The sequence below is a fragment of the Citrobacter sp. wls717 genome, assembly GCF_005280955.1.
Taxonomy (GTDB): Bacteria; Pseudomonadota; Gammaproteobacteria; order Enterobacterales; family Enterobacteriaceae; genus Citrobacter; species Citrobacter werkmanii.
The window spans coordinates 1-115,343 of sequence record NZ_SZWW01000031.1 but is presented as its reverse complement, the minus strand read 5'-3'; the positions used below and the strand labels follow the sequence as shown (position 1 = coordinate 115,343).

General features: G+C 52.4%; 106 protein-coding genes, 2 tRNA genes, 1 other RNA gene and 2 pseudogenes (1 of these 111 running past the window's edge). 40 read left to right on the top strand and 71 right to left on the bottom strand.

Annotated elements, in window-relative coordinates; genetic code table 11:
- Together FDX09_RS15440 and FDX09_RS15435 are read right to left on the bottom strand one after the other, a co-directional pair.
- Positions 1-763, bottom strand: partial view of a DUF2877 domain-containing protein gene (locus FDX09_RS15440; protein WP_069324845.1) — the 5' portion only. Its footprint begins 26 nt before the window's first position; 763 of the gene's 789 nt are visible here — the first part of the coding sequence; its start codon is at positions 761-763; the stop codon falls past the left edge of the window.
- A 126-nt stretch (positions 764-889) separates the two neighbouring features.
- Complete coding sequence (locus FDX09_RS15435; protein WP_085048781.1) at positions 890-1,495, bottom strand: ankyrin repeat domain-containing protein; 606 nt, start codon at positions 1,493-1,495, stop codon at positions 890-892.
- A gap of 391 nt (positions 1,496-1,886) precedes the next feature.
- On the opposite strand from FDX09_RS15435, the gene FDX09_RS15430 reads away from it, so the two are divergent.
- Entirely contained in the window at positions 1,887-2,816 is a 930-nt protein-coding gene (locus FDX09_RS15430) for a LysR substrate-binding domain-containing protein (RefSeq protein WP_038633395.1), read from the top strand.
- Positions 2,817-2,851: 35 nt separating this feature from the next.
- Here the strand turns inward: FDX09_RS15430 and FDX09_RS15425 are convergent, their stop codons facing one another.
- The 6 genes from FDX09_RS15425 to pgaA form a co-directional block, all read right to left on the bottom strand.
- Complete coding sequence (locus FDX09_RS15425) at positions 2,852-3,124, bottom strand: GNAT family N-acetyltransferase (protein ID WP_003033869.1); 273 nt, start codon at positions 3,122-3,124, stop codon at positions 2,852-2,854.
- An 11-nt stretch (positions 3,125-3,135) separates the two neighbouring features.
- Positions 3,136-3,366 (bottom strand): 4Fe-4S mono-cluster protein YjdI, encoded by a 231-nt coding sequence (yjdI, locus tag FDX09_RS15420; RefSeq protein ID WP_038642853.1) that lies wholly within the window; start codon positions 3,364-3,366, stop codon positions 3,136-3,138.
- 80 nt (positions 3,367-3,446) lie between these two features.
- Entirely contained in the window at positions 3,447-3,953 is a 507-nt protein-coding gene (pgaD, locus tag FDX09_RS15415; protein ID WP_085048780.1) for a poly-beta-1,6-N-acetyl-D-glucosamine biosynthesis protein PgaD, read from the bottom strand.
- Positions 3,950-5,284, bottom strand: coding sequence for a poly-beta-1,6-N-acetyl-D-glucosamine synthase (pgaC, locus tag FDX09_RS15410; protein ID WP_034167705.1), 1,335 nt, complete (start codon positions 5,282-5,284; stop codon positions 3,950-3,952). The genes pgaD and pgaC overlap by 4 nt, the downstream gene beginning before the upstream one ends.
- Positions 5,281-7,302 (bottom strand): poly-beta-1,6-N-acetyl-D-glucosamine N-deacetylase PgaB, encoded by a 2,022-nt coding sequence (pgaB, locus tag FDX09_RS15405; protein ID WP_087856768.1) that lies wholly within the window; start codon positions 7,300-7,302, stop codon positions 5,281-5,283. The genes pgaC and pgaB overlap by 4 nt, the downstream gene beginning before the upstream one ends.
- Positions 7,303-7,311: 9 nt before the next feature.
- Positions 7,312-9,774 (bottom strand): poly-beta-1,6 N-acetyl-D-glucosamine export porin PgaA, encoded by a 2,463-nt coding sequence (pgaA, locus tag FDX09_RS15400; protein WP_137347466.1) that lies wholly within the window; start codon positions 9,772-9,774, stop codon positions 7,312-7,314.
- Positions 9,775-10,581: 807 nt separating this feature from the next.
- Between pgaA and FDX09_RS15395 the strand changes: the two genes are divergently transcribed.
- Complete coding sequence (locus tag FDX09_RS15395; protein WP_137347465.1) at positions 10,582-11,118, top strand: GNAT family N-acetyltransferase; 537 nt, start codon at positions 10,582-10,584, stop codon at positions 11,116-11,118.
- A gap of 183 nt (positions 11,119-11,301) precedes the next feature.
- Here the strand turns inward: FDX09_RS15395 and FDX09_RS15390 are convergent, their stop codons facing one another.
- From FDX09_RS15390 to FDX09_RS15335, 12 genes and pseudogenes are all read right to left on the bottom strand, one after another.
- Entirely contained in the window at positions 11,302-12,741 is a 1,440-nt protein-coding gene (locus FDX09_RS15390) for an anion permease (protein ID WP_038633412.1), read from the bottom strand.
- Between the two features lie 95 nt (positions 12,742-12,836).
- Complete coding sequence (gene acnB / locus FDX09_RS15385) at positions 12,837-15,431, bottom strand: bifunctional aconitate hydratase 2/2-methylisocitrate dehydratase (RefSeq protein WP_137347464.1); 2,595 nt, start codon at positions 15,429-15,431, stop codon at positions 12,837-12,839.
- Between the two features lie 17 nt (positions 15,432-15,448).
- Positions 15,449-15,997 (bottom strand): alpha/beta hydrolase, encoded by a 549-nt coding sequence (locus FDX09_RS15380; protein ID WP_038633418.1) that lies wholly within the window; start codon positions 15,995-15,997, stop codon positions 15,449-15,451.
- Between the two features lie 27 nt (positions 15,998-16,024).
- Positions 16,025-16,900 (bottom strand): triphosphoribosyl-dephospho-CoA synthase CitG, encoded by an 876-nt coding sequence (gene citG, locus FDX09_RS15375; RefSeq protein ID WP_137347463.1) that lies wholly within the window; start codon positions 16,898-16,900, stop codon positions 16,025-16,027.
- Positions 16,875-17,414, bottom strand: coding sequence for a citrate lyase holo-[acyl-carrier protein] synthase (gene citX / locus FDX09_RS15370; RefSeq protein WP_137347462.1), 540 nt, complete (start codon positions 17,412-17,414; stop codon positions 16,875-16,877). The genes citG and citX overlap by 26 nt, the downstream gene beginning before the upstream one ends.
- 5 nt (positions 17,415-17,419) lie before the next feature.
- Entirely contained in the window at positions 17,420-18,940 is a 1,521-nt protein-coding gene (gene citF, locus FDX09_RS15365) for a citrate lyase subunit alpha (protein WP_137347461.1), read from the bottom strand.
- A 28-nt stretch (positions 18,941-18,968) separates the two neighbouring features.
- Positions 18,969-19,844 carry a citrate (pro-3S)-lyase subunit beta gene (citE, locus tag FDX09_RS15360; protein WP_038633430.1) on the bottom strand — a complete coding sequence of 292 codons (876 nt, stop codon included), beginning with the start codon at positions 19,842-19,844 and terminating at the stop codon, positions 18,969-18,971.
- Positions 19,844-20,134 (bottom strand): citrate lyase acyl carrier protein, encoded by a 291-nt coding sequence (gene citD / locus FDX09_RS15355; RefSeq protein WP_137347460.1) that lies wholly within the window; start codon positions 20,132-20,134, stop codon positions 19,844-19,846. The genes citE and citD overlap by 1 nt, the downstream gene beginning before the upstream one ends.
- Positions 20,135-20,158: 24 nt before the next feature.
- Complete coding sequence (citC, locus tag FDX09_RS15350) at positions 20,159-21,226, bottom strand: [citrate (pro-3S)-lyase] ligase (RefSeq protein ID WP_137347459.1); 1,068 nt, start codon at positions 21,224-21,226, stop codon at positions 20,159-20,161.
- An 18-nt stretch (positions 21,227-21,244) separates the two neighbouring features.
- Positions 21,245-22,108 (bottom strand): fumarylacetoacetate hydrolase family protein, encoded by an 864-nt coding sequence (locus FDX09_RS15345; RefSeq protein ID WP_038633441.1) that lies wholly within the window; start codon positions 22,106-22,108, stop codon positions 21,245-21,247.
- 71 nt (positions 22,109-22,179) lie between these two features.
- Positions 22,180-23,463, bottom strand: a pseudogene (locus FDX09_RS15340) (MFS transporter); the annotation flags it as partial.
- A gap of 33 nt (positions 23,464-23,496) precedes the next feature.
- Positions 23,497-24,585, bottom strand: coding sequence for a 4-oxalomesaconate tautomerase (locus FDX09_RS15335; RefSeq protein ID WP_038633446.1), 1,089 nt, complete (start codon positions 24,583-24,585; stop codon positions 23,497-23,499).
- A 154-nt stretch (positions 24,586-24,739) separates the two neighbouring features.
- Here FDX09_RS15335 and FDX09_RS15330 point away from each other — a divergent pair, with 154 nt between their 5' ends.
- Complete coding sequence (locus tag FDX09_RS15330; RefSeq protein ID WP_038633449.1) at positions 24,740-25,669, top strand: LysR family transcriptional regulator; 930 nt, start codon at positions 24,740-24,742, stop codon at positions 25,667-25,669.
- A 147-nt stretch (positions 25,670-25,816) separates the two neighbouring features.
- Here the strand turns inward: FDX09_RS15330 and FDX09_RS15325 are convergent.
- The 3 genes from FDX09_RS15325 to FDX09_RS15315 form a co-directional block, all read right to left on the bottom strand.
- A tRNA-Gly gene (locus tag FDX09_RS15325) sits at positions 25,817-25,890 on the bottom strand.
- 79 nt (positions 25,891-25,969) lie between these two features.
- On the bottom strand, positions 25,970-26,704 hold the full coding sequence (gene actS, locus FDX09_RS15320; RefSeq protein ID WP_038642856.1) for an amidase activator ActS: 735 nt from the start codon (positions 26,702-26,704) through the stop codon (positions 25,970-25,972).
- 88 nt (positions 26,705-26,792) lie between these two features.
- Positions 26,793-27,653, bottom strand: coding sequence for a LysR family transcriptional regulator (locus tag FDX09_RS15315; protein ID WP_249360015.1), 861 nt, complete (start codon positions 27,651-27,653; stop codon positions 26,793-26,795).
- Here FDX09_RS15315 and FDX09_RS24025 point away from each other — a divergent pair.
- The 5 genes from FDX09_RS24025 to idi all read left to right on the top strand — a co-directional run bounded on the left by FDX09_RS24025 (position 27,610) and on the right by idi (position 31,322).
- Entirely contained in the window at positions 27,610-27,744 is a 135-nt protein-coding gene (locus FDX09_RS24025) for a hypothetical protein (RefSeq protein WP_256470076.1), read from the top strand. The genes FDX09_RS15315 and FDX09_RS24025 overlap by 44 nt on opposite strands.
- A 161-nt stretch (positions 27,745-27,905) precedes the next feature.
- Positions 27,906-29,399: a UbiD family decarboxylase gene (locus tag FDX09_RS15310; RefSeq protein WP_137347457.1), complete on the top strand. Its 1,494-nt coding sequence runs from the start codon at positions 27,906-27,908 to the stop codon at positions 29,397-29,399.
- An 11-nt stretch (positions 29,400-29,410) separates the two neighbouring features.
- Positions 29,411-29,989 (top strand): UbiX family flavin prenyltransferase, encoded by a 579-nt coding sequence (locus FDX09_RS15305; RefSeq protein WP_038633460.1) that lies wholly within the window; start codon positions 29,411-29,413, stop codon positions 29,987-29,989.
- A 14-nt stretch (positions 29,990-30,003) separates the two neighbouring features.
- The gene (locus FDX09_RS15300) at positions 30,004-30,720 is read left to right on the top strand and encodes a DUF554 domain-containing protein (RefSeq protein WP_038633463.1); all 717 of its coding nucleotides are present in this window, start codon (positions 30,004-30,006) and stop codon (positions 30,718-30,720) included.
- A gap of 53 nt (positions 30,721-30,773) precedes the next feature.
- On the top strand, positions 30,774-31,322 hold the full coding sequence (gene idi, locus FDX09_RS15295; protein WP_038633466.1) for an isopentenyl-diphosphate Delta-isomerase: 549 nt from the start codon (positions 30,774-30,776) through the stop codon (positions 31,320-31,322).
- Positions 31,323-31,407: 85 nt separating this feature from the next.
- Here the strand turns inward: idi and lysS are convergent, their stop codons facing one another.
- From lysS to xerD, 5 genes are all read right to left on the bottom strand, one after another.
- Positions 31,408-32,925, bottom strand: a complete 1,518-nt coding sequence (lysS, locus tag FDX09_RS15290) for a lysine--tRNA ligase (protein WP_006686909.1) — start codon at positions 32,923-32,925, stop codon at positions 31,408-31,410.
- A gap of 9 nt (positions 32,926-32,934) precedes the next feature.
- A protein-coding gene (gene prfB, locus FDX09_RS15285; protein WP_100194817.1) for a peptide chain release factor 2 occupies positions 32,935-34,033 on the bottom strand; the annotation gives its coding sequence in 2 pieces (ribosomal slippage) (positions 32,935-33,957 and positions 33,959-34,033; 1,098 coding nt in all).
- A 91-nt stretch (positions 34,034-34,124) separates the two neighbouring features.
- Positions 34,125-35,858, bottom strand: coding sequence for a single-stranded-DNA-specific exonuclease RecJ (gene recJ / locus FDX09_RS15280; protein ID WP_069324822.1), 1,734 nt, complete (start codon positions 35,856-35,858; stop codon positions 34,125-34,127).
- Positions 35,859-35,863: 5 nt separating this feature from the next.
- Complete coding sequence (gene dsbC / locus FDX09_RS15275; RefSeq protein ID WP_061382414.1) at positions 35,864-36,577, bottom strand: bifunctional protein-disulfide isomerase/oxidoreductase DsbC; 714 nt, start codon at positions 36,575-36,577, stop codon at positions 35,864-35,866.
- 23 nt (positions 36,578-36,600) lie between these two features.
- Positions 36,601-37,497 (bottom strand): site-specific tyrosine recombinase XerD, encoded by an 897-nt coding sequence (xerD, locus tag FDX09_RS15270; RefSeq protein WP_038633475.1) that lies wholly within the window; start codon positions 37,495-37,497, stop codon positions 36,601-36,603.
- Positions 37,498-37,610: 113 nt separating this feature from the next.
- On the opposite strand from xerD, the gene fldB reads away from it, so the two are divergent.
- Positions 37,611-38,132: a flavodoxin FldB gene (gene fldB / locus FDX09_RS15265; protein WP_038633478.1), complete on the top strand. Its 522-nt coding sequence runs from the start codon at positions 37,611-37,613 to the stop codon at positions 38,130-38,132.
- Between the two features lie 100 nt (positions 38,133-38,232).
- On the opposite strand, the gene FDX09_RS15260 is transcribed toward fldB, so the two are convergent.
- Positions 38,233-38,640, bottom strand: coding sequence for a protein YgfX (locus tag FDX09_RS15260; protein WP_038633481.1), 408 nt, complete (start codon positions 38,638-38,640; stop codon positions 38,233-38,235).
- Complete coding sequence (gene sdhE, locus FDX09_RS15255) at positions 38,621-38,887, bottom strand: FAD assembly factor SdhE (RefSeq protein ID WP_016154349.1); 267 nt, start codon at positions 38,885-38,887, stop codon at positions 38,621-38,623. The genes FDX09_RS15260 and sdhE overlap by 20 nt, the downstream gene beginning before the upstream one ends.
- A 256-nt stretch (positions 38,888-39,143) precedes the next feature.
- Between sdhE and ygfZ the strand changes: the two genes are divergently transcribed.
- Positions 39,144-40,124 (top strand): tRNA-modifying protein YgfZ, encoded by a 981-nt coding sequence (gene ygfZ, locus FDX09_RS15245; protein ID WP_069324821.1) that lies wholly within the window; start codon positions 39,144-39,146, stop codon positions 40,122-40,124.
- A gap of 91 nt (positions 40,125-40,215) precedes the next feature.
- On the opposite strand, the gene FDX09_RS15240 is transcribed toward ygfZ, so the two are convergent.
- Positions 40,216-40,875 (bottom strand): hemolysin III family protein, encoded by a 660-nt coding sequence (locus tag FDX09_RS15240; RefSeq protein WP_038633489.1) that lies wholly within the window; start codon positions 40,873-40,875, stop codon positions 40,216-40,218.
- Between the two features lie 163 nt (positions 40,876-41,038).
- Positions 41,039-41,350 carry a N(4)-acetylcytidine aminohydrolase gene (gene yqfB / locus FDX09_RS15235; RefSeq protein WP_085048763.1) on the bottom strand — a complete coding sequence of 104 codons (312 nt, stop codon included), beginning with the start codon at positions 41,348-41,350 and terminating at the stop codon, positions 41,039-41,041.
- Between the two features lie 52 nt (positions 41,351-41,402).
- Here yqfB and FDX09_RS15230 point away from each other — a divergent pair, with 52 nt between their 5' ends.
- Positions 41,403-42,131 carry a MurR/RpiR family transcriptional regulator gene (locus tag FDX09_RS15230; RefSeq protein WP_085048762.1) on the top strand — a complete coding sequence of 243 codons (729 nt, stop codon included), beginning with the start codon at positions 41,403-41,405 and terminating at the stop codon, positions 42,129-42,131.
- A gap of 120 nt (positions 42,132-42,251) precedes the next feature.
- Complete coding sequence (gene bglA, locus FDX09_RS15225; protein WP_038633498.1) at positions 42,252-43,685, top strand: 6-phospho-beta-glucosidase BglA; 1,434 nt, start codon at positions 42,252-42,254, stop codon at positions 43,683-43,685.
- Positions 43,686-43,778: 93 nt separating this feature from the next.
- On the opposite strand, the gene FDX09_RS15220 is transcribed toward bglA, so the two are convergent.
- From FDX09_RS15220 to FDX09_RS15185, 8 genes are all read right to left on the bottom strand, one after another.
- Complete coding sequence (locus FDX09_RS15220) at positions 43,779-44,522, bottom strand: SDR family oxidoreductase (RefSeq protein ID WP_137347456.1); 744 nt, start codon at positions 44,520-44,522, stop codon at positions 43,779-43,781.
- 78 nt (positions 44,523-44,600) lie between these two features.
- Positions 44,601-47,474 carry an aminomethyl-transferring glycine dehydrogenase gene (gene gcvP, locus FDX09_RS15215; RefSeq protein ID WP_137347455.1) on the bottom strand — a complete coding sequence of 958 codons (2,874 nt, stop codon included), beginning with the start codon at positions 47,472-47,474 and terminating at the stop codon, positions 44,601-44,603.
- Positions 47,475-47,636: 162 nt separating this feature from the next.
- On the bottom strand, positions 47,637-48,026 hold the full coding sequence (gene gcvH, locus FDX09_RS15210; RefSeq protein WP_006686886.1) for a glycine cleavage system protein GcvH: 390 nt from the start codon (positions 48,024-48,026) through the stop codon (positions 47,637-47,639).
- 24 nt (positions 48,027-48,050) lie between these two features.
- Positions 48,051-49,145, bottom strand: coding sequence for a glycine cleavage system aminomethyltransferase GcvT (gene gcvT / locus FDX09_RS15205; RefSeq protein ID WP_038633507.1), 1,095 nt, complete (start codon positions 49,143-49,145; stop codon positions 48,051-48,053).
- 452 nt (positions 49,146-49,597) lie between these two features.
- Positions 49,598-50,800, bottom strand: a complete 1,203-nt coding sequence (gene ubiI / locus FDX09_RS15200) for an FAD-dependent 2-octaprenylphenol hydroxylase (RefSeq protein ID WP_137347454.1) — start codon at positions 50,798-50,800, stop codon at positions 49,598-49,600.
- Positions 50,801-50,881: 81 nt separating this feature from the next.
- Complete coding sequence (gene ubiH, locus FDX09_RS15195; RefSeq protein WP_137347453.1) at positions 50,882-52,060, bottom strand: 2-octaprenyl-6-methoxyphenyl hydroxylase; 1,179 nt, start codon at positions 52,058-52,060, stop codon at positions 50,882-50,884.
- Positions 52,057-53,382 (bottom strand): Xaa-Pro aminopeptidase, encoded by a 1,326-nt coding sequence (pepP, locus tag FDX09_RS15190; protein ID WP_137347452.1) that lies wholly within the window; start codon positions 53,380-53,382, stop codon positions 52,057-52,059. The genes ubiH and pepP overlap by 4 nt, the downstream gene beginning before the upstream one ends.
- 25 nt (positions 53,383-53,407) lie before the next feature.
- Positions 53,408-53,986 carry a YecA family protein gene (locus tag FDX09_RS15185; protein ID WP_087856780.1) on the bottom strand — a complete coding sequence of 193 codons (579 nt, stop codon included), beginning with the start codon at positions 53,984-53,986 and terminating at the stop codon, positions 53,408-53,410.
- Positions 53,987-54,153: 167 nt separating this feature from the next.
- Here FDX09_RS15185 and zapA point away from each other — a divergent pair, with 167 nt between their 5' ends.
- The 3 genes from zapA to FDX09_RS15170 all read left to right on the top strand — a co-directional run bounded on the left by zapA (position 54,154) and on the right by FDX09_RS15170 (position 55,324).
- Positions 54,154-54,483 (top strand): cell division protein ZapA, encoded by a 330-nt coding sequence (zapA, locus tag FDX09_RS15180; RefSeq protein ID WP_003026980.1) that lies wholly within the window; start codon positions 54,154-54,156, stop codon positions 54,481-54,483.
- 41 nt (positions 54,484-54,524) lie between these two features.
- Positions 54,525-54,708, top strand: a non-coding RNA gene (ssrS, locus tag FDX09_RS15175) — 6S RNA.
- A 19-nt stretch (positions 54,709-54,727) separates the two neighbouring features.
- Complete coding sequence (locus FDX09_RS15170) at positions 54,728-55,324, top strand: 5-formyltetrahydrofolate cyclo-ligase (RefSeq protein ID WP_038633522.1); 597 nt, start codon at positions 54,728-54,730, stop codon at positions 55,322-55,324.
- 380 nt (positions 55,325-55,704) lie between these two features.
- On the opposite strand, the gene serA is transcribed toward FDX09_RS15170, so the two are convergent.
- Together serA and rpiA are read right to left on the bottom strand one after the other, a co-directional pair.
- Entirely contained in the window at positions 55,705-56,937 is a 1,233-nt protein-coding gene (serA, locus tag FDX09_RS15165) for a phosphoglycerate dehydrogenase (RefSeq protein ID WP_006686878.1), read from the bottom strand.
- A 270-nt stretch (positions 56,938-57,207) separates the two neighbouring features.
- Positions 57,208-57,867, bottom strand: a complete 660-nt coding sequence (rpiA, locus tag FDX09_RS15160) for a ribose-5-phosphate isomerase RpiA (protein ID WP_016154364.1) — start codon at positions 57,865-57,867, stop codon at positions 57,208-57,210.
- 170 nt (positions 57,868-58,037) lie between these two features.
- Between rpiA and argP the strand changes: the two genes are divergently transcribed.
- From argP to FDX09_RS15135, 5 genes are all read left to right on the top strand, one after another.
- Complete coding sequence (argP, locus tag FDX09_RS15155; protein ID WP_032940465.1) at positions 58,038-58,931, top strand: DNA-binding transcriptional regulator ArgP; 894 nt, start codon at positions 58,038-58,040, stop codon at positions 58,929-58,931.
- Positions 58,932-59,164: 233 nt separating this feature from the next.
- Positions 59,165-61,309 carry a methylmalonyl-CoA mutase gene (gene scpA / locus FDX09_RS15150; protein ID WP_069324812.1) on the top strand — a complete coding sequence of 715 codons (2,145 nt, stop codon included), beginning with the start codon at positions 59,165-59,167 and terminating at the stop codon, positions 61,307-61,309.
- Positions 61,302-62,297 (top strand): methylmalonyl Co-A mutase-associated GTPase MeaB, encoded by a 996-nt coding sequence (gene meaB, locus FDX09_RS15145; RefSeq protein ID WP_137347451.1) that lies wholly within the window; start codon positions 61,302-61,304, stop codon positions 62,295-62,297. Before scpA ends, meaB begins: the two co-directional genes overlap by 8 nt.
- 10 nt (positions 62,298-62,307) lie before the next feature.
- The gene (gene scpB / locus FDX09_RS15140) at positions 62,308-63,093 is read left to right on the top strand and encodes a methylmalonyl-CoA decarboxylase (RefSeq protein WP_032940464.1); all 786 of its coding nucleotides are present in this window, start codon (positions 62,308-62,310) and stop codon (positions 63,091-63,093) included.
- Positions 63,094-63,117: 24 nt separating this feature from the next.
- A complete protein-coding gene (locus FDX09_RS15135; RefSeq protein WP_137347450.1) occupies positions 63,118-64,584 on the top strand; it encodes an acetyl-CoA hydrolase/transferase family protein in 1,467 nt (488 codons plus the stop codon).
- On the opposite strand, the gene FDX09_RS15130 is transcribed toward FDX09_RS15135, so the two are convergent.
- The 9 genes from FDX09_RS15130 to tkt form a co-directional block, all read right to left on the bottom strand.
- The gene (locus FDX09_RS15130) at positions 64,581-65,477 is read right to left on the bottom strand and encodes a LysR family transcriptional regulator (protein WP_038633537.1); all 897 of its coding nucleotides are present in this window, start codon (positions 65,475-65,477) and stop codon (positions 64,581-64,583) included. The genes FDX09_RS15135 and FDX09_RS15130 overlap by 4 nt on opposite strands.
- A 123-nt stretch (positions 65,478-65,600) precedes the next feature.
- Complete coding sequence (locus FDX09_RS15125; protein WP_137347449.1) at positions 65,601-66,347, bottom strand: oxidative stress defense protein; 747 nt, start codon at positions 66,345-66,347, stop codon at positions 65,601-65,603.
- A gap of 93 nt (positions 66,348-66,440) precedes the next feature.
- On the bottom strand, positions 66,441-67,076 hold the full coding sequence (argO, locus tag FDX09_RS15120) for an arginine exporter ArgO (protein WP_137347584.1): 636 nt from the start codon (positions 67,074-67,076) through the stop codon (positions 66,441-66,443).
- Between the two features lie 208 nt (positions 67,077-67,284).
- Complete coding sequence (locus tag FDX09_RS15115; protein ID WP_038633539.1) at positions 67,285-68,145, bottom strand: small-conductance mechanosensitive channel MscS; 861 nt, start codon at positions 68,143-68,145, stop codon at positions 67,285-67,287.
- A 192-nt stretch (positions 68,146-68,337) separates the two neighbouring features.
- Positions 68,338-69,417, bottom strand: coding sequence for a class II fructose-bisphosphate aldolase (gene fbaA, locus FDX09_RS15110; protein ID WP_038633542.1), 1,080 nt, complete (start codon positions 69,415-69,417; stop codon positions 68,338-68,340).
- 88 nt (positions 69,418-69,505) lie between these two features.
- Positions 69,506-70,669: a phosphoglycerate kinase gene (pgk, locus tag FDX09_RS15105; RefSeq protein WP_006686863.1), complete on the bottom strand. Its 1,164-nt coding sequence runs from the start codon at positions 70,667-70,669 to the stop codon at positions 69,506-69,508.
- A gap of 39 nt (positions 70,670-70,708) precedes the next feature.
- Positions 70,709-71,737: an erythrose-4-phosphate dehydrogenase gene (epd, locus tag FDX09_RS15100; RefSeq protein ID WP_038633548.1), complete on the bottom strand. Its 1,029-nt coding sequence runs from the start codon at positions 71,735-71,737 to the stop codon at positions 70,709-70,711.
- A gap of 311 nt (positions 71,738-72,048) precedes the next feature.
- The gene (locus FDX09_RS15095; RefSeq protein WP_137347448.1) at positions 72,049-72,918 is read right to left on the bottom strand and encodes a glycerophosphodiester phosphodiesterase family protein; all 870 of its coding nucleotides are present in this window, start codon (positions 72,916-72,918) and stop codon (positions 72,049-72,051) included.
- A gap of 312 nt (positions 72,919-73,230) precedes the next feature.
- Positions 73,231-75,222, bottom strand: a complete 1,992-nt coding sequence (gene tkt, locus FDX09_RS15090) for a transketolase (RefSeq protein ID WP_038633569.1) — start codon at positions 75,220-75,222, stop codon at positions 73,231-73,233.
- Between the two features lie 278 nt (positions 75,223-75,500).
- Here tkt and FDX09_RS15085 point away from each other — a divergent pair, with 278 nt between their 5' ends.
- Positions 75,501-76,259, top strand: coding sequence for a M48 family metallopeptidase (locus tag FDX09_RS15085; protein WP_038633572.1), 759 nt, complete (start codon positions 75,501-75,503; stop codon positions 76,257-76,259).
- Positions 76,260-76,444: 185 nt separating this feature from the next.
- Here FDX09_RS15085 and speB read toward each other — a convergent pair whose 3' ends face one another.
- The 4 genes and pseudogenes from speB to FDX09_RS24020 form a co-directional block, all read right to left on the bottom strand.
- Positions 76,445-77,365: an agmatinase gene (gene speB, locus FDX09_RS15080; protein WP_038633575.1), complete on the bottom strand. Its 921-nt coding sequence runs from the start codon at positions 77,363-77,365 to the stop codon at positions 76,445-76,447.
- A gap of 164 nt (positions 77,366-77,529) precedes the next feature.
- Positions 77,530-79,506 (bottom strand): biosynthetic arginine decarboxylase, encoded by a 1,977-nt coding sequence (speA, locus tag FDX09_RS15075; protein ID WP_072014782.1) that lies wholly within the window; start codon positions 79,504-79,506, stop codon positions 77,530-77,532.
- Between the two features lie 8 nt (positions 79,507-79,514).
- Positions 79,515-79,646 (bottom strand): acid stress response protein YqgB, encoded by a 132-nt coding sequence (gene yqgB / locus FDX09_RS15070; RefSeq protein ID WP_064507034.1) that lies wholly within the window; start codon positions 79,644-79,646, stop codon positions 79,515-79,517.
- A gap of 262 nt (positions 79,647-79,908) precedes the next feature.
- Positions 79,909-80,010 (bottom strand): annotated as a pseudogene (locus tag FDX09_RS24020) (hypothetical protein); the annotation flags it as partial.
- A gap of 417 nt (positions 80,011-80,427) precedes the next feature.
- On the opposite strand from FDX09_RS24020, the gene metK reads away from it, so the two are divergent.
- The 8 genes from metK to ruvX all read left to right on the top strand — a co-directional run bounded on the left by metK (position 80,428) and on the right by ruvX (position 87,615).
- Positions 80,428-81,582 carry a methionine adenosyltransferase gene (gene metK, locus FDX09_RS15065; RefSeq protein ID WP_006686850.1) on the top strand — a complete coding sequence of 385 codons (1,155 nt, stop codon included), beginning with the start codon at positions 80,428-80,430 and terminating at the stop codon, positions 81,580-81,582.
- Positions 81,583-81,984: 402 nt separating this feature from the next.
- Complete coding sequence (galP, locus tag FDX09_RS15060; RefSeq protein ID WP_069324803.1) at positions 81,985-83,379, top strand: galactose/proton symporter; 1,395 nt, start codon at positions 81,985-81,987, stop codon at positions 83,377-83,379.
- A 79-nt stretch (positions 83,380-83,458) separates the two neighbouring features.
- Positions 83,459-83,956, top strand: coding sequence for a SprT family zinc-dependent metalloprotease (locus tag FDX09_RS15055; protein ID WP_038633587.1), 498 nt, complete (start codon positions 83,459-83,461; stop codon positions 83,954-83,956).
- Between the two features lie 94 nt (positions 83,957-84,050).
- Positions 84,051-84,758 (top strand): deoxyribonuclease I, encoded by a 708-nt coding sequence (endA, locus tag FDX09_RS15050; protein ID WP_137347447.1) that lies wholly within the window; start codon positions 84,051-84,053, stop codon positions 84,756-84,758.
- A gap of 74 nt (positions 84,759-84,832) precedes the next feature.
- Positions 84,833-85,564 carry a 16S rRNA (uracil(1498)-N(3))-methyltransferase gene (rsmE, locus tag FDX09_RS15045; protein ID WP_038633593.1) on the top strand — a complete coding sequence of 244 codons (732 nt, stop codon included), beginning with the start codon at positions 84,833-84,835 and terminating at the stop codon, positions 85,562-85,564.
- Positions 85,565-85,576: 12 nt separating this feature from the next.
- Positions 85,577-86,524 (top strand): glutathione synthase, encoded by a 948-nt coding sequence (gene gshB / locus FDX09_RS15040; RefSeq protein WP_038633598.1) that lies wholly within the window; start codon positions 85,577-85,579, stop codon positions 86,522-86,524.
- Positions 86,525-86,635: 111 nt separating this feature from the next.
- Complete coding sequence (locus FDX09_RS15035) at positions 86,636-87,199, top strand: YqgE/AlgH family protein (protein ID WP_032940453.1); 564 nt, start codon at positions 86,636-86,638, stop codon at positions 87,197-87,199.
- Positions 87,199-87,615 carry a Holliday junction resolvase RuvX gene (ruvX, locus tag FDX09_RS15030; RefSeq protein ID WP_038633601.1) on the top strand — a complete coding sequence of 139 codons (417 nt, stop codon included), beginning with the start codon at positions 87,199-87,201 and terminating at the stop codon, positions 87,613-87,615. The genes FDX09_RS15035 and ruvX overlap by 1 nt, the downstream gene beginning before the upstream one ends.
- On the opposite strand, the gene FDX09_RS15025 is transcribed toward ruvX, so the two are convergent.
- Complete coding sequence (locus FDX09_RS15025; protein WP_137347446.1) at positions 87,612-88,592, bottom strand: type IV pilus twitching motility protein PilT; 981 nt, start codon at positions 88,590-88,592, stop codon at positions 87,612-87,614. The genes ruvX and FDX09_RS15025 overlap by 4 nt on opposite strands.
- A 17-nt stretch (positions 88,593-88,609) precedes the next feature.
- Between FDX09_RS15025 and FDX09_RS15020 the strand changes: the two genes are divergently transcribed.
- The 5 genes from FDX09_RS15020 to hemW are packed head-to-tail and all read left to right on the top strand — an operon-like array spanning position 88,610 to position 91,916.
- Entirely contained in the window at positions 88,610-89,314 is a 705-nt protein-coding gene (locus FDX09_RS15020; RefSeq protein ID WP_087856786.1) for a YggS family pyridoxal phosphate-dependent enzyme, read from the top strand.
- An 18-nt stretch (positions 89,315-89,332) separates the two neighbouring features.
- Positions 89,333-89,899, top strand: coding sequence for a YggT family protein (locus FDX09_RS15015; protein ID WP_137347445.1), 567 nt, complete (start codon positions 89,333-89,335; stop codon positions 89,897-89,899).
- Positions 89,896-90,186, top strand: a complete 291-nt coding sequence (yggU, locus tag FDX09_RS15010; RefSeq protein WP_003027101.1) for a DUF167 family protein YggU — start codon at positions 89,896-89,898, stop codon at positions 90,184-90,186. Before FDX09_RS15015 ends, yggU begins: the two co-directional genes overlap by 4 nt.
- A 7-nt stretch (positions 90,187-90,193) precedes the next feature.
- Positions 90,194-90,787: an XTP/dITP diphosphatase gene (locus FDX09_RS15005; RefSeq protein ID WP_038633614.1), complete on the top strand. Its 594-nt coding sequence runs from the start codon at positions 90,194-90,196 to the stop codon at positions 90,785-90,787.
- Positions 90,780-91,916: a radical SAM family heme chaperone HemW gene (gene hemW / locus FDX09_RS15000; RefSeq protein WP_137347444.1), complete on the top strand. Its 1,137-nt coding sequence runs from the start codon at positions 90,780-90,782 to the stop codon at positions 91,914-91,916. The genes FDX09_RS15005 and hemW overlap by 8 nt, the downstream gene beginning before the upstream one ends.
- 116 nt (positions 91,917-92,032) lie before the next feature.
- Here the strand turns inward: hemW and ansB are convergent, their stop codons facing one another.
- From ansB to trmB, 4 genes are all read right to left on the bottom strand, one after another.
- Entirely contained in the window at positions 92,033-93,079 is a 1,047-nt protein-coding gene (gene ansB / locus FDX09_RS14995) for an L-asparaginase 2 (RefSeq protein ID WP_038633619.1), read from the bottom strand.
- A 188-nt stretch (positions 93,080-93,267) separates the two neighbouring features.
- Positions 93,268-93,987, bottom strand: coding sequence for a DUF2884 domain-containing protein (locus FDX09_RS14990; protein ID WP_038633622.1), 720 nt, complete (start codon positions 93,985-93,987; stop codon positions 93,268-93,270).
- 49 nt (positions 93,988-94,036) lie between these two features.
- Complete coding sequence (locus FDX09_RS14985; RefSeq protein WP_137347443.1) at positions 94,037-94,363, bottom strand: YggL family protein; 327 nt, start codon at positions 94,361-94,363, stop codon at positions 94,037-94,039.
- Positions 94,363-95,082 (bottom strand): tRNA (guanosine(46)-N7)-methyltransferase TrmB, encoded by a 720-nt coding sequence (gene trmB / locus FDX09_RS14980; protein ID WP_038633629.1) that lies wholly within the window; start codon positions 95,080-95,082, stop codon positions 94,363-94,365. The genes FDX09_RS14985 and trmB overlap by 1 nt, the downstream gene beginning before the upstream one ends.
- A 160-nt stretch (positions 95,083-95,242) precedes the next feature.
- On the opposite strand from trmB, the gene mutY reads away from it, so the two are divergent.
- From mutY to FDX09_RS14960, 4 genes are all read left to right on the top strand, one after another.
- Positions 95,243-96,295, top strand: coding sequence for an A/G-specific adenine glycosylase (mutY, locus tag FDX09_RS14975; RefSeq protein WP_137347583.1), 1,053 nt, complete (start codon positions 95,243-95,245; stop codon positions 96,293-96,295).
- Positions 96,296-96,322: 27 nt separating this feature from the next.
- Positions 96,323-96,592, top strand: coding sequence for an oxidative damage protection protein (locus FDX09_RS14970; protein WP_003027126.1), 270 nt, complete (start codon positions 96,323-96,325; stop codon positions 96,590-96,592).
- Positions 96,593-96,678: 86 nt separating this feature from the next.
- A complete protein-coding gene (gene mltC, locus FDX09_RS14965; protein WP_129694833.1) occupies positions 96,679-97,764 on the top strand; it encodes a membrane-bound lytic murein transglycosylase MltC in 1,086 nt (361 codons plus the stop codon).
- Between the two features lie 210 nt (positions 97,765-97,974).
- Positions 97,975-99,231, top strand: coding sequence for a nucleoside permease (locus FDX09_RS14960; protein WP_069324795.1), 1,257 nt, complete (start codon positions 97,975-97,977; stop codon positions 99,229-99,231).
- Positions 99,232-99,287: 56 nt separating this feature from the next.
- On the opposite strand, the gene FDX09_RS14955 is transcribed toward FDX09_RS14960, so the two are convergent.
- On the bottom strand, positions 99,288-101,423 hold the full coding sequence (locus tag FDX09_RS14955) for an ornithine decarboxylase (RefSeq protein WP_137347442.1): 2,136 nt from the start codon (positions 101,421-101,423) through the stop codon (positions 99,288-99,290).
- Between the two features lie 467 nt (positions 101,424-101,890).
- Here FDX09_RS14955 and FDX09_RS14945 point away from each other — a divergent pair, with 467 nt between their 5' ends.
- Both FDX09_RS14945 and FDX09_RS14940 read left to right on the top strand, forming a co-directional pair.
- A complete protein-coding gene (locus FDX09_RS14945) occupies positions 101,891-102,598 on the top strand; it encodes a DUF554 domain-containing protein (protein WP_038633642.1) in 708 nt (235 codons plus the stop codon).
- 105 nt (positions 102,599-102,703) lie between these two features.
- Positions 102,704-102,779 (top strand) — tRNA-Phe (locus tag FDX09_RS14940).
- Between the two features lie 215 nt (positions 102,780-102,994).
- On the opposite strand, the gene FDX09_RS14930 is transcribed toward FDX09_RS14940, so the two are convergent.
- The 10 genes from FDX09_RS14930 to FDX09_RS23705 all read right to left on the bottom strand — a co-directional run.
- Positions 102,995-104,335, bottom strand: a complete 1,341-nt coding sequence (locus FDX09_RS14930) for a VasL domain-containing protein (RefSeq protein WP_087856798.1) — start codon at positions 104,333-104,335, stop codon at positions 102,995-102,997.
- Position 104,336: 1 nt separating this feature from the next.
- Positions 104,337-104,780, bottom strand: a complete 444-nt coding sequence (gene tssE, locus FDX09_RS14925; RefSeq protein WP_085048745.1) for a type VI secretion system baseplate subunit TssE — start codon at positions 104,778-104,780, stop codon at positions 104,337-104,339.
- Entirely contained in the window at positions 104,780-105,313 is a 534-nt protein-coding gene (tssJ, locus tag FDX09_RS14920; protein ID WP_137347440.1) for a type VI secretion system lipoprotein TssJ, read from the bottom strand. Before tssJ ends, tssE begins: the two co-directional genes overlap by 1 nt.
- Positions 105,288-106,376: a type VI secretion system baseplate subunit TssG gene (gene tssG, locus FDX09_RS14915; RefSeq protein ID WP_087856800.1), complete on the bottom strand. Its 1,089-nt coding sequence runs from the start codon at positions 106,374-106,376 to the stop codon at positions 105,288-105,290. Before tssG ends, tssJ begins: the two co-directional genes overlap by 26 nt.
- Positions 106,337-108,103 (bottom strand): type VI secretion system baseplate subunit TssF, encoded by a 1,767-nt coding sequence (gene tssF, locus FDX09_RS14910; RefSeq protein ID WP_137347439.1) that lies wholly within the window; start codon positions 108,101-108,103, stop codon positions 106,337-106,339. Before tssF ends, tssG begins: the two co-directional genes overlap by 40 nt.
- Positions 108,104-108,125: 22 nt before the next feature.
- Positions 108,126-109,724, bottom strand: coding sequence for a type VI secretion system protein TssA (tssA, locus tag FDX09_RS14905; RefSeq protein WP_137347438.1), 1,599 nt, complete (start codon positions 109,722-109,724; stop codon positions 108,126-108,128).
- Positions 109,721-113,056, bottom strand: a complete 3,336-nt coding sequence (locus FDX09_RS14900) for an ImcF-related family protein (RefSeq protein ID WP_249360010.1) — start codon at positions 113,054-113,056, stop codon at positions 109,721-109,723. The genes tssA and FDX09_RS14900 overlap by 4 nt, the downstream gene beginning before the upstream one ends.
- Before the next feature lie 13 nt (positions 113,057-113,069).
- Positions 113,070-114,254, bottom strand: coding sequence for a hypothetical protein (locus FDX09_RS14895; protein ID WP_137347437.1), 1,185 nt, complete (start codon positions 114,252-114,254; stop codon positions 113,070-113,072).
- Between the two features lie 4 nt (positions 114,255-114,258).
- Positions 114,259-114,525, bottom strand: a complete 267-nt coding sequence (locus FDX09_RS14890) for a PAAR domain-containing protein (protein ID WP_071692255.1) — start codon at positions 114,523-114,525, stop codon at positions 114,259-114,261.
- A 161-nt stretch (positions 114,526-114,686) separates the two neighbouring features.
- Positions 114,687-115,343, bottom strand: a 657-nt coding sequence (locus FDX09_RS23705) for a hypothetical protein (RefSeq protein ID WP_170973243.1), incomplete at its 5' end; no start/stop codon positions are given.

Below are 115,343 nucleotides of genomic sequence, written 5' to 3'. Positions count from 1 at the left end.
TCCCTCCGGACCTGTGGCTCAGGGCGCAGGCGTCCGCCATGCCATACAGCATGTCGCAGCCAGAACTTGAGCCGATATTTTTAATGTCAGTAATATATTGCGTAGAAACGGGTTGTTGCTCAGTAATAATATGCTGCAGCAGCCGCACGACGCTTTCCCGATAACGTTGATGCAAAGCTTCTTCGAGCGTTATTTTGCTAAGTAGCGTCGTATTATTTCCGGCGCATTGTAATGCTGCTAAAAAATCTCCACGATATTTCTCCAGCGGATGTCCTGGGATTAATAAAATGGCACTTAAGCCCACTAAATAATCATCGGATGATGGCGTCAGGCCAATTCCCAGACCAATTAAATGGCTGGCCGCTGTTGAAATATTTACTCCCGTATATAGCGCCGCTATTAGTGTCTGTCGGCGGTTGAGTAATTGACGGGTGATTTCCTGATAAAACGGGTTGTCCCCCTGATACAAAAATAATGTGTCGTCGCTGCTTAACTGTTGGCGGATTACCTCTTCCCAGCGCTGCCAGCGGACTGCGGCGAGGGTTACTGTATCTGCCGTCCACTGTGGTATGCGCCACGGCAGGCAACCAGAGGTCTCTATCCATTTATCTTTGCCAACGGCTATCCCCGACTCGGTAAATCTGACCTGCTCACCGGGGAGAAACAGGTTCGCGCAATGCGTCAGCGCCAGCCGACAGCTATTAGGCGCGTTATCACAACCTTCACTCAGCAACGTCAACAGTCGCTGCTGGTCAGGTATCAACAGGTTCACCGCGCGGGAAAAAACCTGTTCAACTTGCCCCGTCCCCCGGAAAGCGAGAAACGCGCTATCTGCGGTTAGCGCCTGTACGCATCGCCGTGATGGCGTAGCGATAGCGGCGCTCCTCTGTCAGGCTCCGGCGGCAATCAGCAGCTCGGCAATTTCGTGATAACCTTTCTCCCGCGCCAGTTCCAGCGGGGTTTTACCGTATTTATCCGTCATATGTGGGTTTGCGCCATGGTCAAGTAGCAGCTTGACGATCTCCTGCTGCTTCGCGCCGCCATCATTAAGCACAATGGCTTCCAGAAGCGGCGTCCAGCCCACGAAGTTGGTATGGTTGACATTGATATCGGTACGCAGCAGCAGCTCGCGCACGATCTCCACATGACCTTTTTCACTGGCTGGCGTAATGCCTACGCCGCCAAAACGACTCAGGCAGTTAAGGTCGGGGTTAGCAGGTAATACGGTACGCAGCAGCGTTAAATCGTTCGTCAGGCAGCTAATCAGGAAAGGATTAAAACAGGTTTGGTCCTGTTTATTAATATCGGCACCGGCGGCAATCAATAAAGAAACACAGTCATAATGCTTATTCAGGCTGGCAATAATAATGGCGGTACGTCCCTGGCGGTTCGTGGCATTAATATCCACATTTTTTGCCAGACAGGATTTTAATCCATCGGTATTACCTTGTTCTGCCGCCAGCAGAAATTCAGTAATGAGTTCTTTCTCTGACATAATTGCTCTCCTGCAGTTTTTTAGACTTTCTAAATATCCGATAAGCTGAGAATAGCAACAGAGTGTAGAGAATAACATCCGCTTAAATTTCATTCATCGTAAGCGCGTCAATTATTGAATAAAATTTAACAATGAGAGCAAAGCGTGCTGTAGTGCAATCTTTCCCTTATGGCTGGGGCGTTTTTTGCCACTCATTAATAGTCGGGTAAAACAAGCGGTATGCTGCGCGGATAGCGGCCTGCAATTAATATGCAGAAGTGTGATTGCCTTCAAATCAAATGTAAAACTAGTGTTAAATTCTGTTCAAAACTGATTGCTCTGTATAAGGATTACAAATACATTCAACAATCATTATGCGGCGGGGCGTGTTGGTAGCCTGAGGGGAGAAAAGATGAATTCCATTTTTACCGAGGAAAATCTGCTGGCATTTACCATGGCTGCCCGCTACAGCAGCTTCAGCAAGGCTGCGGAGGAGCTGGGCTTAACCACATCGGCTATTAGCTACACCATTAAACGCATGGAGATGGGGCTCGATGTGGTGCTGTTTACGCGTAGCACCCGAAGCATTGAGTTGACCGAGTCTGGTCGCTATCTGTTTCGCAAGGCCTCCGACCTGCTCAACGACTTCCACGCGATTAAGCGCAGCATTGATACCATCGCTCAGGGTATTGAAGCCCGGGTGCGCATCTGTATTAACCAGTTGTTGTACACCCCACAGCATACGGCGCGGCTACTGCAGGTACTCAAGAAACAGTTCCCTACCTGCCAGATAACCGTCACCACCGAGGTGTATAACGGCGTCTGGGATTCGATCATCAACAACCTTGCCAATATCGCCATTGGCGCGCCCGATACGTTACTGGACGGCGGCGGGATTGATTATACCGAGATCGGCGCTATTCGCTGGTCGTTTGCCATTGCCCCGGATCATCCGTTGGCTTTTATGCCTGAACCGATTTCTGAGAGCCAGTTGCGTTTGTATCCGAACATTATGGTGGAAGACACCGCCCACACCATTAACAAAAAGGTCGGGTGGCTGTTACACGGCCAGGAGTCGATTCTGGTTCCAGATTTTAATACCAAATGTCAGTGCCAAATTCTGGGCGAAGGCATCGGTTTTTTACCGGATTATATGGTGCGCGAAGCGATGGAAAAGTCGCTGCTGGTCACGCGACAGATCCACAATCCGCGTCAGGATTCACGGATGCTGCTGGCAACCCAGCATTCGGCAACCGGTCGAGTCACTCAGTGGATTAAAAAAGAGTTTGGCCCGCAAGGGGTACTGACGGGCATTTATCAGGATTTGTTGCATCGGGAGTGATATGCCGGATAAGGCTATCCGGCGGGAATCAGACTTCAGGCGCGAATATCGTCGTACTCGCGGGTTTTATCAAATTCATGTTTGGCAAACGGACACAGCGGAATCACTTTGCGATTTTCAGCGCGCATTTTCTCCACCACCTTCGCCACCAGCTGTTTGCCGACGCCCTGACCTTTCAGACTGGGGTCAACATCGGTATGTTCAATGATGCTCAGGTGCTCGCCCGTCGGCACAAAGACAATCTCGGCAACCTGATTGCCTTCAGCATCGTTGACATAAAATTTGTTGTGGCCTGCAAGAATTTCCATGGTTCCCTCACTTATTTCTGGCGATATTTCAGCGCACCGCTTGGACAGGTATCGATGACCTTAATAACCGTCGCGACATCCACTTCATCGGGGATTATCCAGGGTTTGCGTTTCAGATTGAAAAGCTTCGCGCTTCCCCGCACGCAGTTTCCTGAATGCTGACATATCGCCGTGTTGAAGTAGACGTCAATCTTCTCGCCGGTATAGGCCCGGTAACCTGCCTCCAGTAGTTCCTTTTCCACGACATTACCTCGCATTTTTATTGTCTGAGTCTAATCATAGACCGATGCGAGGCTGAAGGAAGTGTCGGGTAGCAGAAATATCACTCGGGCCTTTTCTGTAACGATGGCTCCCGCTCCGGCGGCAAATATTCCAGCATTGCAGGCGTCGGCGGCGGCAGGCGGTTATCGGCGATGTGCTTGTCCACATCGATATGACTGATTTCGCCATTCTCATGGTGATGGACCGTCAGCACCCTCGCTTTGTTCAACTCTGTAACCAGTTCACGGGTAATACGTAAACTTTCCGCCAGCTCATGGTCTTCCAGTCCTGGTCTGCGACTGCGACGCTCCACCCGAAAACGAAACTGGTTGTATTTCGCCCAGCCTATCAGCACCAGTCCGTTGACCAGCGCGACAAGGATGTAAAACGTGACCGTATCCAGTGTGGTGAAAAAGGGACGCACGCCCATATACGGTGAATGCGCCAGGGCCGTAATCAGCCCTTTGTAGATTAAGTATAAAAATCCAACCCAGGCAAAAATCGTTAACAGAACGTCAATGATGCGCGGCAACAGACGCCGCTCCGTAAAGATCAGCGGCTGACTCATGATTCGATCCTCCCTATTCCACGGTCAGGACTCACCCAGCGCGCCCTGCCGCGTTTGCGTTTGAGCATCACTTTCGGGAATGACACCAACGTGGTAAACAGGCTCAACAGCCAGTACACCACCGGGAACCAGATTATCCAGAACAATGAGGCGCCAATGCCTTTTTCATAGCGTCGTTCAATCATCAGGCTTATCGCAAACTGTATTAAGCAGACCACGCCGAGAATAAGTCCGGTAAAGGCTGGCGGGAACAGATGTTGAACATACAGCGAGTCCGGCATCGGGATCATCAGTCCCAGCAGGAACAGCACGATACTGATCGCATAGGCAAATGCCCAAGTGGTAGAAAAGCAGAACTCGAAAAATAGCGGCCACATGCGACGGAACTCCCACGACCACAGACGGCGCATGTTAACAATAAACACCTCCGCCCCGCCTTGCGCCCAGCGCAGGCGCTGCTTCCACAGCCCTCTTAACGTTTCAGGCATCAGGATCCAGCACAGCGCGCGCGGCTCAAAGAATATCGACCAATGGCGCAATTGCAGTTTCCAACTGATATCGATGTCTTCGGTGATCATGTCCGGGCTCCAGTACCCCACCTCGGCCAGCGCGCGACGACGAAACGCCGCAACTACGCCAGAGACGCTAAAGATCTGACCATAGACTCGTTGAGTACGCTTAATTAAGCCGATAATGGAAGAGAACTCACCGACCTGCACACGACCGATTAGCGTGGAACGGGTGCGAATACGCGGGTTGCCGGTTACCGCCCCAACGCGTGGGAACTGGATCAGCGGAGCGACCAGATACGCCACGGCATCGCGATCCAGTAACGCATCGCCATCAATACACACCAGGTAATCGCTGCGCGCAGCGGCCGCGCCCGTTTTGAGCGCCAGCGCTTTGCCCTGGTTTTCAGCCAGATGAATGACGCGCAGGCTGGGGTACTCAATCGCCAACTGTTCCAGAACATCGTGCGTATCGTCCGTTGAACCGTCGTTAATGGCAATCACTTCGATATTCTTGTAGCGCTGTGCCATCGCAGCGCCGATGGTTTCCCGCGCGTTGATCCCTTCGTTAAAGCAGGGGATCAAAATGGAAACCAGCGGATTTCCCTCCAGCGTCGGTGGCGGTGTATCGTCTCCCCATTTCCAGTGACGCTCACGATAAAACCAGAAATAGACCCCGCCGCTTATCCATAATGCAGACATGAATAAAGGCCAGAAGAAGACGAAGTTCAACATGACTTCACCTGTAAAGATGACAGCCACGCCAAACGGCAGGCTGAACATCAGGCAAAGTATCAGGAAAGCAATAATGCGATCGGTCATTTTTGCGGGTACCAGTATGAGGAGAACGTCGAGCGAATCTCTGACATCTCAGGTTTGTCGCTGATGAAATCATCCGGATAATAGCCGTAGTTACCTGCACCACTTAGTTTCAGTTGGCGCATCCATTCGGCTATTTGTTTTCCACTGATTTCTGCCTCGTCCCCGGATTTACGCCAGTCTCGTGCCTGCAGTTCAAACACGGTTTTGTCCAGCGCGCCGGGCGTTTGTGCAACGGCATTGACTAATCTGTCGAGCCAGGCATTGGCATCATTAGCCGGGATCTGCTCCATGAATGGCATCGCCATGGGTGCCGTCCAGTCATAGGTATTGAGGAAATCATTCAGGTTTTGCGCAAACCAGGCTTCGCTTTCAGGCTCCAGTACCGGCATGGCATATATATTGCGGGCAGTTTGCACCTGCGGACCGCGAATATTGCGCACTGAGCGGGTCAACTGTTTGGTGAAGTCGATCAGCATCTTACTTTTCAGACGCGTCCAGCGTTCGAAGGTTTGAGGGTTGCTACGGATTTGCTCAATACTTCCCGGAAGCCCTGCGGCGCGGTAGGCGGCTAACGCCTCCGGTGACGCATCTTCAAAGTCCGTCAGGAAAGCATCGTCGTGGAACAAAATCCCTTTGAAGCTGGCATGCTTCGCCAGGTCTTCATAGATTTCAGTGATACGTTTACGCGCTTCGCTGTCCCAGGGAGACAGACGCACATAGTTCTCGTGATTGATCGCGGTGCGTCCTGTTTTCGGATCCCATGCCGTCACGCGTGGAATGGAAGCATCGAGGTCGAAAGCCAGTACCGGCATCCAGGCATATACCGTCACCCCGGCCCGCGTTTGTAACTGCCAGGAGATATAGTTAAAGAGATCGGCACGCATCGGCAGCCAGCGGTTAGGGAAATAGAGTTCGCGAATATTCCCGTCGCCTTTAGGATCGGCGTACGCCTGCAGGAAGACATGAGAAATGCGCATGTCATAAACACGCTGGATCAACTTATCGATGTTTCGCTTCTGCTGGGCAGGATCTTTGTCATACACGTAATCCAGATCGACGTGCATCACACGCATCGTTTGTGGTTCACGTACCTGAGCGACCTGACTGGCAAAGCGCTTGAGAGACGGGTTATCAGAGATCAGTACGCGCGGGATATCATCAAGAAACGCAGCGTTCGCCAGCCCTTCATTGAGCGTAAAGGCCATCTTATAGCCATGTTCTTTGGCCAGGTTTAAGGTGGTGCCGTTAGCCGCACCATAAGGCCACACCCACGCGCGCGGCGATTTCCCGGTTACCGATTTAATCTTATTGGTGATCAGCGAGATATCAGTATTAATGCGACGATTGTACTGTTCGTCGGTTTCGTAAGTCCCGGTTTTCTTATCGAAAAGGCGATTCGCCACCGCAGGTTCTTTGCTTCCTTGCGGGTTCGCCTCAGCGCCGAAATGCGAGTTCCAGGTGTGCGCCCCCACTTCCACCAACGGCGATTTGCCCATTTCCTCGACCATCTTCCAGGTGGCAAATTTATCTCGCGCCGTCATTAAGCCGCCAAAATCGACTTTTTTATTGGCTGGAGAATCAACCCAACTGCCCACTGGAGCCCAGAGCGCAGGCCAGTTGTAGGCTTTCAGCAGCGGCCAGACGCGGGTATAAAAACTGCTGTATCCGTCGTCAAAGGTGAGTAAGACCGCTTTTTCTGGCAACACAATTTTACCGTCATGAGCGTCCAGAATTTGCTGCACGCTAATCGGGTTATAGCCATTATCACGCAACCAGGCCATTTGATCGCTCAACGCGCTGGTGCGCACGGAGAGGTAGCGCTGGTCGGCGGCGCCATCCTCAACATCATGATAGCCGAGCACCAGGAAGCTGTTTTTCGGCCATGGATGATCTGCCGTCAATGGCGTTCTCTCTGCGGGAGGAACATAGCGAGGCGTTGTATTGTGCGCGCTACTGCACGCGGTAATCATCAACCAGCCAGCGATTAATGCGCTAAGCCACAGGCATCTTTTCAGCATGAACAATCCTTAAAACCTGACATTTAAATCGAAAGCGAGGGAGATATTCCGCTCACGTTTACCGTCATAGGGGCGTTTATCCCAAACCAGCATCACCCCGCCATCTACGACGTTGTTCCATTTGAGCCGTTGTCCATATCCCACCTGAACGATAGCGCCAACGTCTTCACCTTGCTGCCAGTAGCCACCCACTCCGGCTATGCCTTGCTGGGTCCACACGGTGTCATAATGGCGGTAAAGAACCTGTTCCGCGCTCAGGCCTGGCACAACGGAAAAATCACTCTTAGGGTTGTAATACGGCACATTCTCTTTAGTGTTGGTGCTCCCACCGATACCCGGAGTAAAGTCCAGCGTAAAGCGCGGCGTGGTCCACATGCGCTCTTTTCCGCTCAGCCCATATTCGATGCGATCGTTACCATCCGAGAAATGTGATGCGGCAAACGACAATTGGTATTCACGTCGTTCGTTTTGATACCAGCGAACAAACAAATCGCCGCTGTTGGCATATACGCCGCTACGCAGCGCGCGCAGTGGCGTGTTGCGCGAAAGACGCTCGGCCGAACCGCCCACGCGCCAGTTATCGTTGAAATCATGCCAGGCGGAAAGACGACCGCCTATTTTCTGCCCATCGCCATAGTTTCGGCCAGACACTTCCATTTCGGCCCAGTAATCACGGGAAGTCCATTCCGCACCTGCCGCCAGATCGCGGCTAATCCCTTTCCCTTCCTCAAACTCGCCGGTCGCGAAGTTGAATCCGGTAAACAGTCGCCAGTTGTCATTAATGGGCGGGCTGTAAATGGCCGTGTTGATGTTGAAATCATTCTTACCGCTGACCGGGCTATCGGACGAGATCCCCTGCGTGCCGCTAATACGTACTTCCGACATTTTATGCACATCACGCATGCGTGCGAGGCGCAGCGTCGCTTCATCATCCGGACTGCGAGCAATAACGTCATCCGTCAGTTCATCGGCCTGCTTCCACTCCTGGAGATCCAGCGCCACATAGGCCTGCTGACGCTCCAGTTCCAGGTTACTGGGCTCAATCACTTCCGCCAGTTTAAGCTCTTTCTCCGCCGCATGCGGCAGTCCACGGGCTTCAAGAACAGAAGCATAGGATATGCGCAGCCCTTGGTTACCCGAGCCTGTTCGCGCCAGATGCTCTGCGAGTTTTTCTGCCTCCGGCAGTTCATTGGCAGCGATATGATATTGCGTCAGCAGCGACTGTCCCAGCAGCCAGTTATCGTTTGGCTGCGGCGTTGGCGAACCATAGATGCGTCGCAGATATGGGCTGTCTTTAATTAACGCATCGACCTGTTTTTTAGCTGCATCAAAGTTTTCATTATCGATGTGCGCGTAGAACAGATCCTGTTGATCCTCAGGACCGAGCGGCGTAACCGGAATCGGTCCGTTCGGATAGTAGATGCTCATCAGCATCGCTTCGGTTTTTTCCGGCTGCCGTTCGCTTAACCATGCCGATGCTACCCAGCGTTTTGCGTAGTTTGGCACCTCGCCGCTCGCAGACAGCGATTCGTATTCACTAATCACTTCAGAAGTGCGTTTACGGACCAGCAAGGCGCCCATGCGGTCAATTCTGGCCCGGCGGACATCATTCTGCGCAGAAGGCTCATCTTTCCAGGCAGTCAGCAACTGGTCATAACGGGCCAGCGCTTTATCAGCCACGATAAAACGCTCTTCTTCATTACGCGCAGAGGTATAAGAGGAACGTACCATTTCAGCCGCCGCATCAAGCTCAAGGCGACGTTTCACCGGATCGGCAGTTGGTACCACCTCTGCCATATTTAAGGCGGGCCCGGAAACGCGGTTTGCTGACAGCGCAGACAGTAATGTGGATTTTGCATTTTTGTTGCCTGGATCGACGTCATCCGCCTGGCTGGCAACTAACAACGCATCCCAGTTTTTTCCCTGCGAATGGTAGACATAGGCAAGTAGCGCATCAGAATCAGCCCCGGGATGCGCCTGCGCCCATTTATTCGCTTCAGTAAGGGCTTGCTGATTGTAGCGAGCATCCGCCAACGTCATTATCCAGCCGGTACGTACATCTACGTTATCAGGCTCTTCCTGTAAAACGCTTTCCCAGATGGCTAAAGAATCATTCCAGTTCTTCTGGTTGCGATATGCTCGTGCAGCGGCGACTTTGCCCCGGGCAGGTACATTCATCTGTCCACGATACTGCTGCCAGATTTCAATTGTGGTTTTATCGTTGTTATCGACCCAACTGGAAACTTGCAGCCAGTCGGCAACCTGATTTGGCGTTAGCGCGCTTTTCTTTCCCTGATCCTCAAGGAAACGTAATAGCGGTGCGCTATTACCTCCCCGCGCTTCAATAACCAAAGCGTCATAATCTGATACCGCTGCAAAGATTGGCATCGGGAAAAGAATGCTTGCCGTAAATAAACAGCTTACAGACTTAAAACGTTTAATGAAGTTGGCATGTCGACGCATACTTAACATATCTGCCCTTATATCTTACATCATAGTGAAAATAAGCGTTTTCAATAAGTTACAGTCAATCCCTGACGGTTGCCGACCATGTAAGACGCACTGCCGCTTATTTCGTAATAGGGTTATGAAGCAATTAATTCTTTCGTCTTATTGACTACCTGTGCCTCGTCCTCTAATCGTTGGAAAGAAGGCATAAACTCGAGAATTTTATCACTCAGCGTAGTTCGTGGCTATGTAATAAGATAATGCTTAGGCAAAAAAAGGATTTTAGACTAAGTTATTCTAATACTCTTGGGATTGAATTCTGGATTTAGATTAATTTCCCGTGGAGAAGTCATGTGACGATGTTAACTATTGCCGGATGACATAACTACCCTCTGTAACTGTTTGCATGGTAACTATTTGGTATGGATAGAGAAAGTTCTGATAACAGGTGCTCAGATAACAAGATAAGCACTATAACGTATTTTTAGGTTACTGGCAGTGTTGATGGAATAAAATTAAGGGTACAGCCGCAATAATAATTAGGTACAGTGATAATATTATGATATTAAAGTACTTTATTAATTTATGATTGAACGTTAGTATTTTCCCATCCACCAATGTCGGTGTGGGAAATTATCAGTTTTCCTATTTAACATTTTATTTATCACCCTGACTTGCTATCGTCAGCATCAGCCACAATCAATTCTTTACCCTTACAATTAACAAGCCTAATTTCATTATGAACTGGTGATTGAAGCATAACTTTTTGCGCTTACCTTCCCTTCAGACTTTCAGGTAATCTGAAAAAAGACGCCAATGGGAGCTGGTCTAATGAAAATCGTTAATGCAGAAGAAAAACACATCCCCGCCATACGCGATATCTATGCACACCACGTGATTCACGGTACTGGCAGCTTTGAAACTGCCCCACCGGATACCCAAGAAATGCTGGCTCGTCTGGAAAAAATTCATAGTCTGGGGCTGCCGTGGGTTGTCGCCCTGCAGGAAGACAAGGTCATCGGATATTGTTATCTCACTCGTTATCGTGAACGCTACGCTTACCGCTATACCCTCGAAGATTCGATTTACATTGACCCGGCGGCACAGCGTCAAGGGGCGGGAAGTGCGTTACTGCGCCATGTTATTGACTGGGCCGAAACGCACGGCTATCGACAATTAATTGCCATGGTCGGTGACAGCAATAATCAGGGATCGTTAAAAGTTCATCAGCAGGTCGGATTTACAGAAATAGGCACGCTGAAAGACGTTGGCTTCAAGCATGGTCGCTGGCTGGATACTGTTTTGCTGCAACGCGCTCTGGGGGAAGGGAACAGTACACTACCAGCGGATGTCGATGCGGCTATTTAACTTTTCTAAGGGATGACTTCAGGAAAAGGAAATCTGGAGCGGGCGAAGGGCTGAGAGCAAGCCACGTAATTTATTGTTTACGAATACGTCACAATAGTGATGTGGTCGGGTGGCGGCTACGCTTGACCCGACCTACAGTTTTAGCCTTTCCAGGCAAAATAAGGCGTAGCCGCCACCGGGCGATTAAGACTGCAGCATACCGTGCTGTATCAGGAACCCCCACCAGGGAATACCGACGAGCATGTGAAGCACAAACGTGCACAATGCCACGATAGTACCGATTGTCCACCACGACTTAATGTCATTATACCCTGCGGCAAAGATAATCGGCCCCGCCGCGCCACCATAGTGAGTGATGCAACCGCCGTAGGAGTTGGAAAATAGGATGGCAAGTGCCAGCAAAACAGGTGCCGTTCCGGTGACCAGACCTACAGTGGCAAAGACCGGTACCATTGCTGCGACGTATGCCCCGCCGGAAGCAAAGAAATAGCGCACCAGCACGCTGAGAAACACAATAATCACAATAGTCATATTCCCGGCACTGAGAAAATCCAGATGTGCTGACATGAAATCGGCCAGCCAGCGGAAAAATCCCTCCTTGCTCAGGGTTGCGCTCAGACCAATGATGCCCCCGTACCACATCAGGGTATTCCAGCCACCTTTATTTTTCTGGACATCACTCCAGCCAATAATATTAAACAGCAGTGCCGCTCCCATTGCGATAATGGCGACCGCAGATTCATTGAGTCCAAGTTTACGTGAGAAGATCCAGCCCAATAATGCAGCGACAAAAATGACCACCAGCCCTTTCTCTTTGAGGCTCATTGCCCCAAGACTTTGAAGTCCGTTGGTCGCAATAGCGACATTATCAATTTTTTTAATTTCCGGGGAAGCAACCCGGTAGCAGATATAGGGAATGATACACAGCATCAATAACCCCAACGGTGCTGCCGCCAGCATCCAGCCGATCCAGCTAATATGAATATGGAAGATATCTGAAATGAGCTGTAGCGCTAACGCGTTACCGGCAAAGCCCGTTAAAAACATATAGCTGGTCGTTTTCGTGACCATATAGACGTTGACCATTAAATAACGGCCAGCTTTGCTGGGTGACTCTTTTGGCGTTGAGCCCAATACGGTCGCGATGCTGTTAATAATAGGGAAAACCACCCCACCTGCCCGCGCGGTATTTGAGGGCGTCGCAGGCGCCAACACCAAATCCAGCAAGGCGGTAACATACCCCAGTCTCAGCGTCGTACTGCCAAATTTAAGGATAAACCAGTATGCAAGCCGTTTCCCGAGGCCGGTAGTGACAAATGCCGCACTCAGCGTAAAGGCGCTAAACACCAGCCAGGTGGTGCCTGACGCGTACCCGCTCAGCACATCCAGTGATTTGACGGGTGAATCCGGAAATTTTGTCACGGTAAAACAGGTTAACGCAACCGCAACCAGCATAATGACGGGTTCAGGATAGGGTTTAATAACCAGCCCAACGATAGCGGATAAATATATTCCTGCCAGTATCCACGCCTCTTTGGTTAATCCATCAGGCGGAGGAATAAATATTGATAATAATATTATCACGGCAAGCAAGATTGTTTTTAAAATATTCGATTTAAGCATATCTCACCCATGAGAAAAGGGTCCCTGAATAGCAGAGGCCGCTCCGCAGAGGAGCCTCCACACACTAAATACATTTATTAAACAAATGATAAATATTACAGATTCACAACCTTGATATTATCGCCTTCCGTGATTTGATATTCACTTAAGGTATCAAAACTGAGATAGCGATAGATATCCTCATGTGCGTCATAAAGCTTATCGGTATAGCTAAAATATTCTTCAACGGTGGGCATTTTACCCAACATGGCCGCGACGGTGCTTAATTCTGCGGAGGCAAGAAATACTTTAGCATTCGTTCCCAGACGATTCGGGAAATTTCGCGTCGAGGTCGATACCACGTTACTGCCTTCGCGAACCCTCGCCTGGTTTCCCATGCACAGGGAACAGCCCGCAGGCTCGATTCTCGCCCCTGATTTAATAAACTGACTAAAATAGCCTTCACGGGAGAGTTGTTGGGCATCCATTTTAGTCGGCGGCGCCAGCCACAAGCGCGCCTGGTTTTCGCTGCCATCGGCCATGATTTTACCCGCAGCGCGGAAATGACCAATGTTTGTCATGCAGGAACCAATGAAGACCTCTTCAATGGGCGTGCTGGCAACCTCAGTAAGTAACCGGGCATCGTCCGGATCGTTCGGGGCACAGACTACCGGTTCGGTGATTTCATTAAGATCAATATCAATGACAGCAGCATATTCCGCGTCAGGATCGGCAGACAGCAGCGACGGGCTAGCCAGCCATGCCTCCATCTCAGCAATACGGCGTTCAAGCGTGGCGGCGTTCTCATAACCCTGCTTAACCATCCAGCGCAGCAGGGCCGCATTGGAGCGCAAATATTGCGCGACATTGTCTTCCGCCAGACGCATAACGCAGGCCGCAGCGGAGCGCTCGGCAGAGGCATCAGCCAGTTCAAACGCCTGCTCTGCACTCAACATTTCCAACCCTTCAATTTCGAGGATCCGGCCCGAGAAAATATTGCGCTTATTCTTTTTCTCGACCGTTAACAGCCCCTGCTTTTTGGCATACAGCGGAATGGCATGCACCAGATCGCGCAGGGTGATCCCTTTCTGCATCTCGCCCTTAAAACGCACCAGTACTGATTCAGGCATATCCAGCGGCATAATGCCCGTCGCGGCAGCGAACGCCACCAGCCCGGAACCACCAGGGAAGGAAATCCCCAGCGGGAAGCGAGTATGGGAGTCAGCGCCTGTACCAACCGTGTCCGGCAGCAGCATGCGGTTAAGCCATGAGTGGATAATGCCGTCGCCCGGTTTCAGCGCAACCCCGTTACGGCTGGTGATAAACTGCGGCAGGGTTTCATGGAGTTGAACATCTACTGGCTTAGGATATGCAGAGGTGTGGCAGAAAGACTGCATCACCAGATCGGCTGAAAACGTGAGACATGCGAGGTCGGTTAGCTCGTCACGCGTCATCCCGCCGGTGGTGTCCTGAGAACCCACGGTCGCTATCTTCGGCTCGCAATACTGTCCAGGTCGGATCCCCGCGACGCCGCAGGCTTTACCCACCATTTTTTGTGCAAGCGTAAAACCTTTCGCGGAAGGCGCAACTAACGCGGGCTTGCGGAATACCTCGGAAGGCGCCAGCTTCAGCGATTCACGCGCTTTCGCCGTCAGGCTGCGTCCGATAATCAGCGGGATACGCCCGCCGGCGCGCACTTCGTCCAGTAGCACCTCGGTTTTCAGGGTAAAGGTTGTCACCAGCCGCTGGCTTTCTGTTTCACGAATTTCGCCCTTGTAGGGGTAAAGATCGATCAGCATCCCGGTCGTCAGCGCAGAGACATCCATCTCTACCGGCAAGGCACCGGAATCTTCCAGGGTGTTGAAGAAAATAGGGGCAATCTTGCCGCCAAATACAAACCCGCCGTTACGTTTATTCGGCACATACGGAATATCGTTCCCGATGTGCCACAGGATGGAGTTGGTAGCGGATTTACGTGATGATCCGGTCCCCACGACGTCACCCACGTACACCAGCGGCAAGCCGCCCTCTTTTAGCGCTGCCAACTGACGGACAGGACCACGTACGCCGGGTTCATCAGGTACAACCCCTTCCCTGACGTTACTGAGCATGGAGAGCGCGTGCAGCGGAATATCCGGGCGTGACCACGCCACCGGCGCAGGAGACAAATCGTCGGTATTGGTCTCACCGGGAACCTTAAACACCTTCAGGGTGATTTTTTCAGCCATGGCCGGACGGCGGGTAAACCATTCGGCATTTGCCCAGGACTGAAGCACCTCTTGTGCCTGGACGTTACCGCTCAGTGCTTTGGCCTCAACCAGGCTGAATTTTTCGAAGATCAGGATCGTAGAAGAAAGCTGCTGCGCGGCCAGCGGTGCCAGATCGGGATGCTCAAGAAGCTCGATCAATGGCTGGACGTTATAGCCGCCCTGCATGGAGCCCAGCAGCGCCGTTGCTGCTTCGGGAGTAAGCCCGTCAACACGGTATTCCTGCAACGCCACCTTAAATAAAAACTCGGCTTTTAACTTTGCCGCAGGATCGACACCCGGTGGTACGCTATGGGTCAATAAATGAATTAATTCCGGATGATGTGCGGGTGCATCATTGATTAAACGCTGAATCAGTGCATCAGTTTGTTGCGCTGTTAAGGGTTTCGCCGGAATACCCGATTCAGCACGCGCATGCTGGTGCTGATTATAATCATCTAACATAGGTTCTCCTGTTAAAGCTAAAGTTGTTCACAAAATTCTGTTAAGCGTTCGAGTCCGTACGGCCATTCGCCAAAGCCAGACTCGGCATTAATATGTCCCGCCTCCCCGATATCGATTAAATGCCCCTCCCAGCAAGCCGCCCAGAATTGCGCGCGCGAAAAAGGCATCAGGGGATCATTTCTGCTGGCAAACATCAGGCAGGGAACGGGTAAAGACGCGGGTTGAATGGCCTCTTCAAGGCCGAAAAACGCGGGTTCTGCCGGTGCGACCATAACGACCCCGGCGACGTTTACCCGGCGCGTTTGCAGTAACCTGCACGACGCCAGCGCGCCAAAACTATGGCCGACGAGAATGGCGGGCAGCGGAGAAAGCGCCAGCTCGCGGGTAATGGCGGAAACCCAGTTTTCAATATCAGGTTCTAGCCAGTTTTTTTGCTGAATCCGCCTCCAGAAAGGAAAACGTCGCCCCCAGCAGCTTTGCCAGTGATATTCATCGCTGTCTCTCAGACCCGGCACCAGAATAAGGGTATAAACGTTTCTGAGCTGCTGCAGGCGTTGTTCAATCATGACGTTTTCCTGTTACGCTATTCGCGATTATTCGGCTGGAAATTGCGACAATAACCATCCAACGGCGATAAGATCTGCGCTACCGCCAGGGCTTAAATTCCGTTTGATAAATTCCGCGTCCATTCTGAATAACGCCTTGACTAATTTATCCGCCGTGAGACGCTGTATTTTTAATAATCGTCTGGCGTAACGTCTGGCGTAATTCAGCCCTGCGGTTCCTCCCCGAGAAACCAGATTGGTATCCGGATTTGCCGCCATCAGGCCCAGCAACATCCTCAGTAACGCCACCTCTTCGGATTCTCCCTGACGTAACGCGGTCTGCAGATGCGGAAGACCTGACTGGCGTACAGTGATGAAACCACTGGCGGCTTCCCCTCTTGCCCCGGTTAACCCGTATGCCTGAAACTGCTGCTCTCCTTTCGTTTTTGCGATACCGCTATTTTTCAATTCCTGCTCGACAATGCCGGTACAGATAAGGCTGGTCTCATGGCACAGGCTGCGTTGCGTGAGCGCGTCATGCCTTTGGGTAAGACGCCCCGCCGCAGCACACAGCAGCCCCAGCGAGAAGATCCCCCCTTTATGAGTGTTCACCCCGCCGGTGGCGGTAAACATCGCCTGCTCACAGGCCAGGCCAGTCGGCCTTAGCGCCCGCAGCGTTTGCGGACCAGCAAGATAAGCAGTCTCTCTGCCTGTGTTGAAAAAGAGTGACAGCCAGGGGGCAATCGCCGCGATACTGGTTATGAACAGTGCGAAATTCATATCGCTATGCGCCCCGCTGTTTACGCGATCCACCAGACCCGGTTTCGGGGTTAAATTAATTTCCCGGTACAGGGCCTCGACAGCCAGCTCAGCAAAGGAGCGCTGCACGTCTGGTTCGTTAAATCTGGCAAGCGAAGTAGTCATCGGTTAACTCCTCGATCACGCGCGTTAGCTCGGCCTGCGAATGACGTCGCGAACGGGAACAAACATGAGCAGGTTCATGACAGATAAAGCATCTACGCATCGGCTGCTGGATGGCATTTCTTTTCAGCAGCCCCTTTTTCGGACAAAACACGTCGATATCCCACAGACGTCCCAAAGGATGGTTATCTTCCAGATGCGCCGTGACGTGTTTAATCATCCACCCGGGAGCCGCGACCGACCAGAGCGCTTCCGGCCCGGTGACCGGGTGCAACGCCTGATGCCGACAAACCTTCCACTGATGCGTGTGGAACAGCTCTCCGAGAGCCTGATTCGCAACGGCCATCACGCGTCTGGCCAGCGCGGTGTCCTTCACCTCGCCCGGCCAGACCAGCGTGACGGAAACCACGGTATGATCCGACTGAAACAGCCACGCCTGCTGCCGACGGGCTCGTTGCTCCCGGGAAGCCAGAACCTGTTCCAGAGAGACATTTGCATTCGAGGCTTTATCCGTCATGGGACTTACTCCTTCACCTGGCGAACCACATCAATCACACTGCCGTCGCGGTAGCGCACCACACCGACAATGCGGTCAGTAAATTCAACCGCCTTAGGCTTGCCCGAGATCAGCAGTGCCTGTTGATACAAGGCTTCGATGTCGACGACGGACAGTCCGGCGTTGATCAGACGTTCGCGGATTTCCGGGCGCGCCGGATTAACGGCAATACCGTGGTCGGTAACCAGAACGTCAATACTTTCACCCGGCGTTACCAGCGTAGTGACCTGCCTGACGACGGTAGGAATGCGGCTACGGATCAGTGGGGCAACGACAATAGTGAGATTTGCCGCAGCCGCGACGTCACAGTGTCCACCCGACGCGCCGCGCATTACGCCGTCGGAGCCGGTCAGGACATTGACGTTAAACTGGGTGTCTACTTCCAGTGCGCTGAGGATGACCACATCCACTCTGTCGCAGCAGGCGGCTTTTGCGGCCGGGTTCGCATAGACGTTAGTGGAGATTTCCACATGGTCGGGATTGACCGCCATGGAGGCTGCCGCCGCACCGTCAAAGCTTTGCGTATCGAGGATCTTTTCAATTAACCCTTTCTGATGCAGATCGACAATGCTGCCGGTGATTCCGCCCAGTGCGAACCGGGCAACAATATTGTGCTTGCGCATCCGGGTTTCCATAAAACGCGTACACGCCGTTGACGCCGCACCTGAGCCGGTCTGAATGGAAAATCCGTTGCGGAAATAACCTGAGTGTTCGATCACGTCGGCGGCAGAACGGGCGATCATCAGCTCACGTGGATTACTGGTGACCCTGGCGGCGCCTACGCTGATTTTTGCCGGGTCGCCGACGCTCTCAATCTGCACAATATAGTCAACCTGATCCTGAACGATACTGGCTGGCAAGTTGGGGAAAGGCTTCAGGGTTTCGGTGAGCAACACCACTTTTTTGGCATATTTTGCATCGACCATGGCGTAACCGAGGGAGCCGCACTGCGATTTGCCGCCGTTGCCGCTGGCATTGCCATATTCATCGCAGCAGGAAACCGCCAGAAACGCAACGTCAATGGCAATTTCGCCCTTCTGAATCAAATTCACCCGCCCACCGTGGGAATGGATTTGTACCGGCTCGTCCATCAGACCGTGCGAAATTGCATCCGCCAGATCACCACGCATCCCGGAGGTATAGATTTTGCCGATCACGCCATTACGAATGTGTTCAATAAGCGGGGTATTGCATGACATTAACGAGCTGGACGCGAGCGTGATCCCTTTCAGGCCGCGCTGAGCCAGCTTATCCATCACGTAATTGATGACCTTATCCCCTTCGCGGAAGGCGTGATGAAAGGAGACGGTCATACCGTCATGCAGATCGCAGCGGGCCAGAACATCGTCCACACTGGCAAAAAGTTTGCGCTGGTACTTTTGCTGATGATCAGCAAGATAAGGCGTCGTCGCGTTCGCGCCGCTGAATGCGACGTACTCACGACGGGAGTCTGGAATGTGGTGCAGAGTTTCAGTTAGGTTTTTCATTATTCATCCTGTCGCTTGTAATGGGGGATTACTGACGAATGCCGGAAGCATTTTTGCGTTCGATAACCACGCGGGCATGGTTGATAATTGGCGCATCAATCATTTTGCCGTTCAGCGAAATCACCCCGAGTCCGTTGCGCTCCCCTTCCTCTGCAGCTGCAATCACGCGCTGCGCGTAATCCACCTCTTCCTGGGTTGGCGCGTAGGCGTTATGCAGAATTTCAATTTGTCGCGGATTAATCAGCGATTTTCCGTTGAAACCCATCCGTCGAATCAGATCCACTTCCTTCAGGAAACCGGCTTCATCATTCACATCGGCGTACACCACATCGAAAGCGTCAATACCCGCCCCGCGCGCGGCATGTAATACGGCACAGCGGGCGTAAAACAGCTCTGTCCCGTCGCCTCGCTCAGTTTGCATATCCATCACATAGTCAAAGGCGGCCAGCGCAATCCCCATTAAACGGTCAGACGATTTCGCAATGGCGACTGCATTAATAACGCCAACGGCAGATTCGATCGCTGCCATTAATTTCGTTGAGCCGACAGGGCGCCCGCAATTTTCTTCAATGCGAACAATTTCGCGTTCAAGCTGGTGGATATCTTCCGGAGAGTCGGTTTTCGGTAAACGAATAACATCAACGCCCGCCCTGACGGCGGCTTCCAGATCTTTTAATCCAAAAGGTGTATTCAGCGGATTAATTCTGACAACGGTTTCAATATCTTTGTACATCGGGTTTTGCAGGGCATGAAATACCAGAAGGCGGGCGCTGTCTTTTTCTTTTAGCGCTACAGCATCTTCCAGATCAAACATAATGGAGTCCGGTTTATAAATATATGCCGTAGAAAGCATGGCGGCACTTGAACCCGGAATAAATAACATACTGCGACGTAACTTTTTCATTATAACTTTTCCCATGAAATATCTTCCCGAGCCGAACCTCTGAGCAGAGCAGCCTGTATACGGGCACGGATCACGCAATCCAGTGCGCCTTTATCATCAATAATGATCTGCCCTTGCTCGATGTTGAACGCAGCCAGGGTTTCATTCACAACTTCGGTAATTCGGTCGCCGAACTGCTTATACACTTCGCTGTGAATGACCACATCCAGCCCGCTCTCGACGGGACTGACCTTCACCATAAGGTCACTGGACTCCAGCGTTCCCGCCATCGCGGCTTGTACAATTTTCATATCAGTTTTCCTGTGATAATGCGGTTAAACCGCTGCCGACAACGATTCGGATAAACGAGGCTGATGCTGTCCCCCGTTATTCAGAAACGCGCGCGTGGTGGCAGGCACCATACGACTGGCGGCAGCAATTTGGTTTTCTTTTAATAAACGACGAACGGCTGAAGCAGAGACCGGCACATCATTACCATCCGTTCTTCGTTCTATTTCGTGTACGTGAATACAGGCCGCTGTGCTCGTTGCATTTTCCAGCCAGTGATGCATCGCCCGGTTATATTCTGCGGTTAACTGACAGAATGGCTCCGTCCCCACAAAACGATGAGTGATATTCAGCGCAGGTGCGATGTAATTTCTGAACAGCATAAGATCAATTGCCGCGTAGACTTTATCTATCACCTGCTTATCTTTCAGGAAATAGCCTGGGAAAGTCCCGCGCGAAATAATATAGGCAGACCCCGGATGAACAGTGACATTTTTCAGATGCCGCGACCCGTCCCTGACCATCGCAAACCGTTCTTTAAACGAAAAAGCGGAGACATCTTCCTGAACCACGAAAACATGGAGCCAGTCGCACTGGCTTGCCGCATGCTCAATAAGATATTGATGGCCCAGCGTGAATGGATTCGCGTTCATCACGATCGCGCCAATATTTTTCCCCGGCACGAAATGGTGGTTACGCAACTGGCTGCAGTAACGATGAATACCAACCGGCGTATTCTCCATTAATGCCGCACAGTTATTGACGGTGACAAGCGGATAGAATCCGCATCCGCGAAACGACTTCACATTATCCGGACAGGTAAAAAGAAAGAGCTGATGTTCGCCGTTTTGTGCCGCCAGAAGTTCGGCCTCATGAATTAACGTCAGGATTAACGACGAGCCACGCCACCCGGAATCCACTGCGATGCATTTTAAGGTGTTACCCGCAATACCGGTGCAGGCAATAATCTGACGCTGGTAGAGTGCAACAATAAATTGCGAGATATCGTCATCAATGCCTAAACCGTTGCGTGCCAGGAAGCGGGCAACCTCCTCTCTGGCCTGAGCATTACCGGCTTTTATAACCTCAAATTCTGGCGTTCTGGCGGTGTACATCGTCTCTCTCCTGACCGTCTAAACAAGCAACGCTTCTTGCTGCGGTTGGGCTTCCACAATGGTATTAATCAGACGACCAATATTTTCGATTTCAACTTCAACCCGATCGCCATCGTGCATAAATAACGGAGGATTGCGTTTTTTACCGACGCCGCCAGGCGAACCCGTAATAATGACGTCACCGGCGCTGAGGGAGGTGAATGTGCTGATATAGGCGATAAGATCTGCCACTTTGTGGATCATGCTACCAGTGGAGTCGTTCTGAACCAGCATGCCATTCAGCCAGGTATGGATGGTCAACGCATGAGGATCGGGTATCTCATCCGCTGTCGTCATATACGGGCCGAAAGCGCCGGTTTGCTTCCAGTTTTTACCGGCGGTAAACCACGCGTGCTGCCAGTCACGAACGGAGCCATCCATATAGCAGCTGTATCCTGCGACATGATTGAGCGCATTATTTACATCAATTCGGGTGCCCGGTTTACCAATGATGACGGCCAGCTCGCCCTCATAATCGAATTCTCTCGACAACTCAGGTTTAAGCACAGGTTGGGCATGACCGGTTTGTGAATCAGGAAAACGGATAAACAGCGTCGGGGCATTATTCGTCTCGGCAAACTCTTTTCTTTTTTCAGCGTAATTCATCCCAACGCAGAAAATTTTTCCTGGCTCTTCGATAACGGGCAAAAAGGTAATATCTTCAAGCGTAATATCCACAGGGCAATCGTTGTATTGCCTTGCGACGTCAACAGCATCCCATTGAAGAAGGTCTTTCAACGTCGCATATTGATGGCCGATTTTATTACCCAAATCGATAACGCCGAATTCTGTATAAATCCCGTAGCTTTTACGGCCCTGATGAATATAACTTGCTAATTTCATGATGACACCCGATTGATATACATACCTGTTTTTTGTTTACGCCCTGAGGCGTGAACAAATTGCCAAACTTTTTATTCTGCGGACTGGGCGGGCACCAGTACCGGTTTTGGACCGGATGCCAGGTACGTTGCCACGACAACGCCAATGGCAAGCAATACCAGAATCAACCCGGTCATCCCCATCCAGCCCAGTGAATGGAAAACAAAACCGTTGATAAAACCAATCACCGAACCGCCCATGTAGTAAAAGAATAAATAGAGTGCAACGGCCTGGCCTCTTGCATGCGTTGCATTTTTACTTACCCAGCTCAAACCAATAGAGTGACAGCCGAAGAAACAGCCGGTAAAAATCACCGCGCCAACAATAAAGGTGATGACATTCGACGTCAGCGTCAGCAGCATGCCTAAGGCCATGATCAGAAAAAGCACACGCAATACTTTCATCGCGCCATATTTCGCACTTAAACGACCAGCCTGCGGAGCCGTAAAGAAACTCAGGGCGAAGCTAAAGGAGAGCAGACCTGCGTTTGCCGGTGAAATATGGAACGGCTCGCCTTTCAGGAAGAAGGCCAGATAGTTATAAAGCGAGGTAAATGCGCCGAAAATAATGAAGCTGATAACAAAAGCCAGCGCCAGATTTTTGTTTTTGAAATGCGATGCAGCCCCTTTCACCATACGCGTAATGTTAAGGTTTTGCGTTGGGGTGAAGTTTTTAGATTCAGGCAGTAAAAACTTAACCAGAATGGCAACCACAATCAAGCTGGCCGCAAAACCGTAAAAGATGGCATTTATTGAAACGTGATCAATAAGTTGGCTGGCAACAATACGACCGGACATGCCGCCCATGGAGTTACCGAAGACAAAATATCCCGTTACGATACCTGCCGCCACCGGGGCGACTTCTTCACTGATGTAGGCAGTGGCCGCCGCAGCGATACCACTCAGCGCCAGACCAATTACCGCACGTAGCGCCACCAGCATCGCCCAGGATTCCATCAGCGGACAGAGCAGCGTAAGAATACCGCCTAACAGGAGGGAGACAACAATTAACCGTTTTCTGCCATAATGATCGGATAATGTCCCGGTAAACAGCAATCCAATAGCCAGCAACGCCGTTTCTGCTGATAAGATAATACTCACCTGGCTGACAGGAACATTATATTCCACAGCAAGCGTCGGAAGCAGTGGCTGAATAAAAAACAGAGAAGCAAGCTCTGCAAGCCCGGATAATGCCAGGGCCAGAATCACGCGAATATGCGCTCCGGCTTTTACAGAATCTGAAGCTTTCAGGGTATTGTTAGCATGAGTTAACGCCATAATAACCTCGGTATTATTGTTAAGGTACAGATTGTAATTTTTTAAGGCAGATGTTTTTTATTTAAATTTTATTTACGCAACTTCAGTGAGCATTTTTTCCGGTACACATACGGCACCCTCAAACAACTTGCGTGAAGTACGTATCACTGCGGCACGGGTTTTTTCGATATTGTTACCTTCCTTCAATAAGGACACGGATATTTTTCCACTTGGGTGTTCAATATCGATGATATTAGTGAAGAGCCCCTTTGGACGATCGGCGACAATTTTTGCCGCGACGGAGCCTTCAATCAGCGTTGCGGTCGAAATACCAATCGATCCGGTAATCGCCAGTGATTTATGGCATGTGTGCGGCATGAAATACCGTACCTGAATCGTTCCGCCGTTACGCGCCGGGCTGAGAAGAACCGGTTTAGGGATCACCTTGTTTGTCACATCCCCTAAGCCCATAGCTGCGCCAGCCTGACGACGCAGACTTTCCAGCTTTTCTTTAAATGCCTTATCGCCATCTAATTCTGCAGGAGATTCCCCTCCTGTTTTCCCCAAAGCTGAAGCGTCAATCAATACCATCGGCATCGCCATATCTATACAGGTGACTTCAATACCGTCGAAGACGTTTGTCGCACTGTCCGTCGGCAACAATTTCCCCGTTTTAGAACCCGCAGAGTTCAGGAAAGTTAAGCCTATGGGCGCGGCGGTCCCCGGGACTCCATCAATCTGGGTATCGCCTTCGTACACCACCCGATAATCAGGCGTTTGCACTTCTGCATCGACCAGCGTTCCGGTATTGAGATTGCGGATCCGCACCGTCGTTACCGGGCTTTGCGCCTTCACCAGCCCCTTTTCAATAGCAAAGGGACCGACCGCACAGAGCATATTGCCGCAGTTAGGCGTGGTATCGACACGACGTTCATTCACCATCACCTGTGCAAACAGGTAATCCACATCCGCGTCAGGACTTTCTGAAGTGCTAACTATCGCTACCTTACTGGTTTGCGGACTTCCACCGCCAATACCGTCAATTTCGAGTTCATGGCCTGCCCCCATCAAACTGAGTAAAACTGCGTCACGCGCTTCTGTTTCCGCAGGCAGGTCGCTGGCCAGAATCACCGGCCCTTTTGACGTACCGCCACGCATTAATACGCAAGGGATCTTTAACATATGTTTATCTCACTTCGCTTTTGTCAGGAACGCTATAAGGTTTTCACACTCCGGTTGATAACTCTAATGCCAAAAAAAGCATGATTAATACGTTTTGCACATTAATAGCCCGTGCGTTATGGTGGTTATATAAAAGCGAGAATGGGATACAGCTATGCCGCATGAACTACAGGGGATACAAGCGTTTGTAAAAATTGCAGAAATCGGATGCTTTACAAAAGCATCCCAATTTTTTCACATTTCACAACCTGCTTTAACACGCAGAATTCAGAAACTGGAAGATAGCCTGGGAACCACGCTGTTTGAACGCTCTACGCGCAGCGTTAAGCTCACGACAGTAGGAAGAGAATTTTTACCTAAGGCTAAGAATTTAATAGATTTTTATGAAAGTTCCATCCTCAGTATTAAAGAGATGGCGACACATCAGGCAGGTGTTATTACGGTTTCCTGTATCCCTACTGCCGCGTTCTATTTTCTGCCTTCAGTGATACGAGATTACAACAATGACTACCCAAACATCCGAATCCGCATACTGGAGCACAGCGCCAGCGATTGCCTGGAAGCAGTATTAAATGGCGACGCAGATTTCGGTATAAATATGATAAACGTCACACATCCAAATATCGATTTTGCGCCGCTGGTGAACGAACCCTTCGTTCTGGCATGCCGACGCGACAATGAGCTGGCAAATAAATCGCTGGTAACATGGGACGATCTGGCCGGTATGAAGCTGATTGGGGTAAGACGCTCCAGCGGAAACCGATCGCTGATCGATCAGGCTTTCGAGAAAATGGCCTGGAAACCTAACTGGTTTTATGAAGTGCGTCATCTTTCGACGTCACTCGGGATGGTGGAAGCGGGTCTCGGTGTGTCTGTCGTTCCCAGTCTGGCGATGCCGGCCGATGAACATCACGTCCTTGTTAGTCGTCCACTGATAGAACCCGTCATACGCCGTACGCTTGGCCTGGTAAAACGCAGTGAAACCACCCTTAGTCCTGCGGCGGAAAAATTCCGCCAACTGATATTACATCTGTGGTCAGGCGAAAATAGCAGCCCCTGGATCAACAAATTTACTCAACTGTAACCCACCGTTGGGCAACGAGTGTATGACCGATGAGAACTCTCCCACAGCATCAGCAGAGGAAGTCACCGCATTGATTTTCGGTAATAAAATGAATTGTCGCAGGTGGAAATCAGGCAGACCAGAGGGAAACATCAAGGGAAGTAACTTTGGAGCGGGCGAAGGGAATCGAACCCTCGTATAGAGCTTGGGAAGCTCTCGTTCTACCATTGAACTACGCCCGCATTGAAGTGCGTAAGGGATTATAAACCTTACGCTCTTCTTGGCAAGGGACGAACCGACTGACTGGCGATTAATTCACCGTCAGCATTTTGGCTTACTGCCCTGCGGCGGTAAATAACGCAGCGGATCGATAGCCGTTGCGCGATAACGGATCTGGAAATGCAGACGCACCGTCGTCGCATCCGTGCTGCCCATCGTGGCGATCTTCTGCCCGGCCTTCACGTTTTGACCGTTGTTCACCAGCATGGTGTCATTATGCGCATAGGCAGTGATGTAATCCTCACTGTGCTTAATCATGATAAGGTTGCCATAGCCCCGCAGTTGATTGCCGACATAGACCACTTTCCCGGCTCCGGCCGCATAAATCGGCGTACCGCGCGCAGCAGAAATATCAATGCCCTTATTACCGCCGTCCGCCGTGGAATAAGGCAGAATCACCTTACCGCTGGCGGGCCACTGCCAGCAGCGTTGTCCTACCGGCGGCCAGGACGACTGAGGTACAGAAGAAGACGGTCTGACGGCAGCCGTTTTGGTAGAAGATTTGCTCGAGGATTTCGCGGTTGCTTTACGCGCTGTTGTACTGGTTTTCGCATCACCGTTAAGCTTCAGCTTTTGCCCCACCTCAATGGTATAAGGGGGGGAAATGTTGTTCAGACGGGCGAGATCCCGAACGCTGGTGCCAGTAGAGCGTGAAATGGCGTACAGCGTATCACCGCGCTTCACAGTATACGTGGAACCGGAATCAGATGAACTGGAACACCCTGCCAGGATCAGGCTGCTCACCAACATTATCGTGATATAAAAACGTTTATTCATCAGCCATTCTGCACTCAACACAACGTTTACCTCGAAATCAGAGGTCATTATCATACCAGCCAGCCGGACGATCCCCAATCGCTACGCTTCAATCGGTAGGGTTAAACGGATATCCCTGTGCGATAATATCCATTAACACGGGTAGATAAGGCATAGAGGGTAATTTCACCAGCGCAGGATAAAATATTTGTGGCGAAGGAAAAACGTCTACCACGTAACATTGGCTAAGTTTATCAGCATCGACTTCCGAAGACGGTAATAACGTCGCAGCCTCAAGGCCGGACTCCAGCCAGTCGAGAATGACCCCCGGTTGCGTAATATGCATGATCACTTTTGCGCTTACTCCGGATTTACGAAACAGATCCATCAGCATCTCGTAAGTCCCTGAATCCTTTGCCCGATGCAGCAGCACCAACGGCATCTCCGCCAGCGCAGTGTAGTTATAGGGATTTGCAGGAGGGCCCGGCAGGCATTTTTTATTAATTACCGCCACCAGCTTAATCGGATCAAACGACACATAATCAAAGCCTTCACTGCGATAGGGACGCTGTATTAAAGCAATATCGATTCCCCCTTCCGTTAATAATGTCTCAAGATGGCTGGAGTCGGTAACAGAAATATTGATCGCCGTATCCGGATTACGTCGGTAAACTTCCATCAACAGTGCTTTAAAATAGTTCTGGTAGAGATGAGTTAAACCTATTCTTAATTCGGCTCTGTTTTTTTGTGCAATATCTGTCGTTTCCCTGGCGGTATCCTCCACCTGACGTAATATTTCACATCCTTTGCGATAAAGAAAAAAACCGGCCTCCGTGGGTTCAATACGATTTCCACGGCGAACAAAGAGCGAGACCTGAAGTTCTTCTTCCAGCTCCTGAATCCGCTTGCTGAGGGGGGGTTGCGCCATGTTCAACGATTTCGCCGCCTGGCTGACCGACCCTTGTTCCACCACCCGACAAAAATACCGTAAGCGCTTTAAATCCATCATCATCACCCGTGGTTTAACGTATCGCCAGTATCACACTTACTCAAAAAAATAAAAAGCCAGCCCGCTACATCTCATGTTAATTAATCATTATTTAACAGGTCATTAAAATAAACTTTTTTGATCTACTAACTATCCGGTAAACGGTATTTGTGTAAAAGCGCCACGGAAAATATTGTGCAGACAACGAAACATCTTTTCCGAAGGAACCATCCCATGGCAAATACTGATAACAAATCTCCCTCAACGGTGCATGATTTACGCTCTGCGCTCCAACTACTGAAAACACTGCCCGGTGAATACGTTGAAACCGATACCGAAGTCGACCCGCACGCGGAACTCTCTGGGGTGTATCGTTATGTGGGCGCGGGCGGAACCTGCCAGCGCCCGACCCGCAAGAACGGGCCGGTGATGATATTTAATAAAATCAAAGGATTTCACGATATCAGCGTGGCAATTGGGCTGAACGGTTCGCGCCAGCGCGTCAGCCATTTTCTGCAGTGCGAACCAGCAAAACTAGGGCATCTGCTGAAAGATTCTGTGGAAAACGCCATAGCGCCAGTCATGACTCAGGGCGCGGCGGAATGTCAGGAAGTGGTGCATCTGGCGAGCGATGCCGATTTCGATCTGCGTAAACTATTACCCGCTCCGACCAATACAGAAGAAGACGCTGGTCCCTATATTACCATGGGCCTGTGCTACGCCTCAGACCCGGAAACTCACGAATCCGATATCACCATTCACCGCTTGTGTGTACAGAGCCGCGACGAACTGTCCATGTGGCTGACCCCTGGTCGCCATATTGATGCTTTCCGCATGAAAGCAGAAGCCGCAGGTCAGCCGCTACCGATTTCAATCAGCATCGGCGTGGATCCGGCGATTGAAATTGCCGCCTGTTTTGAGCCGCCAACCACCCCACTGGGCTTCAACGAATTGAGCATTGCGGGCGCGCTGCGCGGCAAAGCCGTTGAGATGGTGCAGTGTAAAACCATCAACGAAAAAGCTATCGCTCATGCGGAGATCGTCATTGAAGGCGAACTGCTGCCAAACGCACGCGTACGCGAAGATCAGAACACCCATACCGGGCGCGCAATGCCTGAGTTTCCGGGTTATACCGGCGAAGCGAAAGAGGCTATTCCGGTGATCAAAGTGAAAGCCGTTACTCACCGCATTAACCCCATCTGGCGCACCACCGTCGGACCTGGCGAAGAACATGTCAATATGGCCGGTATTCCGACTGAAGCCAGCATTCTGGATATGGTAGAACGCGCCATGCCGGGCAAACTACTCAATGTTTTCGCCCACTCGGCGGGCGGTGGCAAACTTCTGGCGATTCTGCAGTTTAAAAAATCTTCTCTGACAGATGAAGGCCGGCAGCGCCAGGCTGCTCTACTGGCTTTCTCTGCATTCCCGGAACTCAAGCACGTCATCCTGGTGGATGAGGATGTAGATATTTTCGATAGCGACGATGTTCTCTGGGCCATGCAAACCCGCTACCAGGGGGATGTCGACACCATTACGATCCCTGGCGTTCGTTGCCACCCGCTCGATCCGTCACAGGTGCCGGAATACAGCCCGAGCATCCTGCAACAGGGAATGTCCTGCAAAACCATTTTCGACTGTACGGTGCCATTCCACCTGAAGCACAACTTCCAGCGTTCCAAATTTAAAGATGTGGACGTGAAGCGCTTCCTGCCGGATTTCGAGTAAAGGAGACCACCATGACAGCACGCATCATCATTGGGATCAGTGGGGCCTCCGGGTTTCAGTACGGCGTTAAGGCGCTGGAGTTGCTTCGCCAACACCCCGTTGAAGTCCATCTGGTGGTCTCAAAAGGAGCAGAAAAAACCTGCGAACTGGAGACAGATTACCGCCTGGACGATGTGACAGCGATGGCTGACGTGGTACATCCCATCGCGGATCTGGGGGCGGCTATCTCCAGCGGTTCATTTAAAACACTGGGGATGCTGATCGCACCATGTTCCATGCGCTCTTTGGGCGCAATCGCCCACTGCCTGACGGACAACCTGCTGACCCGTGCGGCGGACGTGGTGCTGAAAGAGCGTCGTCGTCTGGTGCTGCTGGCCAGAGAAACGCCGCTGAACCTCGGCCATATTCGCAATATGGCCGCAGTAACTGAAATGGGCGGGATCATCTTTCCGCCGGTTCCGGCGCTGTATCAGCGTCCGCAAACGGCGGACGACATCATCACCCATAGCGTTAATCGTGCGCTCGATCTGTTCGACCTTGAAGTCAACAATATCCCCCGCTGGGGTGAAGGCGAGCTAAATTTTACTTAACAGGACATTTCTCAATGTTAATCGGCCCATATGTAAATGGTTCCGCCGTCATTCTTGGCGGGCTAGTTGGCGCAATGGCGGGCGGCAAGCTCCCTGAGCGTGTGAAAACGGCGCTGCCGATGACTTTCGGGCTTTGCTCCGTTGGTCTGGGTATCACGCTGGTACTAAAAGTGAAATATATGCCAGCAGTGGTGCTGGCAATGGTGATCGGCGCCATTCTCGGTGAATTGCTGCATCTGGAAAAAGGAATAGGTAAAGCCGCCGGCTCCACGCGCGGTTTAATCAACAAAGTTCTGCCGCCAGTTAATGGCCTGGGTCACGAAGAGTTCACAGAGAAATTTGTCGCCATCCTGGTACTGTTTTGCGCCAGTGGCACCGGGATTTTCGGGGCGATGACCGAAGGGATGAGCGGCGACCCATCAATTCTGTACATCAAAACGATCCTCGATCTGTTTACCGCAGGGATTTTTGCCACACTTCTCGGCTACGCGGTTATGACCATCGCCATCCCACAAATCATTATTCAGGTGGCGCTGGCGATGCTGGCAGTGATTATCCTGCCGATGATCACTCCTGACATGATGGCGGATTTCTCTTGTGCTGGCGGACTGCTGATGGTGGCCACCGGTTTGCGTATCTGTAACATTAAACTTTTCCCGGTCGCCAACATGTTGCCAGGGCTTGTTTTGGTAATGCCTTTGTCCCATTTATGGGCTACCCTAGTGGCCTGAGTGCATGACCCGGCGGGTTTGTGTCGGGTCATTTTTTATTTTCAGGAGTTGTCATGGCCGGGGAACATGTCATTTTGCTGGACGAGCAAAATAAACCGTCAGGCATGCTGGAAAAGTATGCCGCCCATACCTTCAACACCCCTTTGCATCTCGCGTTTTCCTGCTGGATATTTAACGACCAGGGACAACTGCTGGTGACGCGCCGTTCACTGCACAAAAAAGCCTGGCCTGGCGTCTGGACAAACTCTGTCTGTGGCCATCCGCAGTCGGGGGAGACAACCGAAGATGCCGTTATCCGCCGCGCCCGTTTTGAACTGAGCGCAGACATTACCGCGCTCGCCTCTGTATATGCGGATTTCCGTTATTGCGCTACGGATCCCAATGGAATTATGGAGAACGAAGTTTGTCCGGTCTATGCCGCGCAGCTTACCAGCCAACTACAGCCAAATGCGGATGAAGTGATGGATTACCAGTGGAGCAATCTTGAGGATGTGTTAAGCGGGATTGATGCAACGCCGTGGGCGTTTAGCCCGTGGATGGTGATGCAGGCTTCAAACGATAAGGCGCGAGAATTACTGCGCAAGTTTGCCAACGGGAATTAATTGCCTGATGGCGCTATGCTTACCTGGCCTACATAGCGAATTGTAGGCCGGATAAGGCATCAGCCGCCATCGGGCATGTCACATCTTACTTAACCGGGCGCATCGCCGGGAACAGGATCACGTCGCGGATGGTGTGGCTGTTGGTGAACAGCATAACCATACGGTCGATACCAATACCCAGACCCGCAGTCGGCGGCAGACCGTGTTCCAGAGCGGTAACGTAGTCTTCGTCGTAGAACATCGCCTCGTCATCACCCGCATCTTTGGCGTTAACCTGATCCTGGAAACGCTGCGCCTGATCTTCTGCATCATTCAGCTCGCTGAAACCGTTACCGATCTCACGTCCGCCGATGAAGAATTCGAAGCGATCGGTGATTTCCGGGTTTACGTCATTACGACGCGCCAGCGGAGAAACTTCTGCCGGGTACTCGGTAATGAAGGTCGGTTGAATCAGGTGCGCTTCCGCGACTTCTTCGAAGATCTCAGTCACGATACGGCCCAGACCCCAGCTCTTCTCAACTTTGATGCCGATAGATTCAGCGATCGCTTTAGCAGAGTCGAAGTTATCCAGATCGGCCATGTTGGTTTCCGGACGGTATTTCTGAATCGCTTCGCGCATGGTCAGTTTTTCGAACGGCTTACCGAAGTCGAAGACTTCTTCGCCGTAAGGCACTTCGGTGGTTCCCAGAACGTTCTGCGCCAGCGTGCGGAACAGTGATTCGGTCAGTTCGATCAGATCTTTGTAGTCCGCATACGCCATGTAGAGTTCCATCATGGTGAACTCTGGGTTATGACGAACAGAGATGCCTTCGTTACGGAAGTTACGGTTAATTTCGAATACGCGTTCGAAGCCGCCAACCACCAGACGCTTGAGGTACAGTTCCGGCGCGATACGCAGGTACATATCCAGATCCAGCGCGTTATGATGGGTGATGAACGGACGCGCCGCCGCGCCGCCAGGGATCACCTGCATCATCGGGGTTTCTACTTCCATAAAGCCGCGACCCACCATGAACTGGCGGATGCCAGCCATAATCTGTGAACGAACTTTAAAGGTATTGCGGGATTCATCGTTAGAGATGAGATCCAGATAGCGCTGACGATAACGCGCTTCCTGGTCCTGCAGACCGTGGAATTTATCCGGCAGCGGGCGCAGCGCTTTCGTCAGCAGACGCAGCTCGGTGCAATGAATGGACAGCTCACCGGTCTTGGTCTTGAACAACTTACCTTTCGCGCCGAGGATATCGCCCAGATCCCATTTTTTGAACTGCTCGTTGTAAACGCCTTCCGGCAGATCGTCACGAGCAACGTACAGCTGAATACGGCCGCCAACATCTTGCAGCGTAACGAATGAGGCTTTACCCATAATACGGCGGGTCATCATACGACCAGCAACGGATACCTCAATGTTCAGCGCTTCCAGCTCTTCGTTTTCTTTCGCGTCGAAGTCAGCATGCAGTTGGTCTGAGGTGTGATCGCGACGGAAATCGTTCGGGAACGGGATCCCCTGCTCACGCAGGCTCGCCAGCTTCTCACGGCGCGTTTTCAGTTCATTGTTAAGGTCGGCTACCGCGTCAGCGCCCTGTACGTGTTGTTCAGACATGTTGGTTCCTCATAACCCTGCTTTCAAACTTGCTTCGATAAATTGATCCAGGCTGCCATCCAGCACCGCCTGCGTGTTACGGGTTTCAACCCCGGTACGCAGATCTTTAATGCGGGAGTCATCAAGGACATAAGAACGAATCTGGCTACCCCAGCCGATATCTGACTTATTGTCTTCCATCGCCTGTTTCTCGGCATTCTTCTTCTGCATTTCCAGTTCATAAAGCTTCGCTTTCATCTGCTTCATGGCCTGGTCTTTGTTCTTGTGCTGGGAACGGTCGTTCTGACACTGCGTCACAATCCCGGTCGGAATGTGGGTGATACGCACCGCCGATTCTGTACGGTTAACGTGCTGACCGCCCGCGCCAGAGGCGCGATAAACGTCAATGCGCAGATCCGCCGGGTTGATGTCGATATCGATATCATCGTCAACTTCCGGATAGACAAACGCCGAGCTGAACGACGTATGGCGGCGACCGCCGGAGTCGAACGGGCTCTTACGTACCAGACGGTGTACGCCGGTTTCAGTCCGCAGCCAACCGTACGCATATTCGCCAGCAATTCTGATGGTCACGGATTTAATACCCGCCACTTCGCCTTCAGATTCTTCAATAATTTCAGTCTTAAAGCCGCGAGCTTCGGCCCAACGCAGATACATACGCATCAGCATGCTCGCCCAGTCCTGCGCTTCCGTACCGCCGGAGCCAGCCTGAATATCGAGATAACAATCTGCGCTGTCATATTCGCCGGAGAACATACGACGGAATTCCAGCTGCGCCAGCTTATCTTCCAGGGTATCGAGTTCTGCTACGGCTTCGTTAAAGGTTTCTTCGTCGTCGGCTTCTACAGCCAACTCCAACAGGCCGGAGACATCTTCCAGGCCCTGGCTCATTTGGTCGAGTGTATCTACGATGGCCTCAAGGGAGGAACGCTCTTTACCCAGCGCCTGCGCGCGTTCGGGTTCGTTCCATACGTCCGGCTGTTCCAGCTCGGCGTTTACTTCTTCCAGACGCTCTTTCTTGGCATCATAGTCAAAGATACCCCCTAAGAACGTCAGAGCGCTCCGTGAGGTCCTGAATGCGGTTATTTACCGGATTAATTTCAAACATTGTCTGATTTCTTTTATTGGACTAGTCAAAATGCGGTTATAAGAGCGGGATTGTAACTAATCCACGCCCTTTTTTATAGCGATTAGTGACGCTAAAGTGGCCAGATATTATCGATGATTAGCTGCAAACTACGGTTGCCGCGAAACTCATTAATATCCAGTTTGTAGGCCAACTGAACATCGCGCACGCCGTTGTCCGGCCAGCAACTGGTATCAACGTTGAACGCAATTCCGTCCAGCAGAGGTCCGCCGCCAACCGGCTCCACCATCACCTTCAGATGACGCTCACCCACCAAACGCTGCTGAAGCAGACGGAAATGTCCATCAAACAGCGGTTCCGGGAACATTTGCCCCCACGGCCCGGCATCACGCAGCATTTGCGCGACCTCCATGGTCATCTCCGCGGCGCTTAGCGGGCCATCTGACACCACTTCGCCCTGCAGCAAGGCGGGATCCAGCCACTCGGTTACCAGTTCGCCGAAACGCTGCTGGAAACGCTCAAACTGCGCCTCTTCCAGCGACAAGCCCGCCGCCATGGCGTGACCGCCAAACTTGAGGATCATGCCAGGATGAAGGGTGTCCAGGCGCTCCAGCGCATCACGCATGTGCAGCCCCTGAATCGAACGCCCGGAGCCTTTGAGCGTACCGTCGCCGGCAGGAGCAAACGCAATCACCGGACGATGAAAACGCTCTTTAATGCGCGATGCCAGAATGCCGACTACTCCCTGATGCCACTCAGGATGGTACATCGCAAGGCCGCCCGGTAGCGTCTCGCTACTGCGCTCCAGCTTTTCACACAGGGTCAGCGCTTCCGCCTGCATGCCCTGCTCAATTTCTTTGCGTGTCTGATTGAGCGCGTCCAGTTCATTGGCCAGCATGCGTGCCTCGCCAATGTTGTCGCACAGCAACAGCGCCACGCCGACGGACATATCATCCAGACGGCCAGCGGCATTCAGCCGTGGCCCCAGCGCAAAACCTAAATCGCTGGCAGCCAGCTTAAGTGGGTCGCGGTTGGAAATTTCCAGCAGCGCCTTAATGCCGGGACGGCACTTTCCGGCACGAATACGGCTTAATCCTTGCCACGTCAGAATGCGGTTATTAGCATCCAGCGGGACCACGTCGGCCACCGTGCCGAGCGCGACCAGATCGAGCAAGTCCGCCAGGTTCGGCGGCGCAATGCCTCGTTCATCAAACCAGCCTTTGTCACGCAGGAAGGTGCGCAGCGCCAGCATCAGATAGAAGGCCACGCCAACCCCTGCCAATGATTTAGACGGGAATTCACAGTCGTGCAGATTGGGGTTGATGATCGCCTCTGCATTAGGCAGCGTATCCCCTGGCAGATGGTGATCGGTCACCACCACCGGGATCCCCAGCGCTCTGGCATGTTCCACACCGGCGTGAGACGAGATGCCATTGTCTACGGTGACAATCAGCTGAGCGCCACGCGCATGCGCCTGCTCCACCACTTCCGGGCTTAAGCCATAGCCGTCTTCAAAACGATTAGGCACCAGGTAGTCAACGTTACCGCAACCCAACGCACGCATCGCCAGAATGCTGAGCGCCGTACTGGTCGCGCCATCGGCGTCAAAATCGCCGACCACAATAATGCGGGTTCCCGCGCGAAAGGCGTTATAGAGGATCTCAACTGCTTTTTCGACGCCGTTCAAATGCTGCCACGGCAGCATTCCTTTTACGCTACGTTCAAGTTCCTGGGCGCTGCGCACGCCGCGGCTGGCGTATAAACGACGCAGCAATGGCGGCAGGTCATCAGGTAGCTCGGTTGTCTCGTCGGCTTCACGCCGACGAAGTTGTATCTTTTGTTTCACGCGAATTATTTACCGCTGGTTTGTTTTGCATGTGCGTCGAGGAATTCTTTCATCTCTTTCGGGCCCTGATAGCCAGGCACGACATAGCCGTTGCTCAGCACAATCGCCGGCGTGCCGCTAACGCCAAACTGCACGCCCAGCGCGTAGTGGTTCGCGATATCCACATCACAGGTTGCTGGTTTCACGTCCTTGCCTGCCATCGCGTCATCAAAGGCTTTGTTTTTATCCTTCGCGCACCAGATCGACTTCATGTCCTGCTCGGCCTGGCTTTCCAGACCCTGACGCGGGAAGGCCAGATAACGAACGGTGATCCCCAACGCATTATAGTCTTTCATCTCTTCATGCAGCTTGTGGCAGTAACCACAGGTGATGTCGGTGAAAACGGTAATGACGTGTTTTTCCTGCGGCGCTTTGTAGACGATCATCTCTTTTTCCAGCGCGTTCAAATGCTTCATCAGCAACTGGTTAGTAACATTCACCGGGCTTGCCCCGCTCACGTCATACATCGGTCCCTGAATAATATGTTTACCGTCTTCAGTTACGTACAGCACGCCGCTATTGGTCAGTACGGTTTTCATACCCGCCACCGGAGCAGACTGAATCTCGGTGCTCTGTACCCCCAGCTTTGCCAATGACTGGCGAATCGCCGCATCGTCTGCATGTACCATGCCGGAAAACGCCGTTGCCAGCAGGGTGAACATCATAAAACGTTTTTTCATAACCTATCCTTTCCTGTCAGCAATCACGCTCGCGGGTGATGCTGTTGATGTAGTTGACGCAAGCGCTCCGTTGCGACATGAGTATAAATTTGTGTTGTCGAGAGGTCGCTATGCCCCAGTAGCATCTGCACCACGCGCAGGTCAGCGCCATGATTGAGCAAATGCGTGGCAAAAGCATGCCGCAGGACGTGCGGTGACAGCTTCTCGCTGTCGATTCCCGCCAACACAGCATAGTGTTTAATACGATGCCAGAAGGTCTGACGGGTCATCTGTTGCGCCCGCTGGCTGGGAAACAGCACATCAATCGATACGCCATTGAGCAACCATGGACGCCCATGTTCCAGATACGTTTCCAGCCAGTAAACCGCCTCTTCACCCAACGGCACCAGGCGTTCTTTGTTGCCTTTACCGATCACCCGAACCACACCCTGACGCAGGCTGACGTCACTCATCGTCAGTCCCACCAGCTCAGATACGCGCAAGCCCGTTGCATACAATACTTCCAGCATGGCTTTGTCGCGTAGCTCCAGCGGTTGCTCAATCAGCGGCGCCTGCAACAGTCGCTCCACCTGTGCCTCACTGAGATCTTTGGGCAGGCGCTGCGGAAGCTTCGGTGATGCAAGCGAGGCGCTGGGATCGTCTTCGCGAAATTTTTCGCGGTAAAGATGCTGAAAAAAGCGCCGCGTAGCACTGAGCAAGCGAGCGGAACTGGTGGCTTTATATCCCCCATCCATCCGCTCGGCCAGTAATGCCTGCAGATCATCGCTCTGCGCCGTCGCCAGCGAGACGCCACGGTGATGTAACCATTCGACAAGCATGGTCAGATCGCGACGATACGCACTTAACGTGTTTTCCGCCAGATTTCGTTCCAGCCACAGGGCATCAAGAAACTGCTCGATGCGCGCCAGATCCTGTTCCACTCGCGCCCCTTATTCCACTCTCATTTTTGATGCATTATGCCTCATTGTGCCGGGATTGCGGCGATTCTGTTACACTACCCGCAACGCTACAGCAGAATTGAGATGTTTACGTCATGAACATGGGTCTTTTTTACGGTTCCAGTACCTGCTACACCGAAATGGCAGCAGAAAAAATCCGCGATATCCTGGGTCCCGAACTGGTGACACTGCACAACCTCAAAGATGATTCCCCGACCTTAATGGAGCAGTATGATGTGCTCATTTTGGGCATCCCGACCTGGGATTTTGGTGAAATTCAGGAGGATTGGGAAGCGGTCTGGGAGCAACTGGACGACCTCAACCTGGAAGGCAAAATTGTCGCGCTTTACGGGATGGGCGATCAGCTAGGATATGGCGAATGGTTCCTGGATGCGCTGGGGATGCTGCACGATAAACTGGTCACCAAAGGCGTCAAGTTTGTCGGTTACTGGCCAACCGAAGGCTATGAATTTACCAGCGATAAACCCGTCATTGCTGATGGACAGCTGTTTGTTGGTTTGGCGCTGGATGAAACAAACCAGTACGATCTCAGCGATGAACGCATCCAGAACTGGTGCGAGCAAATTCTTGGGGAAATGGCCGAACACTGGTCCTGATAAGCGTGTTGCCGGATGACGCCGTGAACGCCTTATCCGGTTTACCTCACGCATCAAACCTAAGGCCCTAAAGCGGCACGCCATCAGATATTTGTTGGCATTATCCCTGCTTCGCCTGTTGCAGCATTAACCGCCGTAAATCTCGCCACTCAGCCTCATCCATACTGTCTGCCGCCAGCCACAAATGCTGACGTTTCCCGGTATCTGAACGCAAACGCAGCATCATGCCTGTTTTGACCATCCAGGGCGCGCTAACGATAGTCCACTCCTGCCCTTGCCAGCGCAGACGGCCGTCCATCAACAGCCTAATCTCGCCCTGACAGGCATTAATTCTACGTTGGCTGCGTACGCTGTCGAACACCACCAGAGAGAGCAGAACCATCCATAATGGGGTGTAGCTCAAAGGCCAGGGCATCAATAAAATAAATACCGCGACCAGCCCATGAACGAGCAACGAAAGCCACTGCGCGCGCCATGAAACGCGTAAATCAGATTGCCACTGGACCACGTTCCCGATTCCGTGTCTGGATAAGTCGCACCATCTGCTCCAACTGAGCATCAGCTGGTTTCCCATGATTCATCAACCAGTTAAATAAATCTGGATCGTCACATTCTAGCAGACGGATAAAGATACGTTTTTCTTCGTCACTTAAGCTGTCATATTCATGTTCGAAAAACGGCATGATAGAGATGTCCAGCTCGCGCATACCGCGGCGGCATGCCCAATGAATACGTGCTTTATTGTTAATATCCATGTTCTTCTTCCTGTCTCGCGAAAACGAAGTATCCGGCTATTGTAACGTGTTTTTCACGCGCTTTTGCGGGAATATCAGCTAATGGAAGCACGTTCGCTAAATAAAACCGCATTAAGTCAAAGGATTCATCATTTTTGGATGTCTCCTCGCAAAGCTTACTATATGGCACAAATAGCCTGTTTAAACCGCTTGCAATGGGCCATAGCTCTTTTACCATTAGTCATTATCACTGCGTTAAGCAAATCAGGACATTATTATGGCTTTTACATCTTTTCCTCCTCGCCAGCCTTTTGCGTCAACGCGTTTACCTCTGACGCTAATGACGCTCGATGACTGGGCGCTCGCCACCATTACCGGTGTCGACAGTGAGAAGTATATTCAGGGTCAGGTCACGGCTGATGTCAGCCAGATGACCGAGCATCAGCACGTGCTGGCAGCCCATTGTGATGCCAAAGGTAAAATGTGGAGCAATCTGCGCCTGTTCCGTAACAGTGACGGTTTTGCATGGCTTGAACGCCGCAGCTTGCGCGATGCACAGCTTACAGAACTGAAAAAATATGCGGTCTTCTCAAAGGTAGTGATTGCGCCGGACGACGAGCGTGTTCTGTTGGGCGTAGCGGGATTCCAGGCACGAGCGGCGCTGGCCAATCTCTTTAGCGAATTACCGAACAGCGAAAAACAGGTTATTACCGAAGATACTTCCACAATACTGTGGTTCGAACACCCTGCCGAGCGTTTCCTGCTGATTGTTGATGTTGCAACGGCGGAAAGCCTGGTTGAGAAACTGCGCGGCGAAGCGGAGTTAAATAACAGTCAACAGTGGCTGGCGCTGGATATCGAAGCGGGTATTCCGGTCATTGATACTGCCAACAGCGGACAGTTTATTCCCCAGGCGACCAATATGCAGGCTCTGGGCGGGATCAGCTTCAAAAAAGGCTGCTATACCGGCCAGGAAATGGTGGCGCGCGCCAAATTCCGCGGCGCCAACAAACGCGCCATGTGGACTCTGGCAGGTACGGCCAGCCGGGTGCCGGAAGCTGGCGAAGATCTGGAACTGAAAATGGGTGAGAACTGGCGTCGTACTGGTACCGTACTCGCCGCAGTACAGCTCGCTGATGGCCAGATACTGGTGCAGGTCGTGATGAATAACGACATGGAAGCCGACAGCGTGTTCCGCGTTCGCGATGACGCAAAAACGCTGCATATTGTGCCGCTGCCGTATTCGCTGGAAGAGTAAAAGCTTAACGCCGGATGGCGCTACGCTTATCCGGCCTACAGGCACATTTTGTAGGCCGGATAAGGCGTTAGCCGCCATCCGAAATCAAGGGTTACGCCTGTCCAACATACAAATAAATCGCCAGGAAGTGGCAAACGCTGCCGCCCAGTACAAAGCCGTGCCAGATCGCGTGGTTATATGGAATGCGCTTACAGACATAGAAAATAACGCCCAGCGAATACACCACACCACCAACGGCCAGCAACGTCACGCCTCCCGCCGCCAGTTTAACCGCCAATTGATACACCACAATCAGCGATAGCCAGCCCATTGTCAGGTAAGTCACCAGCGACAGAACCTTAAAGCGGTGTGCAATGGTCAGTTTGAATAAAATACCGAGCAGCGCCAGGCTCCAGATAACAATCATCAGTCCACGTGCCAGCGGCGAATCAAGCCCCACCAGCAGAAATGGCGTATAGGTCCCGGCAATCAGCAGATAAATCGCGCAGTGGTCGAATTTTTTCAGCCAGACTTTCGCTCGCTGATGGGGGATCGCGTGATACAAAGTTGAGGCGAGGAACAGCAGGATCATGCTACCGCCGTACAGGCTATAACTGGTAATCGCCATAGCGCTGGCGTTGGTATCCACTGCCTGAACCAGTAACAACACCAGCCCGACAATCCCAAACACCAGCCCGATACCGTGACTGATGCTGTTGGCTATTTCCTCTGCCAGCGAATATCCCTGCGCGATTAATGGTTTCTGAACCATAGCTTACTCCCGAGAAACGAACACTTTCGTTATTGCCCCTCTAGCGTAACTGAGAATGGTTCCAGTGAACACCTGTTAGCCGTAATATTTATCTTAAAATAAATAGTTCATAAAAATCATATAATTAATTTTAATCTTTCAGCTAACAAGTGTACGCATTAAATCAAACACATTTAAAATCAATCACATAAAATTGCGTTTGATCCGGGTAAATTTCGGCAATCACACGTTTCAGTTCTTCAAGCGACATGTTTTCCTGCTGAGCATGTTTTTCAGTCAGCGTATCCAGCGTGACGGTTGAGGTGCCAACAACTTCAATCGTGCAGAAGTATCCCTCATCTTCAAAGCGTCCAACCCGTAGAATGTCACCGGTTTTGAAGTGTGATTCGGACTCGTCACGAATAGTGATGGTTTTGCGTCCGGCCAGTATGTCATCCTGGAAACGCTGAAAAAAAGTGATGTCATTTGGCTGCATGTTATTATTCCCTGTAGATGAAGTCTGATGAGTGAGTTTTGCTATTGTGAGTATGTTCTCCCACGCTGCCATCGCCAGTCTCAACAATCTTGAGATGCTGGTCTACAACTATGTCATCAAAAATCGTGACAAAGTCATGTACATGACCATTCGCGAACTGGCCGATGCCGTGGGCGTTTCCACTACCACCGTACTGCGCTTTTGCCGCAAGCTTAAGTGTGAAGGTTACTCAGAATTTCGCGTACGCTTCAAATTATATTTAGAGCAGAATGAACCGCAACAGGCTAATTTCGGCGCCAGCGAAATTATCAGCTTTTTTAAAAGCGTCAATAACGACGAATTCGATAAACTGCTCGATCAGGCTGTTGATATTATATTATCTTCCGAACGTATTATATTTGTTGGCGCAGGAACGTCAGGAGCGCTTGCGAAATACGGCGCGCGTTTTTTCTCCAACGTTGGAAAATTCAGTAATCATATTGACGACCCTTATTTTCCGGTAACCAATGATATGGCCAGAAACGCGCTGGCAATCGTGCTTTCCGTCTCCGGCGAAACAGAAGAGATCCTGCGTTTTGCCAGCCAGTTCAGCTTGCACCACTGTAAAGTGTTGTCTGTAACCAGTCATGAACAGTCACGTCTGGCGAAACTCGCCGACTTTAATCTCTCCTGGCACGTTCCACAAACACGCATTGCCGGGGTATACGATATAACCACGCAAATCCCCGTTATTTATATTCTGGAATCGCTTGGCCGCAAACTGGCGAAAAGAATAGCGTAAAAAAACAATCTGTTTTTTTGATGTAACAAATCACATTAATGCTATTTTGTTATATCGTGACATTTAGGTTTCCTTTGTTAGACTCAAAATCAGATTGTATTAATTTGAGACTGAGCGCAGATGAAAAAACTTACCTTAGCAAAAGATTTTTTATGGGGCGGCGCGGTTGCGGCGCACCAGGTCGAAGGTGGCTGGAACAAAGGTGGCAAAGGCCCCAGCATTTGCGACGTACTGACCGGTGGGGCACACGGCGTTCCACGAGAAATCACTCAGGAAGTCGTGCCCGGTAAATACTACCCCAACCACGAAGCCGTCGATTTTTACGGTCATTACAAAGAAGACATTAAGCTGTTTGCCGAAATGGGCTTCAAATGTTTCCGTACCTCCATCGCATGGACCCGTATCTTCCCCAATGGGGACGAAACCCAGCCGAACGAAGAAGGTCTGAAGTTCTATGACGACATGTTCGATGAATTACTGAAATACAACATCGAACCGGTCATCACCCTTTCCCACTTCGAAATGCCGCTACATTTGGTTCAACAGTATGGGAGTTGGACCAATCGCAAAGTTGTTGATTTCTTTGTTCGATTTGCTGAAGTCGTCTTTGAGCGTTACAAACACAAAGTCAAATACTGGATGACCTTCAACGAGATCAATAACCAACGTAACTGGCGCGCACCGTTGTTTGGCTATTGCTGCTCCGGTGTGGTGTATACCGAGCATGAAAACCCGGAAGAGACCATGTACCAGGTGCTGCATCACCAGTTCGTGGCCAGCGCGCTCGCAGTGAAAGCCGCACGCCGCATCAACCCGGAAATGAAAGTGGGCTGCATGCTGGCTATGGTGCCGCTCTATCCATTCTCCTGTAAGCCCGAAGATGTCATGTTCGCCCAGGAGTCAATGCGTGAACGCTACGTCTTTACTGACGTCCAGCTGCGCGGCTACTACCCAAGCTATGTGTTGAACGAGTGGGAACGTCGCGAATTTAACATCAGGATGGAAGACGGCGACGAGCAAATCCTGCGTGAAGGCACCTGCGACTATCTCGGATTTAGCTACTACATGACCAACGCGGTGAAAGCGGAAGGCGGTAGCGGTGATGCCATTTCCGGTTTTGAAGGTAGCGTGCCGAACCCGCACGTCAAAGCCTCCGACTGGGGCTGGCAGATTGACCCGGTTGGCCTGCGCTATGCTTTATGTGAGCTGTACGAGCGCTATCAGAAGCCGCTGTTTATCGTTGAAAACGGGTTTGGCGCCTACGATAAAGTGGAAACAGATGGCAGCATCAATGATGACTACCGCATCGATTATCTGCGCGCCCACATCGAAGAGATGATGAAGGCGGTCACCTATGATGGCGTAGATCTGATGGGCTACACGCCGTGGGGCTGCATCGACTGCGTTTCGTTCACCACCGGTCAGTACAGCAAGCGCTACGGCTTCATCTACGTGAATAAGCACGATGACGGCACTGGGGATATGTCGCGTTCACGCAAGAAGAGTTTTGAGTGGTATAAAGCGGTGATCGCCAGCAACGGCGAGAATCTGTGATTTTTCGCCGGATGGCGGCGTAAACGCCTTATCCAGCCTACAGGTATGATCCCGTAGGCTGGATAAGCGCAGCGCTATCCGGCCATTAAATCTCTACTTCCCGCCGGCCAGCTCCAGAAAACTGCCCGTGACGTAAGATGCCTTCTCGCTCAGTAGCCAGCAAATCGCCTGCGCGACTTCTTCCGGCTGCCCACCACGCTGCATAGGCAACATGGATTTCACGCGATCAACCCTTCCCGGCTCTCCACCCGACGCATGCATTTCAGTGTAGATCAGGCCTGGACGTACGCAGTTTACGCGGATCCCCTGCGCCGCCACCTCCAGTGCCAGGCCGGTGGTGAGCGTGTCCACCGCACCTTTTGAAGCGGCATAATCAACATATTCGAATGGCGCGCCGAGCCGTGATGCCGCCGAAGAGACATTCACAATCGCCCCACCCTGACCGCCGCGCTTAAACGACATGCGCTTTACCGCTTCCCGACAGCACAGAAAATAGCCGGTAACATTGGTCGCCAGTACGCGGTTAATTCGCTCTGCAGTTAAGTTTTCCACCGTGGTCTGTTCAAATAAAATCCCGGCATTATTGACCAGCGCAGTCAGCGGTTCCCCTTCACGGTCGATCGATTCAAACATCGCCAGCACCTGACTTTCATCACTGATATCCGCACGCAGCGCAAATGCCTTACCACCTGCCGCGACGATGTTGTTCACCACCTCGGTTGCCGCACGAATATTGTGATGAAAATTAACGGCGACCGTGTAACCCTCCAGTGCCAGTTGCAGCGCGGTTGCTCGCCCAATACCGCGACTGCCGCCAGTAACAAGTGCGATTCCCATAGAGACCTCCAGATATGAAAAAGCCGGGAGGCGGCTTCGCCTTACCCGGCCTGGAAATTGTTTAACTACGCGGAAAAGTTACTGATATTCGCTCATCGGCACGCAGGAACAGAACAGGTTACGGTCGCCGTAAACGTCATCAAGACGCTTCACGGTAGGCCAGTATTTGTTCGCCACGCCTGCCGGGAAGACTGCGATTTCGCGGCTATAACCGTGGTTCCACTCGCTCACCAGCTCATTCTGGGTGTGCGGCGAGTTAACCAACGGGTTATCTTCCAGCGACCACTCACCGGCTTTCACGCGCTCGATCTCAGCGCGGATTGCCAGCATCGCGTTAATAAAGCGATCCAGTTCCACTTTGCTTTCAGATTCGGTCGGTTCCACCATCAGCGTACCCGCTACCGGGAACGACATGGTTGGCGCATGGAAACCATAGTCGATCAGACGTTTGGCAATATCCAGTTCGCTGATGCCGGTCTCTTCTTTCAGTGGGCGAATGTCGAGAATACATTCATGCGCTACACGGCCATCGCGACCGGTATACAGCACCGGATAGGCATCTTTCAGACGGCTGGCAATGTAGTTAGCGTTAAGAATAGCGACCTGGCTTGCCTGCTTCAGACCTTCTGCGCCCATCATACGGATGTACATCCAGCTGATTGGCAGAATGGATGCGCTACCGAACGGTGCGGCAGACACCGCGCCCTGACGGGTAAGCATCCCTTCAATCTGTACCACGCTGTGGCCAGGCACAAACGGTGCCAGATGCGATTTAACGCCGATCGGTCCCATGCCCGGGCCGCCGCCGCCGTGCGGAATGCAGAAGGTTTTATGCAGGTTGAGGTGCGAAACGTCCGCGCCGATAAAGCCCGGCGTGGTGATTCCAACCTGGGCGTTCATGTTCGCGCCGTCGAGGTACACCTGGCCGCCGAACTGGTGCACAACTTCACACACTTCGCGGATCGTTTCTTCATATACGCCGTGGGTGGACGGATAGGTCACCATGATGCAAGAAAGGTTCGCAGCATGTTGTTCTGCTTTTGCCCGCAGATCGTCGAGGTCGATGTTGCCGTTCTTATCACAGGCGACTACCACCACCTGCATCCCCGCCATTTGTGCGGAAGCCGGGTTAGTACCGTGAGCAGAGGCCGGGATCAGGCAGATATCGCGATGGCCTTCGTTACGGCTTTCGTGATAATGACGAATCGCCAGCAGGCCAGCGTATTCGCCTTGTGCGCCGGAGTTCGGCTGCATGCAGACTGCGTCATAGCCGGTCAGTTTTACCAGCCACTCGGAAAGCTGACCGATCATCTGGTGATACCCTTCCGCCTGCTCTGGCGGGCAGAACGGATGCAGTTCAGCGAATTCCGGCCAGGTGATAGGAATCATCTCGGCGGCGGCGTTCAGCTTCATGGTGCAGGAACCCAGCGGGATCATCGCCTGATTCAGCGCCAGATCTTTACGCTCCAGCGAGTGCATGTAGCGCATCATCTCGGTTTCGCTGTGGTAGCGGTTAAACACCGGATGGCTGAGGATCGCGTCGTCACGCAGCATGCTGCTCTGAATGGAACGACTGTCGAGCGCCACGTCTTTATCCAGCGTGTCGATGCTCAGGCCGTGGCTGTCGCCCAGCAGAACATTGAACAACTGCACCACGTTTTCACGGGTGGTGGTTTCGTCGAGCGTAATACCTACCGCGTTATGAATATCGCTGCGCAGGTTGATCTCTGCCGCTTCCGCACGCGCCAGTACCGCAGCTTTATCGGCCACTTCAACACACAGCGTGTCGAAGTAGTGCGCATGACGCAGCTTTAAGCCTTTCTGTTGCAGACCAGCCGCTAGAATATCGGTCAGGCGGTGGATACGATTAGCGATGCGCTTCAGACCGACCGGACCATGATAAACGGCATACAGGCTGGCGATGTTAGCCAGCAGTACCTGTGAGGTACAAATGTTGGAGTTCGCTTTCTCACGACGGATATGCTGCTCGCGAGTCTGCATCGCCATGCGCAATGCAGTATTGCCCGCCGCATCTTTTGATACGCCGATAATACGGCCTGGCATGGAGCGTTTGAATTCGTCTTTGGCGGCAAAGAATGCCGCGTGTGGGCCACCGTAACCCATCGGTACGCCGAAGCGTTGCGCAGAGCCGAAAACGATATCCGCGCCCTGTTTGCCCGGTGCGGTCAGCAGAACCAGCGCCATAAAATCGGCAGCGACGCTGACCACAACTTTACGGGATTTCAGCTCAGCAATCAGTTTGCTGTAGTCGTGCACTTCACCAGTGGTACCAACCTGCTGCAACAGCACGCCGAACACATCCTGGTGATCCAGTGCTTTCTCAGCGTCATCCACAATGACGTCAAAACCAAAGGTTTCTGCACGAGTGCGAACCACATCCAGCGTTTGCGGATGAACATCAGCCGCCACAAAGAAACGGTTGGCGTTTTTCAGTTTGCTGACGCGTTTGGCCATCGCCATGGCTTCGGCCGCTGCGGTGGCTTCATCCAGCAGAGAGGCGGAGGCCATGTCCAGTCCCGTCAGGTCCAGCGTGACCTGTTGGAAGTTAAGCAGCGCTTCCAGACGGCCCTGAGAGACTTCCGGCTGATACGGCGTATACGCGGTGTACCAACCCGGATTTTCCAGCATGTTACGCAGGATAACCGGTGGCAACTGCACGGCGGTATAGCCCATGCCGATGTAGGACGTGAAGCGCTTGTTACGCCCGGCGATGGCTTTTAATTCGGCCAGCGCAGCGTATTCTGTCGCCGCCTCGCCTACCTGCGGCGGGGTTGCGAGCTGAATGTCTTTCGGCACAATCTGGCCGATCAGCGCGTTTAACGACTCGGCGCCAACCGCATTCAGCATCTCTTGCTGCTGCGCGGCGTCCGGTCCGATGTGGCGTTCAATGAAAGCGCCGCTGTTTTCAAGCTGGCTTAACGTCTGTGTCATGGGCGATGGTTCCTGAAACGTGCAGTGAATCGTGATTGTCTCTAACTCAATTGCCCGGTGGCGCTGACGCTTACCGGGCCTACGCGTGCGAAAACGAATACGCAAAATAATTCGCGTTGCAGTGAGTAGGCCGGATAAGCATTAGCGCCATCCGGCACAACATTATTCGTCTTCTAACAATGCTTCGTACGCAGTGGCATCCAGCAGCGATTCGATTTCGCTTTCATCGCTGGCTTTGATTTTGAAGATCCAGCCACCGGCATACGGTTCGCTGTTAACCAGTTCCGGGGAGTCGCTGAGCGCGTCGTTAACCGCAACAATCTCACCGCTTACCGGCGCATAAATATCAGAAGCCGCTTTTACGGATTCCGCAACGGCGCAGTCATCGCCCGCGCTGACGGTGGCACCAACTTCTGGCAGGTCGACGAAAACCATGTCACCCAACAGCTCCTGAGCATGTTCGGTGATACCAACGGTGTAAGAGCCGTCAGCTTCTTTGCGCAGCCATTCGTGTTCTTTGCTGTATTTCAGTTCTGCAGGTACGTTGCTCATCAATCAATCTCCAAAAAGGATGAATCACGCGACGGCTTTGCCGTTACGCACAAAAACAGGTTTAGTGACTTTTACTGGCATTTCGCGGTTACGGATCTGCACGATCGCTGTCTCACCGATACCCGCAGGGACACGCGCCAGCGCGATGCTGTAGCCCAGGGTTGGGGAGAATGTTCCGCTGGTGATAATGCCTTCATGTTGGTTACCGGAAGCGTCAGTGAAACGGACTGGCAGTTCATTACGCAGCACGCCCTTCTCGGTCATCACCAGTCCGACCAGCTGTTCATGGCCTTTGTCGCGCTGCATTTCCAGTGCTTCACGACCAATAAAGTCGCGGTCGGCAGGTTCCCACGCAATGGTCCAACCCATGTTGGCTTCCAGCGGAGAAATCCCTTCGTCCATCTCCTGACCATACAGGTTCATACCCGCTTCCAGACGCAGCGTGTCACGCGCGCCCAGACCGCAAGGTTTGACGCCTGCTTGTACCAGCGCACGCCAGAAATCAGCCGCTTTTTCATTCGGCATGGCGATTTCATAGCCTGCTTCGCCGGTATAACCGGTGGTTGCGATAAACAAATCACCCGCCTGAACGCCAAAGAACGGCTTCATACCTTCTACCGCATGGCGCTGTTCGTCAGTAAACAACGTGGCTGCTTTTTCCTGCGCGTTTGGCCCCTGCACCGCAATCAGCGACAGGTCGTCACGAACGGTGATGTCGATGGCGTAGGGTTCAGCATGTTGGGTAATCCAGGAGAGGTCTTTTTCGCGGGTGGCGGAGTTTACAACGAGGCGGAAGAAATCTTCAGTGAAGTAATAGACAATCAGGTCATCTATCACACCGCCCGATGCGTTAAGCATACCGGAGTAGAGGGCTTTACCCGTCTTCGTTAGCTTCGCAACGTCGTTTGCCAGCAGATAACGCAAGAACTCCCGGGTGCGGCTGCCGCGCAGGTCGACGATGGTCATATGCGACACATCAAACATACCGGCATCGGTGCGAACAGCATGGTGTTCATCGAGCTGAGAACCGTAATGCAGTGGCATCATCCAGCCATGGAAATCTACCATGCGCGCGCCACATAGCGTGTGTTGTTCGTACAAAGGAGTCTGTTGAGCCATCTTTTCCTCGTTGAATAAGCGGGGCTACCAACTCTTTCGCGGTGAAATTTTCGCCACGAAACCCAGCACCGCAGCCGCTCCAGGGGCTACGACGCAAACGTTCTCTTTGTCCTGAACTTACCACCGAAACAGACGCTAAACCATAAGGCAAAATTAGCCATCACATTAGCTTATGGCAAAAAATGGCCAGATCGACGACAGAATAAAAATCCACAAGTACGCAAATAAATCAGAACAACAAACAGCATAGAGAAGAAAAAATCAGCATCAAACCACATTAAATATGGAAAAAATGTCAAAAATGGCGTTATGAAAAAAACGTGATATTAAAAAAACTAATGCGAAAAAAGGTGTGGAATTAGATTATTTCAAATGAGAGAAGCATCCCGGCGCGAGGGCCGGGAGAGGAAAATGTGACGGGTCTCAAACTCTTAAGATTGTCCTTACGGACGCTAGCGTAGCCACTCGGGAAGATCGTTCAGCCCCATCGCCTGACGGATGAGCTGCGGTTTTACACCCGGAAGGGTATCGGCCAGTTTCAGACCAATATCACGCAGCAGTTTTTTCGCCGGATTCTCGCCGGCAAACAGTTCACGGAAGCCCTGCATACCGGCCAGCATCATTGCTGCGCTGTGCTTACGGCTGCGCTCATAACGACGCAAATAGAGATACTGGCCAATATCTTTGCCCTGACGTTGTAGCCGCTTAAGCTCATCGATAAGCTCTGCCGCATCCATAAAGCCGAGGTTAACCCCCTGGCCCGCCAACGGATGGATGGTATGCGCCGCATCCCCCACCAGCGCCAGACGATGGGCGGCGAACTGACGAGCATAGCGTCCCGTTAGCGGAAACGTCTGCCGTTCGCTTTCAACGTTGCACAGGCCCAGACGGTTATCAAAAGCGATATTCAGCGCCTGATTAAACTCATCAACGCTTGCCTGCTGCATGCGTTCGGCTTCCTGCGGAGAAAGTGACCAGACGATAGAGCACAGATGCGGGTCACTGAGCGGCAGGAATGCCAGGATACCCTCGCCGTGAAACGCCTGGCGCGCAACCGCGCCGTGAGCTTCCTGCGTACGGATCGTCGCCACCAGCGCATGATGACGGTAATCCCAGAAGGTGAGCGGAATGTCTGCTTTATTACGCAGCCAGGAGTTAGCGCCATCCGCGCCGATCACCAGGCGAGCCGTCAGCATTGTGCCCTCTTTCAGAGTCAGAAATGCCTCGTTCTCACCCCAGGCTACCTGCTGTATTTCAGCGGGCGCCAGCAGCGTAATATCCGGCGAACGCTGCGCCTTTTGCCATAACGCGTAATGGATCTCTGCGTTTTCGACGATGTGGCCCAAATGGCTGTAGCCCATGCTCTGGTCGTCAAATTCAATGCGCCCGAAGCTGTCTTTGTCCCAGACTTCCATACCGTGATAGCAGCACGCGCGACGGGCAACGATATCTGACCAGACGCCCAAACGAGTAAGCAGTTTTTCACTGGCGGCATTGATTGCCGACACGCGAAGCTGAGGAGGTGCATCCACCGCCAACGGCTGCGGAACATGTTGTTCTAACACCGCAACGCGTAACCCGCAGCCCTGCAAGCCGCAGGCAACCGCCAGTCCCACCATGCCGCCACCGACAATTGCTACATCAACACTTTGCACTGTTTACTCCTGGAAACCGGAACAATCAAAACCGTAGGCCGGATAAGGCATTTACGCCGCCATCCGGCTTACAGGCCATATTTATCGCGCAACCCAACCCAGGGTCCGCTCCGCCAGCGCATCGCGCGCGGGTGTGAATAACTCCATCGCCATCAGCCCGGCATTTCGCCCAACAACCAGCGGGGCCCAGCGGTTGGCAAACAGATACACCAGATTGTTGGTTACGCCAATTGTCGTTTCGCGATCGCGCTCACGACGTTGCTGATAGCGTGCCAGCACTGCGTAATCACCAATATCTTCCGCGCAGTTTTGCGCCTGAGTTAACGTCTCAGCAAGGCTCATTACGTCGCGCAGACCAAGGTTGAAACCTTGTCCGGCAATGGGATGTAGCGTCTGAGCGGCGTTCCCCACCAGCACGGTACGATGGGTAATCGCCTTCAGCGCAGTGGTTAATGACAGCGGATAAGCGCTGCGTTTACCGGCCTGGGTAATACGTCCCAGCCGCCAGCCAAACACGGTTTGCAATTCACGGCAAAACCGTTCGTCGGACCAGGCCATGATCTCATCGCGCTGATCCAGCGGATGGCACCACACCAGCGAGCAGCGACCATCAGACATCGGGAGCATTGCCAGCGGGCCATACTGCGTGAAACGTTCAAACGCGCGCCCATCGTGGGGAACGGAGGTCGAGACATTGGCGATTACCGCCAGTTGTTCATAAGGCTGCTGCAGCCAGTCCACGCCGCAGGCGGTAGCCAGCGCGGAACGTGTACCGTCAGCGGCGACCACCACGCGACCGGTAATGGACTCGCCATTTTCCAGTGTGACCTCAACATGGCCCTGCGTACGCGACACGCTGGCTACGCGATCGGGACAATGCAGCGTGACGCCCGGCGCGTTACGCAGTAGCGCAAACAGACGCAGCCCAACATCGTGGAGTTCCACCACCTGCCCCAGCGCCGGGAGACGATATTCCTGCGCATCCAGCGTAACAAATCCGGCATGACCGCGATCGCTGACGTGGACCGTTTTGATTGCCGTTGCGCAATCGGCAATCGCCTGCCATACGCCAATTCGCGCCAGCTGCTGACAGGTTCCTGCCGCCAGCGCAATCGCCCGGGCGTCAAACCCAGGATGACGGTCAGTTTCAGGTTCGCTCGCTTCTATCAGATGAACTGGCAGCGTCCCATGACTGAGCTGGGAAATGGCCAGCGCCAGCGTCGCGCCGACCATGCCACCACCAACGATAATTACGCTCATTGCAGTCGCGCCGCAGCCATTAAGGCTTCAATATCATCCGCTTTCTTCACCACGCTGGCGGTCAGATTTTCATTACCGTCTTCGGTGATAAGGATGTCATCTTCTATACGAATGCCAATGCCCCGATAAGCAGCCGGTACATCGGCATCCGGCGCGATATATAACCCTGGCTCGACGGTCAGCACCATTCCTGGCTCAAGGATACGCGAACGATCCTGACCATAAACGCCAACATCGTGCACATCCAGCCCCAGCCAGTGGCTAAGGCCATGCATAAAGTATGGCCGGTGCGCATTCTCGGTAATTAACTGGTCGACGTCACCGCGCAATATGCCAAGCTTCACCAGACCGGTAATCATGATGCGCACAACTTCACCGGTGACGTCCTGAATGGAAGTTCCGGGGCGATACAGACGTAGGCTGGTCTCTAAGGATTCCAGCACGATATCGTAGATTTCGCGCTGCGCGGGGGTAAATTTGCCATTAACCGGAAAAGTACGCGTAATGTCGCCCGCATAGCCTTTGTATTCACAGCCAGCGTCAATCAGCACCAGGTCGCCATCGCGCATTTCACTTTCATTTTCGGTGTAATGCAGGATACAGCCGTTTTCACCGCTTCCGACAATGGTGTTATAGGACGGATAACGCGCGCCGTGGCGGGTAAATTCGTGGTGAATCTCCCCTTCCAGTTGGTATTCAAACATCCCCGGACGGCATTTTTCCATCGCGCGGGTATGCGCCAGGGCGCTGATCTCTCCGGCACGGCGCATGATCGCAATCTCTTCTGGTGATTTGAACAGGCGCATTTCATGCACCATCGGACGCCAGTCGATGATCGCGCCAGGCGCGTGCAGATTTTGTCTGGAACCTTTGCGTAGTTTATCCAGCGCCGTGCAGACAATTTCGTCAGCCCAAGCGTACTCGCCCTGTGCGTGATACACCGCGTCCAGGCCATTGAGCAGCAAGTGCAACTGTTGGTTGATTTCACTGAAGGCCAGCGCCCGGTCAACGCCGAGTTTTGCCGGCGCGGCATCCTGGCCCAGACGGCGGCCAAACCAGATCTCCGCCGTCAGATCGCGAACCCGGTTGAACAAAACGCTGTGGTTATGAGTATCATCACTTTTAATCAGCACCAGCACGGCTTCAGGCTCGTTAAAGCCGGTGAAATACCAGAAATCACTGTTCTGGCGGTACGGGTATTCACTGTCCGCGCTGCGCGTCGCTTCCGGCGCGGCAAAAATCAGCGCGGCGCTGCCGGGCTGCATTTGTGCCAGCAAAGCCTGACGACGACGCTGGAATTCTTGCTGAGATATCTCACTCATAACACTCTCCTTGGCGTTGTTGTATTTAGTGCAGAGTCGGTTTACGGACTTCCGGCGCAGTCGGCTGCTGACGCGTAAACGTGTCATGGCACAGCAAGGCGGCTACACGCACGTATTCGATGATCTCTTCGAGCGACATTTCCAGCTCTTCCTGATCTTCGTCTTCGTCATAGCCCAACTGGGCGATATTGCGCAGGTCGTCAATCGCTTCACCGGTTTCGCCGGTCACTTTGTCGAGCTTAGGCTGCGTGACGCCGAGGCCCAGCAGGAAGTGGTTTACCCAGCCAGCCAGCGCATCGGCGCGATCGAATACGCTGACGTCATCACCTTCAGGCAGAAAAAGCTGAAAAAGGAAGCCGTCGTCCTCAAGGGCATCGCTGGTAGCAGAGTGCATTTTCAGCAGCGCCTGAGCCAGCTCGTGACCAAAGGCCAGACCTTCGTTCGTCAGGTCGTGCAACAGCGGCTGCCATGAGCTGTCGTTGTTACCGCCACAAATTATCCCGCTGATTAAGCCGTGCATTTCGGCCGGGGTTAATCCAGCCCCTTGTTGGTTCAAAAACTGGCTAACTTCGCTGTAGCCAGGCATTTCGTTCTGTATAGACATAAGCATTCGTCATCAAAGGGAGGAATATTCATGATATGCTACCACTTTGGACCCTGGTGGACCAGAAAAGGGCTTGTATCTTGATACCAGGGTAGCTATAGTGTCGCCCCTTCGCGGACCCAAGGTCTGGAGACGAAGGCAGCGCAGTCAATCAGCAGGAAGGTGGCATGTCTGCACAACCCGTCGATATCCAAATATTTGGCCGTTCACTGCGAGTGAATTGCCCGCCTGAACAAAGGGATGCGTTGAATCAGGCTGCGGACGATCTCAATCAGCGATTGCAAGATCTGAAAGTTCGCACTAGAGTCACAAATACTGAGCAGTTGGTTTTCATCGCCGCGTTGAACATCAGCTATGAATTAACTCAGGAAAAAGCGAAGACGCGTGAGTACGCGGCGAGCATGGAACAACGTATTCGGATGCTGCAACAGACCATCGAACAAGCGTTGCTTGATCAGGGTCGCATAACCGAAAAAACGGGCCAAAACTTTGAATAACACTTTTCGGTTTACTGTGGTAGAGTGACCGTGAAGACAAAATTTCTCTGAGATGTTTGCAAGCGGGCCAGTCCCCTGAGCCGATATTTCATACCACAAGAATGTGGCGCTCCACGGTTGGTGAGCATGCTCGGCCCGTCCGAGAAGCCTTAAAACTGTGACGACACATTCACCTTGAACCAAGGGTTCAAGGGTTACAGCCTGCGGCGGCATCTCGGAGATTCCCTTCTACCTGGCAACAGCCATGACACTACTTTCTGAACTCCCTTTATCTCGACAAGAAATACGCACACTGATTCGTCAGCGTCGCCGTGCGCTTACCAGCGATCAGCAACAACAATTTGGTCAGCAAGCCGCGACCAGAATGCTCAGTTTTCCCCCTGTTGTTCTTGCCCATACCGTAGCGGTGTTTCTCTCTTTCGATGGCGAACTCGACACCCAACCGCTGATCGAACAGCTGTGGCGAGCGGGTAAGCGCGTCTACCTTCCGGTTCTTCATCCCTTCAGCCCTGGCAACCTGCTGTTCCTGCACTATCATCCGCAGAGTGCGCTGGTGACCAACCGCTTAAAGATCCAGGAGCCGCGACTTGATGTCCGCGACGTATTGCCACTGGCAAAGCTGGATGTACTGGTTACGCCGTTAGTCGCGTTTGATGAAGACGGGCAGCGCCTGGGCATGGGCGGCGGATTTTATGACCGTACGTTGCAAAACTGGCAGCAGCATAAGATCCAGCCCGTGGGCTACGCGCATGATTGCCAGTTAGTGGAAAAGCTGCCTGTCGAAGAGTGGGATATCCCACTGCCTGCGGTGGTGACACCATCCAAAATTTGGCAGTGGTAGCCGTTTTTTGCCGATTGACAGCGCCGTTTTTTTGACCTAAATTCCTCGGTGAAGGGTGAGGGAGGCGAACCTCCCTCCTGCGTACTCTCTGTTAATATGCTGGGCAAGCGATGATTAACAGGATCAGCAGCATGATGACGTATCTCATCATCGTCCCTTTCCTTTTTAGAGCCCCTGCTTCGGTAGGGGCTTTCCCGTTTCAGCGCGATGCTGAGCCCCTATCGTAAATTTCTTTTAGTGCTGTACAACACGCAGCACTGCCTTTAGTTGCCAATTGCGGCAAGGCTCGAAAACAGAATGTATGCGTTACAGAAAGAAATTTTGAGGCAGGGAAATCAGAGGAAAGATGGGCAGGTCATCGCCTGCCCATTTAGAGGAAATTAGTACAGCAGACGGGCGCGAATGGTTCCCGGAAGGGCTTTCATCGCCAGCAGCGCTTTTTCCGCCACATCTTCATCCGCTTCAATATCGATGACCACATAACCTACCTGCGCGGAAGTCTGCAGATACTGCGCGGCAATGTTGACGCCCTGCTCGGCAAAAATCTGGTTCAGCGCGGTCAGAACGCCAGGACGGTTTTCGTGAATGTGCATCAGACGACGACCACCGTGCAGCGGCAGCGAAACTTCCGGGAAGTTAACCGCAGACAGCGTGGAGCCGTTATCGGAATACTTGATCAGTTTCCCCGCCACTTCCAGACCGATATTTTCCTGCGCTTCCAGCGTGGAACCACCAATATGCGGCGTCAGGATCACGTTGTCGAAATCACACAGCGGCGAAGTGAACGGATCGCTGTTCGTTGCCGGTTCGGTTGGGAACACGTCAATTGCCGCCCCTGCAAGATGTTTGGTCGCTAACGCGTCGCACAACGCAGGAATATCAACTACCGTACCGCGTGCGGCGTTAATCAGCAGTGCGCCCGGTTTCATCAGCGAAATCTCACGCGCGCCCATCAGGTTTTTGGTAGAGGCATTTTCCGGCACGTGCAGGCTCACCACGTCGCTCATATTGAGCAGATCGGAAAGATGCTGAACCTGCGTGGCGTTACCCAGCGGAAGTTTATTTTCAATATCATAGAAATAGACATGCATCCCCAGCGATTCCGCCAGAATGCCTAACTGAGTACCAATGTGCCCGTAGCCGATGATCCCCAGTTTTTTGCCGCGCGCTTCAAAAGAGCCAGTAGCCAGTTTATTCCACACGCCGCGGTGCGCTTTGGCGTTCGCTTCTGGTACACCGCGTAGCAGTAGCAGCAGTTCGCCAATCACCAGTTCAGCAACGGAACGTGTGTTAGAGAATGGCGCGTTAAACACCGGGATCCCGCGCTTTGCCGCAGCGCTAAGATCAACCTGGTTGGTGCCGATGCAGAAGCAACCAATCGCGACCAGTTTTTCTGCGGCGGCAATTACATCTTCAGTCAGATGGGTACGGGATCGCAGGCCAATGAAGTGAGCATCACGGATGGACTCTTTCAGTTGTTCGGTGTCCAGAGCGCCTTTGTGAAACTCGATGTTGGTATAACCTGCTGCACGAAGGCTCTCGAGTGCTTTTTGGTGCACGCCTTCTACCAGCAGAAATTTAATCTTATCTTTCTCCAGTGATACCTTTGCCATTTCCCCGACCCTGTCTTTTTTGTCCAATCTGATGTGTTGTGTGTGGGATTTTCATCCGCCTCTTCAACATATCAAAAAATAATATTGCAGCAATATGAACGTTTGCGTCGTCATGCTGAGGAAATGTCATTCAGCGGGAAATGTCAGAGGAAAATACTGGCGATAACTTTTTCTTTGGAGAGATCGGCAGGGCAATATTGTAAACGTGAGACAAGTCACCAAATTTGCCCTGCCAAAATTTTTTTAACGGGAGAAGACGCTCCCATCAGATCATTTTACGATAGTTTTCACGCCGTCTGGGGTACCGATCAGCGCGACATCCGCACCACGGTTAGCGAACAAACCTACGGTTACCACGCCCGGAATCGCATTAATGGCGTTTTCCAGTGCGATAGCGTCGAGGATTTCCAGACCATGCACGTCAAGGATCACGTTACCATTGTCAGTTACCACGCCCTGACGGTATTCAGGGCGACCGCCCAGCTTCACCAACTGGCGAGCCACTGCGCTACGCGCCATTGGGATAACTTCTACCGGCAACGGGAAGTTACCGAGAATATCGACTTCTTTGGACGCGTCAGCGATGCAGATAAATTTCTTCGCCACAGAAGCAATGATTTTTTCACGGGTCAACGCTGCGCCACCGCCTTTAATCATCTGCATATGGCCGTTGATTTCATCCGCGCCGTCAACGTAGACGCCGAGGCTGTCCACTTCGTTAAGATCGAACACGTGGATGCCAAGGCTTTTGAGTTTTTCGGTCGAGGCGTCAGAACTGGACACCGCGCCTTCAATCTGACCTTTCATTGTGCCCAGCGCATCAATAAAGTGTGCGGCTGTTGAACCTGTACCTACGCCCACAATGGTACCGGGCTGTACATACTGAAGTGCCGCCCATCCTACTGCTTTTTTCAGTTCATCCTGCGTCATGATCGTTTCGCCTGTGGTGTGAATATGGTGGGAAAATTCACGCGCATTATAGAACATTGTGCAGAAAAATGTCCCCACACCCGCTCCCGGGTGGCTGATTTCGTCTTTACCCAACCCAAATTTGTGTCATAGTGCAGAACAAGCAAAAATTTCAGGAGTGCGCCAAAGCAATGAAACGTCCGGACTACAGAACACTACAAGCACTGGATGCGGTTATTCGTGAACGAGGATTTGAGCGCGCGGCGCAAAAGCTGTGCATCACGCAATCCGCCGTTTCACAGCGCATAAAACAGCTTGAGAATATGTTCGGACAGCCGCTGCTGGTGCGTACCGTACCGCCTCGCCCTACTGAACAAGGGCAGAAACTCCTGGCGCTCTTACGCCAGGTTGAACTGCTGGAAGATGAGTGGCTGGGTGATGAGCAAACTGGCTCCACGCCGCTGCTGCTTTCGCTGGCGGTAAACGCCGACAGTCTGGCGACCTGGTTGCTTCCGGCGCTGGCCCCGGTACTGGCTAATTCGCCAATTCGCCTGAACCTGCAGGTTGAGGATGAAACGCGAACGCAGGAACGTCTGCGCCGTGGTGAAGTGGTCGGTGCGGTGAGTATTCAACATCAGGCGCTGCCAAGCTGTCTGGTGGATAAACTTGGCGCGCTGGATTACCTGTTTGTGGGTTCAAAAGCGTTCGCCGAGCGCTATTTCCCGAACGGCGTCACTCGCTCTGCCCTGCTGAAAGCCCCGGCGGTCGCGTTTGACCATCTTGATGATATGCATCAGGCGTTCCTGCAACAAAACTTCGATCTGCCGCCAGGCAGCGTGCCGTGCCATATCGTTAACTCATCAGAAGCCTTCGTCCAGTTGGCCCGTCAGGGCACGACCTGCTGCATGATCCCGCACTTACAGATAGAAAAAGAGCTGGAAAGCGGTGAGCTCATCGACTTGACGCCGGGCCTGTTCCAGCGTCGGATGTTGTACTGGCACCGTTTTGCGCCGGAAAGCCGCATGATGCGCAACGTTACCGACGCGCTGCTGGCTTACGGTCACAACGTACTGCGTCAGGATTAAACTGTTTGTAGCCTCTGAGTGCCGGATGGCGGCGTAACGCCTTATCCGGCCTACTCCCTCTTACCGCTTTTTCATGTTATTCCCGCCACGTCTTTGAAATACATCACAAAATAAAACATACCACGCGGCAAAAAACGACGCCCTGTTGGCTATTTTTTGCTGGCGACAAGCCAAATGAAAAAGCTCACCGTATCTCGTAAAGATTCAACTTATTGCGTAATACGGAGCAAAAAATGGCTAACGTGCAAGAGTGGCAAACACTTGCCAATAAAGAACTCAGTCGACGGGAAAAAACCGTTGAGTCGCTGGAAAGACAGACGGCGGAAGGGATTGTCATCAAGCCGCTGTACACCGAGGCTGACCTCGATAATCTGGAAGTCACGGGCACCCTGCCCGGCCTGCCGCCTTACGTGCGCGGCCCACGCGCCACCATGTATACCGCGCAGCCGTGGACCATCCGCCAGTATGCCGGTTTCTCTACCGCCAAAGAATCCAACGCCTTTTACCGCCGCAACCTCGCCGCCGGACAAAAAGGGCTTTCCGTTGCCTTTGACCTTGCCACCCACCGCGGCTATGACTCTGACAACCCGCGCGTGGCGGGCGATGTCGGCAAAGCGGGCGTGGCGATCGATACCGTCGAAGATATGAAGGTGCTGTTTGATCAGATCCCGCTGGATAAGATGTCGGTGTCGATGACGATGAACGGCGCGGTGCTGCCGGTCCTGGCGTTTTATATCGTCGCGGCTGAGGAGCAAGGCGTAACGCCGGAACAGCTCACCGGGACCATTCAGAACGATATTCTGAAAGAGTATCTGTGCCGCAACACCTACATCTATCCACCAAAACCTTCAATGCGCATCATCGCCGACATCATCGCCTGGTGCTCCGCCAATATGCCGCGCTATAACACCATCAGTATCAGCGGTTATCACATGGGAGAAGCCGGAGCGAACTGCGTCCAGCAGGTGGCGTTTACGCTGGCTGATGGCATTGAGTACATCAAAGCCGCACTGTCTGCCGGGCTGAAAATTGATGACTTCGCCCCGCGTCTGTCATTCTTCTTCGGTATCGGCATGGATCTGTTTATGAACGTCGCCATGCTGCGCGCGGCTCGCTATTTGTGGAGTGAAGCCGTCAGCGGTTTTGGCGCAACCAACCCGAAATCTCTCGCTCTGCGTACCCACTGCCAGACCTCCGGCTGGAGTCTGACCGAACAGGATCCCTACAACAACGTGATCCGCACAACCATTGAAGCACTCGGCGCCACGCTTGGCGGCACCCAGTCGCTGCACACCAACGCCTTTGATGAAGCGCTCGGGCTACCCACCGATTTCTCCGCCCGCATCGCGCGTAATACGCAGATCATCATCCAGGAAGAGTCAGAGATCTGCCGCACCGTCGATCCGCTGGCCGGATCGTACTACGTCGAATCATTGACCGATCAAATCGTGAAGCAGGCGCGCACGATCATTAAACAAATTGATGAAGCGGGCGGCATGGCGAAGGCGATTGAAGCTGGACTCCCCAAACGGATGATCGAAGAAGCTTCGGCGCGCGAGCAGTCGCTGATCGACCAGGGCAAACGCGTCATCGTTGGCGTGAACAAGTACAAGTTGGATAAAGAAGACGAAACGTCGGTACTGGAAATCGACAACGTGAAGGTGCGCAACGAACAGATTGCTTCGTTGCAGCATATCCGCGCCACTCGCGACAATGATGCCGTCAACGCCGCGCTGACGGCGCTGACCCACGCCGCGCAGCATAATGAAAATCTGCTGGCCGCCGCCGTTAACGCCGCCCGCGTTCGCGCCACGCTCGGTGAGATCTCCGACGCGCTGGAAGCCGCTTTTGACCGCTATCTGGTGCCCAGCCAGTGCGTCACCGGCGTGATTGCGCAAAGCTATCACCAGTCCGACAAATCAGCCAATGAGTTCGACGCCATTGTTGCGCAAACCGAACAGTTCCTCGCGGAAAATGGTCGCCGACCTCGGATCCTGATCGCCAAGATGGGCCAGGATGGTCACGATCGCGGCGCGAAAGTGATCGCCAGCGCCTACTCCGATCTCGGCTTCGACGTCGATCTCAGTCCGATGTTCTCCACGCCAGAAGAGATCGCCCGTCTGGCGGTAGAAAACGATGTACATGTCATAGGCGCATCGTCACTGGCTGCAGGGCATAAGACGCTGATCCCTGAACTGGTCACGGCGCTCAAAGGCTGGGGACGCGCAGATATCTGCGTGGTGGCAGGCGGTGTGATACCACCACAGGACTACGCCTTCCTGTACGAGCATGGCGTGGCAGCCATTTATGGCCCCGGCACGCCAATGCTCGACAGCGTCCGCGATGTATTGACCCGGATCAGTCAGCATCATGATTAACGCCGCCACGCTTGACGATGCCGTCCGACGCTTGCGGCGCGGTGAACGGGCCACGCTTGCCCAGGCGATGACGCTGGTTGAAAGCAGCCACCCGCGCCACCAGCCACTGAGTACGCAATTGCTGGACGCGATAATGCCGTTCACCGGTAACGCGCTGCGTCTGGGCATCACTGGCACGCCGGGCGCGGGAAAGAGCACCTTTCTGGAGGCGTTCGGTATGCTGTTGATCCGTCGGGGATTACGGGTGGCAGTGATTGCGGTCGATCCCAGTAGTCCCGTTAGCGGCGGCAGCATTCTTGGCGATAAAACCCGGATGACGGAACTGTCCCGCGCAGAATCGGCATTTATTCGCCCGGTTCCTTCCAGCGGTCATTTAGGCGGCGCCAGCCAGCGTGCCCGTGAATTAATGCTGTTGTGCGAGGCGGCGGGCTTTGAGGTGGTGATTGTGGAAACCGTCGGCGTCGGGCAGTCAGAAACTGAAGTCGCCGGCATGGTGGATTGCTTTATCTCACTGCAAATTGCCGGCGGTGGCGACGATTTGCAGGGCATCAAAAAGGGCCTGATGGAGATGGCGGATCTGGTCGTCATCAACAAGGACGACGGTGATAACCGTAACCAGGTTGCCATCGCCCGCCATATGTACGAATCCGCCCTGCATATTCTGCGCCGCAAGTATGACGAGTGGCAGCCGCAGGTTCTGGCCTGTAGCGCTCTGGAAAAACGTGGCATCGAGGAGATTTGGCAGGCGATAACTGACTTTAAAACGTGCCTTACCGTCAGCGGTCGACTGGAAAAAGTCCGCCAGCAGCAAGCGGTGGACTGGTTACACAAGCAGGCTGAAGAAGAAGCTTTGCATCTGCTGTTTACCCGGACTGATTTCGACCGTTATTTCCAGCAGACGCTGCAGGCCGTCAAAAATAACGACCTTTCGCCGCGTACCGGTCTGCGTCACATCAGTGAATTTATCCAGCATCATTACTTTGAATAAAGAGAACATTATGTCTTATCAATACGTCAACGTAGTCATCATCCAGAAAGTCGCGGTCATTGAGTTCAATTACGCCCGCAAGCTCAATGCGCTGAGCAAAGTGTTTATCGACGATCTGATGCAGGCGCTGAGCGATCTTAATCGTCCGGAAATTCGCTGCATCATTTTGCGCGCCCCGAGCGGGGCCAAAGTGTTCTCTGCCGGGCATGATATTCATGAACTCCCCTCAGGACGTCGCGATCCGCTCTCTTATGACGATCCGCTGCGCCAGATAACCCGCATGATCCAAAAATATCCAAAACCGGTGATCTCCATGGTCGAAGGCAGCGTCTGGGGCGGCGCGTTTGAGATGATCATGAGTTCCGATCTCATCATCGCCGCTGAAACCTCTACCTTCTCGATGACACCGGTCAACCTCGGGGTACCGTATAACCTGGTCGGCATCCACAACCTGACCCGCGATGCTGGATTCCACATCGTGAAAGAGCTGATCTTTACCGCCTCGCCGATTACCGCTCAGCGTGCGATGGCCGTCGGGATCCTCAACCATGTGGTTCCTGTCGACGAACTGGAGGATTTCACTCTGCAAATGGCGCACCACATCTCGGAGAAAGCGCCGCTGGCCATCGCCGTCATTAAAGAAGAATTGCGCGTGCTGGGCGAAGCGCACACCATGAACTCAGACGAATTTGAGCGTATTCAGGGCATGCGCCGCGCGGTGTACGACAGCGAGGATTATCAGGAAGGGATGAACGCGTTTATGGAAAAACGTAAACCCAATTTTGTCGGCCATTAATCACGCCCGAGGAAGGAGACGGCCATGAAACGGATGAGTGCCGAAGAAGCGGCAGAAATTATCCAGCACGACGATATGGTGGCATTCAGCGGCTTTACCCCTGCGGGTTCGCCAAAAGCATTACCTAACGCAATTGCTCAACTCGCCTGCGAACGGCATCAGGTCGGGCAACCTTTTCAAATCCGCCTGCTGACAGGAGCCTCAATTGGCGCTGCCGCTGATGATGCGTTATCCGCGGCGGATGCCGTTTCCTGGCGGGCTCCCTATCAAACATCATCGGGCCTGCGCGAGAAAATTAATCAGGGTCAGGTGAGGTTTGTCGATCTCCATTTGAGCGAAGTGGCGCAAATGGTCAATTATGGCTTTTTTGGCGAGATCGATGTTGCCGTCATTGAAGCCTCCGCCATTGCGCCAGATGGTCGGATTTGGCTTTCCAGCGGCATCGGCAACGCGCCGACCTGGCTGCTGCGGGCGAAAAAGGTGATTATCGAACTGAATCATTACCATAACCCGCGCGTGGCGGAGTTTGCCGACATTGTGATACCCGGCGCACCGCCGCGGCGAAACAGCGTGCCGATTTTTCACACCATGGATCGCGTGGGCAGCCAGTGTGTGCAGATAGACCCGAAAAAAATTATCGCGGTCGTGGATACCGAACTACCCGATGCCGGAAATGCCGCAGATAAAAGCAACCCGGTCAGCCAGCAAATTGCCGATAACGTGGTGACATTTCTGCTGGCGGAAATGGCGCACAAACGCATCCCAGCGGAATTCCTGCCCTTACAAAGCGGCGTGGGCAATATCAACAACGCGGTAATGGCGCGACTGGGCGAGAACCCGGATATTCCACCCTTTATGATGTATTCCGAGGTGTTGCAAGAATCTGTGGTGCATCTGCTGGAAACGGGCAAGATAACCGGCGCCAGCGCCTCCAGTTTGACCATTTCAGCCCCATCGCTGCAGAAGATTTATGACAACATAGACTTCTTCGCCAGCCGGATTGTGCTGCGCCCGCAGGAGATTTCCAATAACCCGGAAATCATTCGTCGGCTGGGCGTCATTGCGCTCAATGTCGGTCTGGAGTTTGACATCTACGGTCATGCCAATTCCACACACGTAGCAGGTGTGAACCTGATGAATGGCATTGGCGGCAGCGGCGATTTCGAGCGCAACGCCTACCTGTCGATCTTTATGGCGCCGTCGATTGCCAAAGGCGGGAAAATCTCCACCATCGTACCGATGTGCAGCCATGTCGATCACAGCGAACATAGCGTCAAAGTGATCGTTACCGAACAGGGAATTGCCGATCTGCGTGGGTTATCTCCGATGCAGCGGGCGCACACGATTATCGATAACTGTGCGCATCCTCTGTATCGGGACTACCTGCACCGTTATCTGGAACGAGCGCCCGGCGGGCATATCCATCACGATCTCAGCCATGCGTTCGATCTGCATCGTAACCTGATCGAAACCGGATCGATGCTCGTTTAACTTGCCGTACCCTCACGATCTTCAGCAATATGCTGAAGCATCGTGGCGGTATAACGATGGTTTTTCAGCGAATAGAGAAATTCCTGCATATACATAGGGCTGCCGGGCGCATCAAAATATTTCAACGTCGAGGGGTTAACCAGCCGCCAGGCAAAATGGGGGATCACCGTCAAAAACTGCCCACGCTCCACCGCGCTAATCTTGGCCATAAAGCTGTACGGGCGGTAGATAATCGTCGGATGAATTCCGCAGGGCCGCATGTAAGCATCGAGCATCGCCTCAAAGTTGGCGCGATTCTGGAAGCGCATTTGCAGCCAGGGCAGCTCACGTAGCAGCTCATGCGGCTGTTTTTCTTCGTAGCGCCGGGAAACGAGAAACCCCAGACGCAGCGGAGACAACTCGCTAATCGCCAGATTTTCCAGTTCCTGCACGCGAGGGGAAACGTGCTGCGGTGAGATAATAAAATCCAGTTTCCGATCGAACAGGTTATCGATCACCCCATTCTCGCTGAATTCAATGGCCTGAGCCGTCACGCCATCGTACTTGTCGCCAAGGCTAATCAACTGGTCGAAAATAATCGTTGGATAGGTATTGTCGATGCCGATGACGATTTCTCGCGAGCGGCGAGAGGCGTTATGGATTTCGTTATCAATAGCAGAGAGACGCTGATAAACAGGGAACAGTTTCTGATAGAGCTCCTGCCCGGCTTTATTCAAGCTGATGTTGTTATCTTTGCGGGTAAACAGCGTATAGCCGATTTGATCTTCCAGTGCGGCAATGCTTTTACCGAAAGGCGATGCGGTCATATGGATTTTTTCTGCCGCTCTGGCGATGTTATTGGTTTGCGCCAGCAGAATGAAATTACGCATCTTTTTCGAGATAAAAATATCCATAGCGTCCCCTTAAAAATCGCTATGGCCTATCCTCATTACGGCGAAAAAAAAGACTGGATGTGAGATCTCATTTTTACAGTTGCTCACAGAAAAAACCCGGCTGGAAGGCCGGGTTTGAAAAGATTACTGGGTTTTGGCAGGTGTTGCTGCCGGCTGCCCCGCCGTCGGTTCAATCTGGAAGACCACATCAACCTGATCGTCAAACTGAATAACCGGCTGTTCGTAGGTTTCCTGAGCGGATGCCGCAGGCGCTGCATCTGCTTTCATCATCCGTACCATCGGGCTCGGCTGATAATTGGACACGTGGTAGCGCACACTATAAACGGGTCCCAGTTTGCTGTTAAAGCCCGCCGCCAGCTGTTCAGCCTGATGAATTGCATCATCAATTGCCGCTTTACGCGCCTTATCTTTGTAGGCATCCGGTTGGGCGACGCCAAGCGATACCGAACGGATCTCATTCAGACCAGCCTTTAGCGCGCCATCAAGCAGAGCGTTGAGTTTGTCCAACTGACGCAGCGTCACTTCAACGGTACGCACCGCACGATAACCTTTGAGGATGCTTTTGCCGTTCTGGTAATCGTAGTCCGGCTGCGTGCGCAGGTTGGCAGCGCTAATGTCTTTCTTCGCTATCTGATTCTGCTCAAGGAAGGACAGATATTGCGCCACGCGCTCATCGGCTTGCTTCTTCGCTGAAGCCGCATCCTTCGCAGCAACATTGACTTCAATCGCCAGGGTGGCGATATCAGGCGTTGCATCCACGCTTGCCGTTCCGGAAGTCACGATGTGCGGTCCGTTTGGCAACTCATTTGCCTGTACCGATAGTGCGCTGAATCCGATTAATGCCGCCAGGGCCATTATTTTGAACTTCACGGTCGTTCCTCCATGTTTCATTAATTACCCCGAAACTCAGGGCACATGCAGGCAAGCTTAGCCGATCTCGCTGCGTTGTCCATCAGACAACACTTAGTTGAACAGCGCATGAACATGCGTAACACCTTCTTTTGCCAGCTGAAAAGCGATAAACCACATCACTAATCCTACTAAGATATTGATGACGCGCTGTGCTTTAGCAGTGCGCAGACGCGGCGCCAGCCAGGCCGCCAGCAATGCCAGACCAAAGAACCACAGGAACGAGGCGCTGACGGTACCCAGCGCAAACCAGCGCTTAGGTTCAACGTCCAGTTGGCCTCCGAGACTCCCCAACACCACAAAGGTATCCAGATAAACGTGTGGGTTAAGCCAGGTCACCGCCAGCATAGTGGCGATGATTTTCCAGCGCCCCTGCTTCATTACTTCAGCGCTGGCCAGTTCCAGATTACTGCTCATCGCCGTTTTTAACGCACCGAAACCGTACCAGAGTAGAAACGCCACTCCCCCCCAGGTGACCAGCGCCATCAGCCACGGTGACTGCATCAGCAAGGCGCTACCGCCAAAAATCCCCGCGCAAATCAGCACCAGATCGCTGATGGCACAGAGTAATGCAATCATGATGTGATACTGGCGACGAATGCCCTGGTTCATTACAAAGGCGTTTTGCGGACCAAGCGGTAGTATCATGGCCGCGCCAAGCGCAAGTCCTTGAAAATAATAAGATAACACGTTACTCATCCCGAACTATTTCTCTTAGGAGCAGACTATAGCGCGGGAGAATCATTAGCGGAAATTGATAATATTAATCGTAGATTAGAGAAATTAATGAGAGGATATTTTGCCGGATAGCAGCTAACGCCTTCTCCGGCCTACAGTATAGAAATCTGACCAGGCCGGATAAGCGAAGCGCCATCCGGCACCGTGGTGCAGAAAAAGATTACTCTGCCGCGTTCTCTTTGACACGCTTGAAGTTCACATCCATCTGCGGATACGGGAAGCTGATGCCGTTGGCGTCAAACTCGCGCTTAATACGCTCCAGTACGTCCCAATAGACGCTTTGCAGATCGCTGCTGTTGCTCCAGACGCGTACAACGAAATTAATCGAAGAAGCGCCCAGTTCATTCAGGCGCACCGTCATTTCACGATCTTTAAGGATGCGCTCGTCGGATTGGATGATATCGGTGAGGATTTTCTTCACCTGATCGATATCGGAATCGTAGGCCACGCCGATAATGAATTCGTTACGACGAACCGGTTCGCGAGAGAAGTTAATGATGTTCCCGGCAATGATTTTACCGTTCGGGATCACCACAATCTTACCGTCTACGGTACGCATGGTGGTAGAGAAAATCTGCACGTTAAGTACGGTTCCCGCTACGCCGCCGAGGTCTACATACTCACCCGCGCGGAACGGACGGAACATCACCAACAGCACGCCTGCGGCAAGGTTGGACAGCGAACCTTGCAGCGCCAGACCCACGGCTAAACCTGCGGCACCGAGAACGGCGATCACGGAGGCGGTTTGCACCCCAACGCGGCCCAGCGCGGCAATCAGCGTGAAAGCGATAATACCGTAGCGCACCAGTGCGGAGAGAAAATCGGCAACCGTTGCATCAATTTTCCGCGACACCATCAGACGGTTAACGGTGTTTGATACGATACGCGCCACAATCATACCGATGATAACAATGGCGATGGCCGCAACGATGTTGACGGCATAGCTCAACAGCAGTTCCTGATTGCGGACCAGCCAGGTGCCCGCCCCGTTTATGCTGTCGACAACATTCAAATCTTCCATTCACTATTCCTTTTTTGCTTACCCAAATGGGAAAAAATAAAGCCGCCCCGCCGGGACTGGCAATCTGACAAGAGTAAACAATAAACCTGATTTTTGCCAAACAGATCACAGAAATCTCTGCCGGCAGCCTGTTGAAATGGCAATAAAAAAGGCCCGCATTGGCGGGCCTCATGTCACGTAGAACGGCGTAAATTACAGAACGTCAACCGCGTTCAGTTCTTTGAAAGCCTGTTCCAGACGGGTGATCATGCTTGTCTGACCAGCACGCAGCCAAACGCGCGGATCGTAGTATTTCTTGTTCGGCTGATCTTCGCCTTTCGGGTTACCCAGTTGGCCCTGCAGGTAAGCTTCGTTTGCTTTGTAGTAGTTCAGAACACCTTCCCAGGTCGCCCATTGGGTATCGGTATCGATGTTCATTTTCACTACGCCGTAGCTTACGGAGTCTTTGATTTCCTGAGCAGTAGAACCGGAACCGCCGTGGAAGACGAAGTTCAGGCTGTTGTGCGGCAGGTTATGTTTCTTAGAAACATAGTCCTGAGAGTCGCGCAGGATGGTCGGGGTCAGAACCACGTTACCCGGCTTGTAAACGCCGTGTACGTTACCGAAGGAAGCGGCGATGGTGAAACGCGGGCTGATTTTGCTCAGCTCGGTGTACGCATAATCAACGTCTTCCGGCTGGGTGTACAGTGCGGAAGCGTCCATGTGGCTGTTGTCCACGCCGTCTTCTTCGCCACCGGTGCAACCCAGTTCGATTTCCAGGGTCATGCCCATTTTGGACATGCGCGCCAGGTATTTGGAGCAGATTTCGATGTTCTCTTCCAGAGACTCTTCAGACAGGTCGATCATGTGAGAAGAGAACAGCGGTTTGCCGGTTGCTGCGAAGTGTTTTTCACCCGCGTCCAGCAGACCGTCGATCCACGGCAGCAGTTTCTTCGCGCAGTGGTCAGTGTGCAGAATAACCGGAACACCGTAGTGTTCAGCCATCTGGTGAACGTGATGCGCGCCAGAGATAGCACCCAGGATTGCAGCGCCCTGAGGCACGTCGGACTTCACGCCTTTACCCGCGATGAAAGAAGCACCACCGTTGGAGAACTGTACGATTACCGGCGCTTTAACTTTTGCAGCGGTTTCCAGTACGGCGTTGATGGAGTCGGTACCAACGCAGTTAACAGCTGGCAGAGCAAAGTTGTTTTCTTTAGCTACCTGGAAAACTTTCTGTACGTCATCACCAGTGATTACGCCTGGTTTTACGAAATCAAAAATTTTAGACATGTTGCGAGTCCTGTATCTTCGGCCTTGGAAAGGGCGCGCGCTCTAAAGCGCGCTAATAATTGGGCAGGTTACCCTGCCCATTAAATGCTTACTTTTTAGCGCGCTCTTCGAGCATCGCTACTGCTGGCAATACTTTACCTTCCACGAATTCGAGGAATGCGCCGCCGCCAGTGGAGATGTAGGAGATTTTGTCAGCAATGCCGAACAGGTCGATTGCTGCCAGGGTATCGCCGCCGCCCGCGATGGAGAACGCTTCGCTGTCTGCGATAGCGTTAGCAACGATTTCAGTACCTTTACGGAAGTTCGGGAATTCGAACACGCCAACCGGGCCGTTCCACAGAATGGTTTTCGCATTCTTCAGGATTTCAGCCAGCTGCTGTGCAGAAGCGTCGCCGATATCCAGGATCTGCTCGTCTTCTTTCACGTCGCTAACGGATTTCAGCGTCGCCGGCGCAGTTTCGGAGAACTCAGTCGCTACGCGAACGTCGGTCGGAACCGGGATATCGCAAGTGGTCAGCAGACGCTTAGCTTCGTCAACCAGGTCGGCTTCGTACAGGGATTTACCGACGTTGTGGCCTTGAGCGGCAACGAAGGTGTTCGCGATACCGCCGCCAACGATCAACTGGTCAGCGATTTTAGACAGGGAGTCCAGAACGGTCAGTTTGGTAGAAACTTTAGAACCACCAACGATAGCAACCATCGGACGAGCCGGTTCTTTCAGCGCTTTGCCCAGCGCGTCCAGCTCAGCAGCCAGCAGCGGACCCGCGCAAGCTACATCAGCGAATTTGCCGATACCGTGGGTAGAAGCCTGCGCACGGTGAGCCGTACCGAAAGCATCCATGACGAATACGTCGCACAGCGCCGCATATTTTTTGGACAGAGCTTCGTCGTCTTTCTTCTCGCCTTTGTTGAAGCGAACGTTTTCCAGGACCACCAGCTCACCGGCAGCGACTTCAACGCCGTCCAGATAATCTTTTACCAGGCGAACCGGAGCAGACAGTTTGTCTTTCAGGTAGTTAACAACCGGCAGCAGAGAGAATTCTTCGTTGTACTCGCCTTCGGTAGGACGACCCAGGTGGGAAGTTACCATCACTTTAGCACCCTGCTTCAGGGCCAGTTCGATGGTCGGCAGGGAAGCACGGATACGCGCGTCGCTGGTTACTTTCCCTTCTTTAACTGGTACGTTCAGGTCGGCACGGATAAAAACGCGTTTACCAGCCAGATCCAGATCGGTCATCTTAATTACAGACATGGTGAATCCTCTCGTTGATACTTAAAGTTTTGTCGACGCTCAAGCGTCGAGCCTGAAACCAATAGCAGCCATCGCTAACGTTGTGTCGAGCATACGGTTAGCAAAGCCCCATTCATTATCACACCAGACCAGAGTCTTGATCAGGTGAGCACCACTCACGCGCGTTTGCGTACCATCAACGATGGCGCTGTGCGGGTCATGGTTAAAATCTACAGAGACCAACGGTAATTCCGTATAGTCAACTATACCATGAAATGCACCTTGTGCTGCTTTTTGCAGCAACTGGTTGACTTCGCTGGCTTTTACCGGTTTTTTCACCGTCACGCTTAAGTCGATCGCCGTCACATTTATGGTCGGTACACGCACCGCGATCGCTTCAAAACGATCGTTAAATTGCGGAAAAATTCGCGTAATACCCGCCGCCAGTTTGGTATCAACCGGAATAATTGACTGGCTGGCCGCTCGCGTACGACGCAGGTCAGGATGATAGGCATCAATCACCTGCTGATCGTGCATCGCAGAGTGGATCGTTGTAACGGTACCAGACTCAATGCCGTAAGCATCATCCAGCAATTTAATGACGGGAATTATACAATTCGTGGTGCAGGAGGCGTTGGATACAATTCGGTGCTCAGCGCGCAGCTGATCCTGATTAACGCCAAATACAACCGTTGCGTCGATGTCGGGACTGCCAGGATGTGAAAAGAGCACTTTTTTTGCACCGGCGGCAATATGCGCCTCGCCGTGTTCGCGGTTACCGAAGACGCCCGTACAATCCAGCACAACGTCAACACCCAGTTCACGCCATGGCAACGCGTCAAGCGTTCGCTCATGCAAAATGCGGATCGCGTCATCACCAACGATGAGCTGGTCACGTTCCTGACGAACATCCCAGGCAAAACGCCCATGGCTGGTGTCATATTTCAACAAATGCGCCATGCCTGCAGCATCCGCCAGTTCGTTGATTGCCACCACGGTGATTTCCGCCCGACGCCCGGATTCATACAAAGCACGAACCACGTTGCGTCCGATGCGACCGAAACCATTAATCGCTACGCGTACGGTCATAGGTCTCCTGCAAGGATTTCTCAGAAACGATGTGGCAGACAGAGTAATGCAGCAAATCGCTCAGGGAAACCTTACCTGTCGCAAACTGCGACTAATTGGTTAATTGTCGAACATTTAATCGACTGAAACGCTTCAGCTAGAATAAGCGAAACGCGGAATAAAAGGAATGATTGTCCAGCGACAGAACGCAGTTATCTGACTTATGTCACATTTTTACCGCAACACACCCATTAAAACTGCCTCAGCGTCATAATAACGCTCGCCATCCGATGGAATAATGTTCCCCCCGGATGGCTTATTGCCTACAACCGCTATTTCAACCCGGCAATCATCAATGGAGAATTGACGAGAACGCCGTCAGCTCCAAGTTTCACAGCCTGCTGGTAGCTCTCGGCATCGTTGATGCCAAGTAGAATGATATGTGCGCCCGGCTGTGAACGGAAGCAGGACATCGCTTCGTCATCCCAGCGCATTGTTGCTTTAGAGCGCCCCTCTCCCAGCGTGAATTTTTCAACCACCTCAACCTGGCTCTGAAGCTCCAGGCCATACCAGCGCTCCCGAGAATCTTCGGCAGTAATTCCGCACTGGTGACCCATGGTAACATTGGCCAGTAACGTACGCGTTATATCCCGGCTTTCGAAACGGGCCACATCCGGAGGCAGCGCCGCTAAAAAGCGTGAATCCGTCGAATAGATACGCGTACGTTGTAGCGCCTTGCTGCTGCTCAAAACGCGGTGGATTGCATTGGCATTATCGGCCGGTACTGCATCCGGGGATTTTATATCCAGATAGAAGAACGTATCTGGCCAGCGCGTTAGCGCCTGTTTCAACGTGGGAATACCGATATTTTTATTACGATAAGGGGAGTCAGGGGTACCAAAATTAATGGCCGCATCGGCTTTCGCTAGCTGCTCGGCGGTAAATTCAGAGACCTTGCCTTTTAAATTTGTCAGGCTGCTAAGATCGGAAGGACGATACAACACAGGCACACCATCCTTACTTAGCTGGACGGTTATCCAGATGGCATCAGCATGGTTATTCAACGCTTTTTCAATAGCGGGTAAGGTATTTTCTGGCGCATCCCCGGTCCCTCCTCGATGTGCAATTACTTGAGGGGCAGCCTCCACGGCTGCAGCGCAGAACAGGAGAAAAGCGGCGCTAACGTGTTTAATATTCATCATACTCCCTTAATATAAAGACATTGATAAAAATGAACTTAAAAGACGGAATAATTAAAATTCAATACAGACCTACTCAAATAATAAATGCAATGAATGCATTTAATTTGAAATGTATTTCAAATTTATGAAAACGCACAAAAAACCAGTGCATTCACGTCAGTTTTTATCGATAAAATATAATAGATTCAGCCGGACACTTATATTAAATGAAAAATAGATGAAAGATAAAATGCTTAACACACTTTTCTGCCGCAATCAGTGTCCAAAAAAAAACGGGCCGCCTAAGCGACCCGTTTTTATCTGTAACCGTAATTACAGCAGTTCTTTTGCTTTCGCGACAACGTTGTCTACGGTGAAACCGAACTCTTCAAACAGCAGCTCAGCCGGAGCAGACTCGCCAAAAGTGGTCATGCCGACGATAGCGCCGTTCAGGCCCACGTATTTGAACCAGTAGTCAGCAATCCCCGCTTCGATTGCCACGCGTGCAGAAACGGCTTTCGGCAGTACGGATTCACGGTAAGCGGCATCCTGTTTGTCGAACGCGTCGGTGGACGGCATGGAAACCACGCGCGCCTTCACGCCTTCAGCTGTCAGTTTGTCCCACGCAGCCACAGCCAGCTCAACTTCAGAACCGGTCGCAATGAAGATCAGTTCCGGCTGACCAGCGCAATCTTTCAGCACGTAGCCGCCGCGAGCGATGTTCGCCAGTTGCTCTTCGGTACGTTCCTGCTGTGCCAGGTTCTGACGGGAGAGGATCAGCGCGGTCGGGCCGTCCTGACGCTCAACACCGTATTTCCACGCCACGGCGGATTCGACCTGGTCACACGGACGCCATGTGCTCATGTTTGGCGTCACACGCAGAGACGCAACCTGCTCTACCGGCTGGTGAGTCGGGCCATCTTCGCCCAGACCGATGGAGTCGTGGGTGTAGACCATCACCTGACGCTGTTTCATCAGCGCAGCCATACGCACCGCGTTACGGGCATATTCTACAAACATCAGGAAGGTAGAGGTATACGGCAGGAAACCACCGTGCAGGGAGATACCGTTAGCGATAGCGGTCATACCGAATTCACGCACACCGTAATGGATGTAGTTACCGGCGGTATCTTCGTTGATCGCTTTAGAACCAGACCACAGAGTCAGGTTAGAAGGTGCCAGGTCAGCAGAGCCGCCAAGGAATTCCGGCAGCAGAGGACCGAATGCTTCAATCGCGTTCTGAGACGCTTTACGGCTGGCGATTTTCGCCGGGTTAGCCTGCAGCTTCGCAATGAACTCGTTCGCTTTCGCGTCGAAATCAGCCGGCATGTCACCTTTCATACGACGGGTGAATTCAGCCGCTTCCTGCGGGAAGGCTTTCGCATATGCGGCGAACTTCTCGTTCCACGCAGCTTCTTTTGCCTGGCCTGCTTCTTTCGCATCCCACTGGGCATAAATTTCAGACGGGATTTCGAACGGCGCGTATTTCCAGCCCAGCTGTTCGCGGGTCAGTGCGATTTCAGCATCGCCCAACGGCGCACCGTGAGAGTCGTGAGTACCCGCTTTGTTCGGAGAACCGAAACCGATAATGGTTTTGCACATCAGCAGAGACGGTTTGTCGGTCACTGCGCGCGCTTCTTCGACTGCGCGTTTAATCGCATCAGCATCGTGACCATCAACGCCACGAACCACATGCCAGCCATAAGCTTCGAAACGCTTAGCGGTGTCATCGGTGAACCAGCCTTCAACGTGACCATCGATAGAGATGCCGTTGTCATCGTAGAACGCAACCAGTTTGCCCAGCTTCAGCGTACCGGCCAGAGAACATACCTCGTGAGAGATACCTTCCATCATGCAGCCGTCGCCCATGAAAGCGTAGGTGAAGTGGTCAACGATGTCATGACCTGGGCGGTTAAACTGCGCCGCCAGCGTTTTTTCAGCGATAGCCATACCGACTGCGTTCGCAATACCCTGGCCCAGAGGACCCGTCGTGGTTTCAACACCTGCGGTGTAACCCACTTCCGGGTGGCCCGGCGTTTTGGAATGCAACTGACGGAAATTCTGCAGCTCAGACATCGGCAGGTCATAACCGGTGAGGTGCAGCAGGCTATAAATCAGCATGGAGCCGTGGCCGTTAGACAGTACGAAGCGGTCACGGTCAGCCCAGGACGGGTTAGTCGGGTTGTGGTTCAGGAAATCACGCCACAGGACTTCGGCAATGTCAGCCATACCCATCGGGGCACCCGGGTGACCGGATTTGGCTTTCTGTACTGCGTCCATGCTCAGCGCACGAATAGCATTGGCAAGCTCTTTACGTGAGGACATTTTGACTCCAGATCGGATAATGAAGGCCACGCCCTAAACGACTTGACGACAGCGCGTTTTGGGCTACGCCGGAAAAAAGTGCCAACAATGTAACCCAAGCCGCGTGTCATGTACATGGAGCATCCTTTTACGCTTCAGAAATCTCTGGATCATGCACGCATGTTGCGCAATCTTCTCGCCCGCTTATTGTTCTTTTCTTTATACTTATGCTGAGCGTCGGTTAACCTGCAAACGACGCATTTTTTAGAATAATCCTGACTTTGTGCGGAAGAGAAAAAATGAAAATTCGCGCTTTACTGCTTGCTACGAGCATGGCGGCGGCATTGACCGGCTGCCAGAACATGGACTCAAACGGACTGCTTTCCTCAGGCGCAGAGGCTTTTCAGGCCTACAGCCTGAGCGATGCTCAGGTAAAAGCGCTGAGCGATCAGGCCTGTAATGATATGGACAGCAAAGCTACCATCGCCCCGGCTGGCAGCGAGTATGCAACGCGTCTTGGCAAAATCGCCTCCGCGCTTGGCGATAACATTAACGGCCAGCCGGTGAATTACAAAGTCTATATGGCGAAAGATGTAAATGCTTTTGCCATGGCGAACGGCTGTATCCGCGTATACAGCGGCCTGATGGATATGATGACGGATAACGAAGTCGAAGCGGTGATCGGCCACGAAATGGGCCACGTCGCGTTGGGTCACGTGAAAAAAGGCATGCAGGTTGCGTTGGGCACGAACGCGGTGCGTGCAGCGGCGGCCTCCGCTGGCGGCATTGTCGGCAGCCTGTCGCAGTCGCAATTGGGCGATCTTGGCGAGAAACTGGTGAACTCACAGTTCTCCCAGCGTCAGGAATCCGAAGCGGATGATTACTCGTATGATTTGTTGCGCAAACGCGGGATCAATCCGGCAGGCTTAGCCACCAGCTTTGAGAAACTGGCAAAACTGGAAGCCGGACGTCAAAGCTCCATGTTTGACGATCACCCGGCATCCGCCGAACGTGCGCAGCATATTCGCGATCGCATGAGCGCGGACGGAATTAAGTGATCTTCAAGCAGTGCCGGATGGCGGCGTGAAGCCTTATCCGGCCTACAGATTTCATCCCATTATCGGACGTAATTGGCGAAGTCAGTTTGGGCCCGGCCAGCGCACAGCCACCGGAGCGTACACGTAGTACGTGAGGATGGTGAGCACTGCCCGGACCCAAAATGACGAGTAAAATAGTCCGACTATTATTCGCCTTTCTTCGCCGCCTGAATATACAGCATTTCCAGTGCTAACGTCGCCGCCGCCAGCGCGGTGATCTCAGACTGATCGTAAGCCGGTGCCACTTCCACCACGTCCATCCCCACGATATTCAGATCCTTCAGACCACGTACCAGCTTTATCGCACGATCGGACGTCAGACCGCCGATTACCGGCGTACCGGTACCCGGCGCAAACGCCGGATCCAGACAGTCGATATCAAAGGTCAGATACACTGGCATATCGCCAACGATCTGTTTCACCTGGGCAATGACGTCGTCTACGCCGCGATCGTTCACCTGGCAGGCATCCAGTACGGTAAAGCCATTATCTTTGTCGAACTCAGTGCGAATACCAATCTGTACAGAGTGGTTCGGATCGATCAACCCTTCATTTGGCGCAGTATAGAACATGGTACCGTGGTCGAATTCACAGCCGTTAGCGTAGGTGTCGGTGTGGGCATCAAAATGCACCAGCGCCATCTTACCAAAGTGCTTTGCGTGCGCGCGCAGCAGCGGCAGCGTGACGAAGTGGTCGCCACCGAAGGAAAGCATGCGCTTACCTGCAGAAAGCAGTTTCTCTGCGTGCGCCTGCAGTTTCTCACTCATTTCACGGGCATCGCCAAACGCATACACCAGATCGCCGCAGTCCACCACGTTCAGGCGCTCGCGCATATCGAAGTTCCATGGGAAGCGGTTGTGCTCCCACGCCAGGTTGGTAGAAACCTGACGGATTGCTGCCGGGCCATGGCGACCGCCCGCGCGGCCAGACGTTGCCATATCAAACGGTACGCCGGTGATCACCCAGTCGGCATCGCTATCGTAAGGCATGAAATTCATCGGCAGACGCAAAAAACCAAAGGCGTTAGAAACCAGGGAGTTGTCGTATTGATGACCTAAGGTGCTCATGTGCTGACCTCTTGTAAAATCGGTGAAAAAAAATCCCCTCCGCGTCGTTAAGCCCGACGAGGAAGGGATTGATTTACGTGACTACTTGTATCGGCGAATTATCGCCGTTAATTTGTACGGATTCAAGTGAGCGCCGCAAACGCAGCGCCACCGGGAATTTACCGTTATTCATCTTCCAGATAGGTGTATCCGTACAGCCCTGCTTCAAATTCTTCGAGGAACTGTTGTTGCAACTCGGCGTCCAGATCGGTGTTTTTCACCTGATCACGGAACTGCGTCAGCAGCGTTTTCGGATCCAACTGCACGTACTGCAGCATATCCGCCACGGTATCGCCTTCATCAGACAGCTCAACTTCCACGCTGCCGTCAGGGAAGACAAACACGTCAACGGCTTCGGTATCGCCGAACAGGTTGTGCATGTTACCAAGGATCTCCTGATACGCGCCGACCATAAAGAAGCCCAGCATCGGCGGGTTCTCCGGGTCGTATTCCGGCATCGGCATGGTGGTGGCAATACCATCCCCGTCAACGTAATGGTCGATAGCGCCATCAGAGTCACAGGTAATATCCAGCAGCACCGCGCGGCGCTCAGGCGCCTGGTTCAGCCCTTCCAGCGGCAGCACCGGGAACAGTTGGTCGATCCCCCACGCATCCGGCATTGACTGGAACAGTGAGAAGTTGACGTAAATCTTATCCGCCATCCGCTCCTGCAGCTCATCGATAATCGGGCGGTGCGCGCGATTGCTCGGATCGAGTTGTTTTTGCACATTATGGCACATGTTCAGATAGAGCTGCTCTGCCCACGCACGTTCCTGCAGGCTAAAGGTGCCAGAAGAGTAGCCAACGTGAATATCGTGCAGGTCCATCTGGCTGTCGTGCAGCCATTCACGCAGCGAACGACGCGTGCCCGGCTCGTGCATCTCTTGCCAGGTTTCCCACATGCTTTGCAGGGAGCGCGGCGCGTTGTCTGCCGGCGGCGTCGCTTCGGTAATTTCGCTACGCTCAACGCCAATGATGTTGGAGACCAGCACGGTATGGTGCGCGGTAACGGCACGACCCGATTCAGTGATCACTGTCGGGTGCGGCAGACCATGCTCTTCACAGGCATCGCCAATCGCCCAGATAATGTTGTTGGCGTATTCGTTCAGGCCGTAGTTTACGGAGCAGTCGGACTGCGAGCGGGTACCTTCATAGTCCACGCCCAGGCCGCCGCCCACGTCGAAGCACTGAATATTCACGCCCAGCTTGTGCAGCTCGACGTAGAAACGGGCCGACTCACGCACGCCGGTGGCGATATCACGAATGTTCGCCATCTGCGAGCCGAGGTGGAAGTGCAGCAGTTGAATGCTGTCCAGACGGCCGCGCTCACGCAGAATTTCTACCAGTTGCAGTACCTGGTTTGCCGCCAGGCCGAATTTGGATTTTTCACCACCGGAGGACTGCCACTTGCCGGAACCCTGCGACGCCAGACGCGCACGCACGCCCAGACGCGGAACGACATTCAGGCGTTCAGCTTCATCCAGCACGATGGCGATTTCAGACATCTTCTCGATAACCAGATAGACCTTATGGCCCATCTTCTCGCCAATCAGCGCCAGACGGATGTATTCACGGTCTTTATAGCCGTTACAGACGATCACGCTACGGGTCATTCCGGCATGAGCCAGAACGGCCATCAGTTCAGCCTTGGAACCCGCTTCCAGTCCCAACGGTTCGCCGGAGTGGATCAGTGATTCAATCACGCGACGGTGTTGGTTGACCTTGATCGGGTAAACGAGGAAATAGTCACCGTTGTAGCCGTAGGATTCACGGGCGCGTTTGAACGCGGCGTTAATCGAACGCAGTCGGTGTTGCAGGATCTGCGGGAAGCAGAACAAAGCAGGCAGACGCTGGCCCTGCGCTTCACGGGCTTTCACCAACTCAGCAAGGTCAACACGCGCTTCTGGTACGTCCGGATCCGGGCACACGCTGATGTGACCCAGTTCATTGACGTCATAGTAGTTATTACCCCACCAGGCAATATTGTAAGTACGCAGCATCTTGCTGGCTTCCTCGGAACTCATTGCAACCTCCTGCATGGAGCGTAGTACACCGTGTTCGCCTGCTGACGAAGGCGAACCCAAAGAAATGTCGTCAGACATAGCGAACCTCAAATTTTATTAACAAGTGTAAAACAGTTGACTACTATCGCAATCCAAAGACGCGATAACAACCCAAATACAGGCAGAATTTCCAGCAGATAGTGCTGACGCTCCGACTGTGCGACCGGTTTCTTTTTCATATCATTGTAAACACGTAACCGAACGTACTGCTGACAGTTCGGCGAAACCACGAGAAAACTCTTGTTTACCAAGAGCGCCCTTGTTCAGTTCTTAGTGACCGTTACCGGCTCTTGAGTCCTGAGATACGCCGAGATGGGTATACACTTCATCCTTCATGCATGCAGCCTCTTTGTTGGCTACGCGCATTCGCCCCAGTCACGTACTACTCGTACGTTCAGGAGACTCATTCATTTGCCGCCTCGACGCAGCATAAATGATTTTGTGTATATAACATCGACAGGTATGCAAAACAGAGATGCAGATTGCGGGGGACATATGTACACCAGAACGGTGCGACAGATTCAGCAGAATACAACGGTTCATTATCTCGTATCACCTCCACGGTTGCTCCTTACGGAGAACCCACAAGCCAAAGCTAAAGTTTTAACCCGGCTGGAAGTGGCAACACGATGAAAATGTCGTGTGCTTTTTGTATGAGCCGCGCGCCGCGTTTTATACCGATATGGGGAGTAAAAAGCAAAAGATAAATGCACACATTGCCAGCACCGTCAGGAAAAATTTCCAGTTACATTTTCAGTACAATGCGACCTCAATCAAAAAAAGCTGGAAATCAGGCGAAGAACTGTCCTAAAATAGCCGTCCAGATGTTAATCCATCTATACCGATTAACACTCAGACTGCCAGTGTCCGTCATCTGCAGACTCATGGTAGAATCTTCTACACATGGCTATCCCACTCGACAGTTTGAGCTAACCAAATTCTCCTTAGGTGAAATTAAATATGGCAAAACACCTTTTTACGTCCGAGTCCGTATCAGAAGGGCATCCTGACAAAATCGCTGACCAAATCTCTGATGCCGTGCTGGATGCAATCCTGGAACAGGATCCGAAAGCACGCGTTGCCTGCGAAACCTACGTCAAAACCGGTATGGTTTTAGTTGGCGGTGAGATCACCACCAGCGCATGGGTCGATATCGAAGAGATCACCCGTAACACGGTGCGCGAAATTGGCTATGTGCATTCCGACATGGGTTTTGACGCCAACTCTTGTGCGGTACTGAGCGCAATTGGTAAACAGTCTCCGGACATCAACCAGGGCGTTGACCGTGCCGATCCGCTGGAACAGGGCGCGGGCGACCAGGGCCTGATGTTTGGCTACGCCACCAACGAAACCGATGTGCTGATGCCAGCCCCGATTACCTATGCTCACCGTCTGGTGCAGCGTCAGGCTGAAGTGCGTAAAAACGGCACCTTATCCTGGCTGCGCCCGGATGCAAAAAGCCAGGTTACCTTCCAGTATGACGACGGCAAAATCGTCGGTATTGATGCGGTCGTTCTGTCGACTCAGCACTCTGAAGATATCGATCAGAAATCGCTGCAAGAAGCCGTTATGGAAGAGATCATCAAGCCGGTACTGCCGACTGAATGGCTGAATGCTTCTACCAAATTCTTCATCAACCCAACCGGTCGTTTCGTTATCGGCGGCCCAATGGGCGACTGCGGTCTGACCGGTCGTAAGATTATCGTTGATACCTACGGCGGTATGGCTCGTCATGGTGGCGGCGCATTCTCTGGTAAGGATCCGTCTAAAGTTGACCGTTCCGCAGCCTATGCGGCCCGCTACGTCGCGAAAAACATCGTTGCCGCTGGCCTGGCTGACCGTTGTGAGATTCAGGTTTCCTACGCAATCGGCGTGGCTGAACCGACCTCTATCATGGTAGAAACGTTCGGTACCGAAAAAGTGCCTTCAGAACAGTTGACCCTGCTGGTGCGTGAGTTCTTCGACCTACGCCCGTATGGTCTGATTCAGATGCTGGATCTCCTGCACCCAATCTACAAAGAAACCGCAGCCTATGGTCACTTTGGTCGTGAGCATTTCCCTTGGGAAAAAACCGACAAAGCGCAACTGCTGCGTGACGCTGCCGGACTGAAGTAATTCAGTCACGACTGAACGCTTATGCTTCTTAAGACCAGCCTCGGCTGGTCTTTTTTATGCCCATCTTCTCTCTGCCTCCCCTTTCCATAACAGCGCTATTAATCCTCTTTTTGAACGAAAATGAAAGCGATTACATTAAGCTGTGTTTCCTCCCTCTTCTAATTAACATAACCTGGCCATCTCTTGTGCATCATTGTTACATTACTTTTCAGTATTGTCTTAATTCCAGGCAAATAACTGTATCGTATTATTATAAAAACCTTATCTTTCAAAGTCATAATTAATAATCGCCATGAATGCCAATGTAAGCGATTACACTAATGTGATGTGATTCGCATTTTTTTACTCCGTACTCACCTACCCTTAACATCAACAAAACTAGCTACCCAACCGGAGGGCATCATGCCTGACAATAAAAAAACGGGGCGTTCCAACAAAGCCATGACATTTTTTGTCTGCTTTCTTGCAGCCCTGGCTGGATTACTTTTTGGCCTGGATATCGGTGTTATTGCCGGTGCTTTACCGTTCATTACCGACGAGTTTCAAATTACCCCGCACACTCAGGAATGGGTGGTGAGCTCAATGATGTTTGGTGCGGCTGTAGGCGCTGTCGGCAGCGGCTGGCTCTCCTTCAAACTGGGGCGTAAAAAGAGCCTGATGATTGGCGCGATCCTGTTTGTTGCCGGTTCATTGTTCTCCGCCGCGGCACCAAACGTTGAAGTGCTACTGGTTTCCCGCGTGCTGCTGGGCCTGGCCGTTGGCGTTGCGTCTTATACCGCGCCGCTGTACCTGTCCGAAATCGCACCGGAAAAAATCCGCGGCAGCATGATCTCGATGTATCAGTTGATGATCACCATCGGGATCCTCGGCGCTTACCTCTCCGATACCGCATTCAGTTATAGCGGCGCATGGCGCTGGATGCTGGGCGTAATCATTATCCCTGCTCTGTTACTGCTGATTGGCGTTATCTTTCTGCCGGACAGCCCGCGTTGGTTTGCAGCTAAACGTCGTTTTGTCGATGCCGAGCGCGTTCTGTTGCGTCTGCGTGATACCAGCGCTGAGGCCAAACGCGAACTGGATGAAATTCGTGAGAGTCTGCAGGTTAAACAAAGTGGCTGGGCGCTGTTTAAAGAAAACAGTAACTTCCGTCGTGCAGTGTTCCTTGGCGTGCTGTTACAGGTGATGCAGCAGTTCACCGGGATGAACGTCATCATGTACTACGCGCCAAAAATCTTTGAACTGGCGGGTTATACCAACACCACCGAGCAGATGTGGGGAACGGTTATCGTTGGCCTGACCAACGTGCTGGCAACCTTTATCGCCATTGGTCTGGTTGACCGCTGGGGCCGTAAACCTACGCTGATTCTTGGCTTTATCGTTATGGCTGTAGGTATGGGCGTGCTGGGCACCATGATGCATGTGGGTATCCACTCCGCTGCCGCCCAGTACTTTGCCGTGCTGATGCTGCTGATGTTTATCGTTGGCTTCGCAATGAGCGCCGGTCCGCTGATTTGGGTACTGTGTTCTGAAATTCAGCCGCTGAAAGGCCGCGATTTCGGCATCACCTGCTCTACCGCAACCAACTGGATTGCTAACATGATCGTCGGCGCAACCTTCCTGACGATGCTGAACTCGCTGGGCAGCGCTAACACCTTCTGGGTCTACGGCGGCCTGAACGTCCTGTTCATCTTCCTGACCCTGTGGCTAATCCCGGAAACGAAAAACGTCTCTCTGGAGCACATTGAACGTAACCTGATGAAAGGTCGTAAACTGCGCGAAATTGGCGCACACGACTAATCACTCAAGGCTTCCTCCCCCAGGCGGGAGGAAGCCTTCCTCTTGCAGTCCCTTCCCTGTCGCACTATCCTCTGGCGTTATGAAAACCTCCCGACTTCCCATCGCCATCCAGCAAGCCGTTATGCGCAGCCTGCGAGAAAAACTCGCCCAGGCCAATCTCAAGCTGGAACGTCATTACCCGGAGCCAAAGCTGGTTTACCAACAGCGCGGAACCGCTGCAGGTACGGCGTGGCTACAAACTTACGAAATCCGCCTCAACCCGGTGCTGCTGATGGAAAACGTCGATGCGTTCGTTAACGAAGTGGTCCCCCATGAACTGGCGCATTTGCTGGTGTGGAAGCACTTTGGCCGCGTCCCGCCGCACGGAAAAGAGTGGAAATGGATGATGGAGAGTGTGCTGGGCGTCCCGGCCCGACGCACGCATCAGTTTGAGCTGCAATCCGTGCAACGTAAAACCTTTGCTTACCGCTGTAAGTGCCAGGAACATCACTTGACCGTTCGCCGCCATAACCGTGTTGTTCGCGGTGAAGCTACCTACCGCTGCGTCCATTGCGGCGAACCACTGGTTGCAGAATAATATTCGGAATTATCAGGAACCTTTCTGATCTCGCTGATTGCATACAAGAACAACTTTCGCTACGTTGCGGGCTCGTTTTGACACGGAGTTCGTGATGTACCGTAATCTTTCTTTTGCCGCGGTCATGTTAGCCGCTGCGTTTTCTGGCCCGGTGTTAGCCGAAGGTATCAACAGTTTTTCTCAGGCGAAAGCAGCAGGCGTCAAAGTTAACGCCGATGCGCCGGGCGATTTCTACTGCGGTTGTAAAATTAACTGGCAAGGTAAAAAAGGGGTCGTTGACCTTGAATCCTGCGGCTATAAAGTGCGAAAAAACGAAAACCGCGCCAGTCGTATCGAATGGGAACATGTTGTCCCTGCCTGGCAGTTTGGCCATCAGCGCCAGTGCTGGCAGGACGGAGGACGTAAAAACTGCGCCAAAGATCCAGTCTATCGCCAGATGGAAAGCGATATGCATAACCTGCAGCCTGCAGTGGGTGAAGTAAATGGCGATCGCGCAAACTTTATGTACAGCCAGTGGAACGGTGGCGAAGGCCAGTATGGACAGTGCGCCATGAAGGTTGATTTCAAAGAGAAAGTTGCCGAGCCGCCAGCCCGCGCCCGCGGCGCTATCGCACGCACCTATTTTTATATGCGCGACCAATACAACCTGACGCTCTCCCGCCAACAAACCCAGCTTTTTAATGCCTGGAACAAGCAATATCCGGTTACCGACTGGGAGTGTGAGCGCGACGAACGCATTGCGAAGGTACAGGGGAACCATAACCCCTATGTGCAACGCGCTTGCCAGGCGCAAAAGAGCTAACCTACACTAGCGGCAATATTTTTAACCATGCCCTGGCCTTTCGCAGCCCAGGGCCGTGACGCGGATGTTTAACTATGCGCATTCCTCGCATTTATCACCCTGAACCACTCGCTTCCGGCAGCCAAATTTCACTGTGTGAAGATGCCGCCAACCATATCGGTCGTGTGCTGCGTATGGGACCAGGCCAGGCGTTACAGCTGTTTGACGGCAGCAATCAAATCTTTGACGCCGAAATCACTCACGCCAGCAAGAAAAGCGTTGACGTGAAGGTGCTTAACGCCGAACTCGACGATCGTGAATCGCCGTTGCACATCCATCTGGGCCAGGTGATGTCGCGCGGCGAAAAAATGGAATTTACTATCCAGAAATCGATCGAACTGGGTGTAAGCCTCATTACGCCACTTTTTTCTGAGCGCTGCGGCGTTAAACTGGACAGTGAACGCCTGAACAAAAAGCTCCAGCAGTGGCAGAAAATCGCCATTGCCGCCTGCGAACAGTGCGGTCGTAACCGGGTGCCTGAAATTCGCCCGGCAATGGATCTGGAAGCATGGTGCGCTGAGCAGGACGAAGGGTTAAAACTGAACCTGCATCCTCGCGCCAGCGCCAGCATCAATACGCTGCCGCTGCCGGTAGAGCGCATCCGCTTGCTGATTGGCCCGGAGGGTGGGCTGTCGGCAGATGAAATTGCCATGACCGCACGTTATCAGTTTACTGATATTCTGTTAGGACCTCGCGTTCTGCGTACTGAGACAACTGCGCTCACCGCCATTACCGCGCTACAGGTGCGTTTTGGCGATCTGGGCTAACGGAGAAGAACAATGATCAAGCTCGGCATCGTGATGGATCCCATCGCAAGCATCAACATCAAGAAGGATTCCAGCTTCGCTATGCTGCTGGAAGCACAACGTCGTGGTTACGAAATTCACTATATGGAGATGGCCGATCTTTATCTGATCAACGGTGAAGCCCGCGCCCGTACGCGGACCCTGAGCGTAGAGCAGAACTACGACAAATGGTATGAGTTCAAGGGTGAGCAGGATCTCCCGCTGGCCGATCTGGATGTGATTCTGATGCGTAAGGATCCGCCATTTGATACTGAGTTCATTTACGCGACCTATATTCTGGAACGTGCAGAAGAAAAAGGGACGTTAATCGTCAACAAACCGCAGAGCCTGCGCGATTGTAACGAAAAACTTTTTACCGCATGGTTTGCCGACCTGACGCCAGAAACGCTGGTCACCCGTAACAAAGCGCAGCTAAAAGCCTTCTGGCAAAAACACAGCGACATCATTCTCAAGCCGCTGGACGGCATGGGCGGCGCATCTATTTTCCGTGTGAAGGAAGGTGACCCAAACCTCGGCGTCATTGCCGAAACGCTGACCGAACATGGTACTCGCTACTGCATGGCGCAGAACTATTTGCCAGCGATTAAAGACGGCGACAAACGCGTACTGGTTGTGGATGGCGAACCCGTTCCGTACTGCCTGGCGCGTATTCCGCAGGGTGGTGAAACCCGTGGCAACCTGGCCGCCGGTGGTCGTGGCGAGCCGCGTCCATTAACCGACAGCGACTGGGAAATTGCCCGCCGCATTGGCCCAACGCTGAAAGCGAAGGGGTTGATTTTTGTCGGTCTGGATATCATTGGCGATCGCCTGACGGAAATTAACGTCACCAGCCCAACCTGTATTCGTGAGATTGAAGCAGAATTCCCGGTTTCGATTACCGGTATGTTGATGGATGCCATTGAGGCTCGTTTGCAAAAATAAAAGAACTCGCCGGTAGAAGGGATCCTACCAATACTCATAGTGACAGCGCTCGTATTTGTACGCATACTGGGCGCTGTTGCTTTTTTGAACCAGGAAACAGAACCTCTGACAATGAATTTACAGCATCACTTTCTTATTGCCATGCCTGCTCTCCAGGATCCGATTTTCCGCCGTTCCGTGGTGTATATCTGTGAACACAATGAGAACGGAGCAATGGGGATTATCATCAATAAACCTCTGGAAAACTTACAAATTGAAGGGATTCTGGAAAAGCTGAAAATTACACCTGAAGCACGCGATCCGGCTATTCGTCTGGATAAACCGGTGATGCTCGGCGGGCCGCTGGCGGAAGACCGTGGGTTTATTCTGCATACCCCGCCGTCACGCTTTGCATCCAGTATCCGCATTTCAGATAACACCATCATCACCACCTCCCGCGATGTATTAGAAACCTTAGGTACGCAGGAGCAACCCTCTGAGGTGCTGGTTGCGCTAGGCTATTCATCATGGGAAAAAGGCCAGCTCGAACAAGAACTGCTGGATAATGCCTGGCTTACGGCCCCCGCCGATCTCAACATCTTGTTTAAAACGCCGATTGCCGACCGCTGGCGCGATGCGGCGAAACTTATCGGGATAGATATTCTGACCATGCCTGGCGTGGCGGGACATGCCTGATGAGCGGAACATTACTCTCTTTCGACTTTGGTACCAAAAGCATTGGCGTTGCGATTGGTCAGCGTATTACCGGTACCGCGAGACCCTTGCCCGCGATCAAAGCACAGGACGGTACGCCGGACTGGAATTTGATTGAACGCCTGCTGAAAGAGTGGCAGCCGGACGAAATCATTGTCGGCTTACCGCTCAATATGGATGGCACCGAACAACCCCTTACCGCACGTGCACGCAAGTTCGCTAACCGTATTCACGGTCGTTTTGGCGTTACCGTGACGTTGCATGATGAGCGTTTGAGTACCGTCGAAGCCCGCTCCGGCCTGTTTGAGCAAGGCGGGTACCGGGCACTGAATAAAGGTAAAGTGGACTCCGCTTCTGCCGTTATTATTCTCGAAAGCTATTTCGAGCAGGGCTACTAAAGCCGTCCCTGCGCCTGGCGCTGCTGCAGGCTTTGCGTAAACGTCTGCATGCCTGTCTGTTGCCCGGTTTGCATTACGCCGGGTAGCTGATGCGTTTTCCCTTCACGGATCAGGTTACCGACGGCGGGCGTGTTGATGAGCAGTTCGAATAGCGCCACGCGTCCTCCCTGCTTATCTTGTTCCAGCTTTTGCGAAAGCACTGCCCGCAGGCTGTCTGCCAGCTGATTACGCACCGGATCTTTCTCCGGTGCAGGAAAGGTATCCACCAGCCGCGCAATCGCCTGAGCCGCCCCTCGCGTGTGTAACGTTGCCAGCACCAGATGCCCGGTTTCCGCAGCCGTTAACGCCAGACGAATGGTTTCCACGTCGCGCAGCTCGCCCAGCAGGATGACATCAGGATCTTCACGCAGCGCGCCGCGCAAACCGGCGGCGAAAGAAGCGCAGTGTACGCCCACCTCCCGTTGTTGAATGAGACAACGCTGGCTGGTGTAACGATATTCAATGGGATCTTCCAGCGTCAAAATATGTCCCGCGACGTGCTGATTAAGATATGCCACCATCGCCGCCAGGGTCGTTGATTTACCGCTGCCGGTAGCGCCGGTCACCAGAATTAATCCATTTTCACTGTGCAGCAACTCAGGTAACGCGGCGGGAGTCTGGAGATCATCCAAACATGGGCAATCAAGCGGCAATAGCCTTAGCGCCAGAGAGATTCCCTGCTGATGCACAAATGCGCTCGCGCGCAGACGCCGTGAGTTCGCCAGCGTAATGGCAAAATCTATCTGTCCCTTTTTTTGCCACTGTACCTGTTGTTGCTCACTGAGCCAGCACATCAGCAACGTCTCTACGTCAGGCGTGGTAAACGGCGCGATTTCGACATTTCCGCGTATGCGCCAGCGCGCAGGCCATGCATTGCACAGGTGTAGATCCGACACGTTATGCTTTACACTAAGGGCCACTATTTCTTCCATATTCATATGAACATCCTCGGAAAATGAACGATATCGCGCATAACCTGGCACATGTCCGGGACAAAATCTCAGCCGCCGCGACGCGTTGCGGGCGGTCTTCAGAAGAAGTTACATTGCTTGCAGTCAGTAAAACCAAACCTGCGAGCGCCATCGAAGATGCCATTGCCGCAGGTCAGCGAGCCTTCGGTGAAAATTATGTTCAGGAAGGGGTGGATAAAATTCGCTACTTCCGGGAACAAGGCGTCAACGATCTGCAGTGGCACTTTATCGGCCCACTGCAGTCCAACAAAAGCCGTCTGGTCGCTGAACATTTTGACTGGTGTCATACGATTGATCGCCTACGCATCGCTGCCCGTCTGAGCGAACAGCGCCCGGCGGAACTACCGCCGCTGAATGTGCTGATCCAAATTAATATCAGCGATGAGAACAGTAAGTCGGGTATTCCGCTGGCAGAGCTTGATGCACTGGCCGCTGAAGTCGCCGCATTGCCGCGTATTAACCTGCGTGGTCTGATGGCAATTCCGGCGCCTGAGTCAGATTATGTAAGGCAGTTTGAAGTTGCACAGCAAATGGCTGTAGCATTTACCGGGTTGAAAACACGCTACCCAGGCATCGACACCCTCTCACTGGGGATGTCTGATGATATGGATGCCGCAATTGCGGCGGGTAGCACGATGGTGCGCATTGGCACCGCCATTTTTGGTGCTCGTGATTACACTAAAAAATAAGGAAAACTAAGGAACACCATGAATACGTTGACCTTCCTGCTCTCAACGGTAATTGAGCTGTATACCATGGCGCTGCTGCTACGCGTGTGGATGCAATGGTCTCGCTGCGATTTTTACAACCCGTTCTCGCAGTTTATAGTGAAAATCACTCAGCCTATTATTGGGCCGTTACGCCGTGTGATTCCCCCGATGGGGCCGATTGACAGCGCCTCGGCATTAGTTGCGCTCGTTCTCAGCTTTATCAAAGCCATCGTGCTGTTTAAGGTGGTCACGTTCCAGCCGATTATCTGGATCGCCGCCGTACTGATTGTCCTCAAGACCATCGGACTGCTGATTTTCTGGGTACTGCTAGTGATGGCGATTATGAGCTGGGTCAGCCAGGGCCGCAGCCCCGTGGAGTACGTGCTGATTCAACTGGCGGATCCGCTGCTGCGTCCTATTCGTCGTATCCTCCCGGGTATGGGCGGCATCGATTTCTCGCCGATGATTCTGGTTCTGCTGCTCTATGTGATTAACATGGGTATCGCGGAAGTGTTACAGGCGACAGGCAATATGCTGCTGCCGGGGCTGTGGATGGCGCTATGAGTGCCGTTACACCCTGCGACGACGGTCTGGTTTTACGGCTCTACATTCAGCCGAAAGCCAGCCGTGACAGTATTGTGGGTTTGCATGGCGACGAAGTAAAAGTCGCCATTACCGCCCCGCCGGTGGATGGGCAAGCGAACAGCCATCTGGTGAAATTTCTCGGCAAACAGTTCCGTGTGGCAAAAAGCCAGGTCGTTATTGAGAAGGGCGAGCTTGGCCGTCACAAACAGGTTAAAATCATTCATCCGCAACAGATCCCGCCCGAAATTGCGGCGCTAACTGATTAGGTATCCCATGCAAAAAGTTGTCCTCGCGACCGGCAATGCCGGTAAAGTGCGTGAACTCGCCTCTCTTCTGAGTGATTTCGGACTTGATGTCGTTGCCCAAACGGATCTGGGTGTTGATTCTGCAGAAGAGACCGGGCTGACGTTTATTGAGAATGCCATTCTGAAGGCACGTCATGCCGCGCAAATTACCGGACTACCGGCCATTGCTGATGACTCCGGTCTGGCGGTGAACGCCCTGGGCGGCGCGCCGGGCATCTATTCGGCCCGTTATTCCGGCGAAGATGCGACCGACAGGCAGAATCTGGAAAAACTGCTTCACACCCTGCAGGATGTTCCTGATGACAAGCGCCAGGCACAGTTCCACTGCGTGCTGGTCTATATGCGCCACGCAGACGATCCAACGCCGGTAGTGTGCCACGGAAGCTGGCCGGGTATTATTACCCGTGAACCTGCCGGAAACGGTGGCTTTGGCTACGACCCGATCTTCTTTGTGCCGACTGAAGGGAAAACGGCGGCTGAACTGACCCGGGAAGAGAAAAGTGCGATTTCTCACCGCGGACAGGCGTTGAAGCTGCTGCTGGATGCCCTGCGTAATGGTTAAGCTTCCGCCGCTAAGTCTTTATATTCACATCCCGTGGTGCGTGCAAAAATGTCCGTACTGCGACTTTAACTCGCATGCACTGAAGGGCGATGTTCCTCATGACGACTATGTGCAGCATCTGTTGAGCGATCTGGATACTGAGGTTGCCCACGCCCAGGAACGTGAAGTAAAGACAATTTTTATCGGTGGCGGTACGCCGAGCCTGCTTTCTGGCCCGGCAATGCAAACACTGCTCGACGGCGTGCGCGCACGCCTGAAGCTGGCCGCGGATGCAGAAATCACGATGGAGGCGAATCCCGGTACGGTGGAAGCCGATCGCTTTGTTGATTATCAACGCGCTGGCGTAAACCGAATCTCCATTGGCGTACAGAGCTTTAGCGCCGCCAAACTTGAGCGCCTGGGGCGTATTCACGGACCGGAAGAAGCCAAACGTGCCGCGAATCTGGCGAGTGGTCTGGGGCTACGTAGCTTTAATCTCGATCTGATGCACGGCCTGCCGGATCAGACTCTGGAAGAAGCGTTGAGCGATTTGCAGCAGGCCATCGCGCTCAACCCGCCGCATCTTTCCTGGTATCAGTTGACCATCGAACCCAACACGCTATTTGGTTCACGTCCGCCGGTATTACCGGACGATGACGCGCTGTGGGATATTTTTGAGCAAGGCCACCAGTTGCTGACTGCCGCGGGGTATCAACAGTACGAAACCTCAGCCTATGCGAAACCGGGCTATCAGTGTCAGCACAATCTCAATTACTGGCGTTTTGGCGACTATCTTGGCATTGGCTGCGGCGCGCACGGCAAAATCACTTTCCCGGACGGACGCATCCTGCGCACCACCAAAACGCGGCATCCACGCGGATACATGCAAGGACGTTACCTGGAAAGCCAGCGTGATGTCGCCGAAGCCGACAAGCCGTTCGAGTTCTTTATGAACCGTTTCCGGTTACTGGAGGCCGCGCCGCGTGCAGAATTCACGCAATACACCGGGCTTGCCGAAGACGTTATTCGTGGACAGATTGATGCAGCTATCGCCCAGGGTTACCTGAGTGAATGCGATGAATACTGGCAGATTACCCAACACGGTAAGCTGTTTTTGAATTCGCTGCTGGAATTGTTCCTGGCGGAGTAATACGGTAACGATGTAGGCCGGATAAGGCCTTGAGCCGCCATCCGGCAAATTGCCTGATGGCGCTGCGCTTATCAGGCCTACAGGGTTAGGGCGATAAGCGCAGCCACCTACATCGATTAATACTGATTAAACATTTCCTGGATCTGCTTCGGATCCTTGGTTTGCGTCAGCGCAAGCTGCAGCAGAACACGCGCTTTTTGCGGGTTCAGAGAACCTGAAGCCACAAAGCCGTATTTCGCATCATCAACTTCAGCATCCTGCGTGGTGGAGCCGGTTGGTACACGGGAGGAACGCACCACGACGGTACCTTTATGCGCGGCAGTGGCCAGCGTATCGAATACCGTTTTATACAAGTTGCCGTTACCTACACCCGCACTGACGATACCCGCATAACCCGCGTCGACCAGCGCTTTGGCTGGCAGATCCGAGGCGTTAGCGTAGTTGTAAACAATCCCCACTTTCGGCAGTTCGGTCAGCTTAGACACATCGAACGGAGTAGACGTGGTGTGCTTACGCGCAGGCGTACGCTGGTAGTCAATCTTGCCGTTATGGATGTAGCCCAGCGGGCCATAGTTAACGGATTTGAAGGTGGCTACATCGGTAGTGTTGGTTTTGGTCACGTCGCGACCATCCATCACGGTGTCGTTCATCACCACCAGCACACCACGGTTGGCAGAGGCTTTGTCTGCAGCCGTCACCACTGCGTTATACAGGTTGAACGGACCATCGGCGCTCATCCCTGTAGACGGACGCATTGCACCCACCAGCACTACCGGCTTGTTGCACTTGACGGTCAGGTCGAGGAAATAGGCGGTTTCTTCCATGGTATCCGTACCATGCGTCACCACAAAACCATCGGTTTTATCACACTCGGTGTTAATCTTTTTCGCCAGCGTTAACCAGACGTCGTCATTCATATCCTGAGAGCCGATGTTCACCACCTGCTCGCCTTTAACAACCGCGATGTCTTTCAACTGAGGTACGGCTTCAACCAGATTCTCTACGCCTACCTTGCCTGCCGTGTAGTTAGATTTTGTCGCGGAATCACCACCGCCGGCAATGGTCCCGCCGGTTGCTAAAATAGTGATGTTTGGCAGTGCAAGCGCCGCACCGCTGAAACCCATAACCAGTGCGGCAAGTGCCGTTTTCTTGAAAAACTCCATGTTATTTCTCCAGTTACTTGAATTTGCAGCATTATGTCTATCTTACAGATGAATAATGTGACGGCATCCAATTAACCAGATTTATATCTCCATCAAATTGCCATTCTTAGAGATGGATATCAAAAAAACAGAAAGATACAAAATAAAACGGCACAGAATGTTTCTGTGCCGTTAAAAAGAGGTGAAAATTATTTCAGCGTGCTAACCAGCGTTTTACGATCGTTTTCCAGCGTCACGACGCGGGCGCAAACATCTTTGCCAAACTGCTGGAAGTCTTGTTCCTGATTCTTCCATTCGTTCTGAATTGACGTTTGCAAACCACCGAGGCTCCCGAGCACGCCCTGCAGCGGGTTACCGCCGCCTTTGAGCACAGCTTTGGCGCCCATCTCGTTGATGCTGTCCTGCAAAATGCCGCCCATCGCCTGATTCACTAATTGCTGCCCGTCGGCGCGGACCTGGTCAATCGCCTTATAGTGGAAGGTCAGCCCATCAGTACGATGTTCGATGATGCGGTTCATCTGCGCTTTCAATTGCGCATCCAGCTTGGTTAAGCGGCCACGCATGTTGCTGCTTTCACCGACCTCTTTGGCGATGATTTTGTCCAGCGCCACGCGACCTTTCTCTACGCGCGCTCTGGCACCTTCGTCAATCCACGGCAGGCTGCTACGCAACGCGGCCTGATAATCTTTAGCCTGCTCACGCTGTGCGGCGTTCAGGTTGTACTGCTTACCGTTAAAGGTGACATCGCCGGCCTGGGTAATAACCAGATCGCCGTTTTCGCCTTTCACCTGCACCGTTTGTGGGTTCAAAATCACATCGTCACGTGGGGTGACGCTGCACTGATAATCGGCATGTGCGGCCATCGCCGTGAACGTTAGGACTGCCGCCAGCAGCGTTTTGCGCATCATATCTTTCCCTCAATACAAATCGGGCCGGCATTTGCCGACCCTGTGCTACTTAGTCCCACCAAATATCGAAAAGTTCGCTGGTGCGCACTTCTTCAAGTTTATGCTCTTCCAGCCACATACGGACGATTGCCTGATGTTCTTCGGTGCATTTGCCGATTTCCTGCAGACAGATCAGACCTTCCCAGGCCAGATAGCCGCTGCCGTCAAAGGCCAGTTTGTTCGGTTCGATAACCTCATCGATAAAGTCATCAACGATTTTATCGACCTGCTCTCCAGATGTACCTTCCGGGAAACGCCATGCAACCGAAAATCCTATTTCCTGGAATTCGTCGATGTGCATTTTTTTACGCAGACGACGGCTACGGTTCTTTGCCATTATTTCACCCTCTCGAACATTAAGTCCCATACGCCGTGGCCAAGACGATGACCACGTTGTTCAAATTTGGTTACCGGGCGCGATTGTGGGCGCGGTACATAATCGTTACTCTCTGACTGGTTTTTATACCCGTCAATAGAGGACATCACTTCCAGCATGTGCTCCGCATACGCTTCCCAGTCGGTTGCCATATGGAACACGCCGCCCAGCTTCAGCTTACTTAAGATATGCTCAGCAAACGGTACCTGAACGATACGGCGTTTATTATGACGTGCTTTATGCCACGGGTCAGGGAAAAACAGCTGAACCATAGATAAAGAATTGTCAGGAATCATTTTATGCAGGACTTCAACGGCATCATGGCACATGACACGCAAGTTCTCGACGCCCTCTTCATGGGCTGAAGCCAGACACGCGCCAACGCCCGGCGAGTGAACCTCGATGCCGAGGAAATTCTGTTCCGGACGCGCTTTCGCCATCGCCACCAGCGAAGCCCCCATCCCAAAACCAATTTCAAGCGTGACTGGCGCATCGCGACCAAACAGCGCAGCGAAATCTACAGGCTCTTCGCTGAACTCAACGCCCATCACCGGCCAGTAGTTTTCCAGCGCGTGTTCCTGCCCTTTCGTCAGTCGCCCCTGGCGACGAACAAAACTACGAATCCGGCGCAGAGGGCGGCCGTTTTCATCAAATTCCGGTGAAATGACGTCGTTCTTCATAAAAGTTTAGTCTGCTGTGTTTGAGTTCTGAAAACGGGCATTATCCAAAGTTAGTTGCCGGATGCAAGTAAAGGAAGAAAGTGAGCAGCGGAAAGTTCCGGTTTACACCCCGTTGCCGCTGTGCTGCAATCTTGCCCCCGGCAATAATGAAACGGTAATCATGCAAGCCTCTCAATTTTCAGCTCAGGTTTTGAGCTGGTACGACAAATACGGGCGCAAGACGCTGCCCTGGCAAATTGACAAGACGCCTTACAAAGTATGGCTCTCTGAGGTGATGCTGCAACAAACTCAGGTTGCCACCGTTATCCCCTATTTTGAGCGCTTTATGGCGCGCTTCCCGACGGTAACGGATTTGGCCCATGCGCCGCTGGATGAAGTTCTGCATTTATGGACCGGACTGGGCTATTACGCCCGTGCGCGCAATTTACATAAAGCCGCGCAGCAGGTTGTGGCGCTGCATGGCGGTACTTTTCCGCAAACCTTTGATGAAGTCGCCGCCCTGCCAGGCGTTGGACGCTCGACCGCAGGCGCGATCCTTTCACTCTCTCTGGGTCAGCATTTTCCGATTCTTGACGGTAACGTCAAACGCGTGCTGGCTCGCTGTTATGCTGTAAGCGGCTGGCCGGGGAAAAAAGAGGTCGAAAAGAAACTGTGGGAACTGAGCGAGCAGGTTACGCCTGCCCACGGCGTTGAGCGTTTTAACCAGGCGATGATGGATTTAGGCGCTATGGTTTGTACACGTTCAAAGCCTAAATGTTCGCTGTGTCCGTTAGAAAATGGCTGTGTAGCGGCCGCCAATGCAAGCTGGGCGCTGTATCCTGGTAAAAAACCCAAACAGACGTTACCGGAACGTACGGGCTATTTTTTACTGCTGCAGCATGATGACGAGGTGTTGCTATCGCAGCGTCCGCCCAGCGGCTTATGGGGTGGTTTATACTGTTTTCCACAGTTTGACGACGAAGATGGGCTGCGTAAGTGGCTGGCGCAACGGCAAATTAACACAGATAATCTGATCCAACTTAATGCGTTTCGCCATACCTTTAGCCATTTCCACTTAGATATTGTGCCTATGTGGCTTCCCGTGTCTTCATTCACCTCATGCATGGATGAAGGCAACGCGCTCTGGTATAACTTAGCGCAACCGCCATCTGTTGGGCTGGCGGCTCCCGTGGAGCGTTTGTTACAGCAATTACGTGCCGGTACACAAGTTTAACGTAGCGGTCGAAAGAGAGGATTTTTTATGAGCAGAACGATTTTTTGCACTTTCCTGCAACGCGAAGCAGAAGGTCAGGATTTTCAGCTGTACCCAGGCGATCTGGGAAAACGCATTTATAACGAGATTTCTAAAGAAGCCTGGGCGCAATGGCAGCACAAGCAAACCATGCTGATTAACGAGAAGAAACTCAATATGATGAACGTCGAGCACCGTAAGCTGCTGGAGCAGGAGATGATCAACTTCCTGTTTGAGGGTAAGGACGTGCATATTGAAGGCTATACACCAGAGTCATAAGAACCGTTGCCGGATGGCGCTGCGCTTATCCGGCCGACGATTTAATCTGGTCCTTGCATATAACAAACACAACACGCACTCCCGGAATGATGAAAAAATATCTCGCGCTTGCCGTTATTGCGCCGTTGCTCATCTCCTGTTCCAGTTCGACCAAAAAAGGCGATTCCTATAACGAAGCCTGGGTCAAGGATACCAACGGTTTTGATATTCTGATGGGGCAATTTGCCCATAACATTGAGAATCTGTGGGGATTTAAGGAAGTGCTGATTGCGGGTCCGAAGGACTACGTAAAGTATACCGATCAGTACCAAACCCGCAGCCACATCAACTTTGATGACGGTACGATAACTGTCGAGACCATTGCCGGAACAGACCCTGCCGGACACCTGCGTCGGGCGATTATCAAGACGTTGCTGATGGGTGATGATCCGGGTTCTATCGATCTCTATTCCGATGTCGACGACATTAAGATTTCCAAAGAGCCGTTCCTGTACGGACAGGTGGTCGATAATACCGGCCAACCAATTCGTTGGGAGGGACGTGCCACCAACTTTGCCAACTACCTGCTGCAAACGCGACTTAAAAGCCGCAGCAATGGCCTGCGTATCATTTATAGCGTAACGATCAATCTGGTACCAAACCACCTTGATAAGCGCGCGCATAAATACATCGGCATGGTGCGTCAGGCATCGCGTAAGTATGGCGTTGACGAATCGCTGATTCTGGCCATCATGCAAACCGAATCCTCGTTTAACCCGTATGCGGTCAGCCATGCCGATGCGCTGGGACTGATGCAGGTGGTACAACACAGCGCCGGGAAAGATGTTTTCCGCTCGCAAGGGCGCTCAGGCACACCTAGCCGCAGCTTCCTGTTTGACCCGGCCAGCAACATTGATACCGGCACGGCTTATCTGGCCATGCTCAACAATGTCTATTTGGGCGGCATTGATAATCCAACCTCGCGTCGCTATGCGGTGATCACCGCGTATAACGGCGGTGCCGGCAGCGTGCTGCGCGTGTTCTCGAATGATAAAATTCAGGCCGCGAATATCATTAACAGCATGTCCCCTGGGGACGTTTATCAAATCCTGACCACCCGACACCCATCAGCTGAATCACGCCGATACCTTTACAAGGTCAATTCCGCACAAAAATCATATCGACGCCGCTAATGTATCCCTCTTCTGTCCCCTTAAACGAGGTTAAGAAGAGGGAAAAGTGTTAACTCCATCACTCTTTTGCCTTGCAATTAGAAATTGTTTGCAAATATTTGTCACAGGTAACAAAAAAAGAGTGCTGCTCGTTGATAGAATCACATCATATAGCCACGGCAAATGTGCCTTTTAAAACATTCATCCGCATTACGGTGTGAGGAAATTAACATGAATCTTAAGCTGCAGCTGAAAGTTCTCTCGTTTCTGCAGTTCTGCTTATGGGGTAGTTGGCTGACTACTCTCGGCTCCTATATGTTTGTCACCCTTAAATTCGATGGTGCATCCATTGGCGCGGTGTATAGCTCGCTGGGGATCGCCGCCGTGTTTATGCCGACGCTGTTAGGGATCGTGGCCGACAAATGGGTCAGTGCGAAATGGGTATACACCATTTGTCACCTGGTCGGTGCCGCAACGCTGTTCGCCGCAGCCGAAGTCACCACGCCAGGCGCCATGTTCTTTGTGATTTTGCTTAACTCGCTGGCCTATATGCCAACGCTGGGGCTCATCAACACCATCTCCTACTATCGTCTGCAATCAGCCGGGATGGATATCGTTACCGATTTCCCGCCAATTCGTATCTGGGGCACCATCGGCTTTATCATGGCGATGTGGGGCGTAAGCTTCTCCGGCTTTGAACTGAGTCATATGCAGCTGTATATCGGTGCGACGTTGTCTGTGGTACTGGCGCTGTTCACTCTGACGCTGCCGCATATTCCGGTCGCCAATCAGCAGAAAAACCAGAGCTGGTCGTCTATGCTGGGTCTGGATGCCTTTGCGCTGTTTAAAAACAAGCGCATGGCGATTTTCTTCATCTTCTCAATGATGCTGGGCGCGGAGCTGCAGATTACCAATATGTTTGGTAATACCTTCCTGCACAGCTTCGACAACAACCCGCTGTTCTCTGGTAGCTTTATCGTTGAACACGCATCGGTGATGATGTCGATTTCACAGATTTCTGAGACCCTGTTTATCCTGACCATCCCGTTCTTCTTAAGCCGTTACGGTATTAAGAACGTGATGCTGATCAGTATCGTCGCGTGGATGCTGCGCTTCGGCCTGTTTGCCTACGGCGATCCGACGCCGTTCGGTACCGTACTGCTGGTTCTGTCGATGATTGTTTACGGCTGCGCCTTCGACTTCTTCAACATCTCTGGCTCCGTGTTCGTGGAGAAAGAAGTTCGCCCTGAAATTCGTGCCAGTGCACAGGGTATGTTCCTGATGATGACCAACGGCTTCGGTTGTATTCTGGGTGGTCTGGTGAGCGGCAAAGTGGTTGAACACTACACGCTGAACGGTATTACCGACTGGCAGACCGTGTGGCTAATCTTCGCAGGTTACTCGCTGGTTCTGGCATTTGCCTTCGTTGCGCTGTTTAAATACAAACACGTGCGCGTTCCGGCAGGCACGCAGACCATCGCACACTAATCTTTATAATGAAAGAAGGTCACCATCAGGTGACCTTCTTTTTGGCCAGATGGCGCTTATTTCACAACATATCCATACAGACGCTTAATGCCGTCTGCATCCGTCTCACTGTAAACGCCTTGCAGCTCCGGCGAGAAGCCAGGCAGCAGGTTTACCCCCTCTTCCAGCGCCAGGAAGTATTGTTGCACCGCCCCGCCCCAGACTTCGCCAGGCACCACGCACAGCACGCCCGGAGGATAAGGCAGCGCACCTTCCGCCGCAATGCGGCCAGCAGCATCACAAATACGCACCAGTTCAACATCACCACGAATAAAAGCGCTGTTGGCATCCTGCGGATTCATCGCCACGGCAGGCAGACTCTCCTGACGGAACATCGCTTTTTGCAGATCTTTCACATCAAAGCTGACGTACAGTGAGTGCATCTCCTGACACAGTTCACGCAGCGTGTAATCCCGGTAGCGCACCGGATACTTGTTGAAGATGGTGGGCAGCACTTCAGCCAGCGGCGTGTCATTCTCAATGTGCTGTTCAAACTGCGCCAGCATCGCCACCAGTTGCGCCATTTTCTCTGCGCTTTCAGCCGGGGTCAGCAGGAACAGAATCGAGTTGAGGTCGCATTTCTCCGGCACAATGCCGTTTTCACGCAGGTAATGCGCCAGAATCGTCGCCGGAATACCAAACTCAGTATATTGCCCGGTTTGCGCATCAATGCCCGGGGTAGTTAACAACAGCTTGCAGGGATCGACAAAATACTGGTCGCGCGCGTAACCGGAAAAACCATGCCACTTCGCGCCAGGCTCAAAGCTAAAGAAGCGACGCTCGCTGGCAATCACCGCCGTCGGATAGGTTTCCCACGGTTTGCCATCAACCACCGGGGGAATAAACGGCTGAATCATCTTACAGCGAGCAATTATCGCTTTACGGGCCTCGATTCCCAGCGCCACGCACTCCGCCCATAGCCGACGACCGCTCTCGCCTTCATGAATTTTGGCGTTAACGTCCAACGCCGCAAACAGCGGATAAAACGGACTGGTGGAAGCATGCAGCATAAACGCGTTGTTCAGCCGCTTATGCGGGCAGAACCGCGCCTGGCCGCGAATGTGGTTATCCTTTTTGTGGATCTGCGAGGTTTGCGAAAACCCAGCCTGTTGTTTGTGTACTGACTGCGTCACAAAGATCCCCGGATCGTTAGCATTAAGCTCCAACAGCAACGGTGAGCTATCGGCCATCATCGGGATAAATTGCTCGTAGCCGACCCATGCGGAATCAAACAGGATGTAATCACACAGGCTACCGATCTTGTCGATCACCTGCCGGGCGTTGTAGATCGTGCCGTCATAAGTGCCGAGTTGAATGATCGCCAGACGGAACGGACGCGGCTGGTCAGCCTTTTGTGGCGCAACTTCACGGATCTGCTGACGCAGGTACTGCTCATCAAAGCAGTGCTCATCAATGCCGCCGATAAAGCCAAACGGATTACGCGCCGCTTCCAGATAAACCGGCGTTGCACCCGCCTGGATCAGCGCGCCGTGGTGGTTCGACTTATGGTTGTTACGGTCAAAAAGCACCAGATCCCCACGCGTCAGCAGCGCATTGGTTACCACTTTATTGGCCGCAGAGGTTCCGTTCAGCACAAAGTAGGTTTTATCCGCGTGGAAAACTTTCGCGGCAAATTTCTGCGCATGTTTCGCTGACCCTTCATGAATCAGCAGATCGCCAAGCTTAACGTCAGCGTTGCACATGTCCGCACGAAACAGATTCTCACCAAAGAATTCGTAGAAATGCCGCCCCGCAGGATGCTTCTTAAAAAACTCACCGTGTTGGTGTCCCGGGCAGGCAAACGTGCTGTTCCCCATTTCGACATACTGGGTCAGCGTGTCGTAGAACGGCGGCAGTAGATCGTCTTCATACTGACAGGCAGCAGTCTCCAGCTCCAGCCACTCCTGAGCCTGACCGCGAATGACCGCATTGACTCCCGCTGGCACCTCCACATCGGATTCCGCGAACAGAAACACGGGTAAATGAAAACCTGTGCGTTTAAGCAAAGCAAGGATCCCGCTGCGGCTGTCCGCAACGGTAATGACGACTGCCGCAACGTCAGTAAAATCAGTGCTGTCCAACGAGACCACCTGACGATGGCTGGACAGACGAGAGACCAGTTCACTACTGGCGGCAATTTTCATTGATTTCATAAGCGCAATAACCCGTTTCGGGAAAATCAAAAGTCCCGGCAAAGCCGCACTGCTTTGCCCACGAAATGACAGGTCAAACTGGTTACCAGCCCCGACCGCCAGACATCAGTAAAAGCAGATAGCCTCTGATCTTACTGTTATCCTGCAGTGAGCGTGCGCTTACCTCACCGCATGGTGGAAGCGTGAAGATATGTTGCAGGAAGGGGCAAGCGTCGCGCAAAAAGGCGATAGGGAAGGCGATGTAGGGGGAATAATTTCATCCCAGGCAGCCCCATTCAGACAGGAGAAAATTCGCGCAATCATGGCACCTTTCACTGACAGGCGCAAGATAAAATCCGGAGCTAAAACCTCACAGATAAACAAACATTTTGTCTGAAATTAGCGGCATAATAATGCAATCTGAAACATAATTTCACCCAGTCAATTGCCTTCAGGATCAAGACGATAATGGGTATGCAGGAGCAAACGTGGTAATCGGACCCTTTATTAATGGCGGCGCCATTTTATTTGGCGGCGTTTTCGGCGCACTACTTAGCCAGCATTTACCGGAGCGCATTCGGGTCTCGATGACCTCCATATTCGGCCTGTGCTCTTTGGGAATTGGTATCTTGCTGGTTATCAAATGCGCCAACTTGCCGGTAATGGTTCTGGCAACGCTGGTTGGCGCGTTAATTGGCGAATTCTGTCATCTGGAGAAAGGGATTAACGCCGCCGTAGCCAAAGCACAGCAGCTTTTCACCCGTTCGGACGCCAACGCAACGCATGAATCATTTATCCAAAGTTACGTGGCCATCATCGTGCTGTTTTGCGCCAGCGGAACCGGGATCTTCGGGGCGATACATGAAGGCATGACCGGCGATCCAAATATATTAATCGCGAAATCGTTTCTTGATTTCTTCACGGCCATCATTTTTGCCTGTTCGCTGGGGATCGCGGTCTCTGCCATTTGTGTGCCGATGCTGGCAATCCAGTTGACGCTGGCCGCCTGCGCGGCGCTGATTTTACCCCTGACCACGCCTGCGATGATGGCTGATTTCAGCGCTGTAGGCGGACTATTGCTGCTGGCAACCGGTTTACGTATTTGCGGCATCAAAATGTTTGCCGTTGTAAATATGCTTCCGGCCCTGCTGCTGGCAATGCCGCTTTCCGCCGCGTGGACGGCATTTTTTGCCTGAGAATGCGTGCAATAGCAGCAATGTGGTGATAGATTGTGCAGTCTGCATTGATTTGAAGAAATTTCGTTGACGAAGCGAAGCGAATCGGGTTTAATGCGCCTCGTTGCCCGGATAGCTCAGTCGGTAGAGCAGGGGATTGAAAATCCCCGTGTCCTTGGTTCGATTCCGAGTCCGGGCACCACTATTTAAAGAACCCGCCCAAAAGGCGGGTTTTTGCTTTTGGAGAAGCGGACTCTCCATCGAACTCCGTTCGATTATTCGCCGCCAGCGGCTCACCCCTTCGGGGCCAGCGCGACAAGCACGCTGTTCAACGCCTACGGCGTTAGTCCGAGTCCGGGCACCACTATTTAAAGAACCCGCCCAAAAGGCGGGTTTTTGCTTTTTGGGGAATAGAATCTAATCCCTTCCCGTAGCGCTTTCTTTCAATAGCATATAGCGATTAAGAAGCTGATTAATCCGCATATCGAGCTGCTGATACAAAGCGGGTGATACACTCCCCTGCTTTTTTAATTCGTCATCTATTTGACGCAATAACTCTTCTGTCGGCGGCGTTTGGTCAAGCTGGCGGCGGATAGTGAAAATGGCTGATTTCAGCTCCGACCCCGTCAGATATTTACCTTTGCGTTCATCAAGCATATTTAGCCGGGCGGTTAACGCGTCCAGACCCTGCTGGGCATCATGCCAGTTTTGCAGAGCGCTTTCCGGCAATGCTTCCGTGGTTAACGCTTTCTGTAACCCACTAACGAATGTCGTTGTCTGCGATTCCTCCGGCCACAGGGTGACTAACTGCTGCGCTAATGATGCGGCATATTCTCTCGACCACAAAGGTGACAGGTCATGTAAAACGTCCAATTGCCCTTGCGTTGCGGCAATTATTTCCTGCTTCTGTTCCTTCAAATCTGAAGATTGCCTCAACGTGGACAATTGCTCTGGCGTCAGCATCTGCGGCAATGGCTTCACCAGTTCATATCCGTCGGCGCGCATATGAGTGATACCAAGAAAAGCGCCTGTATTTACGACCGCAGTCACCATGACACCGATCGCAAACCCCAACCACATCCGTCGGGTTCCATGTGCGGTTTGAGTAGCAAAAACCGTTGCGCTCGATTGCTCTGATGGCACAGGTTCATTAACCACAAAGACCAACTGTGGCACTGACGTCTCAACGTTAATGGTCGCACCTGAAGCCGGTATCATCACAGCGCCCGCTCCCGAATCCGCTTCAGCCTTCTCCAGACGCAAAGCAGCATTGTGCATCCAGGTAACCACTGCCTCCAGTTTACTCAGCGCTTTCAACTCAAGTCGCTGCAGCACTTCGCAGGCATGTTTTAAACTCTGTTCAACCCGATACACCATTGATAAATCAGCATATGACAGCGTCAGCGTACGCAATTCTTGCTGTAAACGGGCAGACAGCCATGCAAGAACCTCAACGCGGGCATGCGTCTGCTGCGGCCATATAGCACTCCAGTGATGCGTCAATAAGGCTTCCATAAGTTCCGCGCCTTCGGCAAGCCCTACCAGGCCCGCATTACGTATTCTGCCGACGGTATACCAGGCCAGGGTTTGCAGTTCGACGCCGTTATGACGAAACAATGTCAGGCTTAACTGTTCAACCTTGTGCCAGTCAACATCCGGGCGCGCGGGGTGAGTCAGTTTGCTGATTTCATCGCGTAACTGCCCGAACTCCGTAAAAGCACGCGGGTCGCCACCGGTGATGATGCGATTCTTTTCCATGTCAGTACACTCTCGTCTCAAGCCAGCCCTGCTTCTTAAGATGACGAATAAGCACCCGTCCCTCAGGGGTAAAGTCAGTGCCATAGCGAACAATGCCCAGGTCCTGCAGTTCAGCATCGATTGCATAACGCAAATGCCCCGGCGCTTCCTGCTCCTGCATCGTTACCTGAATACCTTTTAGTCGCGGTTCATATTTCAATAAAACCTGAGAAAGTATGCTGATAAGCTGATGCGCCGTTCCTGGCATCCCCTGGAGGATTTTGGTCATATCCGGCAGACCGTAGTCGGGCAAATGTTTGAGGCTACCGGCACGAGTATTCAAAATCCGCTGCATATTATCGAGGACGGACAAAATGACCTGCGTGTTTTCACTAACTGCGTGCAAAGGAAAACCACCGGAAAAATTACCCAGCAAGATGTCATAAAGAGAAGGCCGTTTAGTCATTACTCGTCCTCCTGCGTCAGGAGAGCCAGAGCCTGAGAATTTAATTCAATCACTCGCGCCTTATCAGGATCGAGATCTTCACGACCTAATACTACACGCCATGAATCCTCAGACTGATCGGGAGAAATGAACATTCCCGCCACGCCAACATATTGCGCTTCATTTTCGAGTGGAATATCGACTGTTACGCTTTCACCAGGACGTACCCGAATATCTTTCTGAGCCAACAAATCTGCTTTCACCGCCGTGCTGTCTTGCGCAAATAAAGACTGATAGTTTGCCGAATCAAATGCTTTACGATCTCTGAGTTGGTAAATACGTACGACAGTTGAAAGCGCGATACCCTGCGCATTTTTATTAGCGGCTTCTCTGGCGGAAAAATCCAAATGCAATGTTTTAATTTCCTTATAAAAAATTGACTTCGTTAATGACACTGCGCCTTCAGATACTTTTTGTGTCAGACCACATCCGGTTACCAGACTGCTCATTGCGGTTATTACGGCAAAATTAATAGCGATAATCGCCAGTCTCATCGGCTTCCCTCCGCTGATCGTGTTGACTAAGGCTCTGCCAAAGCCCAAGTGTAATCGTTATGAGTTGATTCTTCGTTTCGGGATTATCCAGACGCATTACAGCCGTTCGGCCGAGCTGTACTGCGCGTTCGCTTTTATTACTGGTAAGTTGAGCATCCGGAAGCGCCGAGCGAGAAATCCGTAATTGCAGCCTCGCATTCACCCTGGCACCTAAATAAACGTGCATCAGCGCGAGAAAATCATGGTAAAGCTGACCACCGGGTAACCAGTCACGAACCTCATCGGGAGCATCCGTTGTCAGAGTAATTAGCACCTGGCTGTTAATATCTACGGCGCTATGCCCCATCACCGGACGAGAATGAAGGCTAACGGGTTGCCGTGTACTCATTTTTAACGCCTTATCCAGCAGGATTAAGCGTTTATCATGAGGGGTCACGGTGATATTTGTTGTTGGCGATAATAAAGAAACCAGCGCGGATATTCCTTCCACCGTGCGAGTTGGCATTCTCATTATTCCTAACAGCGCCAAAAAACGCGATAACGGGGTTTCGGTTTGTTTACCACATCCCGGAATCCCCAACCCGGTTAGCCCCAGTAAATATTGCGATGTTTCATCTGTACCGCCCGGGCGAAAGGTCGCTGGATAGCTATATTTACGCCAGACTCGATAAAACTGCGTAATTAAGCGGTGATTAAAAATATCCAGAAACTCAGCGGCAACGTCTGAGCCTTCCTGACGCTGGGCGATATCATCCTGATAGGTTGTCGGCAGCGGCGATTCCACACCATACAACCCCATAAAAGTGACCCGAACCGTTGGCGGCAGTGTGGGTTGTTGCGGATCATATACTGCACTTTTTAGCTCCCCCGCCGGGAAGCCCATTCCCGGATGAGGGCGAAAACGAACGGCATCGAAGCGCGGGCTTTGTTGGCTTCCGGGACAGGGTGCTTGTGGACCCCACTGTTCCAGCAACTGGCAGAAACGATAAAAATTGGTACGGGGCAGGTTTTCACCAAGGCTATTTAGCAGCCGGGTAGCCGCTGATTGTGATTCTCTTTCCATCGCAAGCTTTTCCCTGCCGGCTGTATGATTAAAGTAAGCTGATTAAACAAATGAATATCCGCATACAATGCAAAAAAGCGGTTAAGCATTTCTCCAAACAGATGAATATCGCCCTCACCGGTAAATCCGTTCTCATCAAGCGTTATTTCGATGTCCACCCCTCGTAGTAGAAATCCTTTTTCAAAGCGCTGTATTTCATGTTGTTGAACATCCATGATCGCATCCAGACGACGATAATTAAGCTCATCATCCTGCCAGTTATAGAGAGACAACGTTCCTTTGAGCACTTCAGCGCTGGCCATCATATTCAGAAAGCTGGATCCCAGGTGACTCAACACTCGCCAGTGAAAACGATCCTCAGCGGGAGGGTAAGCGGGGAGAGTCGGTTTACATAGATTACGCACGGCAAGCGGCGTCTGGAGGATCTGCTCACAACGATTAAGCAATGAACTCTGCAACGCTCGTCTGGGTAGCTGACCGTTTGTGCCGGTCACTTTCAAAGACACGGTTTCATACTCAGCCAGACGATCCCGCTCCCAGGCATCTCCTCCGAGTATCAGCCAGGTATCATACAATCCGGATACGCCGCGTCTGACGCGAGTATGGTAGTAACGTTCAGGCGCATTACGGCGCATCATGCCTCCCTTGTGGCGAAAGCTGGTAAAGGGGACATAGACGGCATTACGCGTTCGCTGCGAACCTGAAACCGCATCCACCGAATAAATTTCCGTGTGACCATCCTGCAATCTGCGCGGACGCAGCAAATATTCGCTTTCAAGCCCATTAACCACCAGCGGATCGGCTTCCAGAGTGAAGAGATTAATAACCGGAACGCAATGAAGACGGATGTTTTCACTCCCCAGAGGAAGCTCAGAACTCCACTGTTGAGTCAGTACAGCTTCTATTTCAAAACACGCTATACCGGCAGGAAACGTTACCTTTTCCAGGCCGTTAAGATGGACAAACATAAATTTTTCGCGGAACGTAAAATACTCAAGCAATAATTGCCAACCGCCAAACGCCGTATTGCCTTTTGCCCATAAACTGTCTTCACTGGCAAATCCGCCCGGGGAAAAATACCCCTCCAGTCGAATACGTTCTACGCTATTGGGGAGTCTCAAATAAAGAGAGGCCAGACGCTTTGTCAAAGCAAGGTGCAGCGCGTGGGTCACCGGTGCGTCGCCGCTCAGATAAAGACTGAGGCGCGTCAGATCGGTTTGCGACCAGTCCATCTGTGGATTGCACTTTATTCGCATACGGATGGCCGAGCGTCCGTCAGGTTCGGCATCAATATTCACCACCGTGACAGACAGTGGATTGAGCGTGACGGGCTGAGTAGTACGATACTGACATACCGTTTTTTTAGGGCCAACTGGCTGGGACAATACACCAAACCCCGCATTGATCCGTTCGCTCATTTTCAGTACATCAATATCAGGTAAAAGCTCGACAATACTTAAGGAGGGAATGGTACGTAAATAATGTGGCCACAGCAGGCTCATTAAGCCTTCGGTAAATTCAGGGAGATGATCATCGATTTTGGCGCGCAAGCGTCCCATCGAAAATGCAAAACCTTCAAATAATCGCTCCACATACGGATCGGGAATGCCGACTTTATCCAGATCCAGCATCGCTGCACGATCCGGATGCGCCTGCGCAAACTCTTTTGCCGCTTCCCTTAAATAACGCATTTCCGCGTCATAATAACGCAGAGTTAAATCTTCCATTTTACAGTTCGCTTTTTTAGTTTTAGCCACACAAGACGGCGGCTCTGGCGGGATCAATGGCGACCAAACCGGACAACAGAGAGTCCATCTCTGGCGCCAGACGCGCTTTGTCACTTTCACTGCGGTTGGCTTTTAAACGCAGAAGTTTCAGCCGTCGCGCTTTGATTTCAAACAGCAGTTCAGGCTCCCATTGTTTGAGGGTGAGAGCGTGTGCTGTCGTATTCAATTCGCCAAGCAAATGCAGCGCGAGATCGTTGCGCCCACATTGTTCGGTCAGACGGGCCATCAACAACTGGCGTAACCAACGCTGTCGAGGTGAAATAATGCCGGGGCGAGTCTGAAGCCAGGCAAGCGCTGCTTCAATGCCTTCGCTATCCGCCAGCGCCAGCGCCTCGCTTTCAAGGAGCAGAATATCGTCATCCGCCCCAGCGGTAGTCGCAGCGACTTTTTCCGTCCGCCAGTCGCTTTCCTGCAGCACGTCACGGGCTATCCACTCGCGGGTGACATCGTCAGCAAAGGGAGTTCCATCGTTAAAAGCCAGTGTTTCCAGACCCGGCATCCGATGTAGTAGCATTTTCAGATCGCTGATGATAATCGTGGCATTTTTATCCCATGGCGAACCCGCCCTGGTTAGAGCCTGATGAAGGTACCACTGCACGTCCAGCCAGAAATGATTCACTCCCTCGACAAATAAGCTGTCAGTTAACTCAATCAGTTCAGTCCAGTTTTGCTGCAAATACAGACGTTTGAGCTGCGCGCGGTAATCACTCTTGGGCGGTACCAGGCGTGTACGTCCGGCGCCATCTGGCGGAGGAAGCTGGCTGACCGTATCGAGGCGCACGCTTTTCATCAAATGATGCGCCGCCAGCCAGCCTTCCGGCTGATCGCTTAAGTATTTTGCCAACACCCGTGCCTGTTCCAGCAGCTCACGGCCAGAAGCAATACTTTTGAGGACGGGGGTTTCTGCGCTGTGTCGACTGGGTTGAGCGCTGATATTTTGCGGTACCAATGCCTGAGCGCCGCCAGACTGCGCCAGCCGATTTTCCAGCGCGCTATACAACGCCCCAAGCCCTGGACGAATACTCTCTTCTCGCTGACTAAATTGCTGCTCTAGTAGCATCAGCGCACCGGCGATCCGTTGCGTGTCAGGTCGTGAAACCTCGGGAAAACGCGCCAGACTATCCAGCATCCGCCCGCCTGCCAGCCATTCAAGGGCGGCCTTATGGCTGTTGGCTCTTAAGGGATGGAGAGAATCGCCATATTGCTGCATCAGGCCAGCCAGCAAAATCAGACCATCCGCCAGACCGGACTCACCATCCTGATGCAAACGCGCCCATGTGTAGTAGGTGACAACACGGACATCTTTACTGGTATGGGTCAGAATTTTTTCCGCAAGCTCAATAATGAGCTCCGTTTGCGCGCCAGACAGTTTATTCACCTCCTCTCGCATACGCTGAAAATCATCGTCATAGCCAGGATCTTCACCACCAGGGTTGGCTGCTGAAATGGGCAATAGCCAGTTTTGCCATAGCGCAGTCTGCGTTTGCGCCTGCTCCATGAGTTGCTGTTGTTCATCTGGCGAAGCCGTGCTGGCATCCAGTAGACGTTTCAGAGCGTTCATTCTTCTTCCTCTGAGGAAATCTTGCTGCTAACAACAAAAATTGCTTCTGGTAGTTCAAAGTCGCGGAGTTTGAGTAATACGAGCGGGCCTTCACCTGCTTCCGTTCGCAGGGTGTAGTTCAGCGGCAATCCATCCTGCGCTGTCCAGCGCAGGTTAAAACCGCTGTTCACGCCAGCGTTATCGGTTATCTCCGCTTTCTCAAGCAGTCGGATCCACCCCCAGGTACCGGGGTTATCTGAGTAGATTCGGGTTCCCGTATTGGTGCTCACCCAGCTTAGGGTTGCCCCTGACGCTTGCGTATCGGCAGGCCAGACAACGTTTTTCCACGCTGGCATCTGATTAACGTAGGTGAGTTTCTGCCCATCCAGTACGAGGTCGGTCTGCATTACATCCCGCGCCGTTCCAGGACGCAGCTCAAAACGCATCCCGGCTTCTCCACGAATAAATGCGACATCCGCAATTTGACTGAGCTGGTCCATCGCCTCGAGGAACGCCGGATTAAACACCAGTCCCTGAGCATTCACCGTGTCGGCAACCCAGTGACGTCCCTGTTTATGCAGCACACCACTTAAATGGCTTTCGAGAAAATGCGGGATCCGACCATTATCGCTTCGCAGATATTGCGCCAGCAGCGGCAGAGAAGCCTCGCTGCCAACATCGCGAAACGGATATCGTCCGCCGAATGCACTGTTCCAGTCATTCACAATCAGCGCCTTCCATTGCGCATTCAGGCCCGCCGCGGTCGGTTGCAATACCTGCTGCCATGACTGCTCCAGCGGCTGAACAAACATAGTTTGACCAAATCCACTCCATGCTTGCCCCAGACTGGCCGCCACCAGATTGCCATAGTCACGCGTGGTGGTGAGATCGATGGTTTTGCCCTGAAACACCGTTTGCGCCAGGGCCTGACTCATTCCCTGCGGATCGGCAGCGTTAGTAATCTGCTGGAGTTTCAGCCTGACCTGCGTTACCCGGGTCAGGTAGGTTTGCAGACTCAGGTGGCTGATATCCTGCCCGGCCGATTGTTCATCCATCAAGGCCAGGATTGGCGAGAAGGTACTCGCCATAGGGCCTTCTTCCCGCGCATGCTGGTCAATGGTTTGATTTTCTTTAGTGTTAAATAGCTCCTTTGCCGACTTCACCAATGAGTCCGACAGCGCTTCACCGGTTAACCCTGTGCGTCCCTGAACGACGAGCGTATTCATTAACGCAATCAGAGGAGACTGACGAATATCGGCAATCAACGTGAGTTGATCGATAGCATCGCTTAGCGTCTGGGTGCGCTTCCAGCGAATACTGTTGAGAAAATCGAGCCAGTTGTCGGCAAAATCCGTGAAGTAACGCTCGCTAAGACGCGTCTTTAATGCCTGGGGAGAAAGAGGATCGCTTGCAGAATGCGTATCATCCCCCAGCACCTGATCCATTTCTTCCCGGCGGTTGTTTACGATTTTCTCTATGGCGGGCAAAACCTCCTCTTCCCAGGCTTTGCGGGTATACACGCCAGCAACCGAACTGCGGGTATAAAATACGTGCTCTGCCCGGGTATCGCCGGTCATGTCTTCCAGACGAAGATCGGTGTAATGCGGAGTTACCTGTTCAATGATTTTCTGATACAGGGCAGCTTCGCCATTGCGGATCCCCATCTGACGAATTAACAGCGTTCGCACCTGGCTAATAAGATTTTTATCGGCTGCTATTTTCCATTCAGGATGCGCCTGAAGGTGTTCTCCCCAGAATTGCCAGAGTCCAGGCCCAACGCCCTGCCATGATGCACGCGAAATACCCGCTCGGTCCGGCCAGTCTTGCATCAACGCCTGACTAAAAAATGACGCCTCCATCTGTTCAGGTCGGGAGAGCATCAGATACATTTTCAGCTGGTTGTAGGCGATCTTTGCCTGGGCAGCAAACTGCGCGCTGTCTGGAGCCAGCCGGGTTAAAGCCGTTAATTCCTGAGTAAGATGTTGAGCGGCTTCATCACGCAGGAGCGGAATAGCGATACGCGTATAACGCGGCCATAGCGCATCCAGCAGAGCATCATTTTGACTTAAACCGAAGCGGTAGTACCACGGCACTCCATTCTGCTGACGCCAGCGAAGCATGCCTGGCGTTTGCTGAAGAGCGGAAAGCGCCGTAAGACGCTCGGCGAGCGGTTTATCCGGGCCGCCTGCCAGTCTCGCCTGATCCAGACTTTCGCCGATCAGATTGCGATTCGCCAGGAAAGACACCACCATTCCCGCCCCCCATAGCAGTATCAAACCGGCTGTACAGACTGCCAACACCCCCATCCCTGAACGGCCTGTACGCTGTGCCTTAAGTTCAGCTGGTAACGCAGGGAGTGAATCAAGCAGCGCACGCCAGCGCTCATCACGCCTCCAGGCATGCGCAACGCCCGATGAGGTACTTTCCGCATACTGGCTCAAGATGACCGCCGCCAGCGGCAATGGCCGATGCGGGCTAAAAAAAGTGGACAACGATTCGCTGATGGCTTCTGCGCCATGCATCAGCAAATTAGCCATTTTCAGTAAGACGTTATCGCGGATATTGCGCGTAACCTGCTGCGTGCCCTGCTCCGCCATCTGTATTGCGAGCGAGGTCAACTGCGAACGACATAAAGCCGTGGTGCATCCTGCAGGAAACAAACACGTCGCAGAGTGTAGGGTTACGTCATCCCGTGTGCCATGCAGCGACCAAAGGTACAACGGCACTCGCCAGCGAAGCGTGGTAAAAACAGCCTGAAGATGGCGGGCGGCATTATCTGCTTGTTCTGCGCTTAAAGAGACAACAGGTGCTGATTGAACCAATGCCTGCTGGTGCTGAAAGGTGGGGGTTACCCATACAATCCCGTCCAGCGGGCGCCGATGCAGCTTGCGTATCGCATCAAACAGCGTGACATCTGGCGTTTCAGTGAGCCCACCTCCCCAGATTAACACCACGCCATCCCCTTCAACCCAGCGCAGAGAGGTGAGTTTTGGCACCAGCAGCTCAACCTGAGAGGCATCCCCCATCACCAGCAGAATACGCGTTTTGGCGCGCCAGCGGCGGCCGTAATTCCCTTTTAGGGCATCACGAATTTCTCCTGTCCGTATATTCCTGGAGAGTATTTCCTCTATTCGGGATTCATTTTCAGGAAAAACGCCGACATTTTCCTCGCTTACGCGAAACAGATGCTCCCTTGCATAAAGGCTGATATACGGATACAGGCGAATCAAAATAATTAAAATTGCCGTGGCTACAACTAAGAGAAATTTCTTCGTAGGTGAATCTGCACCCAGATACTCACCAAAGCGATTCGCCAGCCATGATAATCCCGCCAGGATTACCAAAAACAACACAGCCTGACTTCCCCTACTCCATAGATGGCTTGTCGTATTCATTATCACTCCAGGGTAAAACGGTACAGATATATGGCTGTTGTTCCTGAACAGAAACGATCAAATATGGTGCTGAGTGATGCTTTGACATATCAGCGGTCACACCAGCACATAGCCAACCGGAAAATGGACCGGGGATCCCCATAAATCGTTCAAGAACAATGGTGTTTTCAACCTGCCAATGAACACCATTCTCATGAGCAATTGGATAGAGTTGCGTACTCAACGAAGCAATTGACTGGTAATCAGACACAATGGCCCTGGTTTTTTTCGCACTGACCTGTGTAGTAAAAAAAGAGGTTAAATCTTGCGACAAACACGATTTATCCAGAGGCATTGGACGCAATAAGCGACATTTTCCTTCCAAACCGTAATTGCGCGCAACATCATCACTGGCTAAAAGAAAAACAGCCATTCCATCAGAATATTTATCGTGCCCATTAAATTGCAAAATCAGAAAAAGATCGCTTCTGACTTCAGCATCTTTCAGGTTCGTATCCAGTTGGTGGCACGGAAACTCAGTGACAATCCGTACAGAGGAAGGCTGCGGCTTGGCAGGTAAACTTGTCTGCCAGATGCGATGAAAGTTGGATTGTAGTAAGCAAATTTCTTCAGTTGAACCATCCGTGACGAGGGTTACATGCAACGGAATGCCAGTCGGTAATATGCTCAGAGACTCAGCTATACTGTTAAGCAAAACAGCCGCGGCATGGCATTGATTTTTGACCTGAGGTAAGTAATTGATACGATTAACCAAATCATATTGGTTTGCGATATTCTTTGAATTACCAGCAATAATTGCAACGGTAATTTTCTCTGGTAACAATACGCAGCTATTCATCACGACAATAGAGCGCTGTCCCCAAGACTGCCATTCACGTTGAGAAATCAATATTTCTTTTTGCAAAAACTCATAATATTCAAGCGCCCGCCCATATAAATACCCTCTAATACTGGCAATTATTAACCACAGGAACACTGGAAAAAGTGAAACCAGCCAGATGTTGACATTATTAATAAAAAACAGATGCTCTGTTGCATGCAATACAAAAAGTAAGATGCTTACTATTACTGATAATATACCGACCAGTATCCATCGCCAGAGAGAAAGAGGTTCAGGAGCTACGGGCGTGATAATTCTATGGCGTTCCCAGCCCATGGTTTCATCCTATTGATGCTTCCGGCGCACTTGAAATAACCTGACATCCACACAGACTATGGCATCCATCGACAACTATCGGTTTACCATCAGAAAACCATTCTGATGAACCTTCAATAATAGGATTAATGCCATGGAAGGGTATCGGACAACTGACCAGATCCCCCAGAAGAACTACTTTTTTCCCTTGAACAAACATGGTAGAAGATGCAGATATCACACTTCCTCCATGAGTCGTTTTATCACCAAGCAAAACAAAACCTTTTGACATAATGAACCTCCTAATAAAATATCTATTAAATAGTCTCACTAATCATTTAATATAATGATTGTATTGGGAACCACTATAAACATTGAAGAGCTAGCAATGTTTGGCATAATCCTTGATTAAATTAATTGTTACACTTTTGGCAAATCTATCTCTACTGAGTGTTAGTTTGCCGATGCTTTGCGTTCACTACTGATTTTCTGCAGCCGTTCGAAATCAGGTTCAGTTTCTCCAAGCTCGACTGAACCATCCGGATAAACCAGTTTTACCTGTTCACCATGCCCCCAGGTTAAAGGATCTATCCAGGTAACCACTTCATTAAAATGTATAACCGGCCTGAAAATGACACGTTCAATATCGCTATCAAGCCTGTATGCGTAGAAATTTTTCCGTCCTGTAAATGAAAGCGTTACCAGATTTCCGGCTAAATGGTTTTCCTTTTTTCGAGGGTAAAACTCCTCATTAATTACTTTATTTATCCCTGGCAGGGGTTGAGATCGTCCATTTGCAGCGCGGGGATAATGTTCATCAAACACAAACGTGATTCTTTTAAAAATTGTCTTATCAATTCCCTCAAGAATTTTACTGCCTTTTTTATACTTCAGCTTAAATTCAACATTACTCAGTTTCCAGTCACAGTACCAGCCCTTTTCCACCGGCACCGTAACGCTATAAATATTACTGTTCTTTTCCTGCTCCGGCTCATAGGTAGTGACACTGGAATCATCTTCGTAGTGTTTTTTAAAATTACCATCACGCCGGGTGCGCTGGCATTTATGTGAGCGATAGGTCACGGAGAACCACGGTTTCTCAAGAAGGTC

What these genes read in the sequence shown, in the direction of transcription:
- FDX09_RS15435 (WP_085048781.1), bottom strand. Translation starts at nt 1,495, where the DNA reads ATGTCAGAGAAAGAACTCATTACTGAATTTCTGCTGGCGGCAGAACAA.
- FDX09_RS15430 (WP_038633395.1), top strand. Translation starts at nt 1,887, where the DNA reads ATGAATTCCATTTTTACCGAGGAAAATCTGCTGGCATTTACCATGGCT.
- FDX09_RS15425 (WP_003033869.1), bottom strand. Translation starts at nt 3,124, where the DNA reads ATGGAAATTCTTGCAGGCCACAACAAATTTTATGTCAACGATGCTGAA.
- pgaD (WP_085048780.1), bottom strand. Translation starts at nt 3,953, where the DNA reads ATGAGTCAGCCGCTGATCTTTACGGAGCGGCGTCTGTTGCCGCGCATC.
- pgaC (WP_034167705.1), bottom strand. Translation starts at nt 5,284, where the DNA reads ATGACCGATCGCATTATTGCTTTCCTGATACTTTGCCTGATGTTCAGC.
- pgaB (WP_087856768.1), bottom strand. Translation starts at nt 7,302, where the DNA reads ATGCTGAAAAGATGCCTGTGGCTTAGCGCATTAATCGCTGGCTGGTTG.
- pgaA (WP_137347466.1), bottom strand. Translation starts at nt 9,774, where the DNA reads ATGTTAAGTATGCGTCGACATGCCAACTTCATTAAACGTTTTAAGTCT.
- FDX09_RS15395 (WP_137347465.1), top strand. Translation starts at nt 10,582, where the DNA reads ATGAAAATCGTTAATGCAGAAGAAAAACACATCCCCGCCATACGCGAT.
- FDX09_RS15390 (WP_038633412.1), bottom strand. Translation starts at nt 12,741, where the DNA reads ATGCTTAAATCGAATATTTTAAAAACAATCTTGCTTGCCGTGATAATA.
- acnB (WP_137347464.1), bottom strand. Translation starts at nt 15,431, where the DNA reads ATGTTAGATGATTATAATCAGCACCAGCATGCGCGTGCTGAATCGGGT.
- FDX09_RS15380 (WP_038633418.1), bottom strand. Translation starts at nt 15,997, where the DNA reads ATGATTGAACAACGCCTGCAGCAGCTCAGAAACGTTTATACCCTTATT.
- citG (WP_137347463.1), bottom strand. Translation starts at nt 16,900, where the DNA reads ATGACTACTTCGCTTGCCAGATTTAACGAACCAGACGTGCAGCGCTCC.
- citX (WP_137347462.1), bottom strand. Translation starts at nt 17,414, where the DNA reads ATGACGGATAAAGCCTCGAATGCAAATGTCTCTCTGGAACAGGTTCTG.
- citF (WP_137347461.1), bottom strand. Translation starts at nt 18,940, where the DNA reads ATGAAAAACCTAACTGAAACTCTGCACCACATTCCAGACTCCCGTCGT.
- citE (WP_038633430.1), bottom strand. Translation starts at nt 19,844, where the DNA reads ATGAAAAAGTTACGTCGCAGTATGTTATTTATTCCGGGTTCAAGTGCC.
- citD (WP_137347460.1), bottom strand. Translation starts at nt 20,134, where the DNA reads ATGAAAATTGTACAAGCCGCGATGGCGGGAACGCTGGAGTCCAGTGAC.
- citC (WP_137347459.1), bottom strand. Translation starts at nt 21,226, where the DNA reads ATGTACACCGCCAGAACGCCAGAATTTGAGGTTATAAAAGCCGGTAAT.
- FDX09_RS15345 (WP_038633441.1), bottom strand. Translation starts at nt 22,108, where the DNA reads ATGAAATTAGCAAGTTATATTCATCAGGGCCGTAAAAGCTACGGGATT.
- FDX09_RS15335 (WP_038633446.1), bottom strand. Translation starts at nt 24,585, where the DNA reads ATGTTAAAGATCCCTTGCGTATTAATGCGTGGCGGTACGTCAAAAGGG.
- FDX09_RS15330 (WP_038633449.1), top strand. Translation starts at nt 24,740, where the DNA reads ATGCCGCATGAACTACAGGGGATACAAGCGTTTGTAAAAATTGCAGAA.
- actS (WP_038642856.1), bottom strand. Translation starts at nt 26,704, where the DNA reads ATGAATAAACGTTTTTATATCACGATAATGTTGGTGAGCAGCCTGATC.
- FDX09_RS24025 (WP_256470076.1), top strand. Translation starts at nt 27,610, where the DNA reads ATGTTCAACGATTTCGCCGCCTGGCTGACCGACCCTTGTTCCACCACC.
- FDX09_RS15310 (WP_137347457.1), top strand. Translation starts at nt 27,906, where the DNA reads ATGGCAAATACTGATAACAAATCTCCCTCAACGGTGCATGATTTACGC.
- FDX09_RS15305 (WP_038633460.1), top strand. Translation starts at nt 29,411, where the DNA reads ATGACAGCACGCATCATCATTGGGATCAGTGGGGCCTCCGGGTTTCAG.
- FDX09_RS15300 (WP_038633463.1), top strand. Translation starts at nt 30,004, where the DNA reads ATGTTAATCGGCCCATATGTAAATGGTTCCGCCGTCATTCTTGGCGGG.
- idi (WP_038633466.1), top strand. Translation starts at nt 30,774, where the DNA reads ATGGCCGGGGAACATGTCATTTTGCTGGACGAGCAAAATAAACCGTCA.
- lysS (WP_006686909.1), bottom strand. Translation starts at nt 32,925, where the DNA reads ATGTCTGAACAACACGTACAGGGCGCTGACGCGGTAGCCGACCTTAAC.
- dsbC (WP_061382414.1), bottom strand. Translation starts at nt 36,577, where the DNA reads ATGAAAAAACGTTTTATGATGTTCACCCTGCTGGCAACGGCGTTTTCC.
- fldB (WP_038633478.1), top strand. Translation starts at nt 37,611, where the DNA reads ATGAACATGGGTCTTTTTTACGGTTCCAGTACCTGCTACACCGAAATG.
- sdhE (WP_016154349.1), bottom strand. Translation starts at nt 38,887, where the DNA reads ATGGATATTAACAATAAAGCACGTATTCATTGGGCATGCCGCCGCGGT.
- ygfZ (WP_069324821.1), top strand. Translation starts at nt 39,144, where the DNA reads ATGGCTTTTACATCTTTTCCTCCTCGCCAGCCTTTTGCGTCAACGCGT.
- FDX09_RS15240 (WP_038633489.1), bottom strand. Translation starts at nt 40,875, where the DNA reads ATGGTTCAGAAACCATTAATCGCGCAGGGATATTCGCTGGCAGAGGAA.
- yqfB (WP_085048763.1), bottom strand. Translation starts at nt 41,350, where the DNA reads ATGCAGCCAAATGACATCACTTTTTTTCAGCGTTTCCAGGATGACATA.
- FDX09_RS15230 (WP_085048762.1), top strand. Translation starts at nt 41,403, where the DNA reads ATGTTCTCCCACGCTGCCATCGCCAGTCTCAACAATCTTGAGATGCTG.
- bglA (WP_038633498.1), top strand. Translation starts at nt 42,252, where the DNA reads ATGAAAAAACTTACCTTAGCAAAAGATTTTTTATGGGGCGGCGCGGTT.
- FDX09_RS15220 (WP_137347456.1), bottom strand. Translation starts at nt 44,522, where the DNA reads ATGGGAATCGCACTTGTTACTGGCGGCAGTCGCGGTATTGGGCGAGCA.
- gcvP (WP_137347455.1), bottom strand. Translation starts at nt 47,474, where the DNA reads ATGACACAGACGTTAAGCCAGCTTGAAAACAGCGGCGCTTTCATTGAA.
- gcvH (WP_006686886.1), bottom strand. Translation starts at nt 48,026, where the DNA reads ATGAGCAACGTACCTGCAGAACTGAAATACAGCAAAGAACACGAATGG.
- gcvT (WP_038633507.1), bottom strand. Translation starts at nt 49,145, where the DNA reads ATGGCTCAACAGACTCCTTTGTACGAACAACACACGCTATGTGGCGCG.
- ubiH (WP_137347453.1), bottom strand. Translation starts at nt 52,060, where the DNA reads ATGAGCGTAATTATCGTTGGTGGTGGCATGGTCGGCGCGACGCTGGCG.
- pepP (WP_137347452.1), bottom strand. Translation starts at nt 53,382, where the DNA reads ATGAGTGAGATATCTCAGCAAGAATTCCAGCGTCGTCGTCAGGCTTTG.
- FDX09_RS15185 (WP_087856780.1), bottom strand. Translation starts at nt 53,986, where the DNA reads ATGTCTATACAGAACGAAATGCCTGGCTACAGCGAAGTTAGCCAGTTT.
- zapA (WP_003026980.1), top strand. Translation starts at nt 54,154, where the DNA reads ATGTCTGCACAACCCGTCGATATCCAAATATTTGGCCGTTCACTGCGA.
- FDX09_RS15170 (WP_038633522.1), top strand. Translation starts at nt 54,728, where the DNA reads ATGACACTACTTTCTGAACTCCCTTTATCTCGACAAGAAATACGCACA.
- serA (WP_006686878.1), bottom strand. Translation starts at nt 56,937, where the DNA reads ATGGCAAAGGTATCACTGGAGAAAGATAAGATTAAATTTCTGCTGGTA.
- rpiA (WP_016154364.1), bottom strand. Translation starts at nt 57,867, where the DNA reads ATGACGCAGGATGAACTGAAAAAAGCAGTAGGATGGGCGGCACTTCAG.
- argP (WP_032940465.1), top strand. Translation starts at nt 58,038, where the DNA reads ATGAAACGTCCGGACTACAGAACACTACAAGCACTGGATGCGGTTATT.
- scpA (WP_069324812.1), top strand. Translation starts at nt 59,165, where the DNA reads ATGGCTAACGTGCAAGAGTGGCAAACACTTGCCAATAAAGAACTCAGT.
- meaB (WP_137347451.1), top strand. Translation starts at nt 61,302, where the DNA reads ATGATTAACGCCGCCACGCTTGACGATGCCGTCCGACGCTTGCGGCGC.
- scpB (WP_032940464.1), top strand. Translation starts at nt 62,308, where the DNA reads ATGTCTTATCAATACGTCAACGTAGTCATCATCCAGAAAGTCGCGGTC.
- FDX09_RS15135 (WP_137347450.1), top strand. Translation starts at nt 63,118, where the DNA reads ATGAAACGGATGAGTGCCGAAGAAGCGGCAGAAATTATCCAGCACGAC.
- FDX09_RS15130 (WP_038633537.1), bottom strand. Translation starts at nt 65,477, where the DNA reads ATGGATATTTTTATCTCGAAAAAGATGCGTAATTTCATTCTGCTGGCG.
- FDX09_RS15115 (WP_038633539.1), bottom strand. Translation starts at nt 68,145, where the DNA reads ATGGAAGATTTGAATGTTGTCGACAGCATAAACGGGGCGGGCACCTGG.
- fbaA (WP_038633542.1), bottom strand. Translation starts at nt 69,417, where the DNA reads ATGTCTAAAATTTTTGATTTCGTAAAACCAGGCGTAATCACTGGTGAT.
- pgk (WP_006686863.1), bottom strand. Translation starts at nt 70,669, where the DNA reads ATGTCTGTAATTAAGATGACCGATCTGGATCTGGCTGGTAAACGCGTT.
- epd (WP_038633548.1), bottom strand. Translation starts at nt 71,737, where the DNA reads ATGACCGTACGCGTAGCGATTAATGGTTTCGGTCGCATCGGACGCAAC.
- FDX09_RS15095 (WP_137347448.1), bottom strand. Translation starts at nt 72,918, where the DNA reads ATGATGAATATTAAACACGTTAGCGCCGCTTTTCTCCTGTTCTGCGCT.
- tkt (WP_038633569.1), bottom strand. Translation starts at nt 75,222, where the DNA reads ATGTCCTCACGTAAAGAGCTTGCCAATGCTATTCGTGCGCTGAGCATG.
- FDX09_RS15085 (WP_038633572.1), top strand. Translation starts at nt 75,501, where the DNA reads ATGAAAATTCGCGCTTTACTGCTTGCTACGAGCATGGCGGCGGCATTG.
- speB (WP_038633575.1), bottom strand. Translation starts at nt 77,365, where the DNA reads ATGAGCACCTTAGGTCATCAATACGACAACTCCCTGGTTTCTAACGCC.
- speA (WP_072014782.1), bottom strand. Translation starts at nt 79,506, where the DNA reads ATGTCTGACGACATTTCTTTGGGTTCGCCTTCGTCAGCAGGCGAACAC.
- yqgB (WP_064507034.1), bottom strand. Translation starts at nt 79,646, where the DNA reads ATGAAAAAGAAACCGGTCGCACAGTCGGAGCGTCAGCACTATCTGCTG.
- metK (WP_006686850.1), top strand. Translation starts at nt 80,428, where the DNA reads ATGGCAAAACACCTTTTTACGTCCGAGTCCGTATCAGAAGGGCATCCT.
- galP (WP_069324803.1), top strand. Translation starts at nt 81,985, where the DNA reads ATGCCTGACAATAAAAAAACGGGGCGTTCCAACAAAGCCATGACATTT.
- FDX09_RS15055 (WP_038633587.1), top strand. Translation starts at nt 83,459, where the DNA reads ATGAAAACCTCCCGACTTCCCATCGCCATCCAGCAAGCCGTTATGCGC.
- endA (WP_137347447.1), top strand. Translation starts at nt 84,051, where the DNA reads ATGTACCGTAATCTTTCTTTTGCCGCGGTCATGTTAGCCGCTGCGTTT.
- rsmE (WP_038633593.1), top strand. Translation starts at nt 84,833, where the DNA reads ATGCGCATTCCTCGCATTTATCACCCTGAACCACTCGCTTCCGGCAGC.
- gshB (WP_038633598.1), top strand. Translation starts at nt 85,577, where the DNA reads ATGATCAAGCTCGGCATCGTGATGGATCCCATCGCAAGCATCAACATC.
- FDX09_RS15035 (WP_032940453.1), top strand. Translation starts at nt 86,636, where the DNA reads ATGAATTTACAGCATCACTTTCTTATTGCCATGCCTGCTCTCCAGGAT.
- ruvX (WP_038633601.1), top strand. Translation starts at nt 87,199, where the DNA reads ATGAGCGGAACATTACTCTCTTTCGACTTTGGTACCAAAAGCATTGGC.
- FDX09_RS15025 (WP_137347446.1), bottom strand. Translation starts at nt 88,592, where the DNA reads ATGAATATGGAAGAAATAGTGGCCCTTAGTGTAAAGCATAACGTGTCG.
- FDX09_RS15020 (WP_087856786.1), top strand. Translation starts at nt 88,610, where the DNA reads ATGAACGATATCGCGCATAACCTGGCACATGTCCGGGACAAAATCTCA.
- FDX09_RS15015 (WP_137347445.1), top strand. Translation starts at nt 89,333, where the DNA reads ATGAATACGTTGACCTTCCTGCTCTCAACGGTAATTGAGCTGTATACC.
- yggU (WP_003027101.1), top strand. Translation starts at nt 89,896, where the DNA reads ATGAGTGCCGTTACACCCTGCGACGACGGTCTGGTTTTACGGCTCTAC.
- FDX09_RS15005 (WP_038633614.1), top strand. Translation starts at nt 90,194, where the DNA reads ATGCAAAAAGTTGTCCTCGCGACCGGCAATGCCGGTAAAGTGCGTGAA.
- hemW (WP_137347444.1), top strand. Translation starts at nt 90,780, where the DNA reads ATGGTTAAGCTTCCGCCGCTAAGTCTTTATATTCACATCCCGTGGTGC.
- ansB (WP_038633619.1), bottom strand. Translation starts at nt 93,079, where the DNA reads ATGGAGTTTTTCAAGAAAACGGCACTTGCCGCACTGGTTATGGGTTTC.
- FDX09_RS14990 (WP_038633622.1), bottom strand. Translation starts at nt 93,987, where the DNA reads ATGATGCGCAAAACGCTGCTGGCGGCAGTCCTAACGTTCACGGCGATG.
- FDX09_RS14985 (WP_137347443.1), bottom strand. Translation starts at nt 94,363, where the DNA reads ATGGCAAAGAACCGTAGCCGTCGTCTGCGTAAAAAAATGCACATCGAC.
- trmB (WP_038633629.1), bottom strand. Translation starts at nt 95,082, where the DNA reads ATGAAGAACGACGTCATTTCACCGGAATTTGATGAAAACGGCCGCCCT.
- mutY (WP_137347583.1), top strand. Translation starts at nt 95,243, where the DNA reads ATGCAAGCCTCTCAATTTTCAGCTCAGGTTTTGAGCTGGTACGACAAA.
- FDX09_RS14970 (WP_003027126.1), top strand. Translation starts at nt 96,323, where the DNA reads ATGAGCAGAACGATTTTTTGCACTTTCCTGCAACGCGAAGCAGAAGGT.
- mltC (WP_129694833.1), top strand. Translation starts at nt 96,679, where the DNA reads ATGATGAAAAAATATCTCGCGCTTGCCGTTATTGCGCCGTTGCTCATC.
- FDX09_RS14960 (WP_069324795.1), top strand. Translation starts at nt 97,975, where the DNA reads ATGAATCTTAAGCTGCAGCTGAAAGTTCTCTCGTTTCTGCAGTTCTGC.
- FDX09_RS14955 (WP_137347442.1), bottom strand. Translation starts at nt 101,423, where the DNA reads ATGAAATCAATGAAAATTGCCGCCAGTAGTGAACTGGTCTCTCGTCTG.
- FDX09_RS14930 (WP_087856798.1), bottom strand. Translation starts at nt 104,335, where the DNA reads ATGGAAAAGAATCGCATCATCACCGGTGGCGACCCGCGTGCTTTTACG.
- tssE (WP_085048745.1), bottom strand. Translation starts at nt 104,780, where the DNA reads ATGACTAAACGGCCTTCTCTTTATGACATCTTGCTGGGTAATTTTTCC.
- tssJ (WP_137347440.1), bottom strand. Translation starts at nt 105,313, where the DNA reads ATGAGACTGGCGATTATCGCTATTAATTTTGCCGTAATAACCGCAATG.
- tssG (WP_087856800.1), bottom strand. Translation starts at nt 106,376, where the DNA reads ATGGAAAGAGAATCACAATCAGCGGCTACCCGGCTGCTAAATAGCCTT.
- tssF (WP_137347439.1), bottom strand. Translation starts at nt 108,103, where the DNA reads ATGGAAGATTTAACTCTGCGTTATTATGACGCGGAAATGCGTTATTTA.
- tssA (WP_137347438.1), bottom strand. Translation starts at nt 109,724, where the DNA reads ATGAACGCTCTGAAACGTCTACTGGATGCCAGCACGGCTTCGCCAGAT.
- FDX09_RS14895 (WP_137347437.1), bottom strand. Translation starts at nt 114,254, where the DNA reads ATGGGCTGGGAACGCCATAGAATTATCACGCCCGTAGCTCCTGAACCT.
- FDX09_RS14890 (WP_071692255.1), bottom strand. Translation starts at nt 114,525, where the DNA reads ATGTCAAAAGGTTTTGTTTTGCTTGGTGATAAAACGACTCATGGAGGA.